This window comes from Pseudooceanicola nanhaiensis (genome assembly GCF_020171315.1).
Classification (GTDB): Bacteria; Pseudomonadota; Alphaproteobacteria; order Rhodobacterales; family Rhodobacteraceae; genus Pseudooceanicola; species Pseudooceanicola nanhaiensis_A.
In genome coordinates this window covers 511,340-597,101 of the sequence record NZ_JAIUZP010000004.1, presented here as the reverse complement: position 1 = coordinate 597,101, position 85,762 = coordinate 511,340, and the positions used below count along the sequence as shown (strand labels likewise).

The window sequence follows — 85,762 nt, the reverse complement described above, 5'->3', positions numbered from 1 at the left end:
CCAAGACGGCGGAGCAGCTTGCCGCCGAAGTCAAAGCTGCGCACGAACGGTCGATCAACGCGGTCAAGGAGATCGCGGACGAGGCGCTCGGCAAGGCCAAGGCCGGCGAGACGCTGACCACGAAGCTGAAGGAGACCGCCGACGAGGCGCTCCTGAAGATGAACGAGCTGACCGGCCAGGTGAGCGAGCTCGAGCAGAAGATGGCCCGCCGCGGCGAGGGCGAGCGGGAGACGCGCAAGTCGCTGGGCCAGCAGTTCGTCGAGAACGAACAGGTGAAGTCCTGGCTGGAGAGCGGCCCCAGCAGCGGCAAGGCCGACCTGCGGGTGAAGGCCAACCTGACCACGTTGACCACCGATGCCGACGGCTCGGTCGGCGACGGGGTGGCGCCCACGCGTCTGCCGGGGGTGCAGGAGCTGCCGCAACGCCGCATGACGGTGCGCGACCTGCTCTCGCAGGGCCGCATGGACGGCAACACCATCGAGTACGTCCAGGAGACCGGTTTCACCAACAACGCAGCCCCGGTGGCCGAAGGCGCGGCCAAGCCGTCCTCGGACATCAAGCTGGACCTGAAGAGCTCGACCGCCAAGGTCATCGCGCACTGGATGAAGGCCAGTCGGCAGGCGCTCGACGACGTCTCCTTCCTGCGCTCGATGATCGACCAGCGGCTGATCTACGGCCTGTCCTACGCCGAGGAGAACCAGCTGCTGAACGGCGACGGCACCGGGCAGAATCTCCACGGGCTGATCCCGAACGCAACCGCCTATGCGGCACCCTTCACGCCGAGCGCGGGCACGGCGATCGACACCATGCGGCTCGCCATGCTGCAGGCCGCCCTGGCCGAGTATCCGGCCACGGGCCACGTGATGAACCCGATCGACTGGGCGCGCATCGAGCTGACCAAGGACAGCGAGGGCCGCTACATCATCGGCAACCCGCAGGGCACGCTGTCGCCGACGCTCTGGAACCTGCCGGTGGTCGAGACCCAGGCGATCTCCGTCGACAAGTTCCTGACCGGGGCCTTCAAGCTCGGCGCGCAGATCTTCGATCGCTGGGATGCCCGGGTCGAGGTGGGCTACGTCAACGACGACTTCACCCGGAACATGGTGACGCTGCTCGGCGAAGAGCGTCTCGCGCTCGCGGTCTACCGGCCGGAGGCCTTCGTCTACGGCGATCTCGGCTACGTCACCGAGTGAGCGATCGGTTTGCGAAGGAGGGCGGGGGACCCCGCCCTCTCTGCAAGCCGATGGAGGGTTGATCCGTGAAGTACACAGTCCTGCGCCCCCACCAGGGGGACAAGTGGTATGGGGAAGGCGCCGCCCGCGAGGCGCGCGAGACCGAGGTGCAGCATCTCGTCGATCGCGGTGTCCTGGCCAAGGCGGAGCCTGCGCCCCGGAACAAGGCCGTGAAGGCCCCCCGGACAAAGTCTGCGACGTGAGCGGGCTCCTGATCCGGCGCGCGCAGCCGGAGGGGCTGGCGGTCGATCTGACCGATCTCAAGGCGGCGCTGCGGGTCGAACATGCGCTGGACGACGTGCGCCTTGAGCAGCTGATCCGGTCGGAGACCGCGCGCTACGAGGACTTCACCGGACGGTTCATGCGGCCCACCGACCTGCGGCTGACGCTTGATGCCTGGTGCGCGGCGGTGCGCCTGCCTGCGCTGCCGCTGCGGGAGGTCTCAGAGGTCAGCTATCTCGACCCGTCCGATGTCGCGCAAACGCTTGCCGCCTCGGGGTGGTATCTGACCGAGGCGGTGCCCCATTGGTCGCTCAGCTTCGACCGTTCCACGGCATTGCCCGCGCTCTCCGGTCGGCCGGCAGCCGTGCGGATCGACCTCTCTGCAGGTTATGACGCGCCAGGCGGCGCGGCGACCTCGCTGCTTGCGCCGCGGGCGGAGGATCAGAGCGCCATCATCCACATGGTGGGTGTCGCCTATGACCAGGGCGTGCCGATGGCCATGGCGGACATGCGGCAGGTCTTCGGCAACCGGCGGGCCGTCGGATGGTGAGCAATCGGGACCTGCGCTGGAGCGACCTGGACCGCCAGGTGCAAGTCCGGCGCCGGGAGACGTCGGACGACGGCTTCACCTCTGCCGCTGGCGACTTCGAGGACCTCGGCGCCCCGGTGCGGGCCAGGCGCACCGACGTCTCCGACGCCGAGCGCTGGCGGGCGGGCGAGGTGGCGGCCTCTGTCATGGCGCGCTTCCTGGTGCGGTGGTCGCCCTTCACGGCGGCGATCACGCCGAAGGACCGCTTGACCTGCGAGGGGCAGGACTTCGCGATCATCGGCCTGAAGGAGGTCGCCCGGCGCCGGTGGATCGAGATCACCGGCAGCGCACGGGCGGACCTGTGAAGACACGCGTCAGCCTCGAGGGTTTTGCCGAACTGGAGACGCAGCTCGAGAAGATGACCAAGGCCACGGGTCGGGCGGCGCTGCGGCGGGCCGGGATCAGTGCGCTCGAGCCGATGGCGCGCCTGGCGCGAGGCTTGGCGCCGGAGGAGACCGGCGATCTGATCGAGAGCGTCGAGGTCTCGGCCAAGGCGATCGGCGCGGCGGCGGATGTGGGCAAGCGCGCGTTCGCGCAGGTGATGCGCGACGGCGGGACCCGGGGCGAGGCGGCCTCGGCCCTGCGCTCCGCGCGCCGGGCCGCCAACCTCGGGGGCGCGGCGCCCCATGTCGAGCTCTTCATGGGGCCGGAGAAGGCCGGCAGCAAGGACGAGGCGATCAAGGCCTGGGTGCAGGAGTTCGGCTCGGCGGATGTGGACCCGACGCCTTACATGCGGCCCGCGTGGGATCAGGACAAGGACAATATGCTGGCGCGGCTGAAGGAGGATCTCTGGTTCGAGATCGCCACGGCGGTGGAGCGCGCGCAGGCGCGGGCGCGCAAAACGGCGGGGTGGGAATGATGGAAGAGGAACTGCGCGCGCGGCTTCTGGCCACCGCCAGCGTCACGGCGATCTGCGGCACACGGATCAACTGGGGCGCCCATCCGCAGGGCGAACCGTGGCCCGGGGTCATCCTGCGCGTGATCTCCGACGTGGAGGGGCACACGCTCGCGGGGCCCAACGGGGTCGCCCATGCGCGGGTCCAGATCGACTGTCAGGCGGACAGCTACGGCGCCGCCAAACGACTTGCCCGCGCGGTGCGCGCCGCTCTCGGCGGCTATCGCGGCGGGCTCTTGCAGGCCGTTCTTTTCGCGGATGCGCGGGAAGGGCGTGAGGGCGGCAGCAACGAAGCGGACCGGCCCTTCCGCGTTTCACTGGACTTTTTCGTCCACTACACCACCACCTGAAGGAGGCCATGATGAGCGATCAGTTCATCCTCTACGGCGCCACGGTCGAGCGTTCGACCGATGGCACCACTTGGGAAGCGATTCCCGAATGCAAGTCGATCGCGGTGCCCGCGGTCGAGACCGATTACCAGGAGGCGACCTCGCTCGACAGCCCGGACGGCTTCAAGGAATACGTCAAGGGCCTGAAGGATGCGGGCGTCATCTCGCTGAGCTGCGGCTACACGCCCGCAGGCTACGAGCAGCAGCTCTCGGACCAGGCCGAGACCGCCGCGATCTACTACCGCACGACGCTGCCGCCGGCCCCGAGCCAGTCCTCGGGCGACGTCTTCGAGTTCCGCGGCTTCCCGACCCCGCAGCCCGAAGGCTCCGACGTGGGCGGCATCGTCGGCATGACGATCTCGATCCGCACCACCGGCGGCGTCGACTGGACCCGGGGCACGGCCGCCGGCGCCTGACACCCAGCCTGATCCCTGACGAAAGGCGGTTCCCATCCGGGGCCGCCTTTCGTCGTTCTCCCCCTCCAACCTGAGAGATGACCATGAGCAATTCCAAACGCGGCGCGATCGCCTTCACCGCCTGCGGCGCGCAGCACCAGATCCACCTGACCACCAATGCGATGGTGCGCTACCAGGACCTCGCGGGCGAGACCCTGATCGAGGGCGTGCAGGCCCTGCAGGACCGGCCCGGCGACATCAAGCGCGTGCGGCGTATCTTCTTCGTCGGGGTCGATCGCGACGAGACCATGACGGAGGCGGAGGTCGGGGACCTGATTGATGATCTCGGCCTGAAGGAGACCGGGGACCTGATCGGCAAGGCCGTGCAGGCAGCCTTCCCCAAACCGCCCGAGGTGGCGGCTGACGGCGAGGGCGCGGCAGGGGCGGCCCCGGGAAACGCCGAAGCCCCCGCGAAGCCCCGCAAGGCGACCGCGACGAGCTGACCCGCCTGCTGGAGCAGTGGGTCTGCGAAGGGCAGGACTACGAGCGCTTCTGGTGCCTGACGCCTGCCGAGGTCCATCTGATCCTCGCGGCGGTCTGGAAGGGCCGCCGGGCGCGCCACGAAGAGCGGCGCCAGCTGAACCACGAGCTGGCCAGCTGGGTGGCTTTCGCGGTCCACCAGCCTGCCAAGATGCCGAAGTACAAGCCGCTCAAGGCGGCGGCCTCTGCCCCTGGTGGCCGCAAGGCTGCCGGGGCGCAGGCGCTTCAGCATGCGCAGGTGCGCGGATACTTCATCGGGCTGGCCATGCGCCGGGGGCCGATGAAGCGCGACTGAGCGCGCCGGGAGCGGCGCGTCTCTTCTCTCCCTCCTCACCACCGGAACCAGTGCAATGCCGCAATCCGTCATCGGATCGCTGAGGGTCAACCTCGGCCTCGACAGCGCCCAATTCGAGCAGGGCGTGCGCCGCGCCACGGCCTCGACCGATGGCATGCGCACGCGCTTTGCCGGTCTCGCCCGCACGGTGGCCGCCTCCACCGCCGGGCTCGGCGCGGCGGTGGCGGGCATGGCGGCGATCACGCGGTCCGCGGCCGGTGCCGCGCGCGAGATCGAGACCATGTCGCGGCTGTCCAACGCGCAGGCGGGCGTCTTCCAGCGGTGGGCGGCGGGCGCCAAGTCGGTCGGGATCGAGCAGGACCAGCTCGCGGGCATCCTGAAGGATGTGAACGACCGGGTGGGCGAGTTCGTCCAGACCGGCGGCGGGCCGATGGCGGACTTCTTCGAGAAGATCGCGCCCAAGATCGGCATGACCGCGCAGCAGTTCAGCAACCTCTCCGGCCCGGAGGCGCTGCAGCTTTATGTCTCCAGCCTCGAGAAGGCCGGGCTGAGCCAGCAGGAGATGACCTTCTACATGGAGGCCATGGCCTCCGAGAGCGCAGGCCTCCTGCCGCTGCTGGTGCAGAACGGCGCGGAGATGGACCGGCTGGGCGACCGGGCCGAGGAGCTGGGCGCGGTCATGGACCAGAGCGCGATCGCGGCGCTTGGGCGCGCGCAGCAGGCGGTCGACACCTCGGGCGAGGCGTGGAAGGGCCTGCGCAACACGCTGGCGGTGCAGGTGGCCCCGGCCATGGAGGCCGCGGCGCAGGCAAGTGCTGCCATCGCGGTGGCGCTGCAGCCGCTGGTGGAGAACCTCGATCGGCTGGCGGTGATCGGCGGCACGGTGGCCGCGGCCTTCGGCGCGCGCCTGGCGATCTCGCTGGGCACCACCTTCGTGGCCTCGGCAGCAGCTGCCGTGCGGCAGGCGGTGGCGCTGGAACTGGCGCTCGGGGCGACCTCGACCTCCTCGGCGCTGGCCAGCGTAAGCATCAAGGGGATGTCCGCCGCGCTGCGCACGCTGCGCGGGGCGATCATCTCCACGGGGATCGGCATCGTCGTCGTGGGCGCCGGGGAGCTGATCTACCAGTTCGGGCGACTGGTCAGCGCCACTGGCGGCTTCGGCACGGCGCTCGGGCTGGTGAAGGACGTGGCCGTCGAGGTCTGGGAGCGCATCGGGAACGGGGCCGACTTCGTCTACCAGTCGATCAAGACCATGATCTACAATGCCAAGGCGGTCTTCGTGGGAGGCCTCAATGCGATGGTCGGCGCGTGGATTGATCTGACGTGGACGGTGGCCGATGGCCTCAACAGCCTCTTCGGGACCAACCTGCAGGGTGCCTCGGCAGAGATCACGCAATCGCTCGCGGCGATCCAGACCGCGGCGGAAGATGCCGCGGGCGCGGCGAAGGCCGATGCAGAGGCTGCCGCCAAGGCCTTCGCCGCGCCGCTCGAATCCGTGCAGGCGCTTCGCGATGCGGTGGCCAAGACCGAAGAGGCCTCCGAGGACGGGGCCTCTGCGGCGGACCGGCTGAACACGTCGCTCAAGGGCGTGGGCGATGGCGCGGGCTCGGCTTCGAAGGGGCTGAAGGACGCGACCAAGAGCGCGAAGAGCTTCGACGAGGTGCTGAAGGAGGCGGTGAAGACCGCCGAGGAGATCGAGGAAGACGCCGCGCACTCGGTCGTCTCCGGCATCGACAGCATCGCGGGGTCCTTCGGGGACTTCCTGACCAACGGCCTGAGCGACTTCGACGGCTTCAAGGACGGCATCCTTGGCGGCTTCAAGTCGATGATCCGCGAGATGACGACGACGGCGGCGCGCAACGAGATCCTGATCAACATGGGCGTGACCGGCTCTGCGGGCGCCTCTGGCACGCTCAGCACCTCCGGCGCGACGGGGTCGATCGGCGGCAGCAACGGCATTCTCGGCAGCGTCCTCGGGCTGGGCGGCAGCTTCGTCTCCGGGGCCTCAGGCCTCGTGACCTCGCTCTTCGGGGCAGGGGGCGGGCTGGCCTCGGCGGCCACTTACCTCGGCTCGGTACTGGGGGCGGCCACCACCAGCCTCGGCGCCTTCGCCGCGGCCATCGGCGCGATCGCCGGGCCGCTGGCGCTGGCCATCCCCCTGATCTCCGGCCTCTTCGGCAAGACCAAGCTGCTGGACGCGGGCCTGCGGGTGACGATCGACGGGATGGACGGCCTCGTCGAGACCTTCAAATACGTGAAGAAGACCGCGCTCTTCGGCCTGATCTCGTCGAAGAAGTACAGCTACTCGCCCGCCGAGGCAGAGGTGGCTGACCCGGTGCTGCTGGCCATCCAGCAGGTGCAGGACGGCGTTGTCGCCGCGGCGGGTGCCATCGGCGTGGCCTCCTCGGTCTTCGATGACTTCGCCACGCAGCTGATCATCTCCACCAAGGACCTCGAGGACGACGAGATCGCGGCGGCGGTGCAGGAGGCGCTAACCGGCATGGCCGACGAGATGGCCGACCTGGTGCTGGCGGGCCATGACGTGATGCTGGCCGGGGAAAGCTCCTCCGAGGCGCTGTCGCGGCTCTCCGAGCATCTGACGGCCACGGCGGCGGTTTTCGACACGCTGGGGCACAGCATGTTCGAGGTCTCGATCGCGGGCGCGGATCTGGCGTCCTCGCTGGTCCAGCTCTTCGGCAGCACCGATGCCTTCAACACGGCGGCCAGCACCTACTTCGCGGCCTTCTACACCGAGGCGGAGCGGATCGAGGTCTACACCCGTCAGGCGACCGAGGCGCTGGCCGCGTTCGGCGTGGCGCTGCCCGCCTCCCGCGCGGCCTATCGCGACCTGGTGGAAAGCCTCGACCTGTCCACGGACAGCGGGCAGGAGCTTTACGCCGTCCTCCTCCAGCTAGCCGGCACCATGGACCAGGTGCTGCCCGCAGCACAGAGCTTCACCGACATCATCTCGGCGCTGGTGGGCACCACCTCGAGCGTGCTGGGGGACATGATCAGCGAGGTGACCTCCACGGCCCGGGAGGCGGAGCAGGCGGCGACGGCCTGGTATCGCGTGGCCGATGGCCTGCGCGACCTGATCCGCGAGATCACCGGCAGCACCGGGACCGGGACGGGCGAGGCCCGGATGCAGGCGACCTGGGCCGCCATGCAGGAGGCCTTCACCGCGGCGCTTGGCGGCGATCTCGGTGCGGCGCAGGACTTCGCGGCGCTCTCCTCCACCTACCTCGATGCGGCCAAGGTGCAGGCGACCTCGCTGGCGGATTACAAGCGGTCCGAGAGCGCGGTGCTGGCGCAGGCGAACAAGCTGGCCGGCGTCTCCGATTTGCAGGGGTCGATCGAGGAGGCGATCGTCGATCTCTCCGAGCAGCAGCTGGAGGTGCTCAACGAGCTGAACGACTACCTGCAGAGCAGCGGCGAGATCACCGACGAGGACCTGGCCGCGTTCGAGGGCAGCCTGACCGGCCTGCAAGGCGCGATCGAGGCGCTGCAGGACTTCTCCTATTCGGACCTGATGGCCGAGCTGGAGGCGCAGATCACGCTGATCCCGACCACCAGCCTACCGAAGGACGTGAAGGACCTCCTGAAGGCGGCCACCGACGGGATCATGTCCGAGATCGAGTTCGCGGTGACCGCCAAGGACCTGACCCCGGATCTGCGCTTCCTCGCGGTGAACGCGGCCTCCGAGCACATGAAGACCGTGGACTTCGTGCTGGGCGAGGAGCTGAGCCCGAACCTGATGCGGCTGGCGCTGGACGACGTGACCTCGCTCACCCGCACGGTCAACATGGTGATGGGCTCCACGCTCACCGGCAAGGAGATGCGGGTTGCGCTGGCAGGCTCCTCCGAGCTGTCCCGGGTGGTCAACGTGGCGCTTGCCTCGGATGCGGACGAGGACGCCATTGCGCTCGCGCTCGGCAACATCGGAGCCTACTCGGTGGCGATCACCGCCTCGCTCGATGCCGCGACCTCGAAGGAGGTGCGCGACATCATCACGACGGACGCCAGCACCTTCGCGCTGATGATCGAAGCGGCCTTCTCCGACAGCCTGTCCGATGACGCGCGCAAGGTCCTGCTGGATCAGCAAGGGCAATATGTCGTCAACATCCTCGGCACGCTCTCCGAAGGGCTCGATCCGCAGGTTTCGGCGCTGCTGCTGGAGGCCAACACCGACGCCGTGCGCGGCATCACCATTGCCATGGCCTTCGCGGACAGCCTGACGGAAGACGAGCGGACCCTGCTGCTGACCGGGAGCCTGACGACGCTGCACACGATCAGCGCCGTGGTGAACCCGCTCGGCATCACGACCTTCGACGTCATGTTCCTCGACCAGCTGACCAGCGGGAAGAAATGGAACGCGCGCACCATCGGCGGCTATCTCGACAGCCGGGGGATCAAGGACATCGGGCGCACCTTCATCGAGGAACTGGCCAGCGGCCAGCCCGATGTCTGGCGCTCGATCACCGCGATGATCGCCACGGGCAGCCTCAGCGGCCTCGCGCTCGACTTCCTCGAAACCCTGTCCTCCGGCGATGATCCGGTGAACCGGATCGTGCAGGCGGAGGTCCTGACCGGCGGCCTCGTGGGGCTGAGCCTCAACTACCTCGATCAGCTGGTGGAGGGTGACGGCGAGGTGGCCCGCGCGATCTATGCCAAGATGAACGCCTCGGGGATCGGGAACTGGGGCCTCAACTATCTCGCGCAGCTCTTCGCCGGGGCAGGGGAGATCACCCGCGGCATCGTCGGGCAGACGGACAGCGGCGACATCGGCGCGTGGGGCTTCAACTACCTGGCACAGCTCTTCGCAGGCGCGGGCACCACCAAGCGCGGCATCACCGCCGCAATGTCCTCGGGCAGCATCGGCAGCTGGGGCTTTGACTACCTCGGGCAGATATTCGAGGGCATCGGCTTCACGAAGCGGGGGATCACCGCTGCCATGTCCTCCGGCAACATCGGGGACTGGGGGTTCAACTACCTCTTCCAGCTCTTCGACGGGGATGGTGCGACCAAGCGCGGGATCACGGCAGCGATGTCCTCGGGCAACGTGGCCGCGTGGGGCTTCAACTACCTGTCGCAACTCTTCGACGGGGAAGCCTTCACCAAGCGTGGCATCACCGCGGCCATGTCCTCCGGCGGCGTCCAGAACTGGGGATTTAGCTATCTCTCGCAACTGTTCAGCGGGGACGGCTACACCAAGCGCGGCGTCACGGCGGCCATGAGCACGGGCGGGGTCGGCAGCTGGGGCTTCAGCTACCTCTCGCAGCTCTTCATGGGCACGGGCTCGGTCCTGCGCGGGATCACCGGCAAGACCAACTCGGGCGGCATCGGGGCGTGGGGCTTCAACTACCTCAACCAGCTCTTCGAGGGCAGCGGCGACACGCTGCGCGGGATCATTGGCCAGACCAGCTCCGGCCGCATCGGGGCCTGGGGGCTGGAGTACCTGCGCCAGCTCTACGCGGGCGACGGCGACACGCTGCGCGCCATCACCGGCCAGACCAGCGCGGGCGCGATCGGCGCATGGGGCTTCGACTACCTCCGTCAGCTCTTCGCGGGCGACGGCTCGGTGGCGCGCGGCATCCTTGCCTCGATCCGGACGGGCGAGATCACCGGCGCGGGCTACAGCTTCCTGGGCCAGATCGCCGCCGGCAGCACCACGATCACCAAGATCATCGACGGCGCGGTGGACCTCTCCGGCCTGACCGGACGGGAGAAGACCCTGCTCGACATGATCGCGGGCAGCGTCTCGGGCAAGGTGACCCTCAACGGCACGGTCGTCTTCGAACCCTCCACCGCCTTCTCGGCCTGGTTCGAGGATGAACTGAGCCGCAACATCACCGCGCCCTTCACCGCGCTGAAGGCGGCGCTGGATGAACTGCGCGCGGCGGTGGCGGCCGACACGCTGCAGCGGGAACGCAGCGCTGCGCTGACCGGCCTGCAGCAGCAGCTGGCCGCGGTCTCCGATGCGCGCGCGGGCGTCGTGTCGCAGGCCTCCTCGATCATCTCCCAGATCGAGGCGCTGGAGGCGGAAACCGGCGTCAGCCTGCGCAACGGCACGGGCGATGCCGGGCTCGCGGTCAGCCCCGAGGGCTACATCACCTACCGGGCCAGCCATGTCGAATACGGCACCGGCGCCGACCTCACGGCCTTCTCCGATGCCTTCTGGGGCGAGGGCGGGCTGGAGGACCAGCTGCAGGCGCTTCTCGGCCAGCCGACGCAGCTGGCGCAGCAGATGGAGACGCTGCGCCAGCAGATCCGCACCATGGGCGGGGTGCCGGCCTTTGCCATGGGCGGGCTGCACGCGGGCGGCCTGCGGCTGGTGGGCGAGAATGGCCCGGAACTCGAGGTCACCGGCCCGGCCCGCTACTACAGCGCGCCCCAGACCAGCGACCTGCTCGGCAATCGCGGGGTGGTCGAGGAACTGCGCCGCCTGCGGGCCGAGCTGGCGGACCTGAAGGACGAGCAGCGCCAGCTGGGGCTCTCGCAGGCCAGCGACCTCGCCAAGCTCCGCAAGCTGGCCGTGAAGGACGACACCATTGGCACACCGCCGGAAAGGGCCGCCTGATGAAGCTGATCATCCCCATGGCCATGACCGATGCCACGCTCGCGGCCTCCAACGTGACCGAGGACGACGCCGACGAGTGGGACGCAGGCACCACCTATGCCACCGCGGAGCAGGTGATCGTGCTGGCGACCCACAAGGTCTACGAGAGCGCGGCGGGCAGCAACCTCGGCTACGATCCCACCACCGACGACGGCACCTGGTGGTTCGAGGTCGGCGCCACGAACCGCTGGAAGGCCTTCGATCAGAAGCTGGCGGACCCGGTGACGAAGGCCGGGACCGTGACTTACCGGGTCACGGTCGACAGCCTCGTGACGGGGATCGCCTTCTTCGGGCTCGAGGCCTCGGAGATCCGGGTACAGGTGACCGACACCGGGGCGACAGAGACCTACGACACGACGCTCTCCCTGGTCGATGACAGCGAGATCGTGGACTGGTTCAGCTTCTTCACCACCGAGCTGGACAGCTACCAGACGCAGGCGCTCTTCGTCGATCTGGCAGCCTATGTCGGCTACGCCATCGACCTGACGATCGGGGATGGTATCGGCACGGTGGAGGTGGGCCAGATCGTGCTGGGCCGAGTGGTGACGCTGGGCACCACGCTGGAGGATACCACGGTCGGGCTGACCAGCTTCTCCACCAAGGAGCAGGACACCTTCGGCAACTGGACGATCGTTCCCCGCGCGAAGTCTGATCCGGTGAACTACCGCTTCTCGATGCCCGCCACCGGGGCGGCGCGCACGCAGCGCTGGCTGAACTCGCGGCGGGATGCTCCGACCGTCTACTTCGCCTCCGAGGACATCATCAAGAACTACGGGGTCATGACCTACGGCCTCTTCCAGGATTACGAGATCCCGCTCCGCAAGGCCGGGGTCTCGATCGTCAATCTCGAGATCGAAGGGCTGACCTGATGAGTATCGACTTCACCGACGCGCCCACGCTGCCGTCGCTCAATGACCCCTCCACCTTCAACGACCGGGCGCTGGCGCTCTTCTCCTGGCTGATCGGCACCTTCATCCCGGAGCTGGAGGGGCTCACGCCCCAGGACATCCTCGGCAACGCGCTCCAGGACAGCGTGACCGACACCTCCGCGGGGCGCGGCATGATCGTGGGCGCCTTCGGCTGGGGTGGGAACTCAAACGCGGTCGCAGACCTCAACACGGCCCTCACCAGCGGGTTCTGGTCGACCAATGGGGACACGCTGAACATTCCCGCGGAGTTTCCCCATGCCTACGGCTCGTTGACGGTGGTTCCGGGCCTGACCGCGAATAACTGCGTCCAGATCTGGCGGGCAAACTACCCGACCACCGGCGCGGAGGAGTGGGGCCGGACCATGAACAATGGGACCTTCGGGACTTGGCAGAAGCGCCCGGTGGCGATCCAGACCACTATGATGGACGTGACGGCGGGGCGGGCTCTGGTGGTCGGCGGCGGTGGCCTTCTTGGGACGGCGAACAACTACGTTTCGACCGATGACCTCGACAACATCGACACCACGCATTTCATAGGGAATGCGGCGGGGACCAATGTGCCGGCCAACGCGCCGAGGAGCGACGGGTCTTATGCGGGTTTCCACATCAAGATCGCCAATGCACGGAAGATCCAGTTCGTCGGGGAGGTGACCAACAACGGCAATCGCTTCTTCGGCCGGACGAGCAATTCCGGCTGGAATGCCTGGACCGAGTTCTTCACGCAGGGCTCCGTTCTGGGGACCGTGAGCGAGGCGGCAGGGGTGCCGACCGGGGCGCTGATCGAACGGGACAGCAACTCGGACGGCGAGTATGTGCGCTTCGCGGACGGCACGCAGATTTGCACCATGAACACCACCGCCGAGACCGTCTCCTCGACCACCAATCTGAACGGCACCTATCGCAGCGACGTGACCACCTATGACTTCCCGGTCGACTTCGTGAGCGGGTCGTTCCCGAAGTGCGCGGTCGGGCGGGCCACGCCGGGCAGCGGTGGGCTGATCGGGGATGCGGGCAGCACCGGCGCAGATGCTGGCTGGAGCCTGCGCTGGCTCGCCCCTGCCGCCTTCACCTCGGTCAACACCGGCGACTTCGCCCTCACCGCGATCGGTGAGTGGTTCACCCCGGCATAAGGAGGCCACCATGAAGATCCTGTTCCTTGCCACGCGCAAGGCGCCCGCGGCCTACGTCCTCGACGGCGAGACCATCAACGGCTTCGACCTCTCACCGCTGGAGCATGGCGGCCAGTTCCTCGGCAATGCGACCACCCGGGCCATCGGCCTGCGTGGGGTCCACCGCGACAGCGAGGGCGAACTGCATGTGACGCTGTGCCAGTCGGTCATCGCCAGCCGGGTGCCGAACCGGCCCGCGCACTGGCGCGGCAGCGAGGTCGAGATCGACGCCGCCGCCTATGACAGCGCCACCTGCTACGTGATCCCCACGGGCCTCTCCGACCTCCAGCAGGTGGCGGAAGACGCCGAGGTCGATGTGCCGAGCTATGCCGTGGCGTGGCGCGACGGCATCGCGCAGGGCGAGGCGGGCTGGTGCACTGTCCCGGTCCTGCCTGTCCTGATCGAGAGCGTCCCCATGTCGGACGTGTCCAAAAGCGAAGCACCTGCCGACGAAGAGGAGGCGACCAATGCCGAATGACTGGATGCGCACGGCTGCCGAGGCCGTCGAGGTATCGCAGGCCAACCTGAAAGCCGCGCTTCACCAAGAGCGCGCGCAGCGGCTCGATGCTGGCACGACGTTGACCCTCTCCTTCGGCAGCGTGCCGGTGCGCGGGCGGGCCTTCGATCAGACCATCATGCTGGCCGTCCTCCAGCGTGGCGCCGCGATCACGGCCACAAGCTCCTCCGAGACGGTGACCTTCCGGGATGACGCGAACACGATCCACGAGTTGACCGGCGCGCAGGCGGTCGAACTGGCCTCCACCGGGATGGAGTGGGTCGAGCAGGTCATGGCCGCTAGTTGGGCGATGGTGGACAGCGGCGCAATCCCGGAGGACTTCGCCGACGATAGCCGGTGGCCTTCGTGAGCCAATACACCACGGCGCAAAACTGGTGCCAGCCGCTCGGCGGCGGGCTGTTTCTTGTGACCGAGCCCCTCGTCTGGTTCATCGGTCACCTCGAGACGGGCTGCGCGGTGGTCGTCCCTTGGGCTTTCAGTTTGATGTTTCGATCCCTCGGGCGTTGCGCTGGCTCTTCGATCCCGCCGCGCCTGAGTACCTCAAGGCCGCGGCCTTGCACGACTGGCTCCTATCCGAAGGGTGGGACCGGATGACCGCCGGGGCGGTCTTCCACAACGCGCTTGCAGCCGATGGCGTGAGCGTCTGGCGGCGCCTTGTCATGTGGCTGGCCGTCTCGCTGTACCGCTACACCTGACGGAGATTCCCTGTGACCAAGGAAGACTTGCTGCCGCGCACTCGCACGGTGATCGGACTGCTGCGCGATCTCTTCTGGATCGTGACGGTGGTCACGCCGCTCATGCTGCTGATGCTGGCGGGGCTCTACGCCGTGAACCGGGACTGGATCGTGGCAACCGTCCGCGAAGAACTCGGATTCGAACGGTTGGCGACGGAGGGGGCGGTCCAGAAACTCGCTGATCAGGTCGAGGGGTTGGCACAGGACGTGCGTCGGGCCACCGGCGAGGACAGGGTGATCCGGCAACCGCAGGGGCTTTCCTACGTGGAGGAGCCGGTCAAGGCGGGCGAGACAGTGGTCCTGTGGCTGACTGTTGCCCGGACCCGCCTCGGCAAGAACTGCCGCCTGATGGACTGGACGCCGCTCTTCACCGACGCGCGGAACGTACCGCTGACCGGCACGCGCCTGATCAAGGGCGGCGTCCGGCGTCAGATCGGGGACAGCTTCGAGAAGCTCCGCATCGAGATCGTCCCGCCCGCTGACCTCTTCCCCGGGCGGATCGAGCTGTACCTGGTCCTCGACTACGAGTGCGGCGGAAAGCGCGTGCCGGATCGAACCGATGTGGTGCCGTATCAGCTCTTGGCGGGGTGAGCGCAGGGCCGCGATGGAGAGTTGAAAGCACACAGTTGTCGGGGGAGCTAGGTCAGCGTCTACTCAGAGGATTGCAGGGGGGATTGCACCCCTGAGGCTCGCGACCCGGCAACTGTGCGCTTCAATGATAGTAGCAGGGTTTGGTCTGGATTTCGAAATGCTTGAGCTTTCCCGGGTCGCATAACTCAATCTGTTTCCGAAAATCCTCAGTGGCGATCAGAGGGGCGCGAACCGCATCCGGATATCGCTGAAATCAACTGAGGCGCATTTGGGGAGTTGAGCGCGAATTGGCCAAACGTGGGATGTGACGGGAAACTAGTCAAACGCCTCTCCGCGCTCATCTCACAACCTGACGCAATCCTCACCATCCGTCCAGATTTTTTGCCCTGCCATCCGGCGGGGCCTTTTGCATGGAGAAACGGCATGTCCCTGAGCAAGACCGACAACAGTGCGATGACGCTGGACGAGCGCATGACCACGCAGGTGCGCCTCAAGGCGCATGGCATTGACCCCGGCCCGGTGGACGGCATCATCGGCCGGCGCACGAATGCGGCCATCATCGCCTTCAAGCGGTCGATCGGCTATGCGCCGCGCCCCTATGTCGGCCCGCTCACCATGGCGGCTTTGATGAAGGACCCGGCTGCGCCGGCCGAGACCGGGACGCTGAACCTGCCCGACTGGATCAAGGTCGGCCTCAAGTTCAAGGGGCTGCACGAGATCTACGACAACGCCGAGCTGCGGGCTTTCCTCGCCAGCGACGGCCACGCGCTTGGCGATCCGTCGGTCTTCCCGTGGTGTGGGGACTTCGTCGAGACCTGCATCCGCCTGACGCTGCCCGCCGAGACCTTCCCGGGCCAGCTCGGGGTCAATCCCTACTGGGCGTTGAACTGGCGCGGGTTCGGTGTCTCCTGCGCTCCGGTGCTGGGGGCGGTCATCTCGATCATCCGCAACGGCGGCGGGCATGTCGCCTTCGTCATGGGCGAGGACGCGACCCGGTACTACTGCCTCGGGGGCAACCAGTCCAACACCGTCAGCATCGCGCCGATCGAGAAAAGCCGGTTCACCGCTGCCAGCTTCCGCTGGCCCTCGACCGTGCCTCTGCCGACCGGCGGGCTGCCGCAGCTGACCTCGAAGGCGGCGGCTGAGAGCGCCTTTGCGTGATCCGATTCCCGCTTCTTCCCATAACCGACTGGCGCCTCGTGCTGGTCCTCTCCGCGGCCCTATTCCGGGCCCCCACGCGCCGCCGGCGCACCTCGAAAGGACGAACTCATGAACGACCTTCTGGCCCTTCTCACACCCTCGCTTCTCGCGCTCTTCGGGGCACTCCTGACGTGGGTCATCAACGGCGCTGCCGCCTACATCAAAGTGAAGGCGGGTGTTGAAATCGACGCTGTGCATCGCGACGCGCTTCATTCGGCGTTGATGACGGGGGCGAAGGCAGCGCTCGGAAAAGGGACAGGCGGTGGCCTCGACGCGCTGAAGGCCGAGGCGATCGCCTATGCCCGCGAGAGCGTGCCGGAAGCGATTGCCTGGCTCGTGCCGGGGGATGGCGTCCTTGATCGACTTGCCGAGCGCTTCGTGCTTGAGGCCATGGAGCGTGTGGGCTGGGTGAGCGGAGAGGCTGATACCGCAGCCTAGCGGGTGCCCTCTTAGCAACTGGCCAGCCCATCTCGGACAGGCCGTGCTCTAATGGGCGGTGAGCGGTCATTCGCTGTGCAAGTCATGAACGGCGGCAGTGCGCAGGTAGTGGACATGACACTCAGGAGGGGGACGCCTCGTCTGACTGGAGTCGCCGGCCCGAAGCGGGCCTTGGTGACAGGCATATAGGATGGCTGGTCCCGGCTAAAAAAGCTGCCCTGCGCCCTCGCACCGTTGGTACGGTAGCACAGGCCTGGAGCCGGCAATTAAGACCATCCTCTCTGGCTCTTCCTCCGGCGTGGTGGCTATTGCAATGCTCTTTCACACTTACACTGGACACCGGCACGGTCCTGGGCGTGCGTCACGCGGCCTTGTTAGGGTGGAACCGATGCCGAACAGGGCAAGTTCTGAATGGCAACAGCTGCGAAGAGCAAAGTCTTTTCAGACCTCGTTGCGCGGCGGCCCGGAAACATAGCCCTTGCTTTTGCGCCTGAATAGTTGCACACACACAACTGCAAAGCTTCTTCCTTCGAACATCTGTCTCCTAGCGGCCTCAGTTGATCCTATGTCGACACTGAGCCGGGCCACTGCATCCTGTGGGTGGTATTATATCTAGGAGTTCTCACGATGGCCAAAGGCACCGTGAAATGGTTCAACAGCACTAAAGGCTTCGGCTTCATCGCACCGGAAACCGGTTCGAAGGACATCTTCGTGCACATCTCCGCACTCGAGCGTTCGGGCCTCAGCCAGCTGGCCGACGGCCAGGTTGTGACCTTCGACGTCGAATCTGGTCGTGATGGTCGCGAATCCGCGACCAACCTCGCGCTCGCGTAAGCACGCAGCCAAGATTAAGAAGGGGTGGGGCCGGGCTTCCGGTCCCACCCCTTTTCTATTTCCGCAACGGCAATGCGTTGCAGAAGAAACTATTTATCGGAAAATTTTCACATGATGGAAGTCACTTGGGGGCGTCCGATGACGCTCGTCCTTTCCCCGCAGGGGGACAAACAGAAATTCTCGACGATTGAACAGGCCGATCACTGGCTTCGCAGGAAATGGCCCCTGGCGGATCGCAAACGCGATGCGGCCATCGCGCTGGTCGAGGCGGCCATGAACTGTCTTGTGCCGGTTGCAGAGGCCCGTCGTGCCTTTGTCAGTGCCGCGATCACCGCCGGTTTCCGCGTCGATCGCAAGGAAGGCTGAACGTCGGCAGCGTTCAAATATCCGACGTGGCCCCGCCGGGGTGGGCCGCGCGGGACTGCGATCCCGCTCCGGGCGGAGGAGAGCGGTCCTGCGATGCGTTGCGCGCGCAGGGACCGGAACGGGCTGGCGCGGTCGCTTGAGGGGCAGCATCTTTTGTCGAGCATGCACCCCGAATTGACTCGCAATCCTTCCAGGAAGGCCCATATAAGTACTCAGGAATGCGGCTTGATGTTAGGCAAGATCATTCCGCGACCGACGGAACATCCCCCGACCTGCGATGTGTTCCGCTCCATCTGTCTCGCCGTTTTGACTATTTTGTGCGCCCGCCCGACGACCGCCGCTTCGCCTGGACGGCTGTACTGCGCGCGCGCATTCGGTTCTGGAAAGGACGCCGCTCGATGAAACGCAACGTCAACGATACCCCCAAGGGCAAAACGGCAGGGCAAACCAAGCCGGCCGCTTCACGGCCTGCGAAAGTGGCCGCGAAAGAACCTCGGAATTCGATTTTCGACACGTCTTACGCGCCGGAAGGTGCTGAATTCCGCAAGGCCTGGTCGCGGCTTGACCGGCAAAAATAGCTCTGCTGCTGGCGCCCTCCCACCGGACCTTCGTATAAGATCGGCCAAACCATGTTGAAACAGAACATACGCATCCAGCTGGGCTGCGACTTCCGGTTTCTGTTGCCTCAGGCGACGCCGATGATCGCGATTCTGAACGTCCACGCCACGCGAATTCATGACCTTGAGGGACCTGACCTCATCGGTACCTGGCCGACGGTCCCGCTCAGTGCCTATCACGACAGTTTCGGCAACTGGTGCGTGCGTCTCGTGGCGCCGGCCGGCGAGTTCCGTATCGGTACGCGCACGATCATCTCAGATTGCGGTGCTCCCGACGTGCAGGCGACAAAAATCGGGGAGCAACCCGTCGAAGCCCTACCAAACGAGGTGATACAGTTTCTGCTTGGCAGCCGTTATTGCGAGACCGATCTTCTGTCGGAAGTCGCCTGGCGTCTCTTCGAGAACACTCCCCATGGGGGCGCGCGGGTGCAGGCAATTTGCGACTTCGTGCACGATCACATCCGTTTTGACTATGCTAGCGCGCGCGCGACGCGCAGCGCCACCCAAGCTTATGCCGAAGGTAAGGGCGTGTGTCGCGATTATGCGCATCTGGCCATCACCTTTTGCCGCTGCATGAACATTCCCGCGCGTTACTGCACCGGCTATTTGGGTGATATCGGGATCGAACCGCCCCATGAACCGGGCGATTTCTCTGCCTGGATGGAAGTCTGGCTGGATGGCGCCTGGTGGGTGTTCGATCCGAGAAACAACACGCCCCGTATTGGTCGGGTGCTCGTTGCGCGCGGCCGCGATGCTTCGGACGTCCCTATGATTCATACCTTCGGGGCAAATCAGCTCGTCGGATTCGAAGTGGTTTCGGATCAGCTGTCCTGACGCCGTGACCAAGACCGGCCCGGTGTCAGGCGTCTCAGGCGCGCTGCAGCGCACATGCAAACCCGAATGAACCGCCGGGCAGATCGCCCGCCGGAACCAGCCCATCCATAGATGAAAGGAAAGACATATGAGAGACCGCAAGGCCCCGCACCTGAGCGATCATCATCCTACCCAGGAGCCCCGAAACGAAACCTTTCCGCGTCTGAGCTGGGGAGATCTGTTGGAGGGCATAGCGCATGACGGTGTTTCGGATGAACGCGACGCCCTGCCAAGGGGCATCCAAGAATAGCACGAATCCGCCCTGTCGGGCGAAGCGTCTTTCGGTGAGACGCCGGAGTGCGGGCAAGTGCGTGATGTAGTTGTCGGCTCTGCTGCAACGCTTACCGGGAGGTGAAGCGGCGAGGGGGATTCCTCGCCGCTTCATTGATTTTGGGCACGGAGCCCTTCGACTGGCTGCCGCGCTCCGGGTTTAGTCTGCCCGCCATTTTCAGGTGCGCGTGCTGACGGTTAAACAGGCTTCCGCGCTGAGAACTGAACACCCCGGGAAGACGGTTCATCAGTGAGCCATTCCCTGGGCTCGCAATCGCTGAGCGAACCTCCGGACTGCCCTGCACTGCGGACCTTCGCTGGCGAAGAAATGCTGCGCGTTCGCGGAACGTCCGGTCTTGGGGATGTGTGTTGGGGGGATGAGAGGCGGGCGAACTGCAGCTTTGGGCCGGAAGTGTAAAGCTTGCGTGTCCTGCACCGTGGTCCGCTTACTGCGCTTGGCCTTCCGGACTAGGACGGTCAATCAATCGGCCGCTTCCCGCACTGTACGTTTGAACTTGGCCAATTGGTTGAGAAGCAGGTTCTTCGAACCAAAAATTGACTTTCACCGGCGTAGCTGCGGCTCCTCGCCCGCACCCCTAACAGGCGCGCCTAGTTCCGTTATCCTGCAGTTAGGCGACCGAATAGCTGGATGATTTCAGGGTTTCCTCGCGCAAATGCCTGTCTCGCCTGCAAGCCTTTGCTCTCAACCTGTGCATAGTCGCGCCAGTCGTTCCGCTGGAACGAATGCCACAGGTGCTCGAGGTCCGAGCGGTTATCAACTGCTAGCGCTCGATGTGCTTGGCTCAGGGGGGAGAAGCGAGTGCGAATTTGTTCCTCTCTAAATTGCTCGGAAAGATGCCCGTAGGTGTTGCTGACCGTGATCGTATTCGCATGTCCGAGCTGCTTGGCGACAACTTCCAGCGGGACGCCTGCGCGAACCAGATCACTGGCATAGGTGTGGCGTAGGCCATGAAACACAAAAGACTTGGGCAGGTGCGCCTCGGAGACCGCTCGCCTGAAGAGGTTCCCGTGTTGGCGCCTCCAGACCCGTCCCATGTCAGACGTGAAGACGGGGTCGCGATCCTGCTTGCCCTCGCAACATGCGAGAAAGAAGGCCATGCCCTCGTCTGGTAGAAAGACAAACCTTGCAGGACCCGTTTTGAAGGCTCCAACCCTAATTCCAAAACCCTGCCGGCCGACATCGTCGACACGAAGGGCACCCAGTTCGCCGACCCGGCAGCCCGTGTAGAGCGCTGCGAGTACAAGTTTCGTAAGTGCAGGGGTGCATGCCTCAAGCAATCTTTGGCATTCATCGCGAGTAAGAAAGATTGTGCGGGGGGAGTGCACCACAGGAATCCGATGGAGGCAGCGCCAAGGCCTCTCAGACTGGATGCGGCTGTTGTCCCATGCGTGCCGAAATGCCATCCGCAAGATGCTGAGCAGGGAGTTGAATGTCCGCTTTCGCCTCCGGACAACATCGACGGACAACTCTTGTACCTCCTGTCGTGAGGAGTAGGGCATGAAGCCGAAACGTGGCGGCGTCTCGATCACCTGCTTGGCAAGCGCCAAGACATGGCCTGCATCGAATTCTTCGAGAGGCAGGTGCGCGAAGCTGGGGATTAGGTGGTGGTTGATGAGGACAAGGTTGTTGTAGTGGCCACCAGGAGAGCGCGCCAAGCGGGTCCAATCGGTGTAGTCGCGCAATGCGTGGCCCACCGTGTAGACTTCCCCGATGGGGCAAATGCTGATCTCTCTGGTTCGACCGAGCGGCTTAGGCTCGTTTGCGATCTTCTGCACGTCGGACTGCTCGAACCAAGCAAACGCGCGCTCCACGGCTAAATCGAAGGCGACCTGCCCGCGTCCGTGGTTCAAGGCGGGGCCCAAACACTTCTGGATATATCGCTTGTCCTTGGTCAGTATGCGAGCGGTCCAGTTGCATATTCGACTGTCGGGTCGGTGAATGCCTAGATGTCGGCACCGGAGAAGAGAGTGCCAATAGGGAGCCTCACGATATCGAAGCGCCGAAATGGCCGCTTCGTTGGCAAACGGGCACGCTTCGATAGCCTGAACGGCACCGGGGGGAACGAGCTCGGAAAGGGTCGGCAGAGACTTCATGGCATGCCTCCCAGGCGCCCCCAGTCAGGGCAGTCTCACACGGCCGGGCTCAACCGTCCCGCCCAAAAACGACAGGCCTGCCGCCCAATCTCGCCCCACGAGTTGACTCGCAGAGTCATTCTGAAGAGCGCTTGTCTTGCTCTCGCGCGCAGTCCCATCCCTCGGATGCGGCTTCTTCCTCCGCTCGTTCAAGGAAAAACCGTCTGGCCATTTCGGTGAGCCCGTACCGGCTGATATAGTCTGATAAAACGTCGCTCAAAGACACTGTGCTCTTCATCATGGCGCTCCTATCTGTCGCCAAAGGGTACATGCGAAATCGTTAACAAACGGTTATCGGCCCATTCGAAGCAATGCGCCTCCAATGCCAAGGCAACTCGTGACCGAATCCGACACAGAAATCTGCGGAATAGGCCCGTAAGGGTGCACGACGGTGGCCAACCTGAAAGGCTCCGAAGGCGGTGTTCATTGTCAGACCGCAAGCTTGATCACTGGCGGTGAAAGGGATAGCGGTTGGGTGCAAGTGGAGCCCGCCGTCTGCGAAGGTGATCTGAAGAGGATGCGCGGCGCTCAGCGCGCGGCCTTAGTGTCGCGCTTCCGGACGAGGCAATTTGATGCATTTTCCAATGATTACATTGCTCGTATGCCTTGCTGGGCCTGCAGTTTCGATGCCGATCTGCCCCGAGCATGGAAAGCGCATCTCTTGCGTTGTCGATGGCGACACTATCTGGTTTGAGCGGGAGAAAATCCGGCTGCTCAGCATTGATGCTCCAGAATTGTTCTCTCCGAAGTGCAGCCAAGAAGCGCTGCAAGCTAGAGAGGCGCGGGATCGTCTGGCTGACTTGCTGAACGGCGAAATGCGGGTCGAGCGCGAGGGGGAAGATCGGTACGGTCGCACGCTGGCACGTGTCTTTGTCGATGGTCGCGACGTCGGCGAGTTGCTAGTGCGCGAGGGACTGGTGCGTCGTTGGGTCGGTCGTCGGGAGCCTTGGTGTGGCTGAGAGGCATGTGGTTGGCGGGAGAGTCTGCCCCATCGCTCTGGGCCGGACGCATCGGGCGCCGCACGGCTGCGTTGAGACGTTGGAGGAGGTCACGAATCGCGCGGCAGATGATAGGCGACGGCGCTGCAGCAGGTAAGGTGACAGCTTCGTAGGTCTGTTTTTCGCATGATTTACGCAGGTTGCGTGCTAGATGAATGATTTTTAACGAAAGAATGGTTCTGGCCGCGGGTACCACATCGAACGCTGTTCGAGCGCGCTGTCGCCGCTCTTGGGCTGGCCCCGTCTCGACGGGGCGAATCCCCGGCTGTGCAGGCCGAAAAATGCAGACTCAGACGAGTTTCGAATATGTGGACAAAGCTGTTGAAAGCTGTCCATTGGTGCGACTTTCGCGACCTGACCGGCAGGTCGGGTCCAATGGCGACTCTCGCCGGAAAACAGAATTCTTAATTTAAAATTAACAACTTGCGGGCCGACGATCCGGGCGGCGCGCATTTTGCCTCTGCGATGGCATTCGTCAATGAAAAAGGGTCGGTCGAGTCCTAATCTTTGTGGATAACAGATCGAAATGCATTTTTCCGGGCGTGTCCCGGCTGCGGGCGGCACGGCAAGGGTCGGCCGCGGAAGCAAGCATAAAAGCCCGGCACGTACGGCCGATGCGACCTTTGTACGGTCGTACGCTGCCGAGGCACGCAAGGGGGGTAGACAATGTCGGACAAGTATTCGGGGATCGCGGAACTGCGCGACACCCGCAGGCAGCTTCTGGGGCTGTTTCTGCTCGCAGGGCTCTTCAGCATCTTCGTGAACCTGCTGATGCTGACGGGGCCGCTCTTCATGCTTCAGACCTATGATCGCGTGCTGACCTCACGGTCGGAGCCCACGCTGATCACGCTGATGGCCCTGATGGCGTTCCTGTTCCTCGTGCTTGGCCTCGTCGACTGGACGCGGGGGCGGATCATGGCCCGGCTGGGCGCGCGCTTCCAGCATCGGCTCGACCGGCGCGTGTTCGACGCCATGCTGCGCTACTCGGTGGTGGACAAGAGCGTGAACGAGAGCACCGGCTCCGGCCAGCAGCTCAAGGACCTCGAGGCGCTGCACCGCTTCTACGCCTCTCCGGTCTTTACCGCGCTCTTCGATGCCCCCTGGGCGCCTGTCTTCCTGCTGGGCATCGGCCTCATCCACCCCTGGCTGGGGCTCTTCGCGGCCTTCGGGGGGACGGTGCTGCTGCTCTCGGCCCTGATGAACCAGCTGACGACCAAAGTGCCCTCCGTGAAGGCCGCCGTCTCGGGCTATGTCTCCGACCGCTACGCGGACGAGCTGCGCAACGAGGCCGAGACCATCCGCAGCCTCGGGATGCAGACCCATGCCTTCGAGAAATGGGCCAAGTCGCGGGCGCGGGCGCTGAGCCTCAACCTGCGGGCCTCGGACCTCGGCGGCAGCTTCTCGACCCTGTCGCGGGTGTTCCGGCTCTTCCTGCAATCCGCGATGCTGGGCCTCGGGGCCTACCTCGTCCTGCGCGGCGAGATCGGGCCGGGTGTGATGATTGCAAGCTCCATCCTGCTGGGCCGCGCCCTGCAGCCGGTGGAGACGATCGTGAACCAGTGGCCGCAGGTGCAGCGCGCCCGCCGCGCGCAGGAGAACATCGTGACGCTGCTGAGCGATGTGCCCGTCGAGGGCCGCCAGCTCGATCTGCCCCGTCCGCGGGGCAAACTGGAGGTGCAGGGCATCACCGTGGTGCCGCCGCGCGGCTCTGTCCCGACGCTGCGCCAGATCAGCTTCAGCGTGGAGCCGGGCGAAGCCGTGGCCGTCATCGGGCCGAGCGGGGCGGGCAAGTCCACGCTGGCCCGGGCGCTGACCGGCGTCTGGCCGCTGAACGCAGGCAAGATCCGCCTCGATGGGGCGCCGATCTCGCAGTACCATCCGGAAAAGCTGGCGCATTACATCGGCTACCTGCCGCAGCGTGTCAGTCTCTTCGACGGCACGATTGCCGAGAACATCGCCCGGCTACAGTTCGACTATGACTCGGATCAGGTGATCGATGCGGCGCGCCGGGCGGCGGCGCATGACATGATCCTGCACCTGCCGCAGGGTTACAACACCCCGATCCGCAGCGTCAGCACCGAGCTGTCGGGCGGCCAGATCCAGCGTATCGGCCTGGCCCGGGCGCTCTTCGGGGATCCGGTGCTTCTGATCCTCGATGAGCCGAACTCGAACCTCGACAACGAGGGCTCCCGCGCGCTGAACCAGGCGATCTGCGACATGAAGGAGCGCGGCAATGTCGTCCTCGTCATGGCGCACCGGCCCTCGGCCATCAAGGAATGCGACAAGGTTCTCGTGATCGAGGACGGCCAGCTGCGGGCCTGGGGTCCGCGCGAAGAGGTCATGTCCAAGATGCTTTCCAACGTGCAGGTGATCCGCAAGGCCACTGCCACAGCAAACGCGGGGCTGGCGTGATGGGACAGGACGCGAAACAGGACGCGGCAAAGGACACCGAAACGGGCGGCTTCCCCATCCTGCGGGTCGCCCTGGTGGGCACGCTGGCCGTCGGCGTGCTGGTCTTCGGGCTGGGCGCCTGGGCCGTGGGCACCAACATCGACGGCGCCGTGCTGGCGCCGGGCCGGGTGATCGTGGACCGGAACCGGCAGGCCGTGCAGCATCTCGACGGCGGGATCGTCGCGGATGTGCTGATCAAGGAGGGGGACCGCGTCGAGGCAGGGGATGTGCTGATCCGGCTCGACCCCCGTCTGGTGCAGTCGGAACTGGCCGTTACCGAGAGCCAGCTTTACGAGATCATGGCGCGTCGGGGCCGGCTGGAAGCGGAACGCGACGATGCGCAGGGCGTGAGCTTCGACCCGGTGCTGCTGGAGGTGGCCGCCACGCGGCCCGAGGTGGCGGCGCTGGTCGGCGGGCAGGAGCGTCTCTTCGAGGCGCGGATGGACAACCTCCGGCAGTCCATCGTGCAGTACGAGGCGCAGCGCTCGCAGCTTGAAAAGCAGATCACCGGGATCGACGCGCAGCGCGAGTCCATCACCGAGCAGCTGGAGCTGACCAAGAGCGAGACCGAGGTTCAGCAGGGGCTGCTGGACCGGGGGCTTGCGCAGGGGTCGCGGGTGCTGAACCTGCGCCGGGAAGGGGCGCGGTTGACCGGCATGATGGGCCAGGCCATCGCACAGCGCGCCCAGGCCGAAGAGCGTATCGCCGAAATCCGCATCGAGATCCTGCGCTCCCGCAGCCAGCTGCGCGAGGATGCGATCACCACGCTGCGCGACATGAACGTCAGCGAAGTGCAGACCCATCAGCGCCGCGAGACGCTTCTGACGCAACTGGAGCGGATGGAGATCCGGGCCCCCGTGTCGGGCGTGGTCTATGGCCTCGCGGTGAACGGGCCGCAATCCGTCATCCGCCCGGCGCAGCCGCTGCTCTTCATCGTGCCGCAGGATCGTCCCCTCGTCATCGAGGCGGAGGTGAACCCGATCAACATCAGCGACGTGCATCTGGATCAGGACGTGATCCTGCGCCTGCGCGCGGTGGATCAGCGCATGATGCCCGACCTCCACGGCCGGGTGACCCGGCTGTCGCCGGATGCCTTCACCGACGAGCAGTCGCGCCGGTCGTACTACCGCGCCGAGATCGAGCTGCCGAAGGCAGAGCTCGCGAAACTGCCGGCCCACCAGCTGGTGCTGCCCGGCCTGCCGGTCGATGCCTTCATCCGCACCGGCCTGCATTCGCCGCTGGCCTATCTCACGGCACCTCTGACGCAGTATTTCGACACCGCGATGCGCTGATCCGCACGCCCCGGGGGCGGTCTCCGAACAGCTTGCAATCGTGACGCGAACAGGCGCCACCTCCCTGATCGGCAGGGAGGTGGCGTTTTGCGTTTATCCTTTAAAATCAATGAATTTACCCCGGATTTCACCCCCAAATTGGGGTGTCGGGCGAGTCGGCGTCGTGGCTGAATAGGGGCAGGTTCCGGGAGGAGTGCCGGGCCAGATGAGCCCCGCAGGGACGCCGGCTTGGGCGGCCTGATGCGGATTTTCAAGGCAAACTATTTTTGAGGATCAAGACAATGGCTGTGACGAAAACTTGGGAAGAGGCGTGGGCTCTTGCGGGGCCCGGTACGTGGCTCGGCGGTACGCCGAACACCGATGATGGCGACTTCAAGGACATCCCCGGCGTGAACCGTGGCCGCGGCCTCGATGGCGATGACCATATCGCCGGCAACGAGAACACCAATGCCATTCTCGGCGATGAAGGCGACGACTTCATTCGTGGCGATGGCGGCGAGGACTATCTCTTCGGTGGCGATGGCAACGACATCCTGCTCGGCGACGAGCTGGGTGCGCCGGGCTATGCCGACGAACTGAGCGGCGGCGATGGCAACGACGTGCTGGCGGGCGGCGGCGGCGATGACCGGATGGACGGTGATTGCGGCAATGACCTGCTCATCGGCGGGACTGGCGATGACGTCGCGGACGGCGGCGAAGATGCCGACGGCGTCCTCGGCGGTTCCGGCAACGACAAGCTCTATGGCAACGACGGCGACGACTGTATGGCAGGCCAGGCCGGCGACGACTGGATGTCGGGCGGCAAGGGCTGTGACTTCATGACCGGCGGCGAGGGCGACGATACGCTCTATGGCTACTCGGGCAATGACGTGATGGCGGGCAACGCCGGGAACGACTACATGAACGGTGGCTCGGGCAATGACCTCATGAGCGGCGGCAGCGGTGCCGACACCATGCGTGGCTACCACGGTAACGACGCCATGTATGGCGGAACCGGTGACGACGTTCTGCTTGGCCAGCGTGGCGAGGACTACATCTCGGGTGGTGACGGCGACGACAACATCCAGGGCGGCGCCGATGACGACGTGATCGCCGGCGGTGAAGGCGACGACATCATCGAAGGCAACGACAACGCCGACTGCATCCTTGGCGAAGGCGGCAACGACACGATCTACGGTGACAACGCCGATGGTCAGCCCGCACAGGGCGAAGCCAGCGATGCGATCTCCGGCGGTGATGGCGATGACTGCATCTTTGCCGGTGAAGACGACGACGTCGCGGTCGGTGATGCCGGGAACGACTTCATTGCGGGTCAGTCCGGTAACGACACCCTGGCGGGTGGCAGCGGAGCCGACACCGTTTCCGGTGGTACCGGCGAAGACCACATCCAAGGCGGTGGTGGCAAGGACCTGCTCTGCGGCGATGAAGGCAACGACATCATGGCGGGTGGCGCGGGTCGCGACACGCTGAAAGGCGGCGAAGGCGATGACTGCCTTGATGGCGGTGGCGCTAGTGACAAGCTCTACGGCGACGAGGGTTGCGATACGCTCGACGGCGGTCGCGGCAACGACAAGCTGGACGGTGGCGATGGCAATGACTTCCTCTATGGCAACCTCGGCAACGACACGCTCTGCGGTGACACCGGCCAGACCGGCGGCGGCGACGACACCCTTCTGGGCGGTGCCGGCAACGATGTCCTCTACGGCGGCAAGGACAGCGACGTCCTGATCGCGGATGCGGGCAACGACACGCTGACCGGCGGCGCGGACGGGGACGACTTCGTCTTCGGCCATGGCATCGGCTGCGACGACGACTGTGTCATCGACACCGTAATCGGCGATAACGTCATCACCGACTTCGACGGCGACCAGCAGGACCGCGTGGTCTTCGGCACCGCCTTCGAAGGGACCCTGTCCGCCTCCATCTCGGGCGATGACGTGCTCATCAGCTCGAGCCTCGGTGGCTCGGTCCTGGTTGTCGGCCTGGTGAACGAGCTTGAAGGCATCGACCCGACGGACCCGTACTTCGACGAGTCCAAGCTGATCGACTTCCTGCTCGAAACCGGGATCGACGGCGACGGCAAGGGCATCATCACCTTCGAGGATGTCTGTGTCGAGCTTCCGGACTGCGCGCCGGATCGGGCAAGTGTGGAATGCTCCGGCCCGGAGCTGGTGAACTTCCTTTGCCTCCACACCCTGTCCACCGACCCGGTCGGCAATACCACCATCAACACCACGGAACTGGAGATTGCCGACCAGTTCGTCGAGCAGGACGCAAACGTCTCGATCTCGAACGGTACCCTGATCATCGACCTTCTGGCCGAAAGCTGATCCGGATGCCTCGGTGTCGGGCGAGGTCCTGACCCGGCGAACAGGAAGGGGCGCACCACCCACCGGTGCGCCCCTTCTCCTTGTCTGCGCCCGGGGCGACATTCGAACCGGGCGCACGCCGTTGGCGCGAAGCGCGCACGCCAAGCGGGACCGCGCAAGGGCGCGGCCTCAGGACAGGATTTAAGGGCAGGATTTATCAGGGAAGGGGGGTAGGCTCCGCGCGCAGGCGACGGAGCCTTTTTTAGGTCAGGGGTTGGGACTTGGAGCTGGCGATCCGCTGCCCGACAGGCAGGATCGACCGGTAGTAGAGCGAGATCAACTCGCTTTGCCGATGCGCGCCGGTCTTGTCGAAGATCGTCTTCAGGTAGCTGCGCACCGTCGATATCGACAGGCCGGTGGCCTCGCTCGTCTCGGCCGGGGTCTTGCCGCTCAGCAGTTCATGGGCCACGGCCGATTCCGAACGGGTCAGGCCGAAGGCGCGGAAGAAGTGTTCGCGCAGCGCATAGTAGTCGGTGTGCGGGCTTTCAAAGAGGATGATCGCCCGCGGGGCATTTTCCTGGCCGAAGGGCGCGACTGCGGCAAGGCTCAACTCGCCCTCGTCGGTCGTGACGGACACGATCGCGCCGCGCCGCTCGGAACAGGCCGTTGCAATGGCCTGCGCCAGTGCCGCGCGTTCGCAATCGTTGCGCAGGCTCAGGCGTTCGTTGTGCACCAGCCAGCGACGGCCCCTTTCGGTGCTGCGGCCAGACCGGCCGTCGAGGTGGATCTCGCCCGCCGGGCCGACCACGAAGAATTCGATCGACAGCATTTTCAGCGTCGCCTCGACCAGTTCATCGGACCAGACGGGGCGGGAATAGACATGCCGGCCAAGGGCCTGGGTCACATGGGCCATGCCGACCCGCAGCAGCGCCCGTTGGCTGGACGAACGGTTGCCGGGACCGGCCCGGAAGGCCATCACGGGAAACAGCCCGGCGATCTGCCGCCCGAGCCAGATGTGACAGGAGCCCGCGCGCAGGATCACGCATTGCCCGGCGTCCCGGGCCGCGTCCACCGTGGCATCGCGGGTGTCGCGCTGCGCTTTCCGGAACAGGCTGGGATCGGGCTCCGTGATCGCGGCGAAGGTCGCAAGCCGGGTGGAGGCGGTCCGCAGAAGCTGCAGCTTGTCGTCAGCTGAACAGGCGGTCCAGGTTTCCGTGAACTTGCGCGTGGTCCCGTCGAAATATCCCATGAGCACGGCATCGAGGCCGGCGCTGCTCTGAAAGACGCGAAGGAAATCGTTCTCAAATTGAGCGCGGTGGTCGGTAATGCTGGAATGCTGCATGGCACCCTCTTTAGTCCCTCTGACCCCTCGCGGCGCCCCAGCGGGGGCTGGGGGCCTGATGGGCGTTAACGCGTTAAAGGCGAACCCGGTTTGGGCGATACACCGACAGGTGGAAATCTGCGGTGCGCTTTTTGGGGTCATGTGTAAGTCTTTCTAAATAATCATAAAATTAGTTAATATAGAATCACAGTAGACCCCGGGCGGGTGGGGGTCATTGACGGGTCTCAACATGGTCAGGGGCGCGCAAATCGACGCTGATGCGCGTCCGGCCGGGGGGCTGAGGGGGCATTTCGGGCGTTTTCGCCATGCTGCGCTGCAGCTTCGGATGGCTTTGGGCGGGGTGGGGGTGTGTCCCTGAAATGTGCCATTGATTGGAATATTTTCCCGTCGCCCTGATTTCCGGAGGTGCTGCCGCAGGGCACTGCACAGGGCGGGTGGCACCGGGGGGGGTGGTCACGCAGACCGCCGATCGGGCGCTACTTCCCCCCTGTCGCGCATCAGAAGGCCCCGCCCCCCAACCCGGCGCTTCCGAAGAGCGCAGGGCAGGGGACGGGGCTTGGGGCAGCCTTCAGGACAGGGCCGATTGGCCCGGCCTGCGATGTCAGGAGGTCTCAGACCGGCGCAGAAAGTCGCAGCGCGCCGGCCAGTGTCCGGGGGGCTTCCGCCCTTGCATCGCCGAGGATCATCGCGGCTGGTTGCAGGGCAGAGCAGCCAGCGGCGTCCGTCGGGCACCAGTGGCTGGCATCGGTGAGCCCGGCAAGGGCCGCAATCCGCCCTGCGCCGAGCGGCGGGAGGAAGTTCACGGCATCGACCGCAAGACGCCCGGCGTCGGTCTCGATCCGGCCCCTCTGCGCATCGATTGCCGTGACGCGTCCGCCCGTGCCGGGGACGAGCCATGCCGTGGCAAGCGCTCGGGGGCGGGCCGCTTCGAACCGTGGCGCCAGCGCCGTGGCAGCCCCTCCGTCGAGGACCGTGAACCGGGCGGCGGGGCGATGGCGGGCCAGCCATTGCGCGAGGTCGAGCGCCCGGGTCAGGGCGGCCTCGGGGTGGGCGAGCCCCTTCTCCGGCAGGCGCAGGGCGACATGGGGTGCATCTGGCAGGGCCTCCAGGGTCGCGGCAAGGCGGCGGGCCTCGCGGGGGCTGCCCCAGGCGGCGGGCCAGCGATGGCGCGCCGCGGCGTCGAGCCCGGCCATCGCCTCGGGCAGGGGGGCGGTGCCCGGTGCCAGCAGGATCCGGTCGAAGGCAAGGGCGCGCCCGCTGAAGAGCGCGGCGCTCTGCCCGCGCCAGTCGATGCCGGTGACCTCGTCCAGGACGATCTCGACCCCAGCGGCCTGAAGCGTCGCAAGCGATGGCCCGGCCGTGGGCTGGCCGAAGACCGGCGCGGCGGCCCGGGCAAGGCGCGTGGGATCGCGCTCCACCAGCACGACAGAGGTGGCGGGGTCGCGCAGCGCCAGCCTCAGGGCATGGCTCGCCCCGGCGGGGCCACCCCCGACGACAAGGGCGCGCGTGCCGCGCGGGCGGGCGGTGAGGCCGAGGGCGGCGGCCCCGGCGGCCCCGGCAGCAAGGCCGAGGAGGTGGCGGCGGGTCAGGCGGTGCATGGCTCTCTCCTTCTCAGATCGTCTTCTCGGGCTCAGAACTTCTTCTCGAGCAATTCGGCCTCGGGGTGGATCGGGCGGTAGATCTCCACCCGGTCTCCCTCCTTGACCGGCTTGTCGAGCTTGGCGACCGACCCGAAGATGCCGACTTTCATCGTCTCCAGGTCGATCTCGGGGAATTGCTCCAGCAGGCCGGAGCGTTCGATGACCTCGCGCACCGTCGCGCCCTCGGGCATCTCGAAGCGGCGCCAGATCTGGGCGGTGGGCTTGGCATAGGCACAGCCGACATTCATGAGGTCTCTCCTTCTTCCGGGACCGGGGGCAGGGCGCCCACGGCGGTGAAGATGCGTGCGGCGGGCAGGGCGCTGCCGGGGGCCGTGGCACTGCTGCCCCGGCGTTCCATCGCGGCCTTCAGCGCCAGCAGCCCGCCCAGTACGAGGAACCCGCCCGGCGGCAGGATCAGCAGGAGGAACCCGCCGTAGCCGGGCAGCACCGTCACTTCCATCCAGCCGAAGGCCGGGCCCAGCAGGACCGAAGCCCCCGCGAAAAGCGTGCCGGAGCCCGCGATTTCGCGCAGGGCCCCCAGGACGACCAGCGCCAACGTAAAGCCCGCGCCCATCATCAGCCCGTCCCAGGCGGCCTTCACCGGCTGGCTGCGCGAGGCAAAGGCCTCGGCCCGGCCGAGGATGGCGCAGTTGGTGACGATCAGCGGGATGAAAAGGCCGAGTTGGCGGTGCAGCTCATGCGCCCAGGCGTTGAGGGCCTGGTCCACCGCCGTCACGATGGCCGCAATCAGCAGGACGAAGACGGGGATGCGGATCTCGGGCAGGATCGCCCGGCGCAGCAGCGACACCGCGAGCTCCGAGGCCACCAGAACCGCCGTCGTCGCCAGCCCCATGCCGAGCCCGTTGGTCGCCGTCCCCGTCACCGCCAGCAACGGGCAGAGCGCCAGAAGCTGGCCGAAGACGATGTTGTTGTCCCAGAGCCCGTCGCGGGCGATCTTGCGAAAGTCTGCCATGTCAGCTGGCCTCTCCTGCGGGCGCCAGCAGCGCGGCGCGGTTGCGGTCGAAAAGCGCCAGCCCGCGGTGCACGGTGCCCACCACCGCGCGCGGGGTGATCGAAGCGCCTGAGAACTGGTCGAAGACCCCGCCGTCGCGCTTGATCTTCCACTGCGCCGGGTCGGGATCGCTCAGCGAGCGGCCGGTGAAGGCCTGCACCCAGCCGGACTTGGCCGCCTCGATCTTGTCCCCCAGCCCGGGCGTCTCCGCGTGCGACAGGACGCGCACACCCGTGAGCGTGCCATCGGGCGTGACCCCGATCAGCACCCGGATCGCGCCGCCATAGCCATAGCCCGTCAACTCGAAGGCGCAGCCGGTGACCTCTGCGCCCTGCGTGGCGCGATAGACGGTCACGGTGCCTTCGGCGTTATCCTCCAGCGCCAGCGTGCTGGCGGCGGGATCGTTGTCGTGCGGCGTGGTCATGACCTGCGCCAGCGAGGCGCGCAGGTCCTCGGCCGCGCGGGCGGCGATCGGGGCGCGGGTGGCCGTATCCGTCAGCGCCAGTGTGCTGGCGGTGCCAAGGGCGAAGAGCCCGAGCAGTAGGCCCGCGCCGAGCGGACCGGAGAGGACCCCGCCCTTGCCTGCGCCGGGGGCGATCGTTTCGGCGGGGGTGTGGCTGCAATGGGTCATGCCTTGTCTCCCAGCGGCAGGGGCTTGCCCGCCCGGGTGCGCCCGAAGATGCGCGGACGGATGTAGCTGTCGATCAGCGGCGTGCAGGCGTTCATCAGCAGCACCGCAAAGGCGACGCCCTCGGGGAAGGCACCCCAGTGGCGGATGACGAAGATCAGCGCCCCGACGCCCACCCCGTAGAGTGCCTTGCCCGCCCCGGTCACCGGCGAGGTGACGTAATCCGTGGCGATGAAGAAGGCGCAGAGCATCAGCCCGCCCGAGGTGATCTGCAGCAGCGGCGGCGTGAACTGCGCCGGGTCCAGCAGGTAGCCCGCGGCGGAGAGCAGGTAGACGGTGCCGAGCACGGCCAGCGGGATCACCAGCGTGATGATCCGCAGCGCCACGAGTGCAATGCCGCCGCCAAGCAGCAGGACGGCCGAGGTCTCGCCCAGGCTGCCGGGCACGCGGCCGGTGGCGTGATCGCGGAGCGGCGCGAGGCTGCCCAGAAGCTCCGCCATGGGGGTCCCTGCGTCGAGCCCGCTTTGCAACTGGCCCAGGGTCGAGGCGCTGCTGATGGCGTCGAAGGCGGTGCCGCCGCCGAAGGTGATCGAGAGCGCGGTGGCCACATCCGGCAGTCCGGTGCCGGGGGCGACCCATGTGGTCATCTGCACCGGCAGGGCGATCAGCAGCATGGCGCGCGCCACCATCGCCGGGTTGAAGAGGTTCTGCCCCAGCCCGCCGAAGGCATGCTTGGCGATCAGGATCGCGATGCCCGCGCCGGTCACGCCCACCCACCACGGGGCCCAGGGCGGCAGGGTCATCGCCACCAGCCAGCCGGTCAGCAGGGCCGACCCGTCGCCGAGGTGCCGCAGCACGGGCCGCCGGCCCAGGGAGAGGGCGGCGGCCTCGAAGGCCAGCGCCGCCGCGAGGGTCACGGCGAAGAGGAAGACGGCAGGCCAGCCGAATTGGGACAGGCCATAGGCCGTGGCCGGGGCCAGGCAGACCATCACCGCCACCATCGTGCGTGGCACATTGAAGAGCGAATGGGTGTGCGGTCCGGCGATGATACGGGGCAGGCTCATTTCACGACCTCCTGCGAGGCGGCGGCCTCTGCGGCAGCCTCTGCGGCGTCGCGCGCCTTCTTGGCGGCCATCTCGGCCTTGCGTTTCTCCATCGCGGCGCGTTTCGCCGCGGCAATCGCTTCCTCGCGGGCGGTTCGGGCCTCGGCCAGGCGCTTGGTCTCTTCCTGCTGGTGCTTGCGGCTCTGCTTCTCGGCCAGGGCGCCCTTGGCGTAGTTGAACCCTTGGACCAGCGGGATCGACGAGGGGCAGATGAAGGAGCAGGAGCCGCAGGACACGCAGTCCAGCAACCCGGTCTCTGCCGCACCATCGAGGTCCCCGGACTGGATGCGGGCCATCATCTCGAAGGGCATCAGCCCGCAGGGGCAGGCCTGCACGCAGGAGCCGCAGCGGATGCAGGGGTGCGGTTCGGCGGCGCGGGTTTCGGCGCGGGTCAGGGCCAGCATACCGTTGGTGCCCTTCACGATCGGCACCCGCAGCGACTGGATCGGCTGGCCCATCATCGGCCCGCCGAGGAGCAGCCGGTCCGGCTCTCCCACCAGCCCGCCGCAGTGGGCCAGCAGGTCTGCCACCGGCGTGCCGATCAGGACCTGCAGGTTCGCGGGCCGGGCCACGCCCTTGCCCGAGACGGTGACGACCCGCGACAGCAGCGGCTCGCCATAGCGCACGGCAAGGTGGACCGCCTGCGCGGTGGCGGCATTGTGCACCACGATGCCCAGTTCGGCGGTCAGGGCCCGGGCCGGGGTTTCCTGCCCGGTGACCGTCTGGACAAGGTGCTTCTCCGATCCCATCGGATATTGCGTCGGCACCACCTTCACCTCGAGCTTGAGGCCCATGGGCAGGTTGTGCCGTTGCAGCGCCGCGACGGCCTCGGGCTTGTTCGACTCGATCGCCACGATGACCCGCCCGACACCGAGGGCGCGGGCCATGATCGCGGCGCCATCGGCCACTTCCTCGGCCCGCTCGCGGATCAGCCGATCATCGCAGGTCAGGTAGGGTTCGCATTCGGCCGCGTTGAGGATCAGCGTGTGCAGATCGTATTTCTCGCGCAGGTTCAGCTTCACCGCCGCCGGGAAGGTCGCCCCGCCCATGCCGACGATCCCGGCCTCGGCCACCCGCGCGGCCAATGCCTCGGGCGAGGCATCCTCGGGACGAAGGCGCGGCAGGCGCGGGCCCCATGCGTCGCGCCCGTCGGGCCGGATCGTGATCGTGGGCACCGGCAGGCCGGAGGGATGCGGCGCGGTGAAATGGCCCACGGCCAGCACTTCGCCCGAGGTCGGCGCGTGGATATTGGCCGAGATCGGCCCGCGGGCCCGCCCGATGAGCTGACCTTTCAGCACCCGGTCGCCGCGGGCCACCAGCGGCTCTGCCTCGGCGCCGATATGCTGTTGCAGCGGCACTCGCAGCAGCGCCGGCATCGGCAGCGGTTCGATGGCACTGTTGGCAGATAGGAACTTGCGCCCCTCCGGGTGGACGCCGCCGCGGATGCCGAACAGCTGTGCCGGTTTGCGCAGGGCGATCAGGGACAGAAGGCTCATGCCGCGTCCCCCTGTGCCACCGGGGCCGCGGGCTTGTCCCAGTACCAGCTGCGCAGGGTGCGTGGCTTCGACCGCAGCAGGATCGCCTCGGTCGGGCAGGCCTCGACGCATTCATTGCAGCCGATGCAGGCGTCGGGGATGACGGTGTGGATCTGCTTGGCCGCGCCGAGGATCGCATCCGTCGGGCACCGCTTGAAGCACTTGGTGCAGCCGGTGCAATGGTCCTCGAAGATGAAGGCCACCAGCGGGGCGGCGTCGGCCATGCCGCCGGGGGCAGGGGGCGGGGCGCCGGTGATCTCGGCCAGTTGCAGGGCCACATCGCGCCCGCCGGGCGGGCAGAGCGTGACCGGGGCACTGCCCTCGGCGATGGCCTCGGCCGCGCCGCTGCAGCCGGCAAAGCCGCACTGGCCGCAGTTGGTGCCCGGCAGCAGGGCGGTGATCTCGTCCACGATGGGCGGGCTTTCGACGTGGAAGCGCCGGGCGGCGAAGCCGAGGGCGAGGCCCAGCCCGACACCGAGGGCAGACATGGAAGCGGCGGCAGCGATCATCTCGTTCACTCTCCGGTTCAGTTCGGCACGAGGCCGGCGAAGCCCATGAAGGCCATCGACAGCAGCCCGGCGGCGATGAAGGCAATGGGAACGCCCGCGAAGGGCGCAGGCACGGACAGCTGCGCCAGCCGCTCGCGCATGCCGGCAAAGATCACCAGCACCAGCGTGAAGCCCGCGGCGGAGCCGAAGCCGTAGAGCAGGCTCTGCCCGAAGCCGAAGCCTTCCTGGATATTCAGCAGCGCCACACCGAGGACGGCGCAGTTGGTGGTGATCAGCGGCAGGTAAATCCCGAGCGCCCGGTAGAGCCCCGGCGCCACCTTGCGCATCACCACCTCGGTGAACTGCACGATGGCGGCGATGACGAGGATGAAGGCGAGGATGCGCAGGTAGCCAAGGCCGAGCGGTTGCAGGATGCCCACCTCCACCACCCATGCGGCGGCAGAGGCCAGCGTCAGCACGAAGGTCGTGGCCAGCCCCATGCCGATGGCGGCATCGGTCTTGCGCGAGACCCCCATGAAGGGACAGAGGCCGAGAAACTTCACCAGCACCACGTTGTTCACCAGCGCGGTGCCCAGAAGGATGATGAATACCTCGTTCATAGGCGGCTCCCCATTTGGTCGGGCGGCGGGGCCGGGATCGGTCCCTGCCGGGGACCAGCAAGCACCGTGCCAAGCCCTGCGCGGTCGTGGATTGCCCCGGCCACGGTGCGCTCTGGCCGCATGTCGAGGGGGCGGGCGACGGGGGAGGCACAGGGCCGGCGATAGGAGGGGGCCGGGCCAGTGTCGGGTTCACGACAAAAATGTCGGACAGCGGGGCCGGGGCGCGGGACAGGCCTCTGCTACAAGGGCCTGCGGGCTTGGCACGCTGCTTGCTGATCTCCCCACGAAGGGCCCCCTGCGGCCCGCGCCCAGATCAGAACCAGACAGTTCAGAACCAGACAGACCAGAGCCAGAAAAAGGACGCCGGCCATGCCCAAGGGAAGCCTGACCTTCACCGATGTGGACCTCACCGTGACGGTGCCCGCGGGCACGCGGATCATCGAGATCTCCGAGAAGATGGGGGCCGGCATCGTCTTTGGCTGCCGCGAGGGCGACTGCGGCACCTGCATCACCCATGTCGAGGAGGGGGGCGAGCACCTCTCCGTGCCTTCAGCGCTGGAGCTGCGGGTGCTGAAGGAGAACCTCGCCGGCCACGCCGACCGCCTCGCCTGCCAGTGTCAGGTTCTGGGCGGCGCGGTGAAGGTGCGCCCGGGCTGAGCCGCGCGCGCGACCCCGTTTCACGATCACGACCGAAAGCAACCCCAGAGAAAGGATCACACTCCATGGCCATGTTCATCAACGCCGACCTCTGCACCTCCTGCGGCGACTGCGAGCCGGTCTGCCCCACCGGCGCGATCATCCCGAAGAAGGGCGTCTTCTTCATCAAGCCGGAGATCTGCACCGAGTGCGAGCCGGACCACGACATGCCCCAGTGCCTGTCGGTCTGCATGGAAGTCGACTGCATCGTGCCGGCACCATGAGCGGCGGTCCTCTCCCCCAGCGGGCCCTGCGTCAGAACCTGACCGTCTCTGCCGTGCGCGACGGCAAGGCCGTGGTCGAGGCCGACCGCGCCTCGGGCTGCGGCAGCTGCGTCGTCAGCTCCGGCTGCGCGGCCAAGGCGCTGATCGAGATCGGCATGGCCCGCAAGGCCGCGCGCATGGCGCAGGAGCCGGTGGCGCTCGAGCCGGTGGCGGACATCGCGCCCGGTGACCGGGTCGAGGTGGCGATGCCCTCGCGGGTCTTCCTTGCCGCCGCGGCCCTGGCGTTTCTCGCGCCTGCACTGGCGCTGGTGCTGACCGTGGCGCTTGCCGCGCGGGCCGGGCTGTCGGACGCGGCCACCGCGCTCCTCTGCCTGCCGGTGCTGGCGCTGGCCCTCGGGCCGCTGGCCGTGGCGGAACGGCGTGGCCGCTACCTGGCCGCGCTGCGGATCGAGCGGGTCCTGCCAGCCGGACCGGCCGAATGACCCGGGCGCCGCGCCTTCTGATGGCGGGGATCGCGGTGCTGGCGCTTGCGCTGCCCGCGGGCCTGCTGCGGGCGCGGCCCGAGGCGGAACTGCACCAGACGGCCTATGTCTTCGGCACGCTGGTGGAGATCGTGATCCGGGATACCGATCCGGCCGAGGCCCGTGCCGCCGCCGCGGACCTTGGCGCCCTTTTTCAGGAGCTGCACAACGAATGGCACGCCTGGCGGCCCGGCGCGGTGACCACGCTCAACGAGGCCATCGCGCGGGGTGAGGCGGCAGATGTGCTGCCCCGGGTCGCGGACCTCGTCACCCGGGCGCAGGCCCTGTCCGCCGCCAGCGGCGGGCGGTTCGAGCCGGGGATCGGGCGTCTGATCGGGCTCTGGGGCTTCCATCAGGACACCCCGCCCGAGGGTGCGCCGCCTGCACCCGCAGAGGTCGCCCGCCTGCGTGACGCGCATCCCTCGATCGCCGACCTGCGGGTGGAGGGCACGCGGATCACCTCGACCAACGCCATGGTCTCGCTGGATTTCGGCGGCTTTGCCAAGGGCGCGGCACTGGCGCTGGCCCGCGATCACCTCGCTGCGCGGGGCATCCGGGACGCGGTGCTGAACGCGGGCGGCGACGTGACCGTCATGGGCCGTCACGGGGCGCGGCCCTGGCGGGTGGCGATCCGCGATCCCTTCGTCTGGGGCGCGATCGCCTCGGTCGAGCTGGCACCGGGGGAAAGCCTCTACACCTCCGGCAATTACGAACGTTTCTTCGAGAGCGGCGGCATCCGCTTCGCCCATATCCTCGATCCCGCGACCGGGGCCCCGGTGCAGGAGATCGTCTCGGTCTCCGTGCTCGACAGCGACCCGGCCCGCGCCGATGCGGCGGCCACTGCCCTTGCCGTGGCCGGCCGCGCCGACTGGCCCGCGGTCGCCTCTGCCATGGGGGTCAGCGCCGTGCTGATGATCGCGCAGGACGGCGCGATGATGGCCAGCCCCGCCATGGCCGCGCGCCTCGCCCCGGTGGGCGCGGCCTTTCCGACACCGCTGCGCGTCGTGGCCCTGCCGGGCCTCGGCTGACCGCCTGTTTTCCCGCCCGGGGCCGTGCCCCGGGTTCAGCCACAAGGAGATGACGATGAAGACCGGATTGAAACTGCCCGACGTGACCTTCCACACCCGCGTGCGCGACGAAACGGTCGGCGGGCCCAACCCCTTCCGCTGGCAGGACATGACCACCGCCGATTACTTCGGCGGCAAGCGGGTCATCCTCTTTGCGCTGCCCGGGGCCTTCACGCCGACCTGTTCGACCTACCAGTTGCCCGGGTTCGAGGGCGGCTTTGACGCCTTCCGCGCCGCCGGGATCGACGAGATCTACTGCCTGTCGGTCAATGACAGCTTCACCATGAACAAATGGGCCGAGGCGCAGGGCATCGAGAAGGTGAAGGTCATCCCCGACGGGTCGGCAGAGTTCACCCGTCGCATGGGCATGCTGGTGGCCAAGGACAACCTCGGCTTCGGGCCGCGCAGCTGGCGCTATGCCGCCGTGGTGAATGACGGGGTGATCGAAGCCTGGTTCGAAGAGCCCGGCCTGATGGACAACTGCCCGGAGGATCCCTACGGCGTCTCCAGCCCCGAAACCCTGCTGGGCTATCTGCAGGGGCAGGCCGTCGCGGCGCAGTAAGCGCGGCGCAGGCCGATACCACACAGTCCTATACGACACAGGCCCCGCCAATTGGCGGGGCCTGATCTGTTTCGGGCGGGCAGGGGTGTCAGGCGGTCTCGGCCATCCGGGCCGGGGTCCAGGGCACCTGCCGGGCGGCCCGCATCTGCGTCTGCCGGATCTTGCCCGGTGCAAAGAACATCGTGCGCGAGGCGCCGTGGCTTTCCGAGATGTCGCGCGCGACCTTGCCCCGTAGCAGGGCGAAACGGGTCTCGGCCCCCTCCCGGAAGCGCCGGGCAAAGTCGGGGAAGAGCATCGCGATCTCGGAGCGCAGCGAGGGCGCAAGGTTTTGCGCGGTGTAGGGCCCGATGTACATGCTTTCCGCCGGCAGGTTCTCGGCCCAGATGACCTCATGCGCGGGCAGGAGGATGTGGAAATAGGTCAGGTCCTCGGGCTGGCGCACCACGCTGATCCCGCTGAGCTTGGTCAGATGCTTGGCCGCGATCAGCCCCGCCTCGCAATCGGCGACCTCCTCGATCGCCTTGCCGTTCACGTAGATCCGATGCTGCGGCGAGACCTCCACGTCGCGGGCCGGGAACCCCTTGCCAAGCGCGTTGCGCTTGATGCGGATCGGCCAGAGGTTCGGCAGCAGGTCGAGGCGCGTCGCGTCGAGATGGCTGGAGCCGACCCAGAGGATGGGGGCCAGCCCGCCCTCCAGCGTGCGCAGCAACATCCCCTCGCGCAGGTCCTCGACGGCGACATAGCCCTCGGCGGTCAGGATGCGGGTGCCCGCGCGGAAGCAGACGATGGCGCCGGGATAGACGAAGGTATCGCCCGAGAGATAGGCCGAGGGATCGGCCTGATAGATCAGGTAATCCGCCGCCGACATCTCGACATTCATGACCACGGTCTGTTCGAAGAGGCCCGAGGAGGTCAGCGTCAGGATGCCGGTGCCGTTGTCGTAGCTGCCACTGTCCCAGTTCTGCCCGCCAAGGTCGAGCGTGTCGCCCGCCTGCATCCCCGTCACATCGAAGCTGATCGAGCCGAGGATCGAGACCGCGGGCGGATCGTAGACGAAGGTGCCCACGTCCGTGCCGGAAAAATCGACCGTGTAGCTGTTGAGCAGGTTTGTGACATCGCTCAGCAGGTCGAGGGCCGAACCGTCGAGGGTGATCATCCCGTCATCGACGATGTTGAAGGTCATGGAGTTCAGGGCCGCGATGTTCAGCAGCCCCTGATCAATGGTCAGGCTGCCGCCGTTCTGCGCCTGGAACGTGGGGTTCGACAGGGCTTCGACCCCGGCGATGCTGTCGATGGAGACCGCCACGCCATCGACGATCAGCGTATGGGAGCCGAGCGCGGTGACGTTGAGCGTATCGCCGTCGTCCGCATTGTCCTGATCGATCGTCGTTGTCCCGGACCCGCCGAGGTTGAGATTGATAAGTGCCATGCAGCCTCCTGCCTGTACGGCCGGACCCGGAGGCGCCGGCCGAAAGGAAATTGGATGCAAGTACCCAGAGGCCGGATGCGCGCGGGCACACGGACCTGGGAGGGCTGGAGAAGATCCACCGCTCGGCGTCAGAAACGCGGAATAAGGGCGTCAGGGACGCGGACAGCGCCGGTGCGAATGCACCCGCCTGCGATGTGGTCTGCTTAGGGGAGAAGTCCTTCTGCGATCATACTCGTAACCATCCCGCAACATGCGGGTACCTGCCAAAAAACACGCGGGCACATTGGACTTGTTTTAACATATGAGTGCCCATCTTCAGGATGCCGCAGTCGGTCGAAAATGCAACCTTTAATAGAGGGGCGCCTGTTGCACCTTATTGAGTGTTGCGGGTTTGCGTGAATCCATTGCCGCAGCGCAGAAGCGCTGTCATGGGCGGGCAGGGGGCGGCGGCCCTGCCGGGGCCGTCGCCCTGTCACACGCGGCGACAGGGCAACAGGGCGCGCAGGGGCAGGCCGTCAGGCCAGTTCCGCCGCGTGGGCCGTAACGTAGCGGGCAAAACTGTCGAGGATCGCCTGCCATCCGGCGCGCTGCATCTCGACCGGGTTCTGGCTTTCGGGCGCGAAGACGGTGGTGACCCGCGTCCCGTCGCCCTCGGGCGCGAAGGTGGTTTCCACGCCGCGCCCGTCCTCCAGCCGCATCGACACTTTCGTCGGCGGCTCCACCGTCTCGTAGGTCGCCGCAAGGTCGAAGCCGAAGCTGCCGTCCCGGGCCTCCATCCGCGCGACATAGGCACCGCCCGGGCGCAGGTCGGCGGAGGCCGAGGGGCAGTGCCAGTCGTCTGAGGCGAAATTCCAGCCGGTGATATGGGCGGGATCGGTATAGGCACGCCACGCGGCGGCGGGCGGGGCGTCGATCAGGGCGTCGATGGTCAGTGTCTCGGGGCTCATGGGCATCTCCTCCTCGATGGTCCGAGGCTGCGCCCGGGACGCGGCCTTGTAAATCCCCGGAAATCCCCCCGACGGAATCCCGCCGGTTGTCGGCTTTGTCGCAAAGGGCGCGAAACCCGACAATTTGTCGTGGCTCGGGCGGGGGGGCTCTAACCCGTTGCCCCTGATGGGAAATTATCGCCGTTCCGCGGACCGGGCCGCTTGGCACGCTCCCTGCTTCTCTCTCATCGAGCGCGGTCGCGCACCGTCTCACCACCCGTGTGAAACATTTGAACCGAGAGACACCGGAAGGAACTGACATGAGCGAACTTCGTCAAATCGCCTTTTACGGCAAGGGGGGTATCGGCAAGTCGACCACCTCGCAGAACACCCTCGCCGCCCTCGTCGAGATGGGCCAGAAAATCCTGATCGTGGGCTGTGACCCCAAGGCGGATTCCACCCGCCTGATCCTGAACTCCAAGGCGCAGGACACCGTTCTGCACCTCGCCGCCGAGATGGGCTCCGTCGAGGACCTCGAACTCGAGGACGTGCTGAAGGTCGGCTACAAGGACATCAAGTGCGTTGAATCCGGCGGCCCCGAGCCGGGCGTCGGCTGCGCCGGCCGCGGCGTGATCACCGCGATCAACTTCCTCGAAGAGAACGGCGCCTACGAGAACGTCGATTACGTTTCCTACGACGTGCTGGGCGACGTGGTCTGCGGTGGCTTCGCCATGCCGATCCGCGAGAACAAGGCGCAGGAAATCTACATCGTCATGTCGGGCGAGATGATGGCGCTCTATGCCGCCAACAACATCGCCAAGGGCATCCTGAAGTACGCCAACTCCGGCGGCGTGCGCCTCGGCGGGCTGATCTGCAACGAGCGCCAGACCGACAAGGAACTGGAACTGGCCGAGGCCATGGCGGCCAAGCTGGGCTCCAAGCTGATCCACTTCGTGCCGCGCGACAATATCGTGCAGCACGCGGAACTGCGCCGCCAGACGGTGCTGCAGTATGCACCGGACTCCCAGCAGGCGGACGAGTACCGCCAGCTGGCGCAGAAGATCCACGCCAACTCGGGCAAGGGCGTCATTCCGACCCCCGTCACCATGGACGAGCTCGAAGAGATGCTGATGGAATTCGGCATCATGCAGTCCGAGGACGAGCGTCTCGCCGCCATCGCCGCCAGCGACGCGCAGGCCGGCTGACCCCACGCCGGGGCCGGCCGCTGCGCCGGCCCCTCTCTCTCCAACCCCGTGAACGAGAAGGAGCCAAAAGGATGGCCAAGGATCACGTAAACGGACCGGAAGACTACGAGGCCCTCATCGAGGAAGTGCTCGAGGCTTATCCGGACAAGGCGAAGAAGCGCCGCGCCAAGCACCTCACGGTTTCGAAGGCGACCGACGAGGCCCCCGATGCCACCACCGGCATCGCGTCGAAGTGCGACACCCAGAAATCCAACATCAAGTCGATCCCCGGCGTGATGACCGTCCGCGGCTGCGCCTATGCAGGCTCCAAGGGCGTGGTCTGGGGCCCGGTGAAGGACATGGTCCACATCTCGCACGGGCCCGTCGGCTGCGGTCAGTACAGCTGGTCCCAGCGGCGCAACTACTACATCGGCAAGACCGGCGTCGACAGCTTCGTGACCATGCAGTTCACGACCGATTTCCAGGAGAAGGACATCGTCTTCGGCGGTGACAAGAAGCTGGAAAAGACCATCGACGAGATCAACGAGCTCTTCCCGCTGGCCAATGGCACCACGATCCAGTCGGAATGCCCGATCGGCCTGATCGGCGACGACATCGAGGCCGTGGCGCGCAAGAAGAAGAAGGAAACCGGCAAGACCGTGGTTCCCGTCCGCTGCGAAGGCTTCCGTGGCGTGTCCCAGTCGCTGGGCCACCACATCGCCAACGACGCGGTGCGTGACTGGGTCTTCGAGGCCGAGGAAAGCGAGGCCGTGAAGGCCTATGAGCCCGGCCCCTACGACGTGAACGTCATCGGGGATTACAACATCGGCGGCGACGCATGGGCCTCGCGCATCCTGCTCGAAGAAATGGGCCTGAACGTGGTCGGCAACTGGTCCGGCGACGCGACCCTGGCCGAGATCGAGCGCGCCCCCAAGGCCAAGCTGAACCTGATCCACTGCTACCGGTCGATGAACTACATCTGCCGCTACATGGAAGAGAAGCACGGCATCGGCTGGATGGAGTACAACTTCTTCGGTCCGACCCAGATCGCCGCCTCGCTCCGCGCCATCGCGAAGAACTTCGACGAGACGATCCAGGAAAACGCCGAGAAGGTCATCGCCAAGTACCAGCCGCTGGTGGACGAGGTCATCGCCAAGTTCCGTCCGCGTCTCGAAGGCAAGTCGGTCATGCTCTACGTCGGCGGCCTGCGTCCGCGCCACGTCGTCACCGCCTATGACGACCTCGGCATGGTCATCGCCGGCACGGGCTACGAGTTCGCCCACAACGACGACTACAAACGCACCGGCCACTACGTGAAGGAAGGCACGCTGATCTACGACGATGTCACCGGCTACGAGCTGGAGAAATTCATCGAGAAGATCCGCCCCGACCTCGTCGGCTCCGGCATCAAGGAAAAGTACCCGGTCCAGAAGATGGGCATCCCGTTCCGTCAGATGCACAGCTGGGACTACTCCGGTCCCTACCACGGCTACGACGGCTTCGCGATCTTCGCCCGCGACATGGACCTCGCGATCAACAACCCGGTCTGGGGCATGTACGACGCGCCCTGGGACACCCCGGCGATCGCGGCTGAATGACCTGACGCGGCGCGGGGACCCCGGCCCCCGCGCATCTTCCCCCCCACGTTTCCTCAACCCGGCGCGTCTCGGAATGCGGACGGCCAAAGAGAAGGATCAGACCCATGCCTCAATCGGCGGACAAGGTGCTCGACCACGCACCGCTCTTCCAGCAGCCCGAGTACAAGGAGATGCTGGAAAACAAGAAGGTCAAATTCGAATGCGGCCATCCCGACGAGATGGTCAAGGAAATCGGCGACTGGACCAAGTCGTGGGAGTACCGCGAGAAGAACCTCGCCCGCGAGGCGCTGACGGTGAACCCCGCCAAGGCCTGCCAGCCGCTCGGCGCGGTCTTCGCCTCCGCAGGCTACGAGAAGACCATGAGCTTCGTGCACGGCTCGCAGGGCTGCGTGGCCTACTACCGCTCGCACCTGAGCCGCCACTTCAAGGAACCGGCCTCGGCGGTGTCCTCCTCGATGACCGAGGATGCGGCCGTCTTCGGCGGGCTCAACAACATGGTCGACGGTCTCGCCAATACCAAGGCGCTCTACGATCCCAAGATGATCGCCGTCTCCACCACCTGCATGGCCGAGGTGATCGGGGATGACCTGAACTCCTTCATCCTGCAAGCCAAGGAGAAGGGCTCGGTCGAGGCGGACTTCAATGTGCCCTACGCCCATACGCCCGCCTTCGTCGGCTCCCACGTCGACGGCTACGACAACATGCAGAAGGGCATCCTCCAGAACTTCTGGGAGAAGGCCGAGCGCACCCCGAACGAGAGCATCAACATCATCCCCGGCTTCGACGGGTTCGCCGTGGCGAACAACCGCGAGATCAAGCGGATGCTGGACGAGATGGGGGTGGAGTACACCTTCCTCTCCGATGTCTCGGACGTCTACGACACCCCGTCGGACGGTGAGTTCCGCATGTATGACGGCGGCACCACGCTGGAGGCGGCCGCCGCGGCCCTGAACGCCAAGGCCACCGTGTCGATGCAGGAATACTGCTCGCCCAAGACGCTGGAATACGCCGCCTCGAAAGGGCAGGAGGTCGCCGCGCTGCATTACCCGATGGGGGTGCAGGCCACCGACGAATTCCTGATGAAGATCTCGGAACTGACCGGCAAGGCGATCCCCGAGACCCTGAAGAAGGAACGCGGCCGCCTCGTCGACGCGCTCGCCGACAGCCAGGCGCACCTGCATGGCAAGACCTACGCGATCTACGGCGATCCCGATTTCGTCTATGCCATGGCCCGCTTCGTCATGGAGATGGGCGGCGAGCCGGTGCATTGCCTGGCTACCAACGGCTCCAAGAAATGGGCCGCGAAGATGGAAGAGCTTCTCGCGACCTCGCCCTTCGGCAAGCAGGGCAAGGTCTGGGCCGGCAAGGACCTCTGGCACATGCGTTCGCTCATGGCGACCGAGCCGGTGGACATGCTGATCGGCAATTCCTACGGCAAGTACCTTGAGCGCGACACCGGCACGCCGCTGATCCGGCTGATGTTCCCGATCTTCGACCGGCACCATCACCACCGGTTCCCGACCTGGGGCTACCAGGGCGCGCTGACCACGCTGGTCAAGATCCTCGACACGGTCTTCGACAAGCTCGACCAGGATACGATCATCCCGGGCGAAACGGACTACAGCTTCGACCTGACCCGCTGAGCGCGCAGGGTCGCACGCTGGCCGGCATCCCCGCGGGGGTGCCGGTTTTCCTTTGGCTTCAGCGCCGGCGGGCGGGTTGCGGCGTGGCCCCGGTCAGCCGCCGCGCGTTGGAACGGGTGGTCCGTTCGATCGGCTTCATCCCCGCGATGGCCGCCGCCGCCACGCCCCGGTTGGCCGCAAGGGCCCGGGCCGACATCTCGGCCGACCGGGCGAAGGTGGCGGGTTTTTCCAGCACCATGCGCGTGGCTTCCTCGGCCTCCATTTGGCCGAGCGCGATCTGCATCAGGCGCATGTGGATCACCGTCCCGGCGTCGCAGGCCACGCGGACAGAACTGAGCGTGAGGGTCTGCCAGTCCTGCACGGCCTGCATCATCTGTAGAACCAAGGGCTTCGTCCTTTCTGTCATGACGGGGGATCAAGCCGCACAGGCTTTGTCTGTTCCCCGACAATTTGCGCTTTCGTCGGTGTTGAACAGGGCAGGGGGCAAAGTTCACCGCTTCTCAACCGCTTGGCACGGCGGGTGTGGCGCAATTCCTGCAGGTTCCAGGCTTGGCACGCTCCTTGCTGTTCCACAAACGAGCAACAGGGAGCGCCCGATGTCCGACGCATTGAAAAGCAAGATCGCCGATGTCTTCGACGAGCCGGGCTGCGATCACAACGTCAACAAGGAGGAGCGGCAGCGCAAGAAGGGCTGTGCCAAGCCGCTGACGCCCGGCGCCGCCGCCGGGGGCTGTGCCTTCGACGGGGCCAAGATCGCTCTGCAACCCATCGTCGATGTCGCGCACCTCGTCCATGCGCCGCTGGCCTGCGAGGGCAACGGCTGGGACAACCGCGGCGCGGCCTCTTCGGGCTCGGAACGCTACCGCACCGGCTTCACCACCGATCTGACCGAGCTGGACATCGTCATGGGCCATGGCGAGCGCAAGCTCTACCGCGCCCTGCGCGAGGTGATCGAGGCCGAGCAGCCGCCCGCGGTCTTCGTCTATGCCACCTGCGTGCCTGCCCTGATCGGCGACGACATCCACGCGGTCTGCAAGGCGGCGACCCAGACCTTCGGCACGCCCTGCATCCCGGTGAACGCCCCCGGCTTCGTGGGCTCCAAGAACCTCGGCAACAAGCTGGCGGGGGAGGCGATGCTGGACCACGTGATCGGCACGGTCGAACCTGCCGAGACCACGCCCTACGACATCAACATCGTGGGGGATTACAACCTCTCGGGCGAGTTGTGGCAGGTGAAGCCGCTGCTCGACCGGCTGGGCATCCGCATCCTCGGATCGCTGGCGGCCGATGCGCGCTACAAGCAGGTCGCCATGATGCACCGCGCCAAGGTGACGATGATGGTCTGCTCCAAGGCGCTGATCAACGTCGCCCGCAAGCTGGAGGAGCGTTATGGCATTCCCTACTTCGAGGGCTCCTTCTACGGCATCTCCGACACCTCCGAGGCGCTGCGGACCATGTGTCGGATGCTGGTCGAGCGCGGCGCCGATGCCGCGCTGCTGGACCGCTGCGAGGCGCTGATCGCCGAGGAAGAGGCCGCCATCTGGGCGCAGCTGGAACCCTTCCGCCCCCGCGTCGCCGGGCGGCGCGTGCTGCTCTACACCGGCGGGCACAAGAGCTGGTCCGTCGTCGCTGCCCTTCAGGAACTGGGTATGGAGGTCATCGGCACCTCGGTCCGCAAGGCCACCGAGGAGGACAAGGGCCGCGTGGTCGAGATCATGGGCGACGACAAGCACATGTTCGACAACATGGCCCCCAAGGACATGTACCGCCTGCTGAAGGAGGCCGGGGCCGATCTGCTCATGTCCGGCGGGCGCAGCCAGTTCGTGGCGCTCAAGGCAAAGATGCCCTGGGTCGACGTGAACCAGGAAAAGCACGAGCCCTACGCAGGCTACATGGGCATGGTCGACCTGCTGCGCGCCATCGACCGGGCGGTGAACAACCCGATGTGGGAGGAACTGCGCAGCCCCGCCCCTTGGGACACGCCGCTGGAGCAGGGCGCGATCCTGCCCGCGCACCGCGGGGCCTGCCCGGTCACCGGTGTGCCTGCGGCCGCCACGGCCCGTCCCGTCACATACGCCCCCGGCGAAGCCGCGGGGGACCTTCCGCCCCATGCCGCGACTGTCATGCCGAATGGGGCCGCCTCCCTGGCAGAGGCGCCGCCATCGTCCGTTACCCCGTCCTTTCCCACGTCACCGACCCTGTCACCCGCGGCGCTCTCCGCGCTGCCATCGTCCACCACTGATTTCGAGGATTGCTGAGATGACCTGCCACGCTGCCCACCTGTCTGCCGCCATCTGTCCCGCCGCCACGCGGCTGGCCACGCTGCACCTCGAAGCGGTGCTCTCCTCGTCGCTTGGCCGCGGCCGGTTGCGCAGCACTGCGGGGCTTGCGCGCCCCGTGTCGCTGGTCGCGCCGCTGCCGCCGATGCTGGCGGCGGGCGGGGTCCGGGGGCTCTGATCATGGCCAAGCTGATCCATCCAAGGCGGGCGCTCTCGACCAACCCGCTGAAGAGTTCCGCCCCGCTCGGCGCGGCTTTGGTCTATCTCGGGATCGCGCGGGCCATTCCGCTGTTCCACGGCTCTCAGGGCTGTACCGCCTTCGCGATGGTTCACTTGGTGCGCCACTTCAAGGAGGCGGTGCCGCTTCAGACCACCGCGATGAACGAGGTCTCCACCATCCTCGGCGGGGCCGACCAGATCGAGGAGGCGATCGAGAACCTGCGCAAGAAGGCCGCGCCGGACTTCATCGGCATCGCCTCGACCGCGCTGACCGAAACCCGGGGCGAGGACGTGCCGGGCGAGCTGAAGCTGATCCTGCGCCGCCGGGCCGATTTCGCCGATACGCAGGTCGTCTATGCCTCCACCCCCGATTTCGACGGCGGGATGCAGGACGGCTGGGCGCGGGCGGTGGAGGCCATCGTCACCGCGCTGGTGCCCGAGATGACCGAACGCGACAGCGACCTGCGGCAGGTCAACCTGCTCTGCGGCAGCCACCTGACGCCCGCCGACATCGAGGAACTGGTGCGCCTGATCCGGGCCTTCGGGTTGGAGCCGCTGGTGCTGCCGGATATTTCCACCTCGCTGGATGGCCATGTCTCGGACGATTGGTCGGGCTGTTCCCAGGGCGGCACGCCCGTGGCGCGCATCCCCGATGCTGCCCGCTCGGCCTTCACGCTGGCGATCGGCGAACAGATGCGCGGCGCGGCGCAGATCATCGAGGACCGCGCCCTCGTGCCCTACCGGGTGTTCCAGTCCGTCACCGGGCTGAAGCCGGTGGACGCGCTGGTGCGCACCTTGATGGGGCTGTCGGGCGTGCAGGACCCGCCGCCCTCGGTCAAGCGCGACCGGGCCCGGCTGCTGGATGCCGCGCTGGACGCGCATTTCCACACCGGCGGGGTCAAGGTGGCCATCGCGGCCGATCCCGACCTTATGTTCGCGCTGGGCACGGCATTGGCCTCCATGGGGGCCGAGATCGTGACCGCCGTCACCACCACGCCGCACACGCCCCTGATCGACCGGATGCCCTGCGAGCAGGTGATCCTCGGCGATCTCGGCGATTTCGAACGGCAGGCGGCAGAGGCGGGGGCGCAGCTGCTGATCACCCACAGCCACGGCCGCCATGCGGCGCATCGCCTGCATCTGCCGCTGCTGCGCGCGGGCTTCCCGATCTTCGACCGTATCGGTGCGCAGGATGTCTGCCGCACCGGATACCGCGGGTCGCGCGCGTTTCTCTACGAGTTCGCCAACCTGATGCAGGCCCAACACCACCGCGCGACGCCGCAGGACTTCGGCGCCGCCCCCATCCCAGAGGAGTTCGACCATGACCCGCAGCCTACGCGTCATTGACGGGGGCGGGCCTGCGCCGGAGGAAACGCCCCTGCGCATTGCCATCGCCACCAACGACATGGAATACCTCGGCGCGCACTTCGGCTCGGCCAAGAAGTTCGCGATCTACGAGGTCTGGAAGACCGGATCGCGGTTCATCGCCGCGCATGAGTTCGACAACGTGACTGCCCAGAAGGGCAAGCACGACGATCAGGACGACAAGATCACGCCGAAGATCGAGGCGCTGGACGGCTGTGCGTTGCTCTTTGCGCTCGCCATCGGCGGGCCCTCGGCGGCCAAGGTCGTCAAGGCGGGCATCCACCCGATCAAGCGCAAGGACCCCGAACCGATCACCGCCGTGATCGAGCAGGTGCAGGTGATGCTGAACGGCACGCCGCCACCCTTCCTGCGCAAGATCCTCGGCACCGCGCAGAAACCCGATTTCATGGACGAAGAGGAGTGGGTCTGATGACCACCGACGTGATCGAGCCGCGTGGCGGCACCATGGTGGAAAGCGATTTCCTGAAACAGCTTGCCGCCGTGATCCGGGCCGAGGACAGCTATGGCCAATGGGACGACAAGACCGATGCCGACCTGATGGCCGAGTTCATCGTGACCCGGGACGAGCGGCGCGAGATCCCGATCATCGGCGATCCGGACCCGGACGTGATGTGGCGGCTTGGCAAGTTCTATGACGCCGTGGGCCTCTTGATCGAAAAGCGCACGGGCTGCATGGCCAGCCAGATGCAGAAGATGAGCCACGAGGGCTTTGGCCGCATCGTGCTGATCGCGGGCAAGCTGGTCGTCGTGTCCAAGCACCTGCGCGACATCCACCGCTTCGGCTTCGAAAGCTGGGAAAAGCTGGCCGAGGGCGGTGACAAGGTCGTCGCGGCCGCGGTCGAGACGATCGAGGCCTACCCCGACGCGGCCCGGGCCTGAGGCGGCCATGATCCAGATCGCCCCCCTCCCGAAACCGCGCAAGCCGCGCCCCGCGCTGCCGCCGCTGGTGCTGCGGCCCTCGCGCGGGCGCACCGCGTTGTCGCGCTACCTGCGCAGCCCCAAACCCGCAAAGGAACCACGGACATGAGCCTCGAAGAGCTGGAAACCCGCGTCAGGAAACTGTCGATGCGCGCCACCGATGCCAAGATGAACCTGCACGACCTCGCCGAGGAACTGCCGGTGGACTGGGAGAAGATCCCCGAAACCGCCGAGGCCACCTTCGCTGTCTTCAAGGAGCTGACCGCCGCCCGGCGCGCGCTCAAGGCGGCGAAGAAGGCCGCCGAGGAGGCCTGAGCCATGACCGTGGTCGCCTACACCCGCGGCGGGGCGGAATACGTGCCCGAGTTCCTGATGGCCATCGACCCCGGCAAATGCATCGGCTGTGGCCGCTGCTTCAAGGTCTGCGGTCGCGACGTGATGACCCTGCACGGGCTGACCGAGGACGGAGAGATCGTCCGCCCGGGCACCGATGAATACGACGACGTCGAGGACGAGATCGTGAAATCGGTCATGGCGATGATCGCGCCCGAGAATTGCATCGGCTGCGGGGCCTGCGCCCGGGTCTGCCCGTCGGACTGCCAGACCCATGCAGCCCTGGACTGATCCCGTGCCCGGGTCCTGCGCCGGTACCCCGCCCCCCGCCGACCTGCTGGCCGCGCGGATGGTGACGGTGTCGGACATGGCTTGCATCGTGGATCACGCCCTCGCCGAACGCGAGGCCGGGGCAGGGCCCCTGACCGAGAGGCTGGGCCTCTCGGGCGCAGCCCTGACACAGCTGCGCGACGCCTGGCTGCCCGGCGCGGCGTTGCCCGACCTGTCGCTGCCGGGCCCGGAGGTGCCGGCCGACCAGCAGGCCATCGCGACGCTGATCCTCTGGCGGGCGGGCAGCACCACGCCCGAGGCCCGCTGGTTCTCAGCCATCCTCGCGCGGCGCGCGCTGGAGCAGAACCACCTCTGGCAGGATCTCGGCCTGCCGTCACGCGCCACCTTGTCCGGGCTCATCGCCCGCCACCTGCCGGGGCTCCATGCGGCCAACCGGCTGAACATGCGCTGGAAGAAGTTCTTCTATCGCCAGATCTGCTCGGAGGCGGCGTTTTCGCTCTGCCTCTCGCCCAGCTGTGACGCCTGCGAAGAACGCGCGGATTGCTTTGCCCCGGAATGACCTGCACAAACTTCTGAGCGGCGCAGAGGCCCCGCACAGCCATCCCGAGGAAGGGGAGGCCGCGATCGCCCGCGCGCTGGAGGCCGCCCCCGATGACGCGGAGGTGCGCCTCGCGGCCTATCGCTTCTACTACTACACCCACGATTACACCGCCGCCCGCATCCATGCGCAGGTCCTGCTGGGCCACGTGGCGCGGCGGCTGAACATCAGCCCGGACTGGCAGGAGGTCGGGCCGATGGATGCGGATTTCACCGCCCACGACTATGCCCCGGGTCTCTACCTGCAGGTACTGGTGGCCATGGGCTATTGCGCCGCGCGCACCGGCGACCGCGCCGCGGCGCTGGAACTGCTGGCCAAGGCGGCCACGCTCGACCCCACCGACCGGTTCGGCGGGGCTTGGCTGCTGGCGCAGGTCGAACGCGGCTCCGACACGTAATCCCCGAAACATCGGCCGGTGGTCCGGCGGTTGTCGCAAAGCCCCCATTGTCGGGTGGTCGCATCCGACAGTTGCGACAAACCCCAGCAAAAGAGGGGCCAGATCGCTTGGCACGCTTCTTGCTGTTCCCTGTTTCGAGACACCCCGGATCCCCCCGGGCCGGCCAGACGAAGAGGAGAGAGAAAGATGATCGAAGTCACCGAACCCGCCCGCTCCGCCATCAAGAGCGCTATCGAGGGCGCAGGTCAGCCCGTCGCCGGGCTGCGGCTCATGGTGCAGTCCGGCGGCTGTGCCGGGATGAAATACGGCATGGCGCTCGAACTGGAAGCGCAGCCCGACGACGCCGTCATCGAGGCCGGCGAAATCCGCCTGCTGGTCGATCCCGAGAGCCAGGCGCAGCTGAACGGCACGCGGATCGACTTCGTCACCAATCTCGACGGGTCCGGCTTCGTCTTCGACAACCCCAACGCCTCAAGCTCCTGCGGCTGCGGCAAGTCTTTCTGCTGAGAGGAACGGCCAGATGTGGGACTACAGCGACAAGGTCAAAGAATACTTCTTCAACCCCCGCAACGCCGGGGCGCTGGTGGACGCCAACGCCGTGGGCGAGGTGGGCAGCCTGTCCTGCGGCGACGCGCTCAAGCTGATGCTGAAGGTCAACCCGGCAACCGACATCATCGAGGAGGCCAAGTTCCAGACCTTCGGATGCGGCTCTGCCATCGCCTCGTCCTCGGCGCTGACCGAGTTGATCATCGGCAAGACGATCAGCGAGGCGCGCAAGCTGACCAATCAGGACATCGCGGATTTCCTCGACGGGCTGCCGCCCGAGAAGATGCATTGCTCGGTCATGGGGCAGGAGGCGCTGCACGCCGCCGTCGCCGCCTACACCGGCGAGGCGCTGGACGAGGACGATCATGAGGAGGGCGCACTGATCTGCAAGTGCTTCGGCGTCGATGCCGGCATGATCGAACGCGCGATCCGCACCAACAAGCTGACCACGCTGGAGATGGTGACCTTCTACACCAAGGCCGGCGGCGGCTGTAACTCCTGCCGCGAGCCGCTGGAGGAGCTGCTGGCCGATGTGAACAAGGCCATGGTGGCCGAGGGCACGATTGCCGCTGCCGAGGCCTATGTCTTCGGCTCGGCCCCGAAACCCGCGCGGAAGAAGGCGCAGGGCTTCGTCATCCCCGACCAGCCGCCCGCCCCGAAACCGCCCGCGCAGCCCTCGGCCCCGGTGCAGATCGCGATGCCGACACCCGCGCCCGCTGCCGTGGCCCTCGCCGAAGCGCCGGTTGCCGCGCCTGCCGCAGCGTCAGCCCTCACCCCGGCCAAGGAGGCGATCCTCGTGGCCCGGCTGATCGAGGAGATGCGCCCCACCTTCCGCGCCGATGGCGGGGACGTGGAACTCGTCGACATGGAAGGCGCGCTCGTCCTCGTCAGCCTCACCGGTGCCTGCTCGGGCTGCCAGCTGGCGGCGCAGACGCTGGGCGGCATCCAGCAGAAGATCAGCCAGGCGCTCGGCCGTTCGGTCCGCGTCATGCCTGTCGCCAAATCCTGAGGAGACCTGCGATGACCACCCCGATCTACCTCGACAACAACGCCACCACCCGGGTCTTTCCCGACGTGGTGGAGGCCATGCTGCCCTATTTCACCGAGCAGTTCGGCAATGCCTCCTCGATCCATGCCTTCGGCTCCGAGGTTGGCGGCGCGCTGCGCCAGGCCCGTCGCTCGCTTCAGGCGCTGATCGGCGCGGAGTTCGATCACGAGATCATCTTCACCTCCGGCGGGACGGAATCCAACAACACGGCGCTGCGCTCGGCGCTTCAGGTCCAGCAGGGCCGGAACGAGGTGATCACCTCGGCGGTGGAACATCCCGCGATCCTGTCGCTGTGCGACTGGCTTGAGAAACACGAGGGCGTCGTCGTTCACCGCATCCCGGTGGACCGTCAGGGCCGTCTCGATATCGACGCCTACCGCGCGGCGCTGTCCGACCGGGTCGCCGTGGTCAGCTTCATGTGGGCCAACAACGAGACCGGCACGATCTTCCCGGTCGATGGGCTGGCCGAGATGGCCCATGCCCATGGCGCGCTCTTCCACACCGACGCGGTGCAGGCCGTGGGCAAAGTGCCGATCGACCTCAAGACGACCGAGATCGACATGCTGTCGCTCTCCTCGCACAAGCTGCACGGGCCCAAGGGCCTCGGCGCGCTCTACCTGCGCAAGGGCACGCGGTTCCGCGCCCTGCTGCGGGGCGGGCACCAGGAACGCGGCCGCCGCGCCGGGACCGAGAATGCCCCCGCGATCATCGGGCTGGGCCGCGCCGCCGAACTGGCGCTGACCTCCATGGCCGAGGACAACCTCCGCATGGCGGCGCTGCGTGACCGGCTGGAACAGGGGCTGGTACAGCAGATCGGCCATTGCTTCGTCACCGGCGATCCGCTCGACCGGCTGCCCAATACCACGACCGTGGCTTTCGAGTTCATCGAGGGCGAGGCGATCCTGCTCAAGCTGAATGCCGCCGGGATCGCGGCCTCCTCCGGCTCGGCCTGCACCAGCGGCTCGCTGGAGCCGTCCCACGTGCTGCGGGCGATGGACATTCCCTTCACCGCCGCCCATGGCGCTATCCGCTTCTCGCTCTCGCGGGAGACGACCGAGGCCGAGATCGACCGCGTGCTGGAGGTGATGCCCGACATCATCGCGGGCCTGCGGCAGATGTCGCCCTTCTGGTCCGAGGAAGGCGCGCGGCCTGACGGCTTCGCCCCGGCCTACGCCTGATCCCGCGAAAGGAGAACGCCATGTTCATGGACCCCCAGACCCGCCCCCGCAGCGTCGCGATCTGCGATACCACGTTGCGCGACGGGGAACAGACGGCGGGGGTGGCGTTCTCCTTCGCCGAGAAGAAGGCCATCGCCCACGCGCTGGACTGCGCGGGCGTGGCCGAGATCGAGATCGGCATTCCCGCCATGGGCTATGACGAGGTCACCGATATCCGGGCGCTCACGCGTGGCCTGCGCCGGGCGGTGCCGGTGGCCTGGTGCCGCCTGCGGATGCATGACCTCGACATGGCCGCCAAGACCGGGGTGCGGCGGGTGCATTTCGCCGTGCCGACCTCCGACCGGCAGCTCTCGGGCAAGCTCGGTACGGATCGTGCCTGGGCCCTGAGCGAAACCGCGGGGCTGGTCTATTGCGCCAGCCAGCGGGGGTTGGAGGTCTCGGTCGGGGCCGAGGATGCCAGCCGGGCCGATCCCGCCTTCCTTGCCCGTCTGGCGCAGGTCGCCGCCGCGGCGGGGGCGGTCCGCTTCCGCATCGCGGATACGCTGGGCCTGCTCGATCCGATGGCCGCCTACCGTCTCGTGGCGGAGCTGGTGGGGCAGGTCGGCCTGCCGCTGGAATTCCACGCCCACAATGATTTTGGCATGGCGACGGCCAACACGATGATGGCCGCATTCGCCGGGGCCTCGCATCTCTCGGTCACCGTGAACGGGCTGGGGGAACGCGCCGGCAACGCCGCGCTGGAAGAGGTCGGAGCCGCGCTGGAGGCCGGAGGCGTGGCAACCGGCCTTGACCTCTGCGCGCTGCCCGCGCTTTCCGAAACCGTCGCCCGCGCCTCGGGGCGGGCCCTGCACCCGGCCAAGCCGATCAGCGGCGCGCTTGTCTTTGCCCATGAGGCGGGCATCCACGTCGATGCGATCCTCAAGCAGGCCGACACCTACGAGGACCCGCGCTGCGCGCCCGCCCGTTTCGGGCGCGAGCGGCGCATCGTGATCGGCAAGCATTCCGGCATCGCCGGGCTGCGCGCGGCGCTGGCCGAGGCCGGGCTGCCCTCGGACGAGGCCATCGCCCAGGGGCTGAAACCCCTGCTGCGCCGCCACGCCGTGCGGGCCAAGCGCCCCGCGACCGCCGAGGACCTGCGCCGCATGGTCGCCCGCCTGACGCGCCGGGGCCCCGCGATCCGGGAGGACGTGGCATGACCGGCTTCCGCTCCCTCGTCCGCGCCGATTTCGCCGCCATCCGCAACCGCGATCCCGCCGCGCGCGGCCCGGTGGAGACGGCGCTGACCTATCCCGGGCTGCACGCGCTCTTCTCCCACCGGATTGCCCATGGGCTCTGGCAGCGGGGCTGGCGCGGCACGGCCCGCGTGCTGTCCTACCTTGCGCGCATGGCGACGGGGATCGACATCCACCCGGCGGCCCGGATCGGGCCCGGCCTCTTCATCGACCACGGGGCGGGCGTCGTCATCGGCGAAACCGCCGAGATCGGGGAGGGCGTGACGCTCTACCACGGTGTCACCCTCGGCGGCACCTCGTGGTCGCCCGGCAAGCGGCATCCGACCCTCGGCGATGGCGTCATGGTGGGGGCCGGTGCCAAGATCCTCGGGCCGATCACCGTGGAGGCCGGGGCCCGCGTCGGCGCCAATTCCGTCGTCGTGGAAAGCGTGCCCGCCGAGGCGACCGTGGTCGGCATCCCGGCCCGCATCGTGCGCACCGACCGGCCGCGCACGGGGCAGGGCGGGCGCGTCGATCTTGACCATCACCTCGTGCCCGATCCGGTGGGCCGGGCGCTGGCCCAGCTGGCCGATCGTGTCGCCTTCCTCGAGGCGCGGCTGGCGGCCCGCGATCCGGCCCGCCCCGCGCCGTCGCCCGCCTGCGGCGAGGGCGCCGCCCCCGCGCCGCAGACACCGCCATACAGCCATCGTCCGAACTGAGCCGCGCCGAGACCCGGGCGGATCGTCCCGGCCCCGCGGCAGCAAGACCCGAGAGCAGCAACGTCCGACATCCGACAGCAGCAAGGAGAGCCCCGATGACCGACACGCTTCCCGAAGACGACATCCTCGCCCAGATCGGGCGCCTGTCCTCCGCCGAGGACATCTTTGCCTATCTCGCGCTGCCCTATGAGCCGGCCGTGCTGAACGTCGCCCGGCTGCACATCATGAAGCGCTTCGGCAGCTACCTGTCGCAGGCGGAGTTCACCGGCATGGATGCCCCCGACATCCGCATGGCCTGCCGCGAGACGCTGGCCCGGGCCTACGGGGATTTCGTCGAGAGCACACCGCTGAAGGAGAAGGTCTTCAAGGTCTTCAAGGACGAGGAGGCCAAGCAGAAGGCGCGGTTCGTGGGGATCGAAAGCCTCACCCTCGCGCCCAAGGCCGGGTGAGGGCGCTGCGATGATCCGGACCCTTCTCGCCACGCTCCTGCTTGCCTTGACTGCACAGGCCCCCGCACAGGCCGAACCGATGCTGCTGGCCGCCGCCTCCACCGGCAAGGCGCTCGACGCGGCATTGGCCGAAGGCGGCACCCCGGCGCTGACCTCCTATGGCGCCTCGGGGATGCTGGCCCGCCAGATCGAGCAGGGGGCGCCCGCGGATGTCTTCCTCTCGGCCAATCCGAAGTGGATGCGCTACCTCGTCGAGGCGGGCCTCGTGCGCGACGAGGATGTCGTCACGCTGATGTCGAACCGGCTGGTGCTGATCGCGCCCGCAGGTGCCGCGCCGCTGCAGCCCGAGGCGATGGCCGCCCGGCTGGAGGGCGAACATTTCGCCATGGCCGATCCCCAGACCGCGCCGGTGGGCGCCTATGGCAAGGCCGCGCTGGAAAGCCTCGGTCTCTGGGGGGCTGCGGGTGCGGCGCTCGTGCCCATGCGCAACACGCTGGCCACCGTGGCGGCCGTCGCCTCGGGCGAGGCGGCGCTCGGGCTGGTCTATGCCAGTGACGCCGCAGGCCAGCCGGGCGTGACCGTGGTCTGGACCGTGCCGGAGGACAGCCACCCGCCGATCCGCTACCTGATCGCCCCCGTCGCCCAGGGCGAAGACCCCGAGGGCGGGGCCGCCCTGATCGCCTACCTTGCCGGGCCCGAGGGCGCGGCCGTGCTGGCGCGCTTCGGCTTCCTGCCGCCGGAGGGCGACTGATGACGCCGCTCACCGCCCTTGAACGCGAGGCGCTGATGCTCTCGCTCTCCGCCTCGGGCTGGGCCGTGCTGGTCTCGCTGCCGCTGGCGGTGGGGCTGGGCTGGCTGCTCGGCACCCGGCGCTTCCCGGGGCATGCGGCGCTCAACGCCGTGGTGCACCTGCCGCTGGTGCTGCCGCCGGTGGTGCTGGGCTACCTGCTGCTGCTCCTGCTGGGCCGCAACGGGCCCATCGGCGCGCCGCTCGGGGCGCTCTTCGGCATCCGCATCGCCTTTACCCCGCAGGCGGTGGTAATCGCCTGCGCCGTGGTGGGCTTCCCGCTGATGGTCCGCGCGATCCGCCAGTCGGCAGAGGCGATCGACCCGCGCTTTGCCCGTGCCGCCCGGTCACTGGGCGCCTCGGAGGCCCGCATCTTCCTGACCGTCACGCTGCCGCTGATGGCACCGGGCATCCTGACCGGCATCACGCTGGCCTTTGCCCGCGCGGTGGGCGAATTCGGCGCCACGATCACGCTGGCCGGCAATATCCCGGGCCGGACCCAGACCCTGCCACTGGCGCTCTTCTCCGTCACGCAGAGCCCGGGCGGAGAGGCGGCGGCGCTGCGGCTGTGCCTGCTGTCGCTGGCCCTTGCCGGGGCGGCCCTGATGGCCTCGGAGCTGATTGCCCGGCGGGTGGCCCCGATGCAGGGGGTCACGGCATGATCGAGATCCACATCGACCACCGGCAGGGCGATTTCAGCCTTCGCGTCGACCTCGAACTGGAGGCGCACGGCATCATCGGGCTGATCGGGCCCTCCGGGTCTGGCAAGTCGACGCTGTTTTCCTGCCTCGCCGGACATGTGACGCCGGCGCGGGGCTGCATCCGCGTGGCGGGGCGGCAGATCTTCGACAGCACGGCCCGGATCAACCTGCGGCCCGCGCGGCGCGGCATCGGCGTGGTGTTTCAGGACGGGCTGCTCTTCCCGCATATGTCGGTGGCCCGGAACCTCGCCTATGGCGCGCGCAACCGTGGCACCGACTTCTGGCACGAGGTGGTCGAGGCGCTCGACCTTGCGCATCTGCTGGAGGCCCGGCCCGGCCGGCTGTCGGGCGGCGAACGCCAGCGGGCCGCGATTGCCCGCGCCCTGATGGCCGAACCCGACCTCCTCCTGCTGGACGAGCCGGTTTCCGCGCTCGACCCGGGTCTGAAGGCCCGCACGCTCGAGCTGATCGCGCGGGTGCAGGGGCGCACCGGGATCCCGATGATCTTCATCAGCCACGCCCCCGAGGAAGTCCGCCAGCTTTGCCGCGAGGTGGTGACCATGGAGGGCGGCCGCATCGCGGGGCCGGTCCGCGCGGGCACCACGCGGGGCTGTCGCCTTGTGCCGGTCGGGGGCGGGGCCCTGCCGCTGCGGGCAGGGGGGCGGGCATGATCCTATGTTCCTGCAACCGCCTGACCTGTTCCGAGGTCCGCGCCGCCACTGCGCAGGTGCTCGACACCGGGGCGGCGGAAGAGGTCAGCCCGGGCCGGGTGTTCCGCCTGTGCGGCCGGACCGTCTGCTGCGGCGCCTGCAGCAGCCTGATCAACCGAACCATCACCGATCACGCCGCCGCGGTCCGCGCCGGGGCGTCCTGAGATACACACCAGAAGGAGAGACCCATGAAGGGCAACGCAAAGGTCATCGACTACCTCAACAAGGCACTCCGCCACGAGCTGACGGCGGTGAGCCAGTACTGGCTGCACTACCGGCTCCAGATGGACTGGGGGCTCCAGAAGATGGGGGCGAAGAGCCGCGAGGAAAGCATCGAGGAGATGGGCCATGCGGACAATCTGATCGACCGGATCATCTTCCTCGAAGGGCACCCGAACCTTCAGACCCTCGACCCGCTGCGCATCGGCGAGACGCCCGAGGAAACGATGAAATGTGACCTCGAGGCGGAGTATTCCGCCCGCGCGCTCTACAAGGAGGCCCGCGAGGTCTGCGCCGCCGAGGGCGATTACGTCACCATGAAGCTCTTCGAGACGCTGATGGCGGACGAGGAAGGCCACATCGACTACCTCGAAACCCAGCTCGAACTCTTCGAGGCGGTGGGGCCGCAGAACTTCGCGCAACTCAACGCCGAGCCCGCCAACACGGTGCCGGAGGCGTGAGTCCCTTGTCCCGGTCCGCCGCACCTGTCCCCGTCGCCCGCCTGTCCGGGGGCCCCTCGGCCCTTGATATGGCGAAAAAGGCGGCAGGGCGGGGGCGGCAGGGGCCGGGGCAGGGCCGGCGGGGGCACGTGGCCCTCCGGCCACGCGGCAACAAGAGGTAGGATCGCGTCATGCAACTCGTTCAGACGGTTTCTCAGCGCCAGGTGATGCAGATGGGGGGGCAGATGCTCCAGTCCCTCTCCATCCTCGGCATGTCGTCCGACGACCTCTCGGATCATCTGGCGGAGCAGGCGGAAAGCAATCCCTTCCTGCGCTACCGCCCGCCCGCGGCCTTTGCGGCGCGCGGCGGAGAGAGCTTTGACGCCGTGGCCGCCGTGGCCGCAGACCGGCCCAGTCTGATGGCCCATGTGGCCGAGCAGATCGAACTGGCCTTCGACGATCCCGCCGACCACATGCTGGCCCTGCGCTTTGCCGAGGCGCTGGAGCCGACCGGCTGGCTGGGCCTCGGGGTCGAGACGCTGGCGCTGCAGGCCGGGGTGCCGCAGGCCCGGGCCGAGGCGGTGCTGACCCGCCTGCAGGGGTTCGAGCCGACCGGCCTCTTCGCCCGCTCGCTGGCCGAATGCCTGACGCTTCAGGCGCGCGAGGCCGACATCCTGACCTGGGAAGTGGAGATGCTGCTGGCCAACCTCGACCTGCTGGCCGAGGGGCGCACCGCCGAACTGGCGGACCTGTGCGATTGCGAACCTTCCGACATTCCCGACATCGCGGCACAGATCCGCGGGCTGGACCCCAAGCCGGGGCTGGCCTTCGACCATGTGCCCGCGGCGGTTTTCCCGCCCGACCTGATCGCGACCCGCGGCCCCGGGGGCTGGACGGTGGAACTGAACCGCGCGACCACGCCGACGATCACCGTGCAGGAGGACGGGCTGACCGAGAGCGTCGCCGACCTTGCCGCGCGCAAGGCCCGGCGCAAGGCCCTGGCCGAGGCGCGGGCGCTGGCGCTGGCGATCGAACGGCGCGGCGACACGCTGCTGCGCACGGCCGCCGTTCTGGTGGCGCGGCAGGGCGCCTTCCTCGACAGCGGCCCGGCGCGGCTGACGCCCCTGACGCTGGAGGACGTGGCCACCGAACTGGGGGTCCATGCCTCCACCGTCAGCCGTGCCGTTTCGGGCCGGATGATCCAGACCCCGACCCGCGCCCTGCCGCTGCGGGCCTTCTTCTCCCGCCCGGTCTCCACCGCCGCCGGGGCGCCCGCGATCTCGCGCGACCGGGCGCTCGGCTTCGTCGAGGAGGCAGTGCGCCGCGAAGACCCGAAGAACCCGCTGAGCGACGATGCCATCGTGGCCCTGGCAGAGCGGTCCGGCCTGCAACTGGCGCGCCGGACGGTGGCCAAGTACCGCTCGACCCTCGGGCTGGCGTCTTCTTACGAGCGCCGCCGCCGGGCCCTTGCAGGCTGAAACGCCGCCCCGGGTCGGCGCTTTTCCGCGAACAACCGGGGCGGGTGCCGAAACCCTGTGCAGCCAAATGCCGGATTTGGCCAAAGCCAGCAAAAAAAAGCCTTTTGAATGAAAGAATCGAAGCGAATTTTAATTCTCTGTTAAATTGGGCAGGTCGCGTGCGGCCTGTGGAGGACGGGCTGCGTCGGCGGACTATCCAGGACGTTCGGGAGGAACTGAGAACACCTTGGAGTGCCAGCCATGACTGCCAGTGCAATGCAAGACGACTCCACTCAAACTGTCGCCCGTGCCCAGAAGGGACGCGGCGCATCCGCCAGCCGGGACAGGCTGGCACTCGACGCGGTTTTCGAGATCGCCAAGTCCTTCGCGGTCGCGCCAGACCCGATCGACATCGTGCCCGACATCCTGAACGTGCTGTCGTCCTTCCTGGACTTGCGACACGGGGTGCTTGCCCTGTTGTCGGATCAGGGCGCGGCCGCGGGCAAGGGGGCCGTGAACCCCTACAGTATCGCCGCCACTGCCTTTGCCCGCAGCGATGGCGCCCCCGCCGAAGAGGTCATCCCGGACGAGGTCGTGCGGATCGTCTTCCGCTCGGGCGTGCCGCTCGTCTCCTTTGACCTAGCGGAGGAATTCGGCGTCGAGGCGGTGCCCAAGCGCCTGCGCGGCGTGGGGCAGAGCGTCTTTGCCGTCCCGATCCGCGACCCCGAGCGCAGCCATTTCGTGCTGGGGGTGCTCTGCGCCTTCCGCAGCCACGACGACGGGGTGATCCACAACACGGACAGCGACATCCGGGTCCTGACCATGGTCGCCTCGCTCTTGGAACAGGCCCTGCGGTTCCGCCGCCGGATCGCCCGCGACCGGGAGCGTGCCCTGACGGATACCAAGCGCCTGTTGCAGAGCGTCAGCGACCGCGAGGGCAAGCGTCCGGTTCCGGTCCATATCGACGGCATCGTCGGCGACAGCCCGGCGATCACCGATGTCATCGCGCAGGTGCGCCGGGTGGCGGCCAAGAAGACGCCCGTCCTGCTGCGTGGCGAGAGCGGCACCGGCAAGGAACTCTTTGCCCGCGCCGTGCATTCCGCCTCGCCCCGGGCGCGCAAGCCCTTCGTCGGGGTGAACTGCGCCGCGCTCTCCGAAACCCTTCTGGAATCGGAACTTTTCGGGCACGAGAAGGGGGCCTTCACCGGCGCCACCGCGCTCAAGAAGGGCCGGTTCGAGATGGCCGACGGCGGGACGCTCTTCCTCGACGAGATCGGGGAAATCTCGCCCACCTTCCAGACCAAGCTGCTGCGGGTCCTGCAGGAGGGAGAGTTCGAACGGGTCGGCGGCACGCGGACGATCAAGGTGGACGTGCGCATCGTCGCCGCCACCAACCGCGATCTGGAACGCTGCGTCGCCGACGGCGAGTTCCGCGCCGATCTCTACTTCCGGATCTGCGTGGTGCCGATCGTCCTGCCGCCGCTTCGCCACCGCAAGAGCGACATCCGTCCGCTGGCGCAACTCTTCCTCGACCGGTTCAACAACTCGAACGGGACCGATGTGCGCTTTGCCTCCGACGCGTTCGAGACGATCTGCCGGTGCAACTTCCCGGGCAACGTGCGCGAACTGGAGAACTGCGTGAGCCGCGCCGCCGCACTGTCCGATGGCGAGGTGGTGCTGGGCCGCGAACTGGCCTGCCAGCAGGGCTCCTGCCTGTCGTCGGTCCTGTCGCGGTTGCAGGATGACAGCTCTCCCATCGGGGGGCTGGCCGCGGGAGAGGTGATTTCCCCCACGGTCCGCATGACCCCGCCGCCGGAGGCGCCCCCCGTCGCGGATGTGGCGCCGGGCGACTACCCCCGCCGCAGGACCGCCAATACCGCCCGCGAAGAGCTGATCGCGGCGATGGAAGAGGCGGGCTGGGTGCAGGCCAAGGCCGCGCGGCTGCTGGGAATGACCCCCCGGCAGGTGGCCTATGCCCTGCAGAAACACGGGATCGAAGTGCGCAGGATCTGATGCCTCCCAACGCGCGGGACGGGCCCGGCCAGCTGGCCGGGCCCTTTTCGTGTCTGGGGGGCAGGCGGGCCCGTCAGGTGGAGGGCCGGGGCAGGGCTAGGGCAGGGCCGTGGGCAGGGTCGCAGGCGCCGTCCCACATTGTCGGGCCATTGTCCCTTCTGCGACAATCCCCGCCGGCGCAGGGGCAAAACTCCTTATTTTCTTAGGGTCCGGTCGCTTGGCACGGCGCTTGCTTGGAATTTCCTGAAGCACAGCATTGCCAGCAGAGAGGAACGCGCCCCCATGTCGAATGTCATCTCCCTCGACGGCCTCGCGGTCGGCTCGAAAGACAGCCTCACCAAGGCGATGGAAAGCTCCGGCTGCTCCTCGTCGTCCTGCGGATCCTCGGATGCGCCTGAGGACATGGACCCGGCCACCTGGGAGAAGGTGAAGGACCATCCCTGCTACTCCGAAGAGGCGCACCATTACTTTGCGCGGATGCATGTGGCGGTGGCCCCGGCCTGCAACATCCAGTGCAACTACTGCAACCGGAAGTACGATTGCGCCAACGAGAGCCGCCCCGGCGTGGTGTCCGAACGGCTGACGCCGGAGAAGGCCGCGCGCAAGGTGATCGCCGTGGCCAACGAGATCCCCCAGCTGTCGGTCCTCGGCATCGCCGGGCCGGGCGACAGCGCCTACGACTGGAAGAAGACCCGGGAAACCTTCCGGCTGGTGCAGGCGCAGCTGCCGGACATCAAGCTCTGCCTGTCGTCCAACGGTCTTGCCCTGCCGGATCACGTGGACGAACTGCTGGAGATGAACATCGACCACGTCACCCTGACGATCAACATGATCGACCCGGAGGTGGGGACGAAGATCTATCCGTGGATTTTCTGGCAGCACAAGCGCCGCACCGGGCTGGAGGCAAGCCAGATCCTGCATGAACGCCAGATGCAGAGCCTCGACCTGCTGCACGAGCGCGGCATTCTGGTGAAGGTGAATTCGGTCATGATCCCGGGGATCAACGACGATCACCTGCTGGAGGTGAACAAGGAAGTGAAGCGGCGCGGGGCCTTCCTGCACAACATCATGCCGCTGATTTCCGCCCCGGAACACGGCACCGTCTTTGGCCTGCAGGGGCAGCGCGGCCCGACGGCGGCCGAACTGAAGAAGCTGCAGGATGCCTGCGCGGGCGGGGCGAACCTGATGAAGCACTGCCGCCAGTGCCGGGCCGATGCGGTGGGCCTTCTGGGCGAGGACCGCGGGCAGGAGTTCACCATGGACCTCGTGCCGGACGAGGTGACCTATGATCCCAGCAAGCGCGAGGCCTACAAGGAATGGGTCGCGGAGGAACGCGGCGAACGTCGCGCCGCCGCCGAGGAAGCCCGGGCCGAGACCGAAGCCGCCGTCGGGGCGGATGCGGGCGCCATGCTGATCGCCGTGGCCACCAAGGGCGGCGGGCGCATCAACCAGCATTTCGGCCATGCGACCGAGTTCCAGATCTTCGAGGTGGACGCCAGCGGCGTGCGCTTCGTCACCCACCGGCGCTGCGACAACTACTGTGTCGGCGGCTATGGCGAGGAGGACAAGCTGGAGCTGGTGATCAAGACGCTGGAGGGCATCGACACGATCCTCTGCGCCAAGATCGGCGACTGCCCGCGCGAGGACCTCGCCGCGGCCGGGATCGAGGCGATCCAGGATTACGCCTACGAGTACATCGAGACGGCCGTCTCGGCCGTTTACCGGGCCCGCAACGGGCTTCCGGCGGCAGAGACTGAAACCGCGTAACTCTCCCTGACTGCCGGGGCGCGGGACCGACCCCGCCTGCGCCCCGGTCTTTTCGGTGTCTCTCCCTGCCGATCCTGCCCCTTCAGCCCCGTCCAACGCCATCACCAGAGGACACAGCCATGGCCCTTCAGATCATCCAGTCGAACTGCACCGTCTGCGGCGCCTGCGAGTTCGAATGCCCGAACGCCGCGATCCGCTTCGAGGACGAGACCTATATCATCGACCCGGGCCTGTGCACCGAATGCAAGGGCACCTACGACACGCCGCAATGCGCCGAGGTCTGCCCGGTGCCCGAAACCTGCGTTCCGGCCTGAGCCATGCTGGAGGGTCCGGCCCCCGTCGACTGGCAGGGCACCGCGCTCGATTGCGGGCGCTGTGACCATGCCGACCGGCAGGAGACCGGGCAATGCGGGTTGGGCTGGTCCTGCCTGCATGACCGCTACGCCAAGCGGATCGAGCGGTTCTTCCTCATGAACCCGGACCTTGCCGATGCCTGTCTCGATCATCCCTATTTCGAGACCCGCATGAACGCGGCGCGGGTCGCCTCGGTCTTTCGCCTGCCGCGGCTGCTGGGGGACCCGGACCCGGGCGTGCGGGCCATGGCGGTACTGCGCCTGCCGCGGCCCTATGCCGAACGCGCCATGACGGACCCGGACCGCCGCGTGCGCATCGCGGTGGTGAACCGGGTTCAGCCGCGTTACCTGCTGCCGATGGCCGCGGACGGGGATGCCTATGTGCGCTCCATCGTGGCGCGCCGCGCGCCGGACGGGGTGCTGGCCCAGATGATGGCCGACGCCGACCCCGAGATCCGCCGCATCGTCGCCCGGCGCCTGCCGGAGAGCTATCTCGACCGGTTCCGCGACGATCCCGACCCGCTTGTGCGCCGCGAGGCCGCCGCCCGTCGTCCCGCGCTGTTTCAGGCCGACCCCGACCTGCGCGTGCGTCACACCGTGGCCGAGACCGGCGATGCCGCCCTCGTCCGGTCGCTGCTGGAGGACGCGGAAGAAATCATCCGAGAGACCGCCGCCCAGAGGCTGGCACAGCTGAAGGAGACCACCTGATGTCTACCGACGACCGCGAGATCGAGGTCTACCGAGAGCCGGCCTTCCAGCCCGGCGACAAGGTCATCTCGAAGAAGAACATCCGAAACGACGGCACCATGGCCGGTGTCGAGATCGGCGAGACCGTCGTGAAGAAGGGCGATGTCGGCTATGTTCGCGACATTGGCACCTTCCTGCAGCAGTTCTACATCTACGCGGTGGATTTCATCGACCGCAGCGAGGTGGTGGGCATGCGGGAACGCGAGTTGCTGGCGGCAGACCCCGCCGCCCCGCGCCGGGGTGACAACTCTTCCGCGCTTCAGCCCCACATCGTCACCCGACAGCCGAAGGAGGCCGCCGAATGAAAGTCATGATCCGCGAGACCCCGAAGGGGATCGAGGCCTATGTGCCCAAGAAGGACCTCGAGGAGATGGTCGTCGAGACCGAGAAGGAAGGGCTCTGGGGCGGGTGGGCCCGGCTGTCGAACGGCTGGGTCTTCGAGATGCCCGCCTTCGACACGCCGCCGCGACTGCCGGTGACCGTGGAGGCCCGGCGCCGCGCACTGGATGGGGAGGCCTGAGCCATGACCGTATTCGACCAGCTTGAAGCCGCGATGAACGAGGTCGCCGCCGGCACCCGCATCGCCTATCTCGGCCCCGATGTCTCGGCGCTGTCGGGCTCTGCCGCGCCGGCCACGCCCGCCGCGCTCTGCGCGCAGATCGAGGCGCAGGTCCGCGCCCCGCGCCGTGCTTCGGGCAACCTCTGGTCCGTGGCGCAATACGTGGAGAGCCGCAAGTTCCGCGCCACGCTGAACACGATCCTGCGCGACGCCTTCGACGTGCCCGTGCCGGGGGCGAACCCGGTGCATGACTGGCTGGCCCGCGTCCGCCCGCCGCTGGTGGTGGACAGCTGGTACGACGACGGGCTGATGCGCGCCTTCGGCCAGCAGGATTGGGGCCTCGTGCAGGGGATCAGCCGCAACGGCGAATGGATCGACATCTTCACCCGCGCCTACGATGCCGCGGGCCAACTGGTGGCAGAGGCCGATCCCGCCTGGAAGACGCTGATCTACAAGCCCCACGGCGTGATCGCCGGCGACCGGTCCTTCCTCGTCTCCGACAGTGACTACGTCGAGGTGCTGACCGAGATCGACATCCAGCGCCCGATCCCCGCCGAGGTACAGCACCGCCGCACCGGGCGGCCCTTCCTCTTCGTCGGCTGCCGGTTCGACGACCAGATGTTGCGGATCTTCGCCCGCCAGATCGCCAAGCGCTCGGGCGAGGGGCACATCGTCGTCATGCCCGGGCCGCTGACCCGGATGGAACGGCGCTTCATCGAGGATATGGGCGCCACCTGGCTCGACCTGCCGGCAGAGGCCCTGGCCGAGGCGCTTTCGGTGCCCGAGGGCTGAGCCCCCCCGCATCCGGTGTCACAGGGCGCGGGCCCGATCGTGGCTCGATGCCGGACCGGCCGGCGTGGCGTTTACCTGAGAACCTGCGCCGGGCTGGCCTGGGCGGCGGCCTCGGCCGCGCCCGCGCGGAACAGCGCCAGCACGTGATGGCGCGCATCTTCCAGATGGGCCTGCAACCGGGCCCGCAGCAGCGCCGCGTCGCGGGCGCGCAGCGCCTCCACCAGCACATCGTGGGACCGCGCCAGCTCCAGCGGATCCTCGTAGACCACGCCGGTCAGGGCGATGCCCGCCCGCAGTTCCATCGCGATCTGGTCGAAGGTGCGCAGCACCCGCCGGTTGCCTGCGATCTCCAGCAGCATCCGGTGCAGCGCATAGTCTTCCTGCACCTGCTTCTGGGTCTTGCCTTCCTTGGCCAGCGTCACCAGCAGCGCATGCTGGGTCTCGACCCGGGCGAGGGCCTCGGGCGTCAGCCGCTCCACCGCCGCCTGGGCCGCGTGCAATTCGAGGCATTCGCGCAGGTCATAGACATCTTCCAGCTCGCCCGCGTCATAGGCATGGACGAAGAAGCCGCGCCGTGGATGGGACACGACCAGCCCGTGGCTCTCCACCAGCCGCAGCGCCTCCCGCACGGGGGCACGGGACGTGCCCAGTTCCCGGGCAAGGCGGGCCTCGGCGATTTTCTCTCCGGGTTTCAGGCGGCCGGTCTGGATCGCTTCGAGCACCTGCTCGGCAATCCGCGTGGTCAGATCCGTGGCGACGAGGGCCGTGAAAACACTGCCCTCCGTCGTCTCTTCGGGGTCAATCATTCGAAGCTCCCGGGCTCGCCGTAATACTATGCAATATGGGGCGCCCACCGGGGAGCGGCAAGAAATTTGTCGGTGATCGACTGTCGACAGTTGAGCGATTTGTGGAATCGCGCCACGTTGTGGCCAAGACTCAAACCAGATGATGGACCCAATGCTCGACGACAAAACTTCGCTGGCCGTACACCCCAAGGAACGTGTGGAACTGGCCGCGGCGTACCGCCTGATCGGCCACTTCGGCCTCGACGACAGTATCTTCACCCATATCTCCGCCAAAGCCCCGGCAGAGGAGGGCGATCATGCCTTCCTGATCAACCCTTACGGGTATCGCTTCGAGGAAGTGACGGCGGGTGGCCTCGTGTCGGTGGACCTCGACGGCAACATCCTGAACGATCCGGGCAAGGCGGGCATCAACAAGGCTGGTTTCGTGATCCACTCCGCGATCCACGGCGCGCGGCCCGACGTGGCCTGCGTTCTGCACACCCATACGATCGCGGGCGTGGCCATCTCTTCGCTGGATGAGGGGCTTCAGCCCTACAACCAGTGGTCGGCGCCCTTCTTCAACCGGATCGCCTATCACGACTACGAAGGCATCGCCGTGAACCTTGACGAGCGCGAGCGGCTGGTGGCCGATCTGGGCGACCTCGACGTGATGATCCTGCGCAACCACGGGTTGCTGACCTGCGGGCGCACCGTGGGCGAAGCCTTCCGCCGGATGATGGACCTCGAGCGGGCCTGCAAGGCGCAGATCGAGATCATGAAGACGCAGGCCAAGCCGTGCCGCCTGACCGACGAACTGGCCGAGTTCACCGCCGGGCAGGAAGAGGCATGGGCCGAGGCGCATGACGCCGCGGGCAAGCCGGATGCCGAGTGGCAGGCCTACCTGCGCCTGTGCCACCGGGTTGCGCCGGGCTTCGACCAATGACGCTGGACATGCCGGGGGCAGGGGTCTTCGACGTCGTCGTCCTCTCCGAGCCGTTCGACCTGATCGCGCTCTTTGGCGCGTCGGCCGCGCCCTTCGTCCGCCTCCTGCGCCCCGAAGAGGTGACGGACCCGGAGGCGATCCGCTACGCACTCTGCTGGTGCCCGTCGGATGAGGCCTTTGCCGCCTTCCCGAACATCGAACTGGCGATGTCCATCGCGGCGGGGGTGGATTCCATCGTCTCCTGTCCCTCGCTGCCGCAGGGCGCCACGGTCGCCCGGGTGCGCGATGACGATCAGGCGCACCTGATGGCAGGCTTTGCCGTCTGGAACGTGATCCATCACCACCGCCGCATGGGCGACATGCAGCGCAACCACGCCGCCGGTCTGTGGGATCGCAGCTTCACGCCGCGCCCGCCCCGGGAAACCACCGTGGGGGTGCTGGGCTTCGGCCTGATGGGCCGCGCCTGCGCCGAGGCCATCGCGGCCGCGGGTTTCACCGTGGTGGTGGCCCGGCACCGCGACGGCGCGCCGGTTGCGGGGATCGAGCAGGTCTGCGGGCCGGAGGCCGTCGATCAGGTCGCCGCGCGCGCCGACATCCTCGTCAACGTGCTGCCCCTGACCGAAAGCACCCGCGACATCCTCGATGCGCGTCTCTTTGCGCTGATGCCCAAGGGCGCGGTGCTAGTCCAGATGGGCCGGGGCGAGCACATGATCGAGGAGGACCTGCTGGCGGCGCTGGACAGCGGCCAGATCTCCGCCGCGTCGCTGGATGTCTTCCGGCAGGAACCCTTGCCCGAGGGGCATCCGTTCTGGACCCATCCCGCCGTGGTCCTGACCCCGCACAAGGCCTCCGTCTCGACCCGGGCCGAGACGATCCGCCAGCTTGTCGAGAACTGCGAGGCGATCAGCGCCGGGGCACCTGCCCCGGGCGCCGTGGATCGCAGCGCAGGCTACTGAACCCCCTCCCTCCGAAAGGCGTCCCATGAGCACTCCCACCCTTGTCCTGACCAACGGAAAAATCTGGTGCGGCCTCGAAGAAGGCTTTGCCGAGGCGATCGCCATGGCGGAGGGGCGGGTGCTGGCCACCGGGACCACCGCCGAGATCGAGGCCATGGCGACCCCGGGCTGCAAGGTGGTGGACCTTGGCGGACGGCTGGCGACGCCGGGGCTGAACGATGCCCATATGCATCTGCACAACTACGGCCTGAACCTGCTGCAACTGGACCTGCGCCCGGCCGCTGGCGTGACCTCGGTCGAGGCCATGCTGGCGCAGGTGAAGGAAGCCGTGGCCCGCACACCCAAGGGCACATGGATCCTGGGCCGCGGCTATGACCATGACAAGCTGGCCGAGCTGCGCCATCCGACCCGCGCCGAGGTGGACGCGGTGTCGCCCGACAACCCCGTGTTCCTGGTGCGGACCTGCGGCCATACCGCCATCGCCAACAGCCTTGCGCTGGAGGCGGGCGGCATCAGTGAGGACACCCCCGATCCCTTCGGTGGCAAGATCGGCCGCCACGGCAACGGCGCGCTGAACGGGCTGCTCTACGAGAACGCCCGCGCGCCGATCCACAAGGCGATGCCGCAGCCGACGCTCGACGACCTCGTCGATGCGATCGAGCGGGGCGGCAAGGACTACCTGACCTATGGCGTCACCTCGGTGATGGAGGCCGCCATCGGCATTCAGGGGCAGGGCATGACCGAGCTGCGCGCCTACCAGAAGGCACTGGCCGACGGGCGGCTGCCGGTGCGTGTCGCGGGCACGCTGATGGGCGACGTGGACAAGAACATCCTCGAGGAGTGCCACGCCGAGGGGCTGGTGACCGGTGCGGGCTGCGACATGTTCCGCATCGGCCCGGTGAAGATCTTCACCGATGGCTCGGCGGGGGCGGGCACGGCATGGATGTCTGAGCCCTATTTCAACGACGCCGAGAACTACGGCGTGCCCTGCCTGACGCAGGAACAATGCGACGAACTGGTGCTGAAGGCGCATTCGCTGGGCTACCAGATGGCGCCCCACGCCATCGGCGATGCGGCCATCGACATGGTGCTGAACTCCTACGAGAAGGCCTATGCCCAGATGCCCGCGCCGGACCGGCGCCACCGGATCGAACACTGCGGCTGGCACACGCCCGCACAGCTGGAGCGGATGAAGGAGATGGGCGTGATCCCCGCCGGTCAGCCCTCTTTCCTCTACTTCTTTGGCGATGGCTATTTCATGTGCCTCGGCCCGGACCGGCCCCATACCTGCTATCCGTTCAAGACCTGGCTGGAGAGCGGCCTGCACCCCTCCGGTTCGACCGATTGCCCGGTGACCTCGGCCAGCCCCTTCCCGGTGCTCTACGGGCTGATCGCGCGGACGTCCGACACCGGCCAGAAGCTGGGCGCGGGCGAGGAGCTGACGGTGGAACAGGCGCTGCACTGCTGCACCTATGAAAGCGCCTATGGCGTGCACGAGGAAAACGTGAAGGGCCGCCTGATCCCCGGCCAGTTGGCCGATGTTGCGGTGTTCGACACCGACTTCTTCGAGGTGGCACCGGAAGAGATCCTCAAGACCTCCTGCGTCATGACCATCCTTGGCGGCGAGATCGTCTATGAGACCGGCCAGACCGTCGCGAAGGAAATCGCCTGATGCTGAAGACCGTCCTCGACCGCCTCGCGCTGTCGGTGCCGGTGCTTCTGGGGGTTCTGCTCTTCGGCTTCCTGCTGCTGCAGCTTGTCCCCGGCGACCCGGCGCAGGTGATGGCAGGGCCCACGGCAACGCCCGACGTCGTCGAGGCGATCCGCCGTGACATGGGGCTGGACCGGCCCCTGCTGGTGCAGTTCTGGGCCTATCTCGAACGGGTGGCCCACGGCGATTTCGGCCGCTCGATGATCTCCAACAAGGCCGTGACCGAGGAACTGGGCGCCGCCATCGGCCCCACGGTCGAGCTGATGCTGGGCAGCCTGCTGTGGTCGGTGCCCGTCGGCATCGCCATGGGCACGCTGGCCGCCGTGACGCGGGGCACGTGGATCGACCGGGGGATCATGGCAATCTCGGTCGCGGGGGTCTCGCTGCCGATCTTCTTCGTCAGCCTGCTGCTGATCCAGTACCTCGGCGTGGTGCTGCGCTGGTTCCCCTTCATCGGCCGTCCGGGGCCGTGGTACACGGCCGAGGGCTTCATGGCGCTATTCCTGCCCGCGCTCTCGCTGGGGCTGATCCTGATCGGGCCGGTGGCGCGGATGACGCGCTCCTCCGTGCTGGAGGTGCTCTCGCTCGACCACGTGCGCACGGCGCGGGCCAAGGGCCTGTCCGAGATGCGGGTGACGCTGGCGCACGGGCTGCGCAACGCGCTGATCCCGGTGGTCACGCTGATCGGCCTTCAGGCGGGCTACCTCCTCGGCGGGGCCGTGGTGACCGAGACGATCTTCTCATGGCCCGGCGTCGGGCGGCTGGCCGTCGGCGCGATCCTCTCCTCCGATTTCACCGTGGCGCAGGGCGCGGTGCTGCTCTTCGCGCTCGGCTTCATCACGATCAACCTGATCGTCGATATCCTCTACTCCCTGCTCGATCCGAGGGTGCGCAAATGACGATGGCAACCGACACCGCCGACCGCCCCCTCGCCATGCCCGCCAACGACGGTGGAGAGGTCGCGGCCCCGCCGCCGCGGGCGCACTGGCTGCGCCGCCTGCTGCGCGACAAGGCCGCCGCCGCCGCGATCCTGCTGCTGGCGCTGATCTGCCTCGGCGCGATCCTCGCGCCGTGGCTGGCGCCCTATGATCCGGCGCTGAATTCCCGTGCGGTGATGAAGCCGCCGTCCTTCATGAAGGGGGGCGTGCCCGAACACCTGCTGGGCACCGACGGGCAGGGGCGCGATATCCTCTCGCGGCTGCTCTACGGATCGCGGCTGACCTTGCTGATCGGCCTCGTGGCCGTGGGGCTGGGGGGTGCGGTGGGCTCCTTCATCGGACTGCTCTCGGCGTTCTATGCCCGGCTCGACCCCTGGGTGATGCGCGGCATCGACATCCTGCTCTCCTTCCCGGCGATCCTGCTGGGCCTCGCTCTCGTGGCGGTGATGGGGCAGGGGATCGTGCCGGTGATCATCGCGCTCGCCGTTTCCTCGGTGCCCGATTGCGCCCGGATCGCCCGCGGCATCGCCATGGGCGTCATGAAGCAGGAGTTCATCGAGGCCGGGCGCGCCGTGGGCCTGTCGGACGTGGCGCTGTTCCGGCGCTACCTGCTGCGCAACTGCATCTCGTCGATCATGATCTTCCTCTCGCTGCGCTTCGGCCAGATCATCCTGATCGGGGCCACGCTGTCCTTCCTCGGCCTCGGTGCACAGCCGCCCGCCGCCGAACTGGGCATGATGGCCGCGCAGGGGCGGGAATACCTTCTCTTCGCACCGCATATCGCGGTGATCCCCTCGGTGCTCATCTTCCTGATCGTCCTCACCGCCAACGTGGCGGGGGATGCCCTGCGCGACGTGCTCGACCCGCGCCTCCAGACCTGACGGTCCGGTCCCACAACAATCGAGCGACCCAACAAGGAGTGACCCTGATGAAGACCCCGTCCCAGATGTCCTTCAAGCGCACCATGTTGCGAACCGGGCTGCGAACCGGGCTCGCGGCGACGGCAATCGCCGTGGCGATGCCGGCCGTCGCGAAGGATCTGACGATCATCCGCGAGATCGACAGCAACCACTACGATCCGCCGCGTACCGCCGCGCTTGCGGGTTCGGAGGTTCTCTTCATGCTGGCCGACACCGTGGTGGGCCTGGCCGAGGACATGAAGACGATCGAGCCGCTGCTGGCCTCCAGCTGGGAGGTCTCGGACGACGGGCTGACCTATACGTTCACCATCCGCGACGATGTCACCTTCTGCGACGGCAAGGCGATGACGGCCGAGGACGTGGCCTATTCGCTGAACCGCTGGCAGGATCCGGAAACCAAGAGCCCGGTCCGCTGGCGCATGGGCGACGTGAAGTCGATCACCGCGCCCGACGCCACCACGCTGGTCTACGCGCTGAACGCGCCCCATTCCGAACTGCTCTACCAGCTGGCGCAGAGCTTCGGATCGGTCATCGACAAGGAGACGGTCGAGGCGCTCGGCGCGGACTTCGGCGTTACCGGGTTCAACGGCACCGGCCCGTTCTGCTGGGAGAGCTGGACGCCCCGTGACCAGATGGTCATGACCCGCCACGAGGATTACCACTGGGGCCCCGCCAACTACGAGAACACCGGCCCCGCGCAGGTCGAGAAGATCACCTGGCAAGTGGTGCCCGAGGCCGCGACCCGCACCGTGGCGCTGATGACCGGCCAAGGGCAGGTCAGTCCCTACGTGCCCTTCATCGGCCTTGAGAAGCTGCGCATGGCCCCCAACGTCGAGGTCGTCCGCTCGGACGAGGCGTTCTGGACCAACTACATCGGCTTCAAGATCGACAAACCCATGGTCAACGACCCGCTGGTGCGTCAGGCGATCAACCTCGCCGTCAATCAGGAAGCCATGGCCGAGGACCTGTTCTTCGGCGAGGTGGAACCGGCCTACAGCTACATCTCCTCGGGCGCGCTGGACTGGAACTCGGATCTCGACGACAAGCTGCTGACCTACGACCCCGAGAAGGCGGCGGCGCTGCTGGACGAGGCGGGCTGGACGCTGAACGCCGACGGCAAGCGCGAAAAGGGCGGCGAGCTGCTGCAACCGGTCGCCTATACCTTCACCGGTAGCTGGGCGCAGGTGGTCGAGGCGGTGCAGGCGGACCTCTTGAAGGTCGGCATCGACCTGCAGATCCAGCCGTTTGACGCCACGGTCTACTGGGGCAAGGCGGCGACGCAGGAATTCGACATGTTCACCATGGGCTTCCCCTATATCTCTGCCGGGGACGCGCTGAACCTCTACTTCCTGTCGGCCAACATGCCCTCCCCGAACCGGATGAACTGGAACGACCCGGAAACCGACAAGCTGCTCTATGAGGGCGCCACCGCTGTCGATCCCGCCGTGCGGGCCGAAGACTACGGCCAGGTGCTGACCAAGGTGCACGAGGCCGCCGTCTGGCTGCCGATCTACCACAAGCCGATGCAGATCGCCTACACGACCGAGATCAAGCCCTTCGAGGCGCACAACATCTACGGTGCCGGTCTCTACAAGGGCCTGCAACTCGGCTACGTCGACTGATCCTGACGCACACCCCGGTCCCAGAATACCGGGACCGCTTCGGGAGGGCGCGCCCCACGCGCCCTCCCATCGCCGCCCCGCAACGGGCCTCAAGCAGGACGCGCCTTCCATGACCGACCAGACCGCACGCACCACGGTGATCCGCAATTGCGCCATGATCCTCGGCTGGGACGCCGAGCGGCAGAGCCACCGGCTGATCGAGGGCGGCGATGTCGCCTTTACCGGCGACCGCCTCGTGCAGGTGGGCGGCACATGGACCGGCGCGGCGGAGGAGGTGATCGACGGCGCGGGCCGGATCGTCTGCCCCGGCCTCGTGGACATCCACTCGCACCTGTCATCCGAACCGATGAACAAGGGGATGCTGGACGAACTCGGCTCTCCCGGCCTCAGGATGTCCTCGCTTTACGAATTCATGCCGCTCTTCCGCCCCGATGGCGACGGGCCGCGCTATGCCACGCAGGTGGCGTTGAGTGAGCTGGCCATGTCCGGCGTCACCACGATCGTCGATCTGGCCGTGCCCCATGACGGCTGGCTGGACCTGCTGGGCGCCTCGGGCCTGCGCGCCGTGGCCGCGCCCATGTACCGCTCCGCCCGCTGGTTCACCAAGACCGGCCATTCGGTCGACTACGAATGGGCCGAGGATGACGGTCGGGGCGTGATGGAAGAGGCGCTTGCCCTCGTCGATGCCGCCGAAAAACACCCCTCGGGCCGGCTGACCGGCATGGTCGCCCCCGCCCAGATCGACACCTGCAGCGCGGACCTGATCCGCGACAGCTTTGCCGCCGCGCAGGAGCGCGGGCTGAAGATGCAGATCCACGCGGCCCAAAGCATGGTCGAATTCAACGAGATCACCACCCGCCACGGGCGCACGCCCATTGAATGGCTGCATGACCTTGGTGTGCTGCGTGAGGGCACGATCATCGGGCATGGCATCTTCCTCAACGATCATCCCTGGGCGGGCTGGCCCGGCTCGAAGGATTTCGACCTGCTGGCCGCCTCCGGCGCGGCGGTTGCCCATTGCCCCACGGTCTTCCAGCGCCGTGGCGTCGCCATGCGTTCGCTCGGGCGTTACATCCGGGGCGGCATCCCCATGGGGATCGGTACCGACACCTACCCGCACAACATGCTGGAAGAGATGCGCCACGCGCTGATCAACTCCCGCCTGATGAGCGGCGATGTCTATGACCTGCGCACCTCGGACGTGTTCAACGCGGCCACCACCGGCGGGGCTGCGATCCTCGGGCGCGACGACATCGGGCGGCTGGCGCCGGGGCTCAAGGCTGACCTCTTCATGGCCGACCTGCGCCACCCCGCCATGCGCCCGGTCCGTGATCCGCTGGCCTCGCTGATCTATGTCGCTGCCGAACGCGCGGTGACCGATACCTTCGTCGACGGCCGCGCGGTGGTGCGCGACGGCAAGCCGCTGGCCTTCGACTTCGAGGCGGCGCTGGACGGGCTGGAGTCCGCGCAGGCCCGCGCGCGGGAGGCCTTTGCCGGGCTCGACTTCCGCGGCCGGACCGACCGGGACGCAGCCCCCATCACCTTCGCCGACAGCTGAGAGGAGACCGGGATGCAGGATCAGCACAGCCCCTTGCTGGAGGTCGAGGACCTCAGGATCGAGTTCCGCACCGAGGGCGGCGCCTTCCGTGCCGTGGACGGCGTCAGCTTCACGGTGGAGCGGGGCAAGACCCTCGGCATCGTGGGCGAAAGCGGCTGCGGCAAGTCGGTGACCTCGCTCGGCATCATGGGGCTGATCCCGCAGCCGCCGGGCCGCTACGTGGGCGGGTCGATCAAGTTCGAGGGCCGCGACCTGCTGACCATGTCCGCCAAGGAGCGCCGGTCGCTGCGCGGCGGCCGCATGGGCATGATCTTTCAGGAGCCGATGACCTCGCTCAACCCGGTCTACACCATCGGTCACCAGATCATCGAAGGCCTGCGTGCCCATGGGATGCGCGACCGCGCCAAGGCCCGCAAGCGCGCCATCGAGCTGCTGGACCTCGTGCGGCTGCCGTCGCCGGCCGAGCGGGTGGATGATTTCCCGCACCAGCTCTCCGGCGGGCAGCGGCAGCGGGTGATGATCGCCCTTGCGCTTGCCAACGAACCGGACCTGCTGATCGCGGATGAGCCGACCACCGCGCTCGACGTGACGATCCAGGCCCAGATCCTCGACCTGCTGCGCGACCTCAGCACCCGCACCGGGGCGGCCATCGTGATGATCACCCACGACCTCGGCGTCGTGGCCGAAACCTGCGATGACGTGGTCGTCATGTACGCGGGCCGGGTGGTGGAACGCGCACCGGTGGCGGCGCTCTTCTCCGGGCCGATGCATCCCTATACCCTTGGCCTCATGGCCGCCGTGCCGCGGATCGACACGCGCTCCGACCGGCTGGAAACCATCCCCGGCACCGTGCCGCCGCCATGGGCCATGCCCGAGGGCTGCCGCTTTGCCTCTCGCTGCCCGCTTGCGACCGACCAGTGCCGCGCCAGCCAGCCGCCCCTGCGCGAGATGGGCACCGGCCACCTCGTCGCCTGCTGGCGTGCCCCCATTGAGGAGATCGCCGCATGACCACGCCCCCGCTGCTCGAAGTCGAGAAGCTGACCAAGCATTTCCCCGTCGGCGGTGGCCTCTTCCGCGGCCCCAAGGGGGCGGTGCAGGCGGTGACGGATGTGTCCTTCTCGCTCAAACCCGGCGAGACGCTCGCCATCGTGGGGGAATCCGGTTGCGGCAAGTCCACCACCGGGCGTGCTCTCTTGCGCCTGCTGGAGCCGACCTCCGGCCGCGTCGTGCTGAACGGGGAGGAGATCACCGGCCTCGCCCCCAGCCAGCTGCGCGCGGCGCGGCGGCACATGCAGATGATCTTTCAGGATCCCTTCGGCTCGCTCAACCCGCGCATGACCGTGCGCGAGACCCTGCTGGAGCCGGTGCTGCTGCACGAGGTGGCCAGTGGGGAGCGCGCGACCAAGTGGGTCGAAACGCTGCTGACGACCGTCGGCCTCTCGGCCCATCACGCGGATCGCTACCCACATGAATTCTCCGGCGGCCAGCGGCAGCGGATTTGCATCGCCCGGGCGCTGTCCACGCGCCCCCGGCTGATCGTCTGCGACGAGGCGGTCTCGGCCCTCGACGTCTCGGTTCAGGCGCAGATCGTCAACCTGTTGCAGGACCTGCAGCGCGAATTCGGCATGGCCTATGTCTTCATCAGCCACGACCTCTCCGTGGTGCGCCATATCGCGGACCGGGTCGCGGTGATGTACCTTGGTCGGATCGTCGAGGAAGCGCCGGTCGAGGAAATCTTTGCCCGTCCGCGCCATCCCTACACCCGGATGCTGCTAGAGGCTGCGCCCAAGCCCGAGCCGGGTCAGGCCCGCCGCGAGGGCGCCGCGCAGGGCGACACGCCCTCGGCGCTGAAGCCGCCGTCGGGCTGTGCCTTCCACCCGCGCTGTCCGCTGGCGAGTGAGGTCTGCAAGACGACGCGGCCCGGAGATACGGTGATCGGTGCCGCCCGCGTGGCCTGCCATCACATCGAGGCGGCGACGGAGCGTACCTCCATTGAACGGCCCTGGCCGCCCGCGCTTGCTGCGCGGCTGAAGGTGCTGGCCGAGGCGCGGGCGCGGGGCTGATCAGCGCCGGGCGAGGCTGCCGGTGGCCAGTTCGACGATCTCTTCGGTGATCGCGTCCTGACGCAGGCGCCGCGCTTGGCCCACAAGGCTGGTGAGCGAGTTCGACACGTTCTCATGCGCCGCGATCATGGCCCGCATCCGGGCCTCGTTCTCGGCCGCGAAGGAGAGCATGAGCGCCTCGCTGATCTCGGCGAAGATATATTCCTCGACCAGCTGCGACAGCAGCTGTGCTGGGTCGAGCGTGATCCGCGGCTGGACCGCCGTGCGGGGCAGGGGGAAGCGCGAATAATCGAAGGGAACGAGCCGCTTGGTCGTGATCTCGTAGCCGCCCGCGCCGCCGGGCACGGCGTGCAGGATGGAGATGCCCGTGGCGCGCCCGTCTGAGATCCTCTCGAACACCGCCGCCACGATCCGCCCGGCCAGATGCGGGGTGCGCGCGGGATGGGCGATCATCGGCGCGGTCCAGTCCACCGTGAGGCCCATTTCCTCGGCCACCAGCAGGCCGCGATCCCCGACGAGCAGCATCTCGTGGGGCCGGGGGGAAGCCGCCTCTACCGCGCGTGCCGCCTCCAGCACCCGCGCCGAGAAGGCCCCGGCAAACCCCTGTTCGGCGCAGAGCACGATCAGCACCTCGCCCGCCTCGCGCGGGGGCGTCTCCACCGGCCGGGCGGAGAGCGGGAAGGTCAGGGCGTGGCCGATGGCATCGCCGATGGTTTCTGCATAGAGGCGGATCGCCCCGAGGTGGTCATGGGCGTCCTGCAACCGCGAGGCGGCAAGCCCCCGCATCGCGGCGATCACGGCCGAGAGCTTGTGAACCGTGCCGATCCGGTCCTCGACCTCGGAGAGCTTGCCGCTCATCCCGCGGCCTCCGCCTGCGGCAGGTCACGGACCACATCGGCCACCACGGCCACGAGGGCGGCGCGGTGTTCGGGGCTCAGCGCGCCGGTCTGCTGGACCGTGGTCAGCGCGTCGCCGCCCTGCTGGTCGATCCGGCCGGGCAGGCGCTTGCAGAGCTCGGGCAGGGCGCTGACGGCAAGCGTGTCGAGCGTGCCCTCGCCAAGCGCGGCCAGCAGCGCCACCTGATCGACGAGTCGCAGCCCGGCATAGCGCGGCTGGGTCAGCAGGCCCCGGATGCGTTCGCCCCGGGCGATCTGCGTCTTGACCCGGGTGCTGGAAATGCCACCGAACCGGGTGAACATCTCCAGTTCCTGAAACTGGGAATAGTCGAGCCGCACCCGGCGCGACACCGCCCTGAGGGCAGGGGCCTGCGCCTTGCCGCCCACCCGGCTGACCGACAGACCCACGTCGACCGCGGGCCGCTGGTTGGCCGCGAAGAGATGCGCATCCAGCACGATCTGCCCGTCGGTGATCGAGATCAGGTTGGTCGGGATATAGGCCGAGAGGTTGCCCTCGTCGGTTTCGGCAATCGGCAGCGCGGTGATCGACCCGCCGACCGAGCGCGGCAGTTTCGCGGCGCGTTCCAGCAACCGGGCGTGAAGATAGAAGATGTCGCCCGGATAGGCCTCGCGGCCCGGCGGCTCACGGGTGAGCAGCGCCAGTTCGCGATGGGTGGCGGCGTGACGGGTCAGGTCGTCGATGACGATCAGCACATCGTGGCCCGCGTCGCGAAAATGCTCGGCCATGGTCATGCCTGCGAAGGGGGCGATCCATTGCAGGCCCGGCGTGCTGCCCGCGCCGCCCATCACGAAGATGCAGCGTTCGGGCGCGCCATGGTCGCGCACCGCCGTGATCACGCGTTCCACCGCCGTCGCCCGCTGGCCCACGGCCACGTAGATGCAGATCACGTCGGTGGTCTTCTGGTTGATGATCGCCTCCACGGCGAGGGAGGTCTTGCCGGTGGCCCGGTCCCCCACGATCAGCTCCCGCTGGCCGCGGCCGAGGGCAAAGAGGCTGTCGACCACCAGCACGCCGGTCATCATCGGTTCCGAGACGAGATCGCGTTCGATGATGCTGGGCGCGGGGCGTTCGATGGGGCGCAGGGCCTCGGCCTCGGGCGGGGCCTTGCCGTCAAGCGGCCGGCCCAGCGGATCGACCACGCGGCCCAGCAGGCCCGCGCCCACGGGCACGCGCACCACGTCGCCGGTGTCGGTGACCTGATGCCCGGCCTCCACCCCGTCGGCGGCATCGAAGAGGACGGCGTCGATCTCCTCGGCGTCCAGCGCCTGCGCGAAACCGGCCTGTCCGCCCTCGAACCGCAGCAACGCGCCAAGCGGCGCCTCGGGCAGGCCCGAGATGCGGGCGATGCCGTCCGCGACCGCGATCACCCGGCCGATGGGCTCTGCCTCGGGGGCAAGGCTGGTGCGGGCAACCGCATCGCGGCCCCGGCTCAGCCAGTCTGCGGAGGATGGCGTCTCAGTCATTTTTCAGAAGCTCCTGCCGGATGCGGTCGAGGTCGGCGCGGAAGTGGTTGCGGACGACCGCATGGGGGGCGTCCAGTTCGAGGCCCGCGATCAGCGTCGGGTCCGTGGTGACGGCAAGGGCCACCGGGTGCCCGGTGACGCGCGCAAGGCGTTCGCGCAGGTGGTCGGCCTCGTCGCCGCTCATCTCGGCGGCCGCGCGCAGCGGCACGGGGCCCTCGGCGCCGATCCCCGCGCGGGTGCGTTCGGGCAGGCGGGCCACCGCCTCGGCGAGGCCGTCGATAAAGCCCGCCACGCGGGCCGTCGCGGGCAGCCGGTCCAGCAGCCTGCGGGCGATGTCCACGGCCAGTTCCGCCGCCTCCGCGTGCATCGCATGGGAGGCCTCCTGCTGACGGTGCAGGCGGTCGGCCTGTGCCGCGGTGCGCAGCTTCTCGACCTCGGCCCGCGCCTCGGAGAGGAGCTGGTCGCGGCTGCGGTCGGCTTCGCTGCGGGCCTCGGCCAGCATCTGGGCGCGGGTGGCGGCGACGCCTGCCAGCTGCTCCTGCGCGGCGGCGAGGGCGGCCTCGGCCTCGGCCCGCGTGGCCTGCGCCGCGTCGAGGTCCTGCGTGGCCGCGGCCTGCCGGGCGGCGATGATGTCCGACACCGGGCGGAACAGGAAACGCGAGAGGATCCACAGCAGGACAAGGACGTTGACCGCCTGCAGCCCGAGGGTCCACCAGTCGATACTCATGGCTGGGCCGCGCTCAGACGAAGGGGTTGGCGAAGAGCACGAGCAGCGCGATCACGAGGGTGTAGATCGCCATGGTCTCTATCATGGCGAGGCCGACGAAGAGCGTGCGGCTGAGGGTGCCCGCGGCCTCGGGCTGGCGGGCGATGGCATCCATGGCGGCCGCCACGGCGCGGCCTTCGGCGAGGGCGGGGCCGATGGCCCCGAACGACACGGCGATGGCCGCGGCGAGGATGCTGACGATCTGGATCAGGTCTCCGGTCATTGCGGTAGGTCCTTTGCGGTTTCGGGAGAGGGAGAATGTTCACCGACGGCGGCCCCGATGAAGACGGTGGCCAGAACGGCGAAGATGTAGGCCTGCACGGCCCCGGTCAGCAGGTCGAGCGCCATCAGCGGGATCGGCACCAGCAGGCCTGCGAGGGTCAGCACGATGCCGATGACGAAGACGCCGCTCATCACGTTGCCGAAGAGGCGGACAACGAGCGACAGCGTGCGCGAGACCTGCTCGATCAGGTTCAGGGGGATCATGACCCATGTCGGCTCGGCGAAGGTCTTGAGGTAGCCGCGCAGCCCCTGCGCCGCGATCCCGAACCAGACCGTGGCGGCAAAGACGATCAGCGCGAGCGCGGCATCGGTTTCCAGCCGGGCGGTCGGCGGTTCGATCCCGGGCACGAGCGAGGACCAGTTGGCGATCAGCACGTAGAGGAAGATCGTGCCGATCAGCGGGCGGTAGCGCGCCGGGGGGCGCTGCATTGTATCGCGGATCTGGTCGTCCACCACGGTGACGAAAAGCTCCAGCACCACCTGCAGCCGCCCGGGCGTGAGCGAAAGGCGGCGCGTCGCGATCCGGCAGCCGAGCGCGAGGCCGATCAGGATGGCCCAGGTCACGAGCACCGGCGCGGTGATCGGCACGGGGCCCGCATGAAACAGCGGTTCCAGCGTCAGCGGGTTGTCCATCACGCGGCACCCCGTGCGCGGCGCAGCACGATCTGCCGCCCCAGCAGCAGCCCGAGCGTACCGCAGAGCAGCGGCAGCGCCCCCAGCAGCGCCAGCCCCACCAGCAGCGCGGCCAGCAGCGCAAGGCGCAGCAGTTGCAGCGCCACGGTCCGCGCGGCCAGCCCACCTTCGAGGTAGAGCGCGGTGACCCGCCTGAGGCTGGCGAAATGCACGATCCCCGCGCCGGTACCGGCGGCAAGCGCGAGGGCGGCAAGCAGGAGCGGGGCAGTCAGCAGCGCGTCGAGGGTCATTGTCTGTGCATCCATTTCCAGATCGCCCGGAAGCCGATGGCGGCGCCGAGCATGATCGCCGGGGCGGTGAAGAACACCCCGGTGTCGAAGTAGTGGTCCGCCATCCGGCCCAGACCGACCCCCATCAGCGTGGGCACGATCACGGCCCAGCCGAGGATGCCGATCTGCCCCAGCCGCGCGCCGAGCGAGGGCTCGGGCGTGTCCTGCGCGATCTGGTCGCGCGCGGCAGTGCGGCGGGCAGCCTCGGCGAGGTGGTCGTTGGCCCCGGGGGGCTTGGGGGCAGGCCCGGTCACGCGTCGCCCCCCGCATCCTCGGGCGTCAGCGCGTTCTGGGACGGGCCGGCAGGCCGCCCCGGGCGCATGAACTGCATCAGCTGCCGGACGGCCTGCGCGTGCAGGCGCATCTGTTCGACCCGCTCGCGGCGGTCGGTGTCGTCATCGGCGCGGGCCAGATCGCGCACCGTCTCCTCCAGCGCGGCAAGGTCGGTGCCAAGCACCCCCTCGCGGCAGGCGATGGCGACGGAGCGCCCGCCCTCCACCGTCAGCATCCCGCTGCGCAGGGCGCAGACATGCCGCTGCCCGTCGGCGCTTTTCCAGCGCAGGACCGAGGCGGGCAGGGCGGTCAGGTAGTCGGTGTGCCCCGGCAGGATGCCGAAGCCGCCGCT

94 protein-coding genes (1 of these 94 only partly in view) are annotated in these 85,762 nt (G+C 67.7%); 72 read left to right on the top strand and 22 right to left on the bottom strand.

All coding sequences use genetic code 11. The features are described from left to right. The 22 genes from LCM32_RS07695 to LCM32_RS07590 all read left to right on the top strand — a co-directional run. Positions 1–1,193, top strand: a 1,193-nt coding sequence (locus tag LCM32_RS07695) for a phage major capsid protein (protein WP_224820462.1), incomplete at its 5' end; no start/stop codon positions are given. 65 nt (positions 1,194–1,258) lie between these two features. Further along, positions 1,259–1,435 carry a hypothetical protein gene (locus tag LCM32_RS22100; protein WP_224820461.1) on the top strand — a complete coding sequence of 59 codons (177 nt, stop codon included), beginning with the start codon at positions 1,259–1,261 and terminating at the stop codon, positions 1,433–1,435. Continuing rightward, entirely contained in the window at positions 1,432–2,004 is a 573-nt protein-coding gene (locus tag LCM32_RS07685; RefSeq protein WP_224820460.1) for a hypothetical protein, read from the top strand. Before LCM32_RS22100 ends, LCM32_RS07685 begins: the two co-directional genes overlap by 4 nt. After that, entirely contained in the window at positions 1,998–2,348 is a 351-nt protein-coding gene (locus LCM32_RS07680) for a head-tail adaptor protein (protein WP_224820459.1), read from the top strand. The genes LCM32_RS07685 and LCM32_RS07680 overlap by 7 nt, the downstream gene beginning before the upstream one ends. Next, positions 2,345–2,902 (top strand): HK97 gp10 family phage protein, encoded by a 558-nt coding sequence (locus LCM32_RS07675; protein WP_224820458.1) that lies wholly within the window; start codon positions 2,345–2,347, stop codon positions 2,900–2,902. The genes LCM32_RS07680 and LCM32_RS07675 overlap by 4 nt, the downstream gene beginning before the upstream one ends. Continuing rightward, on the top strand, positions 2,899–3,288 hold the full coding sequence (locus tag LCM32_RS07670) for a DUF3168 domain-containing protein (RefSeq protein ID WP_318246182.1): 390 nt from the start codon (positions 2,899–2,901) through the stop codon (positions 3,286–3,288). Before LCM32_RS07675 ends, LCM32_RS07670 begins: the two co-directional genes overlap by 4 nt. An 8-nt stretch (positions 3,289–3,296) precedes the next feature. Continuing rightward, positions 3,297–3,743, top strand: coding sequence for a phage tail tube protein (locus tag LCM32_RS07665; RefSeq protein ID WP_224820457.1), 447 nt, complete (start codon positions 3,297–3,299; stop codon positions 3,741–3,743). 83 nt (positions 3,744–3,826) lie between these two features. Further along, positions 3,827–4,225, top strand: coding sequence for a hypothetical protein (locus LCM32_RS07660; protein WP_224820456.1), 399 nt, complete (start codon positions 3,827–3,829; stop codon positions 4,223–4,225). Between the two features lie 158 nt (positions 4,226–4,383). After that, positions 4,384–4,557, top strand: a complete 174-nt coding sequence (locus LCM32_RS07655; protein ID WP_224820455.1) for a hypothetical protein — start codon at positions 4,384–4,386, stop codon at positions 4,555–4,557. A 55-nt stretch (positions 4,558–4,612) separates the two neighbouring features. Then, positions 4,613–11,134 (top strand): hypothetical protein, encoded by a 6,522-nt coding sequence (locus LCM32_RS07650; protein WP_224820454.1) that lies wholly within the window; start codon positions 4,613–4,615, stop codon positions 11,132–11,134. Continuing rightward, positions 11,134–12,042, top strand: coding sequence for a hypothetical protein (locus tag LCM32_RS07645; protein ID WP_224820453.1), 909 nt, complete (start codon positions 11,134–11,136; stop codon positions 12,040–12,042). Before LCM32_RS07650 ends, LCM32_RS07645 begins: the two co-directional genes overlap by 1 nt. Beyond that, positions 12,042–13,232 (top strand): pyocin knob domain-containing protein, encoded by a 1,191-nt coding sequence (locus LCM32_RS07640; RefSeq protein WP_224820452.1) that lies wholly within the window; start codon positions 12,042–12,044, stop codon positions 13,230–13,232. The genes LCM32_RS07645 and LCM32_RS07640 overlap by 1 nt, the downstream gene beginning before the upstream one ends. Positions 13,233–13,242: 10 nt before the next feature. Next, entirely contained in the window at positions 13,243–13,749 is a 507-nt protein-coding gene (locus tag LCM32_RS07635; protein WP_224820451.1) for a hypothetical protein, read from the top strand. Further along, on the top strand, positions 13,739–14,137 hold the full coding sequence (locus tag LCM32_RS07630) for a hypothetical protein (RefSeq protein WP_224820450.1): 399 nt from the start codon (positions 13,739–13,741) through the stop codon (positions 14,135–14,137). Before LCM32_RS07635 ends, LCM32_RS07630 begins: the two co-directional genes overlap by 11 nt. A 154-nt stretch (positions 14,138–14,291) precedes the next feature. Next, positions 14,292–14,483 (top strand): DUF1353 domain-containing protein, encoded by a 192-nt coding sequence (locus LCM32_RS21965; protein WP_263618114.1) that lies wholly within the window; start codon positions 14,292–14,294, stop codon positions 14,481–14,483. Between the two features lie 12 nt (positions 14,484–14,495). Next, the gene (locus LCM32_RS07620; RefSeq protein ID WP_224820448.1) at positions 14,496–15,113 is read left to right on the top strand and encodes a hypothetical protein; all 618 of its coding nucleotides are present in this window, start codon (positions 14,496–14,498) and stop codon (positions 15,111–15,113) included. A gap of 423 nt (positions 15,114–15,536) precedes the next feature. Next, positions 15,537–16,274 (top strand): peptidoglycan-binding protein, encoded by a 738-nt coding sequence (locus LCM32_RS07615; RefSeq protein ID WP_224820447.1) that lies wholly within the window; start codon positions 15,537–15,539, stop codon positions 16,272–16,274. A 108-nt stretch (positions 16,275–16,382) separates the two neighbouring features. Further along, on the top strand, positions 16,383–16,751 hold the full coding sequence (locus LCM32_RS07610; protein ID WP_224820446.1) for a hypothetical protein: 369 nt from the start codon (positions 16,383–16,385) through the stop codon (positions 16,749–16,751). Between the two features lie 627 nt (positions 16,752–17,378). Then, on the top strand, positions 17,379–17,585 hold the full coding sequence (locus tag LCM32_RS07605) for a cold-shock protein (RefSeq protein WP_222492738.1): 207 nt from the start codon (positions 17,379–17,381) through the stop codon (positions 17,583–17,585). Positions 17,586–17,723: 138 nt separating this feature from the next. Further along, positions 17,724–17,951, top strand: a complete 228-nt coding sequence (locus tag LCM32_RS07600; protein WP_263618113.1) for a DUF982 domain-containing protein — start codon at positions 17,724–17,726, stop codon at positions 17,949–17,951. Positions 17,952–18,349: 398 nt separating this feature from the next. Beyond that, a complete protein-coding gene (locus tag LCM32_RS07595) occupies positions 18,350–18,529 on the top strand; it encodes a hypothetical protein (protein WP_224820445.1) in 180 nt (59 codons plus the stop codon). A gap of 51 nt (positions 18,530–18,580) precedes the next feature. Then, complete coding sequence (locus tag LCM32_RS07590) at positions 18,581–19,402, top strand: transglutaminase-like domain-containing protein (RefSeq protein ID WP_224820444.1); 822 nt, start codon at positions 18,581–18,583, stop codon at positions 19,400–19,402. Positions 19,403–20,329: 927 nt separating this feature from the next. On the opposite strand, the gene LCM32_RS07585 is transcribed toward LCM32_RS07590, so the two are convergent. Next, positions 20,330–21,826, bottom strand: a complete 1,497-nt coding sequence (locus tag LCM32_RS07585; RefSeq protein ID WP_224820443.1) for a tyrosine-type recombinase/integrase — start codon at positions 21,824–21,826, stop codon at positions 20,330–20,332. 623 nt (positions 21,827–22,449) lie between these two features. On the opposite strand from LCM32_RS07585, the gene LCM32_RS07580 reads away from it, so the two are divergent. The 4 genes from LCM32_RS07580 (at position 22,450) to LCM32_RS07565 (ending at position 28,936) form a co-directional block, all read left to right on the top strand. After that, positions 22,450–22,824, top strand: a complete 375-nt coding sequence (locus tag LCM32_RS07580) for a thermonuclease family protein (RefSeq protein WP_224820442.1) — start codon at positions 22,450–22,452, stop codon at positions 22,822–22,824. 705 nt (positions 22,825–23,529) lie between these two features. Further along, positions 23,530–25,275: a type I secretion system permease/ATPase gene (locus tag LCM32_RS07575; protein ID WP_224820441.1), complete on the top strand. Its 1,746-nt coding sequence runs from the start codon at positions 23,530–23,532 to the stop codon at positions 25,273–25,275. Then, a complete protein-coding gene (locus LCM32_RS07570; RefSeq protein WP_224820440.1) occupies positions 25,275–26,606 on the top strand; it encodes an HlyD family type I secretion periplasmic adaptor subunit in 1,332 nt (443 codons plus the stop codon). The genes LCM32_RS07575 and LCM32_RS07570 overlap by 1 nt, the downstream gene beginning before the upstream one ends. A 281-nt stretch (positions 26,607–26,887) precedes the next feature. After that, positions 26,888–28,936: a calcium-binding protein gene (locus tag LCM32_RS07565; protein ID WP_224820439.1), complete on the top strand. Its 2,049-nt coding sequence runs from the start codon at positions 26,888–26,890 to the stop codon at positions 28,934–28,936. A gap of 241 nt (positions 28,937–29,177) precedes the next feature. On the opposite strand, the gene LCM32_RS07560 is transcribed toward LCM32_RS07565, so the two are convergent. From LCM32_RS07560 to rsxA, 9 genes are all read right to left on the bottom strand, one after another. After that, a complete protein-coding gene (locus LCM32_RS07560) occupies positions 29,178–30,257 on the bottom strand; it encodes a helix-turn-helix transcriptional regulator (protein ID WP_224820438.1) in 1,080 nt (359 codons plus the stop codon). Between the two features lie 611 nt (positions 30,258–30,868). Continuing rightward, on the bottom strand, positions 30,869–31,855 hold the full coding sequence (locus tag LCM32_RS07555; RefSeq protein WP_224820437.1) for an FAD-dependent oxidoreductase: 987 nt from the start codon (positions 31,853–31,855) through the stop codon (positions 30,869–30,871). 32 nt (positions 31,856–31,887) lie between these two features. Further along, positions 31,888–32,145: an RnfH family protein gene (locus LCM32_RS07550; protein WP_224820436.1), complete on the bottom strand. Its 258-nt coding sequence runs from the start codon at positions 32,143–32,145 to the stop codon at positions 31,888–31,890. Further along, positions 32,142–32,870 (bottom strand): electron transport complex subunit E, encoded by a 729-nt coding sequence (locus LCM32_RS07545; protein WP_224820435.1) that lies wholly within the window; start codon positions 32,868–32,870, stop codon positions 32,142–32,144. The genes LCM32_RS07550 and LCM32_RS07545 overlap by 4 nt, the downstream gene beginning before the upstream one ends. A 1-nt stretch (position 32,871) precedes the next feature. Then, a complete protein-coding gene (locus LCM32_RS07540; RefSeq protein WP_224820434.1) occupies positions 32,872–33,540 on the bottom strand; it encodes an RnfABCDGE type electron transport complex subunit G in 669 nt (222 codons plus the stop codon). Further along, positions 33,537–34,601 (bottom strand): RnfABCDGE type electron transport complex subunit D, encoded by a 1,065-nt coding sequence (locus tag LCM32_RS07535; RefSeq protein WP_224820433.1) that lies wholly within the window; start codon positions 34,599–34,601, stop codon positions 33,537–33,539. The genes LCM32_RS07540 and LCM32_RS07535 overlap by 4 nt, the downstream gene beginning before the upstream one ends. Continuing rightward, positions 34,598–36,136, bottom strand: a complete 1,539-nt coding sequence (rsxC, locus tag LCM32_RS07530; protein WP_224820432.1) for an electron transport complex subunit RsxC — start codon at positions 36,134–36,136, stop codon at positions 34,598–34,600. The genes LCM32_RS07535 and rsxC overlap by 4 nt, the downstream gene beginning before the upstream one ends. Next, positions 36,133–36,684, bottom strand: a complete 552-nt coding sequence (locus LCM32_RS07525) for an RnfABCDGE type electron transport complex subunit B (protein WP_224820479.1) — start codon at positions 36,682–36,684, stop codon at positions 36,133–36,135. The genes rsxC and LCM32_RS07525 overlap by 4 nt, the downstream gene beginning before the upstream one ends. A 17-nt stretch (positions 36,685–36,701) precedes the next feature. Further along, positions 36,702–37,283, bottom strand: coding sequence for an electron transport complex subunit RsxA (gene rsxA / locus LCM32_RS07520; RefSeq protein WP_224820431.1), 582 nt, complete (start codon positions 37,281–37,283; stop codon positions 36,702–36,704). A 369-nt stretch (positions 37,284–37,652) separates the two neighbouring features. Here rsxA and LCM32_RS07515 point away from each other — a divergent pair, with 369 nt between their 5' ends. From LCM32_RS07515 to LCM32_RS07495, 5 genes are all read left to right on the top strand, one after another. Next, positions 37,653–37,940, top strand: a complete 288-nt coding sequence (locus LCM32_RS07515) for a 2Fe-2S iron-sulfur cluster-binding protein (RefSeq protein WP_224820430.1) — start codon at positions 37,653–37,655, stop codon at positions 37,938–37,940. Positions 37,941–38,005: 65 nt separating this feature from the next. Then, positions 38,006–38,203 carry a 4Fe-4S binding protein gene (locus tag LCM32_RS07510; protein WP_224820429.1) on the top strand — a complete coding sequence of 66 codons (198 nt, stop codon included), beginning with the start codon at positions 38,006–38,008 and terminating at the stop codon, positions 38,201–38,203. Next, positions 38,200–38,685, top strand: coding sequence for a SoxR reducing system RseC family protein (locus LCM32_RS07505; protein WP_224820428.1), 486 nt, complete (start codon positions 38,200–38,202; stop codon positions 38,683–38,685). The genes LCM32_RS07510 and LCM32_RS07505 overlap by 4 nt, the downstream gene beginning before the upstream one ends. Next, positions 38,682–39,752, top strand: coding sequence for an FAD:protein FMN transferase (locus LCM32_RS07500; RefSeq protein WP_224820427.1), 1,071 nt, complete (start codon positions 38,682–38,684; stop codon positions 39,750–39,752). Before LCM32_RS07505 ends, LCM32_RS07500 begins: the two co-directional genes overlap by 4 nt. A gap of 55 nt (positions 39,753–39,807) precedes the next feature. Beyond that, the gene (locus LCM32_RS07495; protein WP_224820426.1) at positions 39,808–40,353 is read left to right on the top strand and encodes a peroxiredoxin; all 546 of its coding nucleotides are present in this window, start codon (positions 39,808–39,810) and stop codon (positions 40,351–40,353) included. A gap of 88 nt (positions 40,354–40,441) precedes the next feature. On the opposite strand, the gene LCM32_RS07490 is transcribed toward LCM32_RS07495, so the two are convergent. Further along, positions 40,442–41,782: a Hint domain-containing protein gene (locus LCM32_RS07490; protein ID WP_224820425.1), complete on the bottom strand. Its 1,341-nt coding sequence runs from the start codon at positions 41,780–41,782 to the stop codon at positions 40,442–40,444. A gap of 515 nt (positions 41,783–42,297) precedes the next feature. Beyond that, positions 42,298–42,729, bottom strand: coding sequence for an SRPBCC family protein (locus LCM32_RS07485; RefSeq protein ID WP_224820424.1), 432 nt, complete (start codon positions 42,727–42,729; stop codon positions 42,298–42,300). Positions 42,730–43,028: 299 nt separating this feature from the next. On the opposite strand from LCM32_RS07485, the gene nifH reads away from it, so the two are divergent. The 3 genes from nifH (at position 43,029) to nifK (ending at position 47,133) form a co-directional block, all read left to right on the top strand. Beyond that, entirely contained in the window at positions 43,029–43,913 is an 885-nt protein-coding gene (nifH, locus tag LCM32_RS07480) for a nitrogenase iron protein (RefSeq protein ID WP_224820423.1), read from the top strand. A 71-nt stretch (positions 43,914–43,984) separates the two neighbouring features. Beyond that, positions 43,985–45,490, top strand: a complete 1,506-nt coding sequence (gene nifD / locus LCM32_RS07475; protein ID WP_224820422.1) for a nitrogenase molybdenum-iron protein alpha chain — start codon at positions 43,985–43,987, stop codon at positions 45,488–45,490. A gap of 104 nt (positions 45,491–45,594) precedes the next feature. Beyond that, positions 45,595–47,133, top strand: coding sequence for a nitrogenase molybdenum-iron protein subunit beta (gene nifK, locus LCM32_RS07470; protein WP_224820421.1), 1,539 nt, complete (start codon positions 45,595–45,597; stop codon positions 47,131–47,133). A gap of 58 nt (positions 47,134–47,191) precedes the next feature. Here the strand turns inward: nifK and LCM32_RS07465 are convergent, their stop codons facing one another. Next, positions 47,192–47,518: a hypothetical protein gene (locus tag LCM32_RS07465; RefSeq protein WP_224820420.1), complete on the bottom strand. Its 327-nt coding sequence runs from the start codon at positions 47,516–47,518 to the stop codon at positions 47,192–47,194. A 211-nt stretch (positions 47,519–47,729) separates the two neighbouring features. Between LCM32_RS07465 and nifE the strand changes: the two genes are divergently transcribed. The 29 genes from nifE to LCM32_RS07320 all read left to right on the top strand — a co-directional run bounded on the left by nifE (position 47,730) and on the right by LCM32_RS07320 (position 69,250). Beyond that, positions 47,730–49,391 (top strand): nitrogenase iron-molybdenum cofactor biosynthesis protein NifE, encoded by a 1,662-nt coding sequence (gene nifE, locus LCM32_RS07460; protein ID WP_224820419.1) that lies wholly within the window; start codon positions 47,730–47,732, stop codon positions 49,389–49,391. 1 nt (position 49,392) lies between these two features. Beyond that, positions 49,393–49,590, top strand: a complete 198-nt coding sequence (locus LCM32_RS07455) for a hypothetical protein (RefSeq protein ID WP_224820418.1) — start codon at positions 49,393–49,395, stop codon at positions 49,588–49,590. A 2-nt stretch (positions 49,591–49,592) separates the two neighbouring features. Continuing rightward, positions 49,593–50,978 carry a nitrogenase iron-molybdenum cofactor biosynthesis protein NifN gene (gene nifN / locus LCM32_RS07450; protein ID WP_224820417.1) on the top strand — a complete coding sequence of 462 codons (1,386 nt, stop codon included), beginning with the start codon at positions 49,593–49,595 and terminating at the stop codon, positions 50,976–50,978. Continuing rightward, entirely contained in the window at positions 50,953–51,426 is a 474-nt protein-coding gene (gene nifX, locus LCM32_RS07445) for a nitrogen fixation protein NifX (RefSeq protein WP_224820416.1), read from the top strand. The genes nifN and nifX overlap by 26 nt, the downstream gene beginning before the upstream one ends. Next, positions 51,426–51,896 (top strand): NifX-associated nitrogen fixation protein, encoded by a 471-nt coding sequence (locus LCM32_RS07440; protein WP_224820415.1) that lies wholly within the window; start codon positions 51,426–51,428, stop codon positions 51,894–51,896. Before nifX ends, LCM32_RS07440 begins: the two co-directional genes overlap by 1 nt. Before the next feature lie 7 nt (positions 51,897–51,903). Next, positions 51,904–52,044, top strand: coding sequence for a hypothetical protein (locus LCM32_RS07435; protein ID WP_224820414.1), 141 nt, complete (start codon positions 51,904–51,906; stop codon positions 52,042–52,044). Next, the gene (locus tag LCM32_RS07430; protein WP_224820413.1) at positions 52,041–52,250 is read left to right on the top strand and encodes a CCE_0567 family metalloprotein; all 210 of its coding nucleotides are present in this window, start codon (positions 52,041–52,043) and stop codon (positions 52,248–52,250) included. Before LCM32_RS07435 ends, LCM32_RS07430 begins: the two co-directional genes overlap by 4 nt. A 3-nt stretch (positions 52,251–52,253) precedes the next feature. Continuing rightward, positions 52,254–52,559, top strand: coding sequence for a ferredoxin III, nif-specific (gene fdxB, locus LCM32_RS07425; RefSeq protein ID WP_224820412.1), 306 nt, complete (start codon positions 52,254–52,256; stop codon positions 52,557–52,559). Then, positions 52,543–53,118 carry a nitrogen fixation protein NifQ gene (locus LCM32_RS07420; RefSeq protein WP_224820411.1) on the top strand — a complete coding sequence of 192 codons (576 nt, stop codon included), beginning with the start codon at positions 52,543–52,545 and terminating at the stop codon, positions 53,116–53,118. The genes fdxB and LCM32_RS07420 overlap by 17 nt, the downstream gene beginning before the upstream one ends. Further along, entirely contained in the window at positions 53,105–53,554 is a 450-nt protein-coding gene (locus LCM32_RS07415; RefSeq protein WP_224820410.1) for a hypothetical protein, read from the top strand. Before LCM32_RS07420 ends, LCM32_RS07415 begins: the two co-directional genes overlap by 14 nt. 186 nt (positions 53,555–53,740) lie before the next feature. After that, positions 53,741–54,061 carry an iron-sulfur cluster assembly accessory protein gene (locus LCM32_RS07410; protein ID WP_224820409.1) on the top strand — a complete coding sequence of 107 codons (321 nt, stop codon included), beginning with the start codon at positions 53,741–53,743 and terminating at the stop codon, positions 54,059–54,061. Positions 54,062–54,074: 13 nt separating this feature from the next. Next, positions 54,075–55,109: a Fe-S cluster assembly protein NifU gene (nifU, locus tag LCM32_RS07405; RefSeq protein ID WP_224820408.1), complete on the top strand. Its 1,035-nt coding sequence runs from the start codon at positions 54,075–54,077 to the stop codon at positions 55,107–55,109. 11 nt (positions 55,110–55,120) lie between these two features. Next, a complete protein-coding gene (nifS, locus tag LCM32_RS07400; RefSeq protein WP_224820407.1) occupies positions 55,121–56,326 on the top strand; it encodes a cysteine desulfurase NifS in 1,206 nt (401 codons plus the stop codon). Between the two features lie 20 nt (positions 56,327–56,346). After that, entirely contained in the window at positions 56,347–57,522 is a 1,176-nt protein-coding gene (nifV, locus tag LCM32_RS07395; RefSeq protein ID WP_224820406.1) for a homocitrate synthase, read from the top strand. Continuing rightward, positions 57,519–58,256: a serine O-acetyltransferase gene (gene cysE / locus LCM32_RS07390; protein WP_224820405.1), complete on the top strand. Its 738-nt coding sequence runs from the start codon at positions 57,519–57,521 to the stop codon at positions 58,254–58,256. Before nifV ends, cysE begins: the two co-directional genes overlap by 4 nt. Positions 58,257–58,351: 95 nt before the next feature. Further along, positions 58,352–58,705 (top strand): nitrogenase stabilizing/protective protein NifW, encoded by a 354-nt coding sequence (gene nifW, locus LCM32_RS07385; RefSeq protein WP_224820404.1) that lies wholly within the window; start codon positions 58,352–58,354, stop codon positions 58,703–58,705. A 10-nt stretch (positions 58,706–58,715) separates the two neighbouring features. After that, entirely contained in the window at positions 58,716–59,456 is a 741-nt protein-coding gene (gene modA / locus LCM32_RS07380; protein ID WP_224820403.1) for a molybdate ABC transporter substrate-binding protein, read from the top strand. Next, on the top strand, positions 59,456–60,154 hold the full coding sequence (modB, locus tag LCM32_RS07375) for a molybdate ABC transporter permease subunit (RefSeq protein WP_224820402.1): 699 nt from the start codon (positions 59,456–59,458) through the stop codon (positions 60,152–60,154). The genes modA and modB overlap by 1 nt, the downstream gene beginning before the upstream one ends. Beyond that, positions 60,151–60,864 (top strand): ATP-binding cassette domain-containing protein, encoded by a 714-nt coding sequence (locus LCM32_RS07370; protein ID WP_224820401.1) that lies wholly within the window; start codon positions 60,151–60,153, stop codon positions 60,862–60,864. The genes modB and LCM32_RS07370 overlap by 4 nt, the downstream gene beginning before the upstream one ends. After that, positions 60,861–61,067 carry a hypothetical protein gene (locus LCM32_RS07365; RefSeq protein ID WP_224820400.1) on the top strand — a complete coding sequence of 69 codons (207 nt, stop codon included), beginning with the start codon at positions 60,861–60,863 and terminating at the stop codon, positions 61,065–61,067. Before LCM32_RS07370 ends, LCM32_RS07365 begins: the two co-directional genes overlap by 4 nt. A 24-nt stretch (positions 61,068–61,091) precedes the next feature. After that, positions 61,092–61,583: a bacterioferritin gene (gene bfr, locus LCM32_RS07360; RefSeq protein WP_224820399.1), complete on the top strand. Its 492-nt coding sequence runs from the start codon at positions 61,092–61,094 to the stop codon at positions 61,581–61,583. A gap of 170 nt (positions 61,584–61,753) precedes the next feature. Further along, positions 61,754–63,040, top strand: a complete 1,287-nt coding sequence (gene rpoN, locus LCM32_RS07355; RefSeq protein WP_224820398.1) for an RNA polymerase factor sigma-54 — start codon at positions 61,754–61,756, stop codon at positions 63,038–63,040. Between the two features lie 255 nt (positions 63,041–63,295). Next, positions 63,296–65,032, top strand: coding sequence for a nif-specific transcriptional activator NifA (gene nifA, locus LCM32_RS07350; protein ID WP_224820397.1), 1,737 nt, complete (start codon positions 63,296–63,298; stop codon positions 65,030–65,032). Positions 65,033–65,314: 282 nt separating this feature from the next. Continuing rightward, a complete protein-coding gene (gene nifB, locus LCM32_RS07345) occupies positions 65,315–66,799 on the top strand; it encodes a nitrogenase cofactor biosynthesis protein NifB (protein WP_224820396.1) in 1,485 nt (494 codons plus the stop codon). A 119-nt stretch (positions 66,800–66,918) separates the two neighbouring features. Next, positions 66,919–67,113: a 4Fe-4S binding protein gene (locus LCM32_RS07340; RefSeq protein ID WP_224820395.1), complete on the top strand. Its 195-nt coding sequence runs from the start codon at positions 66,919–66,921 to the stop codon at positions 67,111–67,113. A 3-nt stretch (positions 67,114–67,116) separates the two neighbouring features. Beyond that, positions 67,117–67,860, top strand: coding sequence for a 4Fe4S-binding leucine-rich repeat protein (locus LCM32_RS07335; protein WP_224820394.1), 744 nt, complete (start codon positions 67,117–67,119; stop codon positions 67,858–67,860). Next, a complete protein-coding gene (locus LCM32_RS07330; protein ID WP_224820393.1) occupies positions 67,860–68,204 on the top strand; it encodes a nitrogen fixation protein NifZ in 345 nt (114 codons plus the stop codon). Before LCM32_RS07335 ends, LCM32_RS07330 begins: the two co-directional genes overlap by 1 nt. Further along, a complete protein-coding gene (gene nifT, locus LCM32_RS07325; protein ID WP_224820392.1) occupies positions 68,201–68,419 on the top strand; it encodes a putative nitrogen fixation protein NifT in 219 nt (72 codons plus the stop codon). The genes LCM32_RS07330 and nifT overlap by 4 nt, the downstream gene beginning before the upstream one ends. 3 nt (positions 68,420–68,422) lie before the next feature. Then, positions 68,423–69,250 carry an SIR2 family NAD-dependent protein deacylase gene (locus LCM32_RS07320; protein ID WP_224820391.1) on the top strand — a complete coding sequence of 276 codons (828 nt, stop codon included), beginning with the start codon at positions 68,423–68,425 and terminating at the stop codon, positions 69,248–69,250. Between the two features lie 71 nt (positions 69,251–69,321). Here the strand turns inward: LCM32_RS07320 and LCM32_RS07315 are convergent, their stop codons facing one another. Next, entirely contained in the window at positions 69,322–70,056 is a 735-nt protein-coding gene (locus LCM32_RS07315; RefSeq protein ID WP_224820390.1) for a GntR family transcriptional regulator, read from the bottom strand. A gap of 151 nt (positions 70,057–70,207) precedes the next feature. On the opposite strand from LCM32_RS07315, the gene LCM32_RS07310 reads away from it, so the two are divergent. From LCM32_RS07310 to LCM32_RS07270, 9 genes are all read left to right on the top strand, one after another. After that, positions 70,208–70,978 (top strand): class II aldolase/adducin family protein, encoded by a 771-nt coding sequence (locus tag LCM32_RS07310; RefSeq protein WP_224820389.1) that lies wholly within the window; start codon positions 70,208–70,210, stop codon positions 70,976–70,978. Continuing rightward, positions 70,975–71,934: an NAD(P)-dependent oxidoreductase gene (locus tag LCM32_RS07305; RefSeq protein ID WP_224820388.1), complete on the top strand. Its 960-nt coding sequence runs from the start codon at positions 70,975–70,977 to the stop codon at positions 71,932–71,934. The genes LCM32_RS07310 and LCM32_RS07305 overlap by 4 nt, the downstream gene beginning before the upstream one ends. Positions 71,935–71,959: 25 nt before the next feature. Beyond that, positions 71,960–73,606, top strand: coding sequence for an amidohydrolase (locus LCM32_RS07300; protein ID WP_224820387.1), 1,647 nt, complete (start codon positions 71,960–71,962; stop codon positions 73,604–73,606). Further along, the gene (locus tag LCM32_RS07295) at positions 73,606–74,544 is read left to right on the top strand and encodes an ABC transporter permease (protein WP_224820386.1); all 939 of its coding nucleotides are present in this window, start codon (positions 73,606–73,608) and stop codon (positions 74,542–74,544) included. The genes LCM32_RS07300 and LCM32_RS07295 overlap by 1 nt, the downstream gene beginning before the upstream one ends. Beyond that, on the top strand, positions 74,541–75,464 hold the full coding sequence (locus tag LCM32_RS07290; RefSeq protein WP_224820385.1) for an ABC transporter permease: 924 nt from the start codon (positions 74,541–74,543) through the stop codon (positions 75,462–75,464). The genes LCM32_RS07295 and LCM32_RS07290 overlap by 4 nt, the downstream gene beginning before the upstream one ends. 47 nt (positions 75,465–75,511) lie before the next feature. Beyond that, positions 75,512–77,125, top strand: a complete 1,614-nt coding sequence (locus LCM32_RS07285) for an ABC transporter substrate-binding protein (protein WP_224820384.1) — start codon at positions 75,512–75,514, stop codon at positions 77,123–77,125. Between the two features lie 109 nt (positions 77,126–77,234). After that, positions 77,235–78,683, top strand: a complete 1,449-nt coding sequence (locus LCM32_RS07280; protein WP_224820383.1) for an amidohydrolase family protein — start codon at positions 77,235–77,237, stop codon at positions 78,681–78,683. Positions 78,684–78,695: 12 nt separating this feature from the next. Further along, entirely contained in the window at positions 78,696–79,691 is a 996-nt protein-coding gene (locus LCM32_RS07275) for an ABC transporter ATP-binding protein (protein ID WP_224820382.1), read from the top strand. After that, the gene (locus LCM32_RS07270; RefSeq protein ID WP_224820381.1) at positions 79,688–80,746 is read left to right on the top strand and encodes an ABC transporter ATP-binding protein; all 1,059 of its coding nucleotides are present in this window, start codon (positions 79,688–79,690) and stop codon (positions 80,744–80,746) included. The genes LCM32_RS07275 and LCM32_RS07270 overlap by 4 nt, the downstream gene beginning before the upstream one ends. Here LCM32_RS07270 and LCM32_RS07265 read toward each other — a convergent pair whose 3' ends face one another. The 8 genes in view from LCM32_RS07265 to LCM32_RS07230 are tightly spaced (at most 13 nt apart) and all read right to left on the bottom strand, a layout consistent with a single transcriptional unit that may run on beyond the window. Beyond that, positions 80,747–81,604, bottom strand: a complete 858-nt coding sequence (locus tag LCM32_RS07265) for a F0F1 ATP synthase subunit gamma (protein WP_224820380.1) — start codon at positions 81,602–81,604, stop codon at positions 80,747–80,749. It abuts the gene before it with no gap. Next, complete coding sequence (locus LCM32_RS07260; RefSeq protein WP_224820379.1) at positions 81,601–83,127, bottom strand: F0F1 ATP synthase subunit alpha; 1,527 nt, start codon at positions 83,125–83,127, stop codon at positions 81,601–81,603. Before LCM32_RS07260 ends, LCM32_RS07265 begins: the two co-directional genes overlap by 4 nt. Further along, positions 83,120–83,854, bottom strand: a complete 735-nt coding sequence (locus tag LCM32_RS07255) for a F0F1 ATP synthase subunit delta (protein WP_224820378.1) — start codon at positions 83,852–83,854, stop codon at positions 83,120–83,122. Before LCM32_RS07255 ends, LCM32_RS07260 begins: the two co-directional genes overlap by 8 nt. Before the next feature lie 13 nt (positions 83,855–83,867). Next, positions 83,868–84,116, bottom strand: a complete 249-nt coding sequence (locus tag LCM32_RS07250) for a F0F1 ATP synthase subunit C (RefSeq protein ID WP_224820377.1) — start codon at positions 84,114–84,116, stop codon at positions 83,868–83,870. Further along, the gene (locus LCM32_RS07245; protein ID WP_224820376.1) at positions 84,113–84,811 is read right to left on the bottom strand and encodes a F0F1 ATP synthase subunit A; all 699 of its coding nucleotides are present in this window, start codon (positions 84,809–84,811) and stop codon (positions 84,113–84,115) included. The genes LCM32_RS07250 and LCM32_RS07245 overlap by 4 nt, the downstream gene beginning before the upstream one ends. Beyond that, a complete protein-coding gene (locus LCM32_RS07240; RefSeq protein ID WP_224820375.1) occupies positions 84,808–85,098 on the bottom strand; it encodes an ATP synthase subunit I in 291 nt (96 codons plus the stop codon). The genes LCM32_RS07245 and LCM32_RS07240 overlap by 4 nt, the downstream gene beginning before the upstream one ends. Then, on the bottom strand, positions 85,095–85,391 hold the full coding sequence (locus LCM32_RS22095) for an AtpZ/AtpI family protein (RefSeq protein ID WP_224820374.1): 297 nt from the start codon (positions 85,389–85,391) through the stop codon (positions 85,095–85,097). Before LCM32_RS22095 ends, LCM32_RS07240 begins: the two co-directional genes overlap by 4 nt. Then, a protein-coding gene (locus tag LCM32_RS07230; RefSeq protein ID WP_224820373.1) for a F0F1 ATP synthase subunit epsilon crosses the window boundary here: on the bottom strand, positions 85,388–85,762 show its 3' portion. It continues 87 nt past the right edge of the window; the window shows 375 of its 462 coding nt (coding positions 88–462); the start codon falls outside the window, past its right edge; its stop codon occupies positions 85,388–85,390. Before LCM32_RS07230 ends, LCM32_RS22095 begins: the two co-directional genes overlap by 4 nt.

Bases quoted from the DNA above. Each gene is read 5' to 3' on its own strand.
- LCM32_RS07680 (WP_224820459.1), top strand. From the start codon at position 1,998: ATGGTGAGCAATCGGGACCTGCGCTGGAGCGACCTGGACCGCCAGGTG.
- LCM32_RS07670 (WP_318246182.1), top strand. From the start codon at position 2,899: ATGATGGAAGAGGAACTGCGCGCGCGGCTTCTGGCCACCGCCAGCGTC.
- LCM32_RS07665 (WP_224820457.1), top strand. From the start codon at position 3,297: ATGATGAGCGATCAGTTCATCCTCTACGGCGCCACGGTCGAGCGTTCG.
- LCM32_RS07660 (WP_224820456.1), top strand. From the start codon at position 3,827: ATGAGCAATTCCAAACGCGGCGCGATCGCCTTCACCGCCTGCGGCGCG.
- LCM32_RS07650 (WP_224820454.1), top strand. From the start codon at position 4,613: ATGCCGCAATCCGTCATCGGATCGCTGAGGGTCAACCTCGGCCTCGAC.
- LCM32_RS07645 (WP_224820453.1), top strand. From the start codon at position 11,134: ATGAAGCTGATCATCCCCATGGCCATGACCGATGCCACGCTCGCGGCC.
- LCM32_RS07640 (WP_224820452.1), top strand. From the start codon at position 12,042: ATGAGTATCGACTTCACCGACGCGCCCACGCTGCCGTCGCTCAATGAC.
- LCM32_RS07635 (WP_224820451.1), top strand. From the start codon at position 13,243: ATGAAGATCCTGTTCCTTGCCACGCGCAAGGCGCCCGCGGCCTACGTC.
- LCM32_RS07630 (WP_224820450.1), top strand. From the start codon at position 13,739: ATGCCGAATGACTGGATGCGCACGGCTGCCGAGGCCGTCGAGGTATCG.
- LCM32_RS07615 (WP_224820447.1), top strand. From the start codon at position 15,537: ATGTCCCTGAGCAAGACCGACAACAGTGCGATGACGCTGGACGAGCGC.
- LCM32_RS07610 (WP_224820446.1), top strand. From the start codon at position 16,383: ATGAACGACCTTCTGGCCCTTCTCACACCCTCGCTTCTCGCGCTCTTC.
- LCM32_RS07605 (WP_222492738.1), top strand. From the start codon at position 17,379: ATGGCCAAAGGCACCGTGAAATGGTTCAACAGCACTAAAGGCTTCGGC.
- LCM32_RS07600 (WP_263618113.1), top strand. From the start codon at position 17,724: ATGACGCTCGTCCTTTCCCCGCAGGGGGACAAACAGAAATTCTCGACG.
- LCM32_RS07595 (WP_224820445.1), top strand. From the start codon at position 18,350: ATGAAACGCAACGTCAACGATACCCCCAAGGGCAAAACGGCAGGGCAA.
- LCM32_RS07590 (WP_224820444.1), top strand. From the start codon at position 18,581: ATGTTGAAACAGAACATACGCATCCAGCTGGGCTGCGACTTCCGGTTT.
- LCM32_RS07585 (WP_224820443.1), bottom strand. From the start codon at position 21,826: ATGAAGTCTCTGCCGACCCTTTCCGAGCTCGTTCCCCCCGGTGCCGTT.
- LCM32_RS07580 (WP_224820442.1), top strand. From the start codon at position 22,450: ATGATTACATTGCTCGTATGCCTTGCTGGGCCTGCAGTTTCGATGCCG.
- LCM32_RS07575 (WP_224820441.1), top strand. From the start codon at position 23,530: ATGTCGGACAAGTATTCGGGGATCGCGGAACTGCGCGACACCCGCAGG.
- LCM32_RS07570 (WP_224820440.1), top strand. From the start codon at position 25,275: ATGGGACAGGACGCGAAACAGGACGCGGCAAAGGACACCGAAACGGGC.
- LCM32_RS07565 (WP_224820439.1), top strand. From the start codon at position 26,888: ATGGCTGTGACGAAAACTTGGGAAGAGGCGTGGGCTCTTGCGGGGCCC.
- LCM32_RS07560 (WP_224820438.1), bottom strand. From the start codon at position 30,257: ATGCAGCATTCCAGCATTACCGACCACCGCGCTCAATTTGAGAACGAT.
- LCM32_RS07555 (WP_224820437.1), bottom strand. From the start codon at position 31,855: ATGCACCGCCTGACCCGCCGCCACCTCCTCGGCCTTGCTGCCGGGGCC.
- LCM32_RS07550 (WP_224820436.1), bottom strand. From the start codon at position 32,145: ATGAATGTCGGCTGTGCCTATGCCAAGCCCACCGCCCAGATCTGGCGC.
- LCM32_RS07545 (WP_224820435.1), bottom strand. From the start codon at position 32,870: ATGGCAGACTTTCGCAAGATCGCCCGCGACGGGCTCTGGGACAACAAC.
- LCM32_RS07540 (WP_224820434.1), bottom strand. From the start codon at position 33,540: ATGACCCATTGCAGCCACACCCCCGCCGAAACGATCGCCCCCGGCGCA.
- LCM32_RS07535 (WP_224820433.1), bottom strand. From the start codon at position 34,601: ATGAGCCTGCCCCGTATCATCGCCGGACCGCACACCCATTCGCTCTTC.
- rsxC (WP_224820432.1), bottom strand. From the start codon at position 36,136: ATGAGCCTTCTGTCCCTGATCGCCCTGCGCAAACCGGCACAGCTGTTC.
- LCM32_RS07525 (WP_224820479.1), bottom strand. From the start codon at position 36,684: ATGATCGCTGCCGCCGCTTCCATGTCTGCCCTCGGTGTCGGGCTGGGC.
- rsxA (WP_224820431.1), bottom strand. From the start codon at position 37,283: ATGAACGAGGTATTCATCATCCTTCTGGGCACCGCGCTGGTGAACAAC.
- LCM32_RS07515 (WP_224820430.1), top strand. From the start codon at position 37,653: ATGCCCAAGGGAAGCCTGACCTTCACCGATGTGGACCTCACCGTGACG.
- LCM32_RS07510 (WP_224820429.1), top strand. From the start codon at position 38,006: ATGGCCATGTTCATCAACGCCGACCTCTGCACCTCCTGCGGCGACTGC.
- LCM32_RS07505 (WP_224820428.1), top strand. From the start codon at position 38,200: ATGAGCGGCGGTCCTCTCCCCCAGCGGGCCCTGCGTCAGAACCTGACC.
- LCM32_RS07500 (WP_224820427.1), top strand. From the start codon at position 38,682: ATGACCCGGGCGCCGCGCCTTCTGATGGCGGGGATCGCGGTGCTGGCG.
- LCM32_RS07495 (WP_224820426.1), top strand. From the start codon at position 39,808: ATGAAGACCGGATTGAAACTGCCCGACGTGACCTTCCACACCCGCGTG.
- LCM32_RS07490 (WP_224820425.1), bottom strand. From the start codon at position 41,782: ATGGCACTTATCAATCTCAACCTCGGCGGGTCCGGGACAACGACGATC.
- LCM32_RS07485 (WP_224820424.1), bottom strand. From the start codon at position 42,729: ATGAGCCCCGAGACACTGACCATCGACGCCCTGATCGACGCCCCGCCC.
- nifH (WP_224820423.1), top strand. From the start codon at position 43,029: ATGAGCGAACTTCGTCAAATCGCCTTTTACGGCAAGGGGGGTATCGGC.
- nifD (WP_224820422.1), top strand. From the start codon at position 43,985: ATGGCCAAGGATCACGTAAACGGACCGGAAGACTACGAGGCCCTCATC.
- nifK (WP_224820421.1), top strand. From the start codon at position 45,595: ATGCCTCAATCGGCGGACAAGGTGCTCGACCACGCACCGCTCTTCCAG.
- nifE (WP_224820419.1), top strand. From the start codon at position 47,730: ATGTCCGACGCATTGAAAAGCAAGATCGCCGATGTCTTCGACGAGCCG.
- LCM32_RS07455 (WP_224820418.1), top strand. From the start codon at position 49,393: ATGACCTGCCACGCTGCCCACCTGTCTGCCGCCATCTGTCCCGCCGCC.
- nifN (WP_224820417.1), top strand. From the start codon at position 49,593: ATGGCCAAGCTGATCCATCCAAGGCGGGCGCTCTCGACCAACCCGCTG.
- nifX (WP_224820416.1), top strand. From the start codon at position 50,953: ATGACCCGCAGCCTACGCGTCATTGACGGGGGCGGGCCTGCGCCGGAG.
- LCM32_RS07440 (WP_224820415.1), top strand. From the start codon at position 51,426: ATGACCACCGACGTGATCGAGCCGCGTGGCGGCACCATGGTGGAAAGC.
- LCM32_RS07435 (WP_224820414.1), top strand. From the start codon at position 51,904: ATGATCCAGATCGCCCCCCTCCCGAAACCGCGCAAGCCGCGCCCCGCG.
- LCM32_RS07430 (WP_224820413.1), top strand. From the start codon at position 52,041: ATGAGCCTCGAAGAGCTGGAAACCCGCGTCAGGAAACTGTCGATGCGC.
- fdxB (WP_224820412.1), top strand. From the start codon at position 52,254: ATGACCGTGGTCGCCTACACCCGCGGCGGGGCGGAATACGTGCCCGAG.
- LCM32_RS07420 (WP_224820411.1), top strand. From the start codon at position 52,543: ATGCAGCCCTGGACTGATCCCGTGCCCGGGTCCTGCGCCGGTACCCCG.
- LCM32_RS07410 (WP_224820409.1), top strand. From the start codon at position 53,741: ATGATCGAAGTCACCGAACCCGCCCGCTCCGCCATCAAGAGCGCTATC.
- nifU (WP_224820408.1), top strand. From the start codon at position 54,075: ATGTGGGACTACAGCGACAAGGTCAAAGAATACTTCTTCAACCCCCGC.
- nifS (WP_224820407.1), top strand. From the start codon at position 55,121: ATGACCACCCCGATCTACCTCGACAACAACGCCACCACCCGGGTCTTT.
- nifV (WP_224820406.1), top strand. From the start codon at position 56,347: ATGTTCATGGACCCCCAGACCCGCCCCCGCAGCGTCGCGATCTGCGAT.
- cysE (WP_224820405.1), top strand. From the start codon at position 57,519: ATGACCGGCTTCCGCTCCCTCGTCCGCGCCGATTTCGCCGCCATCCGC.
- nifW (WP_224820404.1), top strand. From the start codon at position 58,352: ATGACCGACACGCTTCCCGAAGACGACATCCTCGCCCAGATCGGGCGC.
- modA (WP_224820403.1), top strand. From the start codon at position 58,716: ATGATCCGGACCCTTCTCGCCACGCTCCTGCTTGCCTTGACTGCACAG.
- modB (WP_224820402.1), top strand. From the start codon at position 59,456: ATGACGCCGCTCACCGCCCTTGAACGCGAGGCGCTGATGCTCTCGCTC.
- LCM32_RS07370 (WP_224820401.1), top strand. From the start codon at position 60,151: ATGATCGAGATCCACATCGACCACCGGCAGGGCGATTTCAGCCTTCGC.
- LCM32_RS07365 (WP_224820400.1), top strand. From the start codon at position 60,861: ATGATCCTATGTTCCTGCAACCGCCTGACCTGTTCCGAGGTCCGCGCC.
- bfr (WP_224820399.1), top strand. From the start codon at position 61,092: ATGAAGGGCAACGCAAAGGTCATCGACTACCTCAACAAGGCACTCCGC.
- rpoN (WP_224820398.1), top strand. From the start codon at position 61,754: ATGCAACTCGTTCAGACGGTTTCTCAGCGCCAGGTGATGCAGATGGGG.
- nifA (WP_224820397.1), top strand. From the start codon at position 63,296: ATGCAAGACGACTCCACTCAAACTGTCGCCCGTGCCCAGAAGGGACGC.
- nifB (WP_224820396.1), top strand. From the start codon at position 65,315: ATGTCGAATGTCATCTCCCTCGACGGCCTCGCGGTCGGCTCGAAAGAC.
- LCM32_RS07340 (WP_224820395.1), top strand. From the start codon at position 66,919: ATGGCCCTTCAGATCATCCAGTCGAACTGCACCGTCTGCGGCGCCTGC.
- LCM32_RS07335 (WP_224820394.1), top strand. From the start codon at position 67,117: ATGCTGGAGGGTCCGGCCCCCGTCGACTGGCAGGGCACCGCGCTCGAT.
- LCM32_RS07330 (WP_224820393.1), top strand. From the start codon at position 67,860: ATGTCTACCGACGACCGCGAGATCGAGGTCTACCGAGAGCCGGCCTTC.
- nifT (WP_224820392.1), top strand. From the start codon at position 68,201: ATGAAAGTCATGATCCGCGAGACCCCGAAGGGGATCGAGGCCTATGTG.
- LCM32_RS07320 (WP_224820391.1), top strand. From the start codon at position 68,423: ATGACCGTATTCGACCAGCTTGAAGCCGCGATGAACGAGGTCGCCGCC.
- LCM32_RS07315 (WP_224820390.1), bottom strand. From the start codon at position 70,056: ATGATTGACCCCGAAGAGACGACGGAGGGCAGTGTTTTCACGGCCCTC.
- LCM32_RS07310 (WP_224820389.1), top strand. From the start codon at position 70,208: ATGCTCGACGACAAAACTTCGCTGGCCGTACACCCCAAGGAACGTGTG.
- LCM32_RS07305 (WP_224820388.1), top strand. From the start codon at position 70,975: ATGACGCTGGACATGCCGGGGGCAGGGGTCTTCGACGTCGTCGTCCTC.
- LCM32_RS07300 (WP_224820387.1), top strand. From the start codon at position 71,960: ATGAGCACTCCCACCCTTGTCCTGACCAACGGAAAAATCTGGTGCGGC.
- LCM32_RS07295 (WP_224820386.1), top strand. From the start codon at position 73,606: ATGCTGAAGACCGTCCTCGACCGCCTCGCGCTGTCGGTGCCGGTGCTT.
- LCM32_RS07290 (WP_224820385.1), top strand. From the start codon at position 74,541: ATGACGATGGCAACCGACACCGCCGACCGCCCCCTCGCCATGCCCGCC.
- LCM32_RS07285 (WP_224820384.1), top strand. From the start codon at position 75,512: ATGAAGACCCCGTCCCAGATGTCCTTCAAGCGCACCATGTTGCGAACC.
- LCM32_RS07280 (WP_224820383.1), top strand. From the start codon at position 77,235: ATGACCGACCAGACCGCACGCACCACGGTGATCCGCAATTGCGCCATG.
- LCM32_RS07275 (WP_224820382.1), top strand. From the start codon at position 78,696: ATGCAGGATCAGCACAGCCCCTTGCTGGAGGTCGAGGACCTCAGGATC.
- LCM32_RS07270 (WP_224820381.1), top strand. From the start codon at position 79,688: ATGACCACGCCCCCGCTGCTCGAAGTCGAGAAGCTGACCAAGCATTTC.
- LCM32_RS07265 (WP_224820380.1), bottom strand. From the start codon at position 81,604: ATGAGCGGCAAGCTCTCCGAGGTCGAGGACCGGATCGGCACGGTTCAC.
- LCM32_RS07260 (WP_224820379.1), bottom strand. From the start codon at position 83,127: ATGACTGAGACGCCATCCTCCGCAGACTGGCTGAGCCGGGGCCGCGAT.
- LCM32_RS07255 (WP_224820378.1), bottom strand. From the start codon at position 83,854: ATGAGTATCGACTGGTGGACCCTCGGGCTGCAGGCGGTCAACGTCCTT.
- LCM32_RS07250 (WP_224820377.1), bottom strand. From the start codon at position 84,116: ATGACCGGAGACCTGATCCAGATCGTCAGCATCCTCGCCGCGGCCATC.
- LCM32_RS07240 (WP_224820375.1), bottom strand. From the start codon at position 85,098: ATGACCCTCGACGCGCTGCTGACTGCCCCGCTCCTGCTTGCCGCCCTC.